The sequence below is a fragment of the Cryptosporangium japonicum genome, assembly GCF_039524755.1.
Lineage (GTDB): Bacteria > Actinomycetota > Actinomycetes > Mycobacteriales > Cryptosporangiaceae > Cryptosporangium > Cryptosporangium japonicum.
The window spans coordinates 195885-305419 of the sequence record NZ_BAAAGX010000014.1 but is presented as its reverse complement, the minus strand read 5'-3'; the positions used below and the strand labels follow the sequence as shown (position 1 = coordinate 305419).

Here is a 109535-nt window from a genome sequence, read left to right as displayed (position 1 = left end):
ACCGCCGGCACGGTCATGACGAGACCGGCTTCTGGAAGTACAGCGCGACGCTCTTGCCGATCAGCGGGTTGAGGACCTGCTCGGCCACCTGCGTCACCGCGGGCTTGCTCATCAGGTCCCAGACCAGCAGCTTGTGGTAGGCCTGCACGGCCGGGTGGTCGTCCTTCGACGACCCCACCGCGCACTTGAGCCACCAGTACGGCGAGTGCAGCGCGTGGGCGTGGTGGCGGTGCGTGGCCACCAGCCCGGCGCCGACCAGCTTCGCCTCGAGTTCGTCGGCGCGGTAGATGCGGATGTGGCCGCCCTCGTTCGCGTGGTACTCGTCGGACAGCGCCCAGCAGATCCGCTCCGGCAGCCAGCGCGGCACGGTCACCGCGAGCGTCCCGCCGGGGGCGAGGATGCGCACGAGCTCGGCGATCGCGGCGTCGTCCTCGGGCACGTGCTCGAGGATCTCGGAGGCGAGGACGACGTCGAAGTGACCGTCCTCGTACGGCATCTCCAGCACGTTGCCGGGCTGCACCGCGCCGGACCCGCCCGGCGGCACCTCCCCGGCCTCCTCCATCGCCGCGAACATGTCGGCGACGCTCTTGAGCTCGATCTCGTCCAGGTCGAACGCGATCACCTCGGCGCCGCGACGCAGCGCCTCGAACGAGTGGCGGCCACCGCCGGCGCCGACGTCGATGAAGCGGGTGCGGCGACCGACACGCAGCCGGTCGAAGTCCACGGTCAGCACTTCGCGTCTCCCCTTGCGTCCTCGTACGCCCGGACCGTGGCCCGTGCCACCGAGATCCAGCTGAACCGTTCCTCCGCGCGGGCGCGCCCGGCGACACTGAGCCGCTCGCGTTCCTCCGGCGAGCGCAGGAGCCCGTCGATCGCCGTCACGAGCGCACCGGCGTCCCCCGGCGGCACCAGCACCCCGGCGTCGCCGACAACCTCGGGCAACGCGCCGGCGCGGCTGGCCACGACCGGGGTGCCGCAGGCGAGGGCCTCGACGGTGGGCAGCGAGAAGCCCTCGTAGAGCGACGGCACGCACATGACCTCGGCGCTGGCCAGCAGCGCGGCGAGCTCGGCGTCGGAGAGGCCGGTGCGTACCGTGACGCAGTCGGTGAGCCCGAGTTCGGCGATCCGCTGCTCGGTCGCTCCGCCCGGCTCCAGCGCCGAGACCAGCTGCAACTCCACCGCGTGGTCGACGCGGAGCTTCGCGACCGCGTCGAGCAGGTGGGCGACGCCCTTGAGCGGCCGGTCGGCGCTGGCGATCGCGACGATGCGACCGGGGACACGCGGCCCGGCGGGGCGGAACACGTCGGTGTCGACGCCGAGCGGCACCACCCGGAAGCGCTCCGGGTCGATGCGGAAGTCGGTGATCGTGTCGGCGGTGGCGACGTCGGACACACCGACCAGCACCGGGAGCCGGCGCGCGACACGGGCCTGCATCTTCACGAAGCCGTACCAGCGCAGGATGCCGTACTTCTTGCGTAACCGGGCGGCGTCCAGCTCGACCCGCCGGTCCCGGCTGATCGGGTGGTGGATCGTCGCGACCAGCGGCACGCCGCGGCGTTTGAGCGCCAGCAGCCCGTAGCCGAGCGACTGGTTGTCGTGGACGACGTCGAAGTCGGCGGCCCGCGTCTTCATCAGGTGAGCGATCCGCGCCCCGAACGCGAGCGGTTCGGCGAATGTCCCGGTTTTGGTAGTTACGAATTCCAGAACGTCATACCGGTCGCGGAAGTCCCGGAACCGCACTTTGCGCGGGAAGTCGGGTCCGCCGAACATGTCCAGGCTGGGTACCTCGGTGAGCGTGACCCGCGGGTCGAGGTCCTCCGGATAGGGTTGGCCGGAGAAGACCTCCACCTCGTGCCCCAGCTCCACCAGTCCACGACTCAGATACCGGACGTACACTCCCTGGCCGCCGCAGTGCGCTTTACTACGGTACGAGAGCAAGGCGATTCGCACATCCACCTCCTCTCACATCTGTCTCAGTAACTTACTCGTCAGTATAAGTAGAATCCTGTTTCTTCGGGCGGATTCATCGAACTACGGGTCCGCATCGGACACTCGGTGACCTACGTCACACGCTCGAACAACGCCGCCAGCCCCTGGCCGCCGCCGATGCACATGGTTTCGAGGCCGTAGCGTGCTTCCCGCCGGTCGAGCTCGTGCAGCATCGTCGCCAGGATGCGCCCGCCGGTCGCGCCGACCGGGTGACCCAGCGAGATCCCCGACCCGTTCACGTTGAAGCGCTCGAAGTCGGCGTCGCCGAAGCCCCAGGCCCGGGTGCAGGCCAGCACCTGGCTGGCGAACGCCTCGTTCAATTCGATCAGGTCGACGTCGGTCAACGCGACGTCCGCGCGGCCGAGCGCCTTCGCGACGGCGGGCACCGGCCCGATGCCCATCGTCGACGGCGGGACCCCGGCGACCGCCCAGGACACCAGGCGGGCCAGCGGGCGCAGGCCGTACTCCTCGGCCTTCTCCCGGGTGAGCACCACGCACACCGCCGCGCCGTCGTTCTGCCCGCTGGCGTTGCCGGCGGTGACGGTCGCGCCGGGGTCGGTGCGGCCGAGGACCGGGCGCAGGCGGCCCAGCTTGTCCAGCGACGAGTCGGCACGCGGGTGTTCGTCGGTGTCGACCAGCGCGCCGCCGGGCAACGCGACCGGCACGATCTCGGCGGCGAAGCGCCCGTCCCGCTGCGCGGCCACGGCCCGCTCGTGCGAGCGCAGCGCGTACTCGTCCTGCTCGCGGCGGGAGATGCCGTACTCGCGACGCAGGTTCTCGGCGGTCTCCAGCATCCCGCCCGGCACCGGGTAGTGCTCGCCGCCCGCGGTGACCCGGGCGCGGGCCAGCCGGTCGGAGAACACCAGCTGGTCACCGGCGGCGCCCCAGCGTGCGGTCGTCGAGTAGAACTCGACCTGGCTCATGCTCTCCGCCCCACCGGCCAGGACGACGTCCGCGGCGCCGGTCTGCACCTGCATCGCGGCCCAGAGCACGGCCTGCAGGCCCGAGCCGCACCGCCGGTCCACCTGGGCGCCGCCCACCTCGACCGGCAGCCCGGCGTCGAGCGCGGCGACGCGGCCGATCGCCGGCGCCTCCCCGTTGGGGTAGCACTGGCCGAGCACGACGTCGTCCACCGACCCGGCGGGCAGGCCGGTGCGCTCGAGCAGCGCGCGGATCACGGTCGCGGCGAGCGTCGCGGCCGAGACGCTCTTGAGCACGCCGCCGTAGCGGCCGACCGGGGTGCGCAGCGGAGCGCAGATCACTGCCTCGCGGGGGTTCACCGGGAGAACCGTCCCCCGGTCCCGGCGACCACCACGGGTGTCGGCTCGCCTTCGCGCTCGACGGTGACCGACGACACGACCCGGAACGCGCCGGCGAACCGAGCGAGGCGTTCCGGCGTGATCTCGTGGTGGCGTTCGTCCGGAGCCGGAAAGACACGCATCGGCCGCTCCTCGGTGCGGTGAGATTATATACAATACGCAGCCCCGGCCTGGAGGTGCGCGCGTGACGACGTCGTCGTGGCAGGTCGAGCGCCGGGACCGGATCCTCCGCGCGGCCCGCGAGTCCCTGCAGGAGCAGGAGTACGAGACCATCCAGATGCGCGACGTCGCCCAGCGCGCCGGGGTGGCCCTCGGCACGCTGTACCGCTGTTTCTCGTCGAAGGAGCACCTGTACGCGGCCGTGGTGACCGACTGGGGCAGCCGGTCGGCGGTCGCCGCGCATGGCGAGTCGCCGGAGACGCGCGTGCGTGCCCGCGTGCACGGCGTGATCACCGCCTACGAGCGGCAGCCGCAGTTCTACCGGGCGCACGTCACGCTGCAGAGCAGCGCGGATCCCAACGCGCGGGAGCTGCTGACCGAGTTCGCCCGCGACGCCCGCGACGCGCTCGCCGCGGAGGTGGCGGTGCTGGGCCCGGCCCCCGCCGACGACGCCGCGACGATGCTGTGGGCGCTCATCACGTCCCGGCTGACGCACGCGATCTACCGCGGCGGCGACGTCGAGGAGATCCACCGCATCGCCGACAGGTTCGTCGACCTGCTCGTCCCGCGGTTGCGGAACGAGCAGGCCGAGGAGGGCTGAGAGCTTCAGTGCGCCGACGTCCGGCGGCGGAGCCGGGCCGGGCGGGCGACCAGCACCGCGGCGACGAAGAGCACCAGGCCGAGCAGCACCAGCACGATCGACGCCCGGCCACGCAGCCACGGCAGCAGGCTCTGCGCCTGCCGGGCCTGCTCGAGCCGGTCGTCGGCGTTGCGGACGCTGTCCATCTTCGCCTCGAACGCCGTGACGGTCTTGCCGTTCGCGATGTACTGCTGGGTGATCTCCTCGCGGATGCCGATCACGTCACCGCTGTTCGGCTCGATCCAGTACGTGCGGGTGTTGGCGTACATGGCGTCCGCGTCGACGTTCGGCGCGGTGGAGTCGAAGAGCCCGCCGGGCAGCTCCATCGTGCCGACCTTCTGCAGCGGCGCCGTGCGACGGAACATGTAGACGTCCAGGCCGTCCTTGCGCGACTCCCCGATGTACTCGGCGGTGTTCGCCCGTTCGAGCGAGGTGTCCCAGATCTGGTACGACGTCTTCTGGGTGTCGAACGGGAACGTGTAGTAGCCCTCGTGCCGCAGCTCCTTGCCGTCCGGCTCGGCCTCGTCGGTGACGAGCCGGTCGCCGCAGCAGTTGGTGGCCTCGGCCGTCCGGGGGTCGATGGAGAGCCGCTCGACCCGGGCCTGGAGCATGCCCCGGCCGTCGACCTCGATCCGGGTCGCGATGTCCCAGACGTTGTCGTCGCCGTCGTTGTCGACGCCGGTGGCCTCGGACACGAAGTTCCGGACGGTCACGTTCACGCCGGTCAGCACCGTCGCACCGGCCGGCGCGTCCGGGTCGGGCCACAGCACGGTGGCGTTGGTGCCCTTGAGCACCTGTTCGGTCTGCGGGTCGGCCGGGAGGACGGCCACGCGGGGATAGACGTAGAGCGGCAGCAGGATGCCGACCACGAGGAGGAAGATTCCGGCGCCGATCAGCGCCAGCCGGAGCAGGCGCCGGGAGCGTGGCGGCTCCCCGGACGCGTGCTCGGGCGCGTGGTCCGGGCGGACCGGCGGCGCCACCGGCGCGGTAGGCGCGTCCGAGTGCGCGTGGCGCTCGGACGTCACCGGGTCGGGAGCAGCGGTCATGGGGACACCATCCGATCGCCGTTGATCCAGATACGTAGCTGGCGGGAGGAGCGTCGTGCTGGAGCCGGGCGCTTCGGGCCCACAGTTCGATGTCCGGACGGAGTACACAGGACAACGTGGCGGAAATACTAGAACCGGTTCTACCCACGGTCAACTGGTACGCAGTCCTGGTTCGGATCACATCTTGAATACTGTATATATTCTGACCATGCCCCGCGCGGTCGGGTGGCCGCTGATGGAGGTCGGCGCACCTACCGGCACGCCGCAGACAGGCACGTGCTGCTGATACCACCCGAGAACAGGTTCTGCCGCGCGGTTCATCGTCTGAACCTGGAGCCCGCTGAGGGCGACGCTGCGGGCCGCCCTCAGGAGAGCAGGCCGCGTTGTTCGAGGAGTGAGACCACGCTGTCGGTCTCGGCACGCAGCAGGTCGACGAACGCGGCCTCGGCCCCGGTGCCGTCACCGGCCTTGAGCGCCTTCACGATCGCCCGCACGCCCCGCTTGTGGATGCGGATCACGCCCGGCACCTGCGCGAAGAAGTTCCCGGGCACGATGTTCGTGGTGATCACGCGTGACACCGCGCTGATCCGCCGCGAGGAGGCCAGCACCAGCACCTGGCGCAGGAACGCGGTGTTGAGCGCGGTGAACGCGTCGGCGTCGTTCGTGGCCTGCAGTTCCTTCGCGGTCTCGGCGAGGCTCGCGATGCCCTCCGCGGTGCCGCGCTCCACCGCGCGCCGCGCGGCCAGCCCGTACGCCAGCCCGAGCAGCTCGAAGTGGTCGCGAACCGAGTTCTCGTCGAGCCCGTTGACGAACGCGCCGAGGTGCGGGCGGGACGTGACCCAGCCCTCGCGGTCCAGCGCGATGACCGCCTCGCGCACCGGCACGCGGCTGACCCGCAGCTCCGCGGCGATCTCGTCCTGCGGCACCCGCTCGCCGGCCCGGAGCCGCTGGTCGAAGATCATCCGCCGGATGTGGGCGGCCACCTGCTGCGCGCTGGTGGGGCGGGAGAGCCCGCCGGCCTCGTCGGCGACGAACTCGACGCCGGACGCTCCCACGTCTGCTCGCGTGACGATCACGACCCCCTCGTACCGAATCTCCGATATACATTATCCCATACGTGTTGAGCAGGCTGGAGGCGCGCCCGTGCCCACCGTCCGGACGTCACTGATCCGCGGCGTCGGCCGCCTCACGCTCGCCGATCCCCGCCACCGCAACGCGCTCAGCCGTCAGCTCAGCGACGACCTGGCCGCCGGGGTGGGCACGCTGCTGGCCGACGGCGCCCGCGTGCTCGTCCTCGACGCCGAGCCGCCGGTGTTCTGCGCCGGCGGTTCCCTGGACGGGCTGATCGACCGCACCGCTCCCCTGGCCACGTTCTACGCCGGGTTCACCGCGCTCGCCGACGCCCCGGTGCCGACGATCGCCGCGGTCGCCGGCCCGGCCATCGGCGCGGGCGTCAATCTGCCGCTGGCCTGCGACGTCGTCCTCGCCGGCGAGAGCGCCCGGTTCGATCCGCGGTTCCTCGACGTGGGCATCCACCCCGGCGGCGGCCACCTGTGGCGGTTGAGCCGGCGCATCGGCGAGCAGGGCGCCGCGGCCCTGGTGCTCTGCGGCGACGTGCTCACCGGCCCCGAAGCCGTCACCCACGGTCTGGCCTGGCGCTGCGTCCCGGACGCCGCCCTGTCGACGCTGGCCGACACCTTCGCCGAACGCGTCGCGGGCCGCTCGCCCGAACTGGTCCGCCTGACCAAGGCCACGCTCCGGGCGTCCCGCGCGGTGGACGACCCGGCCGACGCCGCCGCGATCGAGCTCGCCGCCCAGGAGTGGTCGGTGACCCAGCCGCACTTCCACGAGACCGCCACCCGCCTGCGCGATCAGCTCCGAGCCCGCTCGTAGGTTTCGTCTATTGACGACACCGCTCCGGGCTCCCCGCGACGGTCGAGGCACCGGCGGCACCGGACGGGTGCGAGATTCTCGGCGCTGCGGCCACGCGGTGGGCGCGGGTGAGCGACGATCGCGAGCGTGTCCTCTGAGCGCGGCCCCCTCGCGGGCGTCACCGTCGTCGCACTGGAGCAGGCCGTGGCCGCTCCCCTGGCCACCCGCACGCTCGGTGATCTCGGCGCCCGCGTGGTGAAGATCGAGAACCCGCGCGGCGGCGACTTCACCCGCACCTACGACCAGGTGGTGCACGGTCAGGCCGCGCACTTCGTCTGGCTCAACCGTGGCAAACAGTCGGTGGCGCTGAACGTTCGGCATCCGGACGGCCGGGACGTGCTGCGCCGGCTGCTGTCGCGCGCGGACGTGCTGGTCTCCAACCTGGCTCCCGGCGCGACCTCGCGCCTCGGCGTCGGCCCCGACGACCTGGACCGTTCGCATCCCGACTTGATCAGCGTCGAGATCAGCGGTTACGGAACGGGTGGGCCGCTCTCCGGGAAGCGGGCCTACGACCTGCTGGTGCAGGCGGAGGCCGGGGTCTGTTCGCTGACCGGGACGCCGGACGCGCCGGCCAAGCCGGGGCCGCCGTTCGCCGACGGCGTGACCGGGCTGTACGCCGCGATCTCCGTGCTGGGCGCGCTCGCCGAACGACGGGGTGCGCGGATCTCGGTCAGCATGTTCGACGCGATGGCCGAGTTCATGGGCTACCCGCTGACCTGGACCGCGGCGACCGGCGTCGAGCAGGAGCCGGTCGGGATGGGCTCACCCGCGGTCGCGCCGTACGGGGCGTACCCGACCGCGGACGGCCGGACGGTCGTGCTCGGCACCACGAACGACGCCGAGTGGACCCGGCTCGCCGCCCTGCTCGGCGAACCCGAGCTGGTCGCGCGCTATCCGCACAACGCCCATCGGGTCGCGCACCGCGTCGAACTGGATGCGGTCGTCGGTCGTTGGTGCGCTTCCCGGCCGCTGGCCGAGATCCAGGCGGCGGCCGACGCGGCGGGCATCGGCAACTCGGTGTACCGGACCACGAACGAGGTGCTCGCCCATCCGCACCTGACCGCCCGGGACCGGTGGCGATCGGTGAACACGCCGGGCGGCCCGGTCGACGCGCTGCTGCCACCGGCGATCGTCGCGGGCCGGGCCGCACCGATGGGCCCGGTTCCCGAACTCGGCGAACATACCGATGCGGTTCTCGCCGAACTCGGATACACCTCGAAGGACGTCGCGGAGCTGCGTGCCGCGCAGGTGCTGGGCCCACTGGAGGACTGATGGACAACGCTGACCTGGCCGAGATCGTCGCCGCGGTGCGCACGTTCGTACGCGACGACGTGGTCCCGCGCGAGGAGGAGATCGACGCCACGGACGCGGTGCCCGAGTCGCTGGTCGCCGGGTGCAAGGACATGGGCCTGTACGGCTTCACGATCCCCGTGGAGTACGGCGGGCTCGGCCTGTCGGTGGCCCAGGAGATCGAGCTGGTCTTCGAGCTGGGGTGGACGACCCCGGCGCTGCGATCGCTGTTCGGGACGAACAACGGCATCGCCGGGCACGTGCTGCTCGAGGGCGCCACCGACGAACAGAAGAAGGAGTGGCTGCCGCGGCTGGCGTCCGGCGAGGTGACCGCGTCGTTCGCGCTGACCGAGGCCGACGCGGGCTCGGACCCGTCGTCGCTCACGACCGGCGCGCGCCGGGACGGCAACCGGTGGGTGCTGAACGGAGCCAAGCGTTACATCACGAACGCGCCGGTGGCCGACGTCTTCATGGTGTTCGCGCGCACCGACCCGGACGCGCCGGGCAACCGCGGGATCACCGCGTTCCTGGTGCCGTCGGACACGCCCGGGGTGAGCGTCGGGCCGGCCGACCGCAAGATGGGCCAGTTCGGCGCCCACACCGCCGACGTCCACTTCGACGACGTGGTGCTGCCGCGCGACGCGGTGGTGGGCGGCGAGGACGGCGTGAACAACGGCTTCCGGATCGCGGCCCAGTGCCTGGCGCACGGCCGGGTGCACATCGCGGCGCTGTGCGTCGGGATGGCGGGTCGTCTGGTGGCCGAGTCGGTGGAGTTCGCGCAGTCCCGCCGGGCCGGTGGCGCGCCGATCGCCCGGTTCCAGCTCGTCCAGGGCCTGGTGGCCGACTCGGTGACCGACCATTACGCGGGGCGCGCACTGGTCCGTGAGGTCGCCGCCGCGTACGACGCCGGCACCGACAAGATCACCGGCCCGTCCGCGGCCAAGTACTTCTGCTCGGAGATGGTGAACCGGGTGGCCGACCGCGCGGTGCAGATCCACGGCGGCGCCGGCTACATGCGTGGCGTCGCGGTGGAGAGGTTCTACCGTGACGCCCGGCTGTTCCGGATCTACGAGGGCACGAGCCAGATCCAGCAGGTGATCATCGCCCGCCAGACCCTGGGCCCGGCCGCCCGCGGCTGAACGAGGTGCGTGGTCAGATCTCGGTGAGGCGGGCGTCGCCGTCGGGAGGGCGGAGCACGCAGAACTCGTTGCCCTGCGGATCCGCCAGCACCGCGGTCAGGAAGCCCTCGTCGTCGTGCGCCGGGTCGACGACGGTCGCGCCGGCCGCGGTCAGCCGCTCCACCTCGGCCGCGACGTCGAGCACGTGCACGTCCAGGTGCATCCGGTTCTTGCCGCCCTTGGGCTCGGGCACCTGCTGCACCAGCAGGTCGGGCCACCGCCCGCCGGGGTCGGTCAGCCGGACGTAGGGCCGCTCGAACGGTCCGCGGCGGTAGCCGAGCGCGGTGGCCCAGAAGTCGGCCAGCGTGTCCGCATCGGCGCAGTCCAGCACCATCACGAGACGCATCGGGCTCCGATCGGTAGGTGAACCGCGCAGCCTAGCGTTTCGGGGCCCGCCGTCGGTGTGGGCCGGGTTCCGGCGGGTAGTCGGCGGCAGCCACCGACCGAGGACAGGACCTTCCATGCCCCGCACCGACGACGCGCACCAGGGCGACACCGACAGCGGCCGGGAGTCGACCTCCGACGGCGAGCCCGAACTGGAGGACGCGTTCGACCGGCTGGTGTCCGAGGGCGAGATCCGCCTGCACCGTCCCTGGCCGACGCTGATCGTCACCGGCCTGCTCGGCGGCATCGACGTCGGCACCGGTGTGCTCGCGTACCTGCTCGTCGAGCACGCCACCGGGTCGACGCTGCTGGCCGGCGTGGCGTTCAGCATCGGGTTCGTCGCGCTCCTGCTGGCCCGCTCCGAGCTGTTCACCGAGAACTTCCTCGTCCCGGTGACCGCGGTGGTCGGCCGGCACGGTTCCGCCGGGGCGCTGGCCCGGCTGTGGGCCGTCACGCTGGTGGGGAACCTGGTCGGTGGTTTTCTCGTCGCCTGGCTGATCGTCCGGGCCTTCCCGGGCCTGCGCCCCACCGCCGTGACGGCCGGCGAGCACTACGCCGCGCTGGGCGTCACGCTCACGTCGTTCGCACTCGCGGTGCTGGCCGGGATGGTGATCACGCTGATGACGCGGATGCAGCACGCGACCGAGAGCGTCGGCGTCCAGCTCGTCCCCGCGCTGCTGTTCGGCGCGCTGCTCGCGGGCGGACAGCTGTTCCACTGCATCCTCGACTCGATCCTGATGTTCGCCGCGCTGCACACGGGCCGGGCCCCGTTCGGGTACCTGGACTGGCTCGGTGCGCTCGGGTGGTCCGCGCTGGGCAACCTCGTCGGCGGCGTCGGGCTGGTCGCGTTCCTGCGGCTCGCGCGGGTGCCGGGGCGGGTCGCCGACGAGCGCGCGAAGGCATCGTGAACGGACGGTTCGGGCTTCGACCGTGAGCCCGGTCAGCTCAGGGGACACGGTCCACCAGCCGAGCGTCGCGCCGTCCTCGTCGTAGACGAACCGTACGCATGCCGCACGGCGCGATCTCCGGCGCCGCCGCCGTGGACCGGCGCCGGACCGCCCAGGACGTCGTAGGTGTCGCCGGAACGGTTTCGAGTACCGCACGCCCGTCGCTCCGGACCTCCGTCACCAGCGAGACGTGGTGCGGTGCTCCTGCGCGCCATTGTCCACACCGGGCCGGCGGTAGCCTCGCGGGATGAGCGACCGACGCTGTCCGTGCGTCCTCTGCGTGCCGCCGCCGCACCACCGGGACGCGTCGCTCGCGGCCACGGTCGACGAACACGGCTGGTCCGTCCTCCGGATCACCGGCGCGGTCGAGTTCGCCCACACCGTCGGGTCGTGGCACACGTTCGGGCGGCCCGAACTGGTGATGTTCGGACTCGACGGCGGGCAGATGCAGCACTGGCTCAACCGCTGCGTCGCCGAGCTGCGGACGAACGGATGGCCCGAGCCGGAGACGCCGTTCGCCGGTGTCCTCGAGGGGTTCGACACCCAGCTCCGCCCGGTGGACGAATCCTGGCGGGGCGCGCTCTTCGGCACCGCCCACCGCTTCTATCAGGGCCGGCCGGTCCCGGTCTGGCAGCTGGTCTGGCCGGACGCCCGCGGGCGCTGGCCCGGGGATCCGGACGCCACGGTCAGCAGCCGCACCCGGCAGGCGTGGGCCTGGCTGCCGGTCGACGACCATCCTCCCGGCGGTTGGCGCTTGCTGGGCCACTTCGCCGACGACTTCCCGCTGGCCGGCGAACCCGACAGCTGGGCGCTGACCACCCGTGGGGTCCTCGACGGCACCCGTGCGGTGTCGACGGTGCTGCTCGACGACAGCGCCTTCGACGTCCTCGACGACCGCGGCCACGACGCCGACGACCTGTGCGTCACCTACCTGGGCCATCTCGTCCTGCGACACCCCGGCCTGCGCCGGCTCTCGGACCTGCCCGACGGGTCGGTGGCCCGTCCCGACGCCGACGACGGTTGGCGTCGTGCGACGATCTCGGCCCCGGAGCAGGAGGCCAGCATCGCCGCGTGGAAACGAGCCGAGCAGTACCTGCCGACCTGATGGACGTCGTGCGCCGGGAGTTCGCATCGGCGCCGGGTTCGTTCATGCTGACGCTGGAGCGGTGGGTGCCGGCCCACACTGCACAGGTCGACTTCCCGCGTCCGGAACCGGCGAGCTACTACGAGGCGTGCATCGCACGCCTGCAGGACCTCGCCGCGTGGTTCTTCCACGGCTGGCACGTCTACCAGGAGCCCCACCACTGGGCCGAGCTGTGACGTCTCCCCGCGCGAGGTTCTCAGGTGCCGGCCAGGTGATCGGCCGGCGGGAAGGAGGAGCCGCAGCTCGGGCAGGTCAGCTGGCCGAAGAGAAACGTCAGTCGGGTGGCCACCGACTTCCGGCCGGCCCGGACCGCCTGGGCGTGGAGCCGGGCGCCGAGCGGGGAGCTCAAGCCCGGCGTGATCGAGCCGTCGTCGGAATCCAGGTCGACGAGGAGGTCGTCGTCGCATTCGGGGCAGACGACGTCGGCTTCGGCGTCGTTGAGGCGGTCGAGTTCCTTTCCCCAGAGTTCGTCACCGTCGTAGGCGAGCAGGGCTTGCTGCAGGTAGACGAACATCCGGTCGGTGGACGCGCTCGGCAGGCCCTCCACGGCCAGCGCGCGGAGGACCTCGATGTCCGACGCGTACGCGGCCCGGTCCTCGTCCGTGGCGTCGAGCGCGATCCGCCCAGCCTGTATCACCGCCGTTTCGCGCTGTTCGGGAGAGAAAGCGGCGCACGTTCGGGCGAGCCAGGGCAGCAGCGCCGCGCTGTCCGGGTCGGACGAGCCGGACCGGAACGAGTCGCGCCAGATCCGGGTCCACGCCGGGGAGGCGGGGTCGGCGGCCGCGGCGTCCAGAACGTCCGAGGGAATCGTCACCGGGGCATCCTCGCAGCCGGGAGGTTCGACTCCACCGGCGGCGTGAGCGAGTGTCCGGACGCGGACGTTCCGGCCGTCACGCGCGCTCGTCACGCCTCGAGGCGGGCGCGCAGACCGGCGATCACCGTCTCGAGTGCGAACGCCCAGGCGTCCTCCGGCTGCGCGGTGCCGGCGATCGAGCGGACGAGCGGGAAGGCCTCGGCCGGCAGGTCGGCCAGACGTGTCTCCAGCGACTCGCCCCGGGCGCTCTGGCTCTGCTCCTGCCCGACCGAGCCCGCGAGCAGCACCACGGTCTTCACGGCGGCGAACGCGTCGAGCGTCGAGAAGCCGGCCTGGATGAAGGCGGCGATCGCGATCTCGAACGACGCCGTGGCCCGCGCCCCCTGGACGGGGCGGTGTGACGTCGCGTGGAACGCGCCGGAGTGCGTGGTGGCGATGTCGCTCACCGCGGCGAAGAAGCGGCGTACCCACTCCTCCCACGGCACCGGGTGCGTCGGCAGCTTCGCCTCGGCGAGTAGCACCTCGAGCATGCCGTCGGTGATCGCGTCGCGCGTCGGCACGTGGTTGTAGAGGGAGGTCACGTGCACCCCGAGCACGCTGCTGATACGACGCAGCGTGACGGCGTCCGGGCCTTCGTCGTCGGCGATGCGGATCGCGGCCCACAGGATCTGGTCACGCGTCAGCGAGGGCATGCCACCCATTATCTACCTCCCTTGACCCCGTACCTACAGTGTAGGTAAAAGTAACCTACGTTGTAGGTAAGGAGAGCGTGCGGCATGGACGTGGACGAACTCGCGAAGAAACTGACCGAACTGATCGACCGGCACGGCGTACCCGGTGCGCAACTCGCGGTCCTCGACGGTGACACGGTCACCGAGGTGGCCGCCGGCGTGCTGAACTTGCGCACCGGCATCCGGACGACCACCGACGCGTTGTTCCTGCCGGGGTCGATCGGCAAGCTCTACACCGCGACGCTGGTGATGATGCTCGTCGACGACGGGCTGGTGGAGCTGGACGTCCCGGTGCGCCGGTACCTGGCCGACTTCCAGGTCGCCGACAAGCACGCCCGGGACACCGTCACCATCCGTGACCTGTTGTGCCACACCAGCGGCTTCGACGGGGACGTCTTCCTCGACACCGGCCGCGGCGACGACGCCCTGCGGCGCTACGTCGACCAGATCGCCGACCTCCCGCAGATCTGTCCGCCCGGCACGGTCTGGAGCTACAGCAACAGCGGGTACGCGGTGCTCGGGCGGGTGATCGAGGTGGTCACCGGCGTCCCGTTCGAGGAGGCGCTGCGAACCCGTCTGTTCGAGACGCTCGGCCTGCGTCACACCGTCGCTTTCGCCGAGGAGGCGATCCTGCACCCGGTCGCCGTCGGGCACGTTCCCGATCCGCACGATCCGTCGTCGCTGACGGTGAGCACGACCTGGGGGCTGTACCGGTCCTGCGGCCCGATGGGCGCGTCGGTCGTGGCGAGCGCGGGCGACGTGCTGGAGTTCGTGCGACTGCACCTGCGCGACGGCCGCGCGGCCGACGGCACCGCGCTGCTGTCCGCCGGAGCGGTCGCCGACATGCGGGTCCGGCAGATCGACCTGGTCGACGACACCGTCCTGGGCGACGGGTGGGGGCTCGGCTGGATCCTGGACCGGTGGGGCGAGATCGCGGTCATCGGCCACGACGGCAACTCGATCGGCCAGAACGCGTTCCTGCGGGTCGCGCCGGAGCAGCGGTTCGGGTTCTGCCTGCAGACGAACGTGGAGAGCGCGCAGAACCTCTACCGCGACCTGGCCGGGTGGCTGTTCGGCGAACGACTCGGCGTCGGACCCCGGCCCGACCCCGCACAGCTCGCCTCTCCCTCGGTCGCCGACCCGGCCCGGTACGTCGGGACGTACGAACGCGCGGGCGTCCGCCTGGAGGTGGCCGAGGCCGAGGAGTCGAGCCTGGTGGTCTCGTTCGTCGTGACCCGCACCGGGCCGGACGTGGAGGACCTGCCGCCGATGATCGACCTACCGCTGAAGCCGACGACCCGCGAGGACGGTTTCCTGCTCAAACTCCCGATCGCCGACACCGCGCTGCTGGCGGCCTTCTTCAACCCCGACGAACCGGCCGGCCGACCGACCTATGTGCACTTCGGTGGTCGCGCCCACCGGCGCGTCGACTGAGACGGGTCAGCTACTCCCCGAGCGCGTACCAGCGGCCCTCCACCACCGGACGCAGCGTGCCGTTCGCGCTCAGGCGAGCACAGGCGAGCAGGATCTCCGGGTCGGTGAAGCCCTCCTCGGCGGCTTCGTCGAGGAACCACCGGATCCGCCACGCGTCGAAAGCTTCCACCTCGTGACCTACGCCGGGGTCGGTCACCAGGTCGACGTCGACCTCCCGGCCGTCGGGAGCGGTCAGCCGGCATCCCGCGCCGTGGACGCTGTACTCGATTCCGCTGGTCGTGACGCCTTCCCGCGGGAGATCCCGACGCGAGCGGACCGCGGCCAGGAGGTCGGCGATGTCCGCGACGGTGGGCAGGTCGGCGAGCAACCGGGTGCGAATCTCCCGGAGCGCCGCGGCGAAACGCTCGACCGCTTCGACCGGGGAGCGATCCGAACTCATGCGTTCAGTATGTGGATCTCCGCTCGATGCGGCGGGCGCGTTGCACGTATGTCAGACAGCCGACGACGAATGGCGAGGTGCTCGACGGCGTGAGCATGCTCTCCACTGTCACCGGACGAGCCGGTGCTAACGGGGAGAACCGAGATGACCAGCAGGACATTACGTGACCGGTTGGCTGCGGCCGCCGCGTTCGCGGTCGTGGCCGCGGCGACCGGAGGTGCGGCGCTCAACGCTCCGGCGGCCGCCGCCGAGACGCCGAGCACCACCGCGAGCGCTCCCCCGCCGGGCCAGCGGTCGCTCACGATCGCGAGCTCGCCGGAGAAGTTCGACTGGCGGAGGGCAACGGTGGACGTGCCGTGGACCTCCCCGCGGTTGCCGGACGGCAGCCGGTGCCCCGGCGGGCGACTCTCGTTCGAGCGGCAGACGCCGCCCGAGAGCGACTTCGGGGTGGCCCAGCGCGGCCGCCACCGGATCTACGTCCGCAAGGTCGACACCGCCGATGTGACCCGGGACGGTCAGCCCGACCAGCTCATCCAGTTCAACTGTCTGACGTCCCGGTCCACCGTCGGCTACACGTGGTACTACGTGGTCAGCTTCACGAAGGTGTCCGGGTACCGCGGCAAGGTGAACTACCGGCCGTACGTCCGCGACTTCGTGACGTCCACCGAGTTCGTCGCGAACGCGAAGTGGGTCGTGCAGGGCATCGACGCACGCTACGGCGCCGTCGACGTCCGGCAGTCGGTCAAGGGCGCGCGCACGAACCCGGTCCGCCGGGTGTTCCGCTGGTCCGACCGGCGCGGCCTGATCCCGAACCGCCCCCTGCCGGTCCACCCGGAGGCCGACCGGGCCCCGCGCTGACGGCGCTGACCGTCGCGCTCACCCCGAGGCGCCTCCGGCCCATCCCCAGGAGGCGCCTCGTCGAGCGAAGTGCGCAGGAGCAGTAGCGGTTGCGCACTGAACGTTCGGCTGCCGAACAGTCACGCGGGGACGAGGCGCGGAACCACGCGTAGGTAGATCACCATGCCGACGACCTCGACCAGGGTCTGGGCGACGACGACCGCGGCCGGGTCGCCGGGGAGGGCCAGCGCCAGCGGCAGCACCACCAGGGAGTTGCGGGTGGCGCCGGTGAACACGACGGCCCGGCTGTCGGGGACGTCGAGGCGGAACAGCCGGGCGACACCGCGCCCCGCGAACGCCATCACCAGCAGGAACACGACGTAGAACGGCATCACCCGGACGTCGAGGCCGGGTAGCTGGGACGCCAGGACGGTCAGGAGCACACCGACCATCAGCGGCACCATCGCCGCGCCGGCCGCGGCCGTGAAGCGCCGCCCGGTGCGGCGCCGGGCGGCCCACGCCTGGGTGATCCAGGCCAGCGTCAGCGGCACCGCGATCAGCACGACGAACGCCTCGACGAACGGGCCGGGCTCCACCACGTCGGCGAGACCGGGGCCCAGGAACAGGTAGAGGTAGCCGGGCAGCAGCGCCAGCTGCGCGAGCAGGAGCAGCGGGGTCGCGGCGAGCAGCCGCTGGTTGCTCCCGCCGGCGAGGCCGCTGAACACGATCACGTAGTCGACGCACGGGGTCAGCAGGACGAGCAGCACGCCGAGCCGCACGGCCCGGTCGTCGGGCAGGAACACGAACAGGGCCGCGACGACGAGCGGCACCACCAGGAAGTTGACGACGAGCACAGCGCCCAGGAACCGGCCCGCGCGCAGCGAACGGACCAGCTCGGCCGCCGGGACCTGCAGGAACGTGACGTAGAGCAGCGCGGCCAGCAGCGGGTTGATCAGCCGGTCGAGCCCGGCGCCGGGCGCGGCCCACCCCACCAGTCCCCCGGCGGCCAGCGCACCGAGGTAGATCGGGACCTGGTGCCGTTCCGCCCCGTCGACCAGGTCCCGTACCCGCACACCGCTAGTTGATCATGCGTACCCGCGCCGAGGCCTCACCCCCGCGGGGCGCTGACGCCGGCCGCCCGCTCGAGCACGTGGACGCCGCACGCGGACCCGAGACCGATCACGTGGGCCAGCCCCACCCTGGCCCCCTCGATCTGGCGCGGACCGGCCTCACCACGCAGGTGGGTGGCGACCTCCCATACGTTCGCGATGCCGGTCGCCGCGATCGGATGCCCCTTCGACTGCAGCCCGCCGGACACGTTCACCGGTGTGCTCCCGTCGCGCCACGGTGCGCCGGACCGGAAGAAGTCGACCGCGCCGCCCTCCTCGCAGAGCATCAGGTTGTCGTAGTGCACGAGTTCGGCCGTGGCGAAACAGTCGTGCAGCTCGACCAGGTCCAGGTCCTCGGGCCCGACGCCGGCCGCCTCGTACGCCTGCCGGGCCGCGTTCCGGGTCAGCGTGTTCACATCGGGAAGGACCTGGCAGGCCTCCTGCCAGGGGTCGCTGGTGAGCACCGACGCGGCGATCTTCACCGCGCGGCGCCGCTGCTCGAGCGAGAGCGTCCGGAGTTTCGCGTCGCTCACCACGACCGCCGCCGCGGCCCCGTCGGTGTTCGCCGAACACATCGGTCGCGTGTTGGGGTAGGCGATCATGACGTCGTTCATGATCTGCTCGAGGCTCATCTTCTTCTGGTACGCGGCCAGCGGGTTGAGCGTCGAGTGCGCGTGGTTCTTCTCGCTGATCCGTGCGAACAGTTCGAAGTCCGCACCGCCGTACTTGTGGCCGTACTCCATGCCGACCTGGGCGAACACGCCGGCCATCGTCTCGGTGCCGATCCGCCCGTCGACGGTCCCGACCGCACCGAACCGCCCGGTGCGCTCCCACGCGCCGCTGGTCTCCGTCCGGGGTCGCGCGCCGAGCAGCCCGGCGCCGGACAGCTTCTCGACGCCGACCGCGAGGCCGTAGTCGGCCTCGCCGGCCTTGATCGCCATGCACACCGTGCGCAATGCGGTCGCCCCGGTCGCGCAGGCGTTCTGCACGTTGTAGACCGGGATGCCGGTCTGGCCGATCTGCTTCTGCAGCAGCTGGCCGATGCCGCCCACGCCGCCGAGCAGGTTGCCGGCCGCGAGCACGCCGACGTCCCTCATCGTCACGCCGCCGTCGGCGAGCGCACCGAGTGCCGCCTCGGCCGCGAGGTCGACGAGGTCCTCGTCGGGGTGTTTGCCGAACTTCGTCATGTGGATCCCGAGGATCCAGAGGTCGTCGGTCACTGCTCGGCCCTCCCGAGAGGCTTGAACGCGTAGTTGACCGCGTCGACACCCTCGGCGTCGGTGCCGGCCACGTAGGTGGTCAGTGCCACCGTCATGCCCAGGTGGACGACGTCGGGCGAGGGCTCGACGTCGACCAGGTTGGTGCGGACGCTGGTGCCGTCGCAGTCGACGACCGCGGCCACGAACGGCACCGGGACGCCCGGCGCGGCGAACGTCACGATCGTGAACGAACGGACCTCGCCGGTCGTCGCGACGGGCGCCGCCCGGAAGTCCCGGCCGCCGCAGTGCGCACAGCCGTTGCGACGGTCGAAGTAGCGGGCCGCGCACGAGGTGCACTCGTGGGCGACCAGGTGCGGCTCCGGGCGCAGTTCCAGGTAGTCCACGAACGGGATCTGTGGGTTCGTCATCCGGATCCTTCCGGTCGGGGGTCGAGGAGCGCCGCGGCGGCGCCCGCGCGATGGTTCGAGGACTGCCGCGGCGGCGGCCGCACGATGGGTGGGCGGAGGTCGAGGAACGCCGCGGCGGCGGCCGCGCGGTGGTGGGCGGGGATCGCCGAGGGCCGGCTCGGCAACCTTCACCCGGCGGCACCAGAGGTGCGGGGTCGGTCGGCGGGTGAGCTTCCTGTTGTACTCGCTCGACAGCGCGCGCTCGCGTCGATGGACGAGAAATTCTGCACCGACCGGCCACCGGAGCCTGGTTGGATCGCAGGATGCCGCAAGTGCTGATCCGACCGCCCAAGGCCCGCCCGGGTGACCGCATCGCGGTGCTCTCCCCCTCGTTCGCCGCGGCCGGCGCGTACCCGGCCGTGCACGAGCAGGCGATGCGACGGCTGGCCGAGCTCACCGGGCTGGTGCCGGTCGAGTTCCCGACGACCCGCCGGGTGGGCGCGTCGGCGGCGGCCCGGGCCGCTGATGTGAACGCGGCGTTCGCCGATCCGACCATCCGGGCGATCCTCACCGTGCTCGGCGGGGACGATCAGATCACGGTCGTCCCGCACCTCGATGCGAACCTCGCGCGGGCCGACCCGAAGCCGTTCCTCGGCACCAGCGACAACACGAACCTCCACCAGTGGCTGTGGAGCGCCGGGATCGCCAGCTTCTACGGCGGCTCGTCACAGGTGCACCTGGGTCCCGGTCCCGGCGTCGACGACGTGCACGCGCGGTCGTTGTGCGCGGCGCTGGTGACCGGCGAGCAACTGGAGGTCACCGATCCCGGTGAGTCGGAGGATTTCGGGGTCGACTGGGGTGATCCCCGGGCCCTGGAGAGCTTCGGCGAGCGCGAGCCGACCGAGCCGTGGAGCTGGTACGGGCCGGCGCGGTCGGTGACCGGGCCCACCTGGGGCGGGTGCCTCGAGGTGATCGAGTGGGTCCTGACCGCGGGGCGGGGCCCGGTATCGCCGGACGCGCTGGCCGGTGGGGTGCTGCTGCTGGAGACGTCGGAGGAGCTGCTGCCCGCGCGCAATGTCGGGTGGATCGTGCGTGCGCTGGGTGAACGCGGGATCCTGGGCGCCGTGGACGCGGTGCTGGTCGGGCGGCCGCCGGTGTCCGACCACGCGCGGCGGCCGCCGGCCGAGGAGCGGCGCCGGTTGCGTACCGGGCAGCGGGACGTCGTCGCCGGGCTGGTCGGGCAGTACAACCCGGATGCGGTGGTGTGCGTGGGGGTGCCGTTCGGGCACACCAAGCCGCAGTGGATCCTGCCGCACGGCGGGATCGTCACGGTCGACGGCGCCGGCCGCCGCGTCCACGCCGACTACACGTGACACGCTCCGGGATAATTGGAGCGTGTTCCTCATTTTCGGCTTCCGCACCAAGGTGTATCCGCTCGGCTGGATCGCGTCGGTCTGCCACGTCTGCGGGCAGGGCCGCCTGGCACTGCTGCGCGAGGTCACGAAGTTCAGCCTGTTCTTCGTCCCGCTGTTCCCGGTGCGCACGAAGTACGTGGCCGAGTGCGGCAACCCGATGTGCCGCACCCGGCACCCGGCGAGCAAGCGCGACGCCCAGCTGATCACCCGCTAGCCCACCAGGCGGCGGACCTCGTCGAGGTCGCCGATCACCTCTTCGGCGCGCTCCGGTGCGCCGGCCAGGGCCAGGAACCGTGCGGCGACCGCGTCCGGGTCCCCCACCGGGTGGCCGGGTGCGAGCAGCGTCGCGATCGTCACGGTCGCGACGTGGACGCCCTGGCCGGCGACCGCCGCGCGCAGGCCCAGGGCCCAGTTGCGCAGCCCCGCCATCGCGATGCCGACGTCACCCAGCACGGCGATCGGCACCACCGACGACGCCCCGGTCGCGATCAGCACCGTGCCGGCGCCCCGGGTGAGCATCGGCGGCAGGACGTGGCGCACCGCGGTCACCGCACCGCCCACGTGCAGCGCGACCTGCTCGATCACCCCCGGGGCCGTGACCTCGCCGGCCGGTGCGATCGGGGCCGAACCCGGCCCGACCGCCCAGATCAGCACGTCGATCGGTCCGGCGGCGTCCAGCGCGGCGCGCAGCCCGGCCTCGTCGCGCACGTCGGCCGGGTGCGCGGTGGCCGCCACCCCGGCCGCGCGCAGCGTCGCGGCGTCCGTCTCCAGGCGGGTGCGGTCGCGGGCCACCAGCCCGACGTCGTACCCCTCGGCACCGAACCGCCGCGCCAACGCCGACCCGAGGCCCGGCCCCGCTCCCACGATCACCACACTGTTCGTCACCCTCCGCACAATGGTGGTCCGGACAGGACGCCTCAAGTACGCACTTTTTTGTTCCTAAGGGGATCGATGCTCATCGAAACGGTCGACGAGGACGCGTGCGCGCAGGTCCTGGGGGTGATCGGCCGGATCGGGAACAAGTGGACGATGCTCGTGCTCGGCCGGCTGCGCACCGGACCGGTGCACTTCGGTGAGCTCCGCCGGTCGGTCACCGGCATCTCGCACCGCATGCTGACCCGGACGCTCCGCGATCTGGAGGCCGACGGGTTCGTCACGCGGACCGTCCACCCACCGCGTGTCGAGTACGCCCTCACCGAGCGCGGCATCCGGATGCTCGATTCGGTCCTCGAACTCGCCGCGATCGCCATTGACAAAAAATAGTTTTACGTAAAAACTCGTCCTCGCCATGAGAGACGTCCTCTACCTCGACCGCCTTCCACAGGCCGAGGCCCTGCTCAAGCCGCACCGCATCGAGGTGTTGCGGCGGCTCGCCGAGCCCCGCTCGTGCACCGAGGTCGCGGCCGAGCTCGACCAGACCCCGCAGCGGGTCTACTACCACGTCAAACGTCTGCTGGACGCCGACCTCGTGCGCCAGGTCGCCGAGCGCCGGGTGCGCGGGATCACCGAGGGCATCTATCAGGCGGCGGCCCGCTCGTACTGGCTGTCACCCGGCCTGGTGGGGCGCATCGGGCTCGGCCGCACCCGCGACCGGCTCAGCCTCGGTTACCTGATCGACCTGATGGAGGACGTCCAGAGGGACGTCGCCGCGCTCGACCGCACCCGGCCCGACCTGCCGTCGATCGGAGTCTCCGGAGACATCCGGGTGCGTCCGGAACACCGCGCGGCTTTCCTCGACGACCTGCAGCAGACCCTGCAGGACCTCTTCACCCGGTACGGCGGCGCCCAGGGGGACGCGTTCCGCCTCGCCGTCGCCTGCTACCCCACGGGAGACCCCGATGACCGAGTTTGACCTGCGTCTGACCGCGCTCGTGGCGGCGCCGCCGCACGCCGTCCACCAGGCGTTGACCGATCCGGCCGCGCTGCGCGTCTGGCTGGCCGAGCACGCCGAGGTCGACCTGCCCGGCCGCTACGCGTTCTGGGGCCGCTTCACGCCCGACGGCGCCGAGCCGCACCAGCGGCTGCTGTACGCCGACGAGCGCACGCTGCGGTTCGCCTGGACCGTCGACGGGGTCGAGACCACCACCCAGTTCGAGCTGGCCGAGGACCCCGAGGGCACGCTGGTGACGCTGAGCCAGAGCGACCTGCCGCCCTTCGAGGACGTGATCGCCGACCGGGCCGGCGCCCGCGGTGCACTGCAGACGTTCTGGACCCTCTCGATCGCCAACCTCGCCGACCACGTGGAGGGACGCGCGCTCACCCCCAGATGCGACTTCACCGCGACGGAGTTCCGCGCCGAGATGCTGATCGACGCGACGCCGGACGAGGTGTTCGCCTCGATGACCGAGCCGGAGCAGTTCCGCCGGTGGTCCGGCGCGAACGTCGACATCGAGCCCTCCGTGGGTGGCCGCTTCGCGATGGGAGGGTTCGACCTCGACCCGGGCGGGGCGACGTTCGTCGCGTTCGAGCCGGGCCGCAAGGTCACGCTGCGCTTCGCCGACGGCATGCTCGACACCTGGGAACTCGAGGGCTCGGGCGGCGCGACCCGGCTCACCGTGGTGCAGAGCGGCTTCGACGTCACCAACCCGCCCCACCCGGGCTGGGCCGGCTGGCTCGGCGGCCTCGCCGCTCTGCGTCGCTACCACGAGCTGCCGGAGTGGCGTCCGATCTGGCGCGGGATGGAGATCGCCGGGGTGCCCGAGGGCATGCTCGCTACGGAGCGGTAGGGGGCGGGCCGGCCACCCGGAGCTGGTACGCCTCGGCCGCGGCGACGATCGAGCCGATGTCGAACGGCGCCGGGACGTCGTCGCCGGCCAGCACCGGCGAGCTGTTGCCGGAGAACCACGTCTCCAGCCCGGCCGGCGCGAAGCTCACCGCCAGCCGGGCGACGGGCGAGCGGACCAGGTAGGAGTGCGGCACCCCCCGCGGTCCGAGCGCGACCTCGCCGGGCTGCAGGTCGAACCGCTCGTCGCCGACGAACACGGTGATCTCGCCGTCCAGCACCGTCCACACCTCGTCCTCGTGGTCGTGGACGTGGATCGGCGGTGCGTGCTTCTCCGGGTCGGTGAACTCCACGACGCTGATCGCGCCGCCGGTGGCCTCGCCGGGGATCAGGATCCGGGCTTTGCCGCCGAGGAACCAGAACTGATCGGACATTCGAATCTCCTACACACTCGTGGTCAAACCGCCGTCGATGACGAAGTCGGCGCCGGTGACGTTCTCGGCCCGGTCTCCGGCCAGCAGCAGCACCAGCGCGGCGACCTCGGCCGGGGTGCTGAACCGGCCGGTGACCGCGTCGGCCGCCGCGGCCGCCGCGATCTCCTCCGGCGAGCGGGAATTGGCCTGGCTCACCGTGGCGGCGACCCCGTTGTCGCCCAGCCAGAGGTCGGTGCTCACCGGGCCCGGGCTGATCGTGTTGACCCGGATGCCGCGCGGACCGACCTCCTTGGACAGCGCCTTGGAGAAGTTCACCAGCGCGCTCTTGGCCGCGCTGTAGTCGATCACCAGCGGGTCGGGCAGCGACGCGTTGACCGACGCGATCGTCACGATCGAACCCGCACCGCGCTCGAGCATCCGCGGCAGCGCGGCCCGCACTGTTCGTACCGCGACCAGCAGGTTCACGGTCAGCGTCGCGGTCCAGTCCTCGTCGCTCACCGACAGGAACCCGCCGGTGCGCGGGTGCACCGAGCCGACGTTGTTCACCAGCACGTCGACGCCGCCGTACGTCTCCACGGCCGCGTCGACGAGCGTCCGCGGGCCGTCCGGGTCGGTGAGGTCCACCGCGACCGGATGCACCGACGCGTGCGCGGCCAGCTCCTTGAGCTCCGGGCCGAGCTGCCGCGACCCGGTGACGACGTTGGCCCCCTCGCCGACCAGCGCCTGCGCGATCGCCAGCCCGATGCCCTTGCTCGCGCCGGTCACCACCGCCGTCTTGCCGTACAGGTGCAGGTTCACAGCCCCTGCTTCGTCAGCCACTCGAGCGACGCGTCGGCGACCTCGCGCCACCCGTGGTCGATGGTCAGCGAGTGACCGCGGTCGGGCCAGTCGAGCAGGTCGGTGACCGCGTCGGAGTGCCGGTACTGCTTGAGCGTGGCCCGGGTGACCGACTCGGGCACGGTGTGGTCCTTGCCGCCGGTCATCAGCAGCAGCGGGCCGCGCAGCTCGTTGTGCGTGTCCACGGCCGCCGGCGAGTGCGGGTTGAAGTTCGCGGTGGCCGCCTCGAACAGCGGCTTGCCCGGCGCGGGGATCGTCCACTTGTCGAACAGGTCCTGCGACTCCTCGGCCGGGATCGCGTTCCCGAACGCGAAGCGGAACTGTTCGGCGGTCAGCGAGACCGCCCGGTGGAGGTTCGCGGGGTTCTTGAAGACCGGGAGCGTGGCCCGCAGCGCCGAGAGCGGCACCGGCAGCACCCCCTTGATCTGGGCGGCGTCGATCGCGATCGCGGCCGCCGCGAGGTCCTGGCCCAGCAGCTTCTGCGCGATCATGCCGCCGAACGAGTGGCCGATCAGGATCGGCTTCTCCGGCCGGGCGCTGATCAGCGCGGCGTAGTGCGCCACGACGTCGTCGATGCCGTGGTCGGCGATGGAGTCGGGGTTCGCCCGCGCCTCCGCCACCGTCTCCGGGTCACCGGGCCAGCCCGGCGCCGAGGCGTCGTAACCGGCCGATCGGAACAGGTCGATCCAGGGAGCCCACGACTCGGCGTGCAGCCACAGTCCGTGGATGAACAGTACGGATGCCATGGCGATCAGCCCACCACCGGCGCACCCCGGCTCGCGCCCGGGAAACACCCCAGTCCTTAGGGGTCGAGCACCCCAGCCAGCTGCCGCCGGGAGGTGATGTTCAGCTTCCGGAACGTCTTGTTCAGGTGGTACTCCACCGTGGACGCGGTCACGAACAACCGGGTCGCGATCTCCGCGTTGGTGGCCCCGCGGCTCGCGAGGCGCGCCACCTGCAACTCCTGCGCGGTCAGCCGGACGTCCGTCGCGGGCGTGCGTTTGCGTACCGACGCTCCGGTCGCGCGGAGTTCGTGTTCGGCCCGGGTCGCGAACGCGGCCGCGCCCATCGCGGTGAACTGCTCGTGGGCGACGCGCAGCTGGTCGCGGGCGTCGGTGCGGCGGCCCTGCCGGCGCAGCCACTCCCCGTAGAGCAGGTGCGTGCGGGCGAGGTCGGTGCGGACCGACGTCCGCTCCAGTTGCTCGACGGACTCCTTGTAGAGCGACTCGGCGTCGCCCGGAGCGGCCAGCAGCGCCCGGCACCGGGCCAGCAGGCCGAGCGCCCACGGCGTTCCGCTCACCGGTGCGCGCGCGGCCAGCCGGGTGAACGCGAACTGCGCCGCCGCGTGTTCACCGGCCCGGACGGCCGCCTCCACGGCGTCGGCCAGTACGCGGTTGCCTTCGCCGGGCGGATCGTCGGTCAGCAGCCGCTCGGCCGCGTCCAGGGCCTCGCGGTAGCGCCCGAGGCCGAGTTCGAGGACGACGAGCGCGTAGAGCGCGTGGGCCTCCAGCGCGGAGTAGCGCAGCTGGGCGCCCCACACGCGCAGCGCCAGGTCGGCCGCGGCCCGCGTCTCGTCCTCCCGGCCCTGCCAGGCGAACAGTTCGACGCGGTGGGCGTCGTCGCGCGGTGGCGCGCCGATCGCGGCGCAGAGTTCGGCGGTCTCGTCCAGGTGGGCCGCGGCCTCGGCGAACCGGCCGATCGCGACCTTCCACAGCGTCAGCGTGGGCAACGTGCTGACCAGCGCCTGCAGCGCGCCCTGCGCCCGCTGCGACGCGTCCATCCGGGTGAGGACCGCGCCGAGCCCGTCGTCGTCCCAGAGGTCGAGCGCGGCCCAGGAGCCCACCGCCGCCTCGGCGCCGACCCCGTCCACGACGTCGTCGGTGCGCATCGCCGCGACCGCGGCGCGCAGCAGCGGTGCCGCCTCGGTGTAGTCCCCGGCGATCCGGGTCGCGAACGCGTCGAGGACCCGGTCGGCGACGGTGGTCCCGCCGGGCGGCAGGCGCAACGCCGCGCGGGCGATGTCCACCGGCGTGACCCGCTCGGTGTAGCGCCCGGCGAGGACACCGGCCGACATCGCCTCCCAGAGCATCGCCCTGGTCGTGCGCTCGTCCAGCGGCCCGTGGGTCTCCACTGCGTCGAGCAGGATCGCCGGTGCCCGCGCCGCGATGCCGTTGCCGTACCACTCGACGGTCGCACGCACCCGCTCGGCGGCGGCCAGCGCGCTCGGCCGGGTGAGCCACGGCGTCGCCTGCTCGAGCCGGCGCGCGGCCGCGGCGGTGTCGCCGACGACCACGAACGTGCGCGCGGCGGCGAGGAACCGTTCGGCGCGGTGCGGGGCGTCCGACGTGAGCTCGGCCGCGCGGACGAGGAGGGCCGCGCGGGCGGCGAACCCACGCGCCCCGTCGGCGGCCTGCTCGAGTTCGGCGGCGACGGTGTCGTCCAACCCGGCCACCGACTCGGCGCGGTGCCAGGCGCGGCGGTCCGCGCGCTCGGTGACGTCGCCGAGCGCCGCGTGCACCGCCCGCCGCTCGGCCGGCGACGCGGCCCCGTAGACCGCGGACCGGATGAGCGGATGCCGGACCGCCTGTCCGCGGACCACCCCGGCCGAGATCGCGGCGTCCAGCGCCGTGGGGTCCAGCCCCAGCCGGGCGGCGGCCAGCCAGAGCACGGCTTCGTCGTCGGCGGGCGCGGCGGCGAGCAGCAGCACCAGCCGGCGGGTGTCCGGCGGCAACGTCCGGAGCCGGCCGGCGAAGTGCGCCTCCAGCCGTTCGCCGATCGGCAGGTGCTCCGGCAGCACCGAGGCGCCCGCCAGCTGCTCGGTGGAGAGCGCCCCGGTCACCTCCAGCAACGCGAGCGGGTTGCCGCCGGTCTCGGCGACGATCCGGCCGGTGACGTGCGGATCGAGCCGGGCCCCGGCGGTGGACACGATCAGGCGCTCGGCGTCGTCGTCGGAGAGGCCGGTCAGTGGATGGACCGGGAGGCCACGCAGGACGGCGAGCGCGGCCGGGTCGTCGCGGACCCCGATCAGCAGGCCGATGCCGTCGGCGTCCAGCCGCCGCCCGACGAACGCCAGCACGGCCAGCGACTCCGGGTCCAGCCACTGCGCGTCGTCGACCAGGCCGACGACCGACGCGTCGGCCGCGACGTCGGCGAGGAGCGTCAGCGTGGCCAGCCCGACCAGGAACAGGTCGGGAGCGGGCCCGCCGACGCGGCCGAACGCGGTGGCCAGCGCGGTGCGCTGCGGAGCGGGGAGCCGGTCGAGCCGATCGAGGAACGGGCGGAGCAGCCGGTGGAGCCCGGCGTACCCCAGGTGGGTCTCGGCCTCGGCCCCGCCGGTGCGCGCGATCCGCACCCCGTCGGCGGCCTCGGCGACGCTGTCGAGCAGCCGGGTCTTGCCGATGCCGGCCTCACCGACGAGCACGAGCGTCGCGCTCGACCCCGTCCGGACCCGCCCGACGATCGATTTCAGGAGCTGACGCTCCTCCAGCCGCCCCTGCATGGTTCCGAGCGTAGGGACGCACCGGCGTGCGTCGCGTACGTCACCTGACGGTGCCGTGCAGCGCGGCGAACAGCCCCCCACGGGAGGTGACGCCCAGCTTGGGATAGATCCGGTGCAGATGCGTGCTGATCGTCCGGTGCGAGAGGTACAGCTTCTGTCCGATCTCGCGGTTGGTCAGCCCCTCCGCCGCCATCTGCGCGATCTGCAGCTCCTGCGGCGTGAGCAGCTCACTCGCTCGGGCCACGCGCCCGCGGCTGGTCTCCCCGGAGGCGCGCAGCTCCGCGCGGGCCCGGTCGCCCCAGGCGAGGGCGCCGAGCGCGTCGAACGCCTCCCGGGCCGCACGCAGGTGCGCACGCGCCTCGGCCGGGCGGCGCTGACGGCGGAGCCACTCGCCGTAGGCCAGCAGCAGCCGGGCCCGGGCGAACGGCCAGCGCGCCAGATCCGCACGCAGCGCGGTGAGGAACGGCTCCTCCTCGGCCGCCATCAGCGCACGGGCGTACCGCAGGTTGATGTGCAGCGCCGGCGACGGGGTGCGCGACCCGACCCGCTCCAGGTCGTCGAGGAGCGCCCGGGCCTCGTCGTAGTGCCCGCTGCGCACCGCGGCCTCGACGACGTCGCCGACCGAGAAGCAGCGGTTGAGGTGGTGGTACGCCGGGTCGGCCGGGTCGTGGACGCGGCGCAGGTGCTCGAACGCGTCCGAGTAACGCCCGACGCCGAGCGCCGACGCGCCCCGGGCCAGCTGCACCATCGTCAGCACCGGGCGGACACCGGCGGGCAGCGCGCGCCGTTCGACCTCGACGGCGATCTGCTCGCAGGCCTCGTGGTCACCACGCATCGCGGCGATCAGCGACTCGCGCGAGCGGGCCAGCAACGCGATGGCCGGCTGCGCGGTCTCGGTGGACAGGCGGACGGCCTCCTGCGCGCTGGTGATCGCCACCCCCAGGTCCATCAGCTGCAGCGCGCACCAGGCCTGGATGCTGGTCGCGCGGGCCAGCAGGGCCAGCCGCCCCTGCGCACGCAGCCCGGCGATCGCGGTCGCCTGCATCGCCGACCCGACGTCGAACGCGCCCAGCGCGATCGCGGCGTTGCCGACCAGGCGGGCCGCGTCCGGGTCGCCCTCGGCGCGTTCGGCCGCCCGGGCCAGGTTGTCGTGGATCACGCGGCCGCGCTCGATCGGGGCGACGTGGCCGAGGATCGCCAGCAGCCGCCCGTCGGCGGGGTCGGGGCTGAGTCGCTCGGCGGTCGCGGCGAGGCGCTCGCGGACGTCGTCGCCGGGCTCGGTGAAGAAACAGCGGATCGCGGCGCGGTAGAGGATCTTCATCGCCAGGTCGACGTCACCGTCGGCGGCGACCCGTTCGGCGAAGTCGGCCTGGCGGCGGACGTTGGCGACCAGGTCGTGGATGCCGTCGTCGTCGGCGTCGGCGATCCAGGCCGCCAGCGTGCGCTGGGCGTCGGACAGTTCGAGCGCCCCGGCCTGCCCGAGCAGCCGGGCGACGTCCTCGCGCCGGCCCAGCTCGGTGGCCAGGTCGGCGGCGCGCAACAGCCGGTCCGCGCGGCGGGACGCGGTGGCGCTGAGCCGGGCGGCGCGCTCGTAGGCCTGCACCGCGGTCTCGACGCCGCCGCGGCGCCGGGCCCGTTCGCCGGCGGCGTCCAGTTCGGCGGCGACGTCCTCGTCCGGGCCGACGACCGACGCGCCGCGGTGCCAGGCGCGCCGCTCGATGTCGCCGTCGAGTACCCGGGCCAGCGCCGCGTGGGCCTCGTGGCGCTGCCCGGCGGTGGCCCGCTGCACGACCGCGGACCGGACCAGCGGGTGCCGGAACCGCAGCCGGCCGTCGCCGAACTCGATGAGCCCGACCCGCACCGCGGGGACCAGGTCGTCGACGGTGTGCCCGGGGCCGCCGGCGGCCAGCACCTCGGCGAGCGAGTCGCTGGCGTTGAGCGCGGCGAGCAGCAGCAGCGTGAGGGTGGCCGGCGGGAGGCCGGTGGTGCGGGCCCCGAAGGCCCGCTCGAGCCGCTCGGGAAGCCTCAACCAGTTGGCGGCGGCCATCGGGGCCGGGGTCGTCGGCCCCGGTGAGGGTGCGGCGGCCGGGGGCAGGGTGAGGCGGGCCGGGCCGACGGGGAGCTGGGTGAGGGCCACCGGCAGCTCGACCAGCGCCAGCGGGTTACCGGCCGACTCGTCGAGCACACGCTGACGCGCCGAGGCCGGCAGCGCCGGGAACCGCGCGTCGAGCAGCGCGGCCGCGTCGGCACCGGAGAGCGGCGGCAGCTCCAGCGCACGCACGTCGTCGAGCGGCCCGGGATACCCGTCCCGGACCGCGGCGAGCAGCACGATCGGTTCGAGCTCCACCCGCCGGGCCAGGAACGCGAGCACGTCCGCGCTCTCCCGGTCCAGCCACTGTGCGTCCTCGACGACCATCACCGCCGGCGCGGCGTCGGCCACCAGGTTCAGCGTCGCCAGCGCGACCAGGAACAGCTCGGGCACCGGCGCGTCGGTCTGCCCGAGCGCGGAGTGCACCGCCGACCGCTCCGGCGGGGCCAGCACCCCGATCCGGTCACGCAGCGGGCGCAGCAACTGCTCCAGCCCGCCGAACGCCACCGGCGCCACGGCCTCCACGCCGGTCGTCCGCAGCACCCGCGCCCCTGCGTCACCGGCCAGCCGCACCGCCTCGGCCAGCAGCGTCGACTTCCCCAGCCCCGGCTCACCCCGGACGACGAGCGCCCCGCCGCCGCCCGGCAACCGCCCGACCAGCTCGGCGACGACCTGCCGCTCGTCCTGCCGCCCGACCAGCTCCGGATCGTGCGGTGCCCCCATGGCTGCGATCCTCCCACGCCCCGCACCGTCCGTCCGCCGCGGCGCGGGCGGCGTCCGGCTCCCGGCCCGCGTCCCACGGCAGGTCGCAGTCGTGGGGCCCGAACGGTGTCGTGATCAGGTAGAACTCGTTCTCGGGCGGGACGAGAGGCCCGCGGCACGTCACACCGCCCCCACGCCCCGGAGGCCGGCTCGAGCCGGCTGGTCGGGAAGACGTCGGGTCGGGCGGAGATTACGCCAGCCAGGGCTCCGGTCGTGCGGCACACCGTACGCCAGGTCGTGAACCCCTGTTCAGGGTTCTGAAAAACCGGATTTCGAGAACACGTTCTACCGCCTTGTTGACCTTGTCACCCGGTGAAAGATGTGTAAACTGCGGTTCACCAATCCGGGGTTTCCACCCCGTTCTACGAGACGACGTCAGCCCGCGCACTCTCTCTCGTACGAGGCGATCAATGTCGACATCGTTGTTGCATGCCCCGCCCCTGATGCCGGAGTTACTGGCCACCGCGCTGAACCGCTACGACGACCGGCCCGCCGTGCTGGTCGACGGGCAGACCGTCACCTACCGCGGCTACCGGGAGGCGGTCAGCCGCTGGTCGCAGGCCTACCGGTCGATCGGCATCGGGTCCGGTGACGGGATCTCGATCCTCGCGCGCAACCGCCCCGAGGTGCTGTTCGCCACCGGCGCGTCCACGATGGTCGGTGCGCGCGGCACGCCGCTGCACCCGCTGGGTTCGCTCGACGACCACGCCTACGTGCTGGAGAACGCCGACATCCACACGCTGGTGTTCGACCCGGCCCTGGAGGAGCACGTCGCGGCGCTGAAGGAGAAGGCGCCCGGGCTCGAGCGGCTGCTCTCGCTCGGCCCGTCGTCGATCGCCGAGAACATCGCCGACCTGGCGGCCGGGTTCACGCCGGAGGAGCGCCTGGTCGCGCCGGTCGTCGACGCCGAGGCCGTCTCGTCGATGTCGTTCACCGGCGGCACCACCGGGCGCCCCAAGGGCGTGCTGATCTCCTACCGCGGCGGCGCCGAGCTGACCCGCATCCAGATGGCCGAGTGGCAGTTCCCCGAGGACATCCGGTTCCTGATCGCCGCACCGCTCTCGCACGCCGCGGGCGCGTTCACGCTCCCGGTGCTGCTGGCCGGCGGTTCCTTCGTCGTGCTGCCCGGCTTCACCCCCGGCGGCTGGATCAAGGCCGTCGAGGAACACCGCATCACCTCGACGATGATCGTGCCGGCGATGCTGTACGCGATCCTGGACCACCCCGACCTGGCCGGCGCGGACGTGTCCAGCCTGGAGACCGTGTTCTACGGCGCCTCGGCCGCGTCACCGGCCCGGCTGGCGCAGGCCATCGAGCGCTTCGGCCCGGTGTTCTTCCAGTTCTACGGGCAGAACGAGGCCCCGATGACGATCACCGTGCTGCGCAAGGAGGAGCACACGCCGGACAAGCTGGCCACCTGCGGCCGTCCGGTGCCCTGGGTGCGCGCGGCGCTGCTCGACGAGAACTGCGAGCCGGTCGCGCCGGGTGAGCCCGGCGAGATCTGCGTCCAGGGCGCGCTGGTGATGAACGGCTACAACAAGCTGCCCGACGAGACCGCCGAGGCGTTCCGCGGCGGCTGGCTGCACACCGGCGACGTGGCCCGCGAGGACGCCGACGGCTACTGGACGATCGTCGACCGCACCAAGGACATGATCGTCTCCGGCGGTTTCAACGTGTTCCCGCGCGAGGTCGAGGACGTGCTCACCACGCATCCCGACGTGTCCGCGGCCGCGGTGATCGGCGTCCCCGACGAGAAGTGGGGCGAGGCGGTGAAGGCGGTGGTGGTGCCCCGCCCGGGCGCGACCATCGACGAGGCCGCCCTGATCGCGCTGGTCCGCGAGGCCAAGGGCCCGATCCACGCGCCGAAGTCCATCGACCTCGCCGAGTCGATCCCCCTCACGCCCGTCGGCAAGGCCGACAAGAAGGCACTCCGCGAGAAGTACTGGGCCGGTTCGGCCCGCCGCGTCGGCTGACGTCTCCCCCTGGAGAGAAGGAGCAACGATGCTCACGTACGACAAGTTCTACATCGGGGGCGAGTGGGTCGCTCCCGCCGGGAACTCGGTGTTCGACGTCGTCTCCCCCGCGTCCGAAGAGGTCGTCGGGCGCGTGCCGGAAGCGTCGAACGCCGACGTGGACGCGGCCGTCGCCGCGGCCAGGCGGGCGTTCGACGAGGGCCCGTGGCCGCGTACGTCCGGGGCCGAGCGCGCCGACGCGATGGCGCGGCTGTCGGGCATCATCAACGAGCGCCTCGAGGACTTCGCCCGCACGATCAGCACCGAGATGGGCTCGCCGCTGCAGTTCTCCCGGCTGGGCCAGGTGCTGGCGGCCACGATGGCGCTGGACTTCTTCACCGGGCTGGCCCGCGAGACGCAGTGGGAGGAGACCCGGGCCGGGCTGCTCGGCCCCACCGTCGTGCGGCGCGCCCCGGTCGGCGTCGTCGCGGCCATCGTGCCGTGGAACGTGCCGATCTACGTGAGCATGCTCAAGCTGGCTCCGGCGCTGGCCGCGGGCTGCACGGTCGTGCTCAAGCCGGCGCCGGCCAGCCCGATCTCCGCGCAACTGCTGGCCGAGGCGGTCGAGGCCGCGGGCATCCCGGCCGGTGTCGTGAACGTCGTGCCCGCCGACCGGGCCGTCGGTGAGTACCTGGTGACGCACCCCGGCATCGACAAGGTCAGCTTCACCGGCAGCACCGCGGCCGGGCGCCGCATCGCGAGCCTGTGCGGCGAGAACCTGCGCCGGGTGACGCTGGAGCTCGGCGGCAAGTCCGCGGCCGTGCTGCTGCCCGACGTCGATCTCGCGACCGCGCTGCCGCAGGTGGTCAACGTCGGGCTGATGAACAACGGCCAGGCGTGCGTGGCCCAGACCCGCATCCTGGCCCCGCGCGACCGGTACTCCGAGATCGTCGAGGCCGTCGTCGCGCAGGTCGCCGCGCAGGTCGTCGGCGATCCGCTGGCCGAGGAGACGCACATCGGCCCGCTGGTCAGCGCCGGCCAGCGGGAACGGGTCGAGGGCTACCTCGCGGCCGGGAAGAAGGAGGGCGCCACGGTGGCGCTCGGCGGCGGCCGACCCAAGGGCTTCGACCGCGGCTGGTACGTCGAGCCGACCGTCTTCTCCGACGTCGACAACAGCATGACGATCGCCCAGGAGGAGATCTTCGGGCCGGTGCTGTCGGTGATCCCCTACGGCGACGTCGACGACGCGGTGAAGATCGCGAACGACTCGCGCTACGGCCTGTCCGGTTCGGTGTGGACGGCCGACCCGGACGCCGGGCTGGACATCGCGCGCCGGGTGCGCACCGGCACGTTCAACGTCAACACGTTCATGTTGGAGAACTGCGCGCCGTTCGGCGGCTTCAAGGAGTCCGGTCTCGGCCGGGAGCTCGGCCCCGAGGGCCTCGCCGCCTACATCGAGTACCAGTCCGTGAACCTGCCCGCGTAGGAGCGTGCGTCAATGAAGACGAAGGCCGCTGTTCTCTGGGACCGCAACCAGCCGTGGAGCGTCGAGGAGGTCGACCTCGACCCGCCGAAGGCCGGCGAGGTGCTCGTCAAGATGATCCACACCGGCATGTGCCACTCCGACGACCACGTCGTCACCGGGGACATGCCGGCGATCACGCCGATCGTCGGCGGCCACGAGGGCGCCGGCATCGTCGAGGAGGTGGGCGAGGGCGTCACGTCGCTCAAGCCCGGCGACCACGTCGTCCCGATGTTCATCCCGGCGTGCGGGCAGTGCCGCTGGTGCGCGCAGGGCCGCTCGAACCTGTGCGACGTCGGCGGGACGCTGATGATGGGCATCGGGCTGGACGGCACCACCCGGCTGCACGCCCGCGGGCAGGACGTCTACACGATGTGCTTCCTGTCGACGTTCAGCCAGTACGCGGTGATGAACGCGCACTCGCTGGTGAAGATCCCGGACGACATCCCGCTGGACGCGGCGGCGCTGGTCGGGTGCGGCGTGACGACCGGCTACGGCTCCTCGGTGCACACCGCGAAGGTGCAGCCCGGCGAGACCGTCGTGGTCGTCGGCATCGGCGGGGTGGGCGCGGCGGCCGTGCAGGGTGCCCGCATCGCCGGCGCGGAGCAGATCGTCGCGGTCGACCCGGTCGAGTTCAAGCGTGAGCAGGCGAAGATCTTCGGCGCCACGCACACCGCGGCCAGCGTCGAGGAGGCCACCGAGCTGGTCCGCTCGATCACGCCCGACGGCATGATGGCCGACGCGGCGATCTACACCGTCGGCGTGGCGCGGGGCCCGGAGGTTGCCGGGCTCATGACGCTGGTGTCCAAGGGCGGCCGGGTCGTGGTCACCGCGGTGTCCCCGATGGAGGACACCCAGGTGACGATGTCGCTGTTCGAGCTGACGATCTGGCAGAAGGAGCTGCGCGGCACGCTGTTCGGCGCCGCGAACGGCCGCAAGGACATCCCCCAGCTGCTGCGGCTCTACCAGTCCGGTCAGCTGCTGCTCGACGAGATGATCACCAACCGGTACACCCTCGAGACGGTCAACGAGGGGTACAAGGACATGCACGCCGGGGTGAACATCCGCGGGGTGATCGACATTGAGCACGGTTGAGGCACCCCAGCTGACGGTCGGCGCCTTCTGGGGCGCCGACCCGCACGCCGGGTTGACGTGGCTGCGCGCGAACGACCCGGTCTACTGGGACGAACACGGCCAGGTGTGGGGCCTCACCCGCTACGCCGACGTGAAAGAGGCGTCGCTGCACCCGGAGCTGTTCTCCAACGCCGGTGGCATCCGGCCCGACCAGGACGCCACCCCGATGCTGATCGACCTCGACGACCCGGCGCACCTGCGCCGCCGCAAGCTGGTCAGCAAGGGGTTCACCCCGCGCCGGGTCGCCGACCAGCGGGCCCGCGTCGACCAGGTCACGCACGCGCTGATCGACAAGGTCTGCGAGCGCGGCGCGTGCGACTTCGTCTGGGACGTGGCCGCCTGGCTGCCGCTGATCGTCATCGGTGACCAGCTCGGTGTCCGGGGCGACCAGTACGAGAACCTGCTGCGCTGGTCGGACGACCTGATGCGGGGCCAGGGGGCGCAGGACGCGGGCCTGCAGGAGAAGATGATGGTCGCCGCCGCGGAGTACGGCGAGTACCTCTATCCGATCCTGGCCGACCGGCGGGAGAACGGCGGCGACGACCTGATCGGCGTGCTCGTGCGGGCCGAGGTCGACGGGCAGCGGCTCGACGACGACACGCTCTACTTCGACTCGCTGCTGCTGCTCATCGGCGGCGACGAGACCACGCGCCACGTCATCACCGGTGGGCTCTACCAGTTGCTGCGCGATCGCGAGCAGTGGGAGCGGCTGCGTGCCGACCGGTCGCTGCTGCCGGGCGCGATCGAGGAGATGCTGCGCTGGGTCAGCCCGATCCGGAACATGGCGCGCACGGTGACCCGCGACGTCACCTTCCGCGGTAAGGAACTGCGCGCCGGGCAGAAGGTGCTGCTGCTGTACCCGAGCGCGAACCGCGACGAGGCGGTGTTCGAGGACCCGTTCCGGTTCGACGTCACGCGTACCCCCAACAACCACCTGGCGTTCGGGGTCGGGTCGCACTTCTGCCTGGGCAGCTCGCTGGCCCGGCTGGAGCTGGAGTCGATCTTCACCGCGCTGCTCGACCGGCTGCCCGACCTCGCGCTCGCCGACGACACCGAGCCCGAACTCCGCCCGGCGACGTTCGTCAGCGGCTACGAGGGTCTGACCGTCACGTTCTCGCCGACCGCACCGCATGGTGTATCCCTCTGAGGGCGCACGGCGCGCACCCTGGTCGGGGCGCGCGCCGTCCACCGACGCGCACGACAAGATCGTCGACGCGACCGTCGACTGCATCCGGCAGTACGGCCTGGAGCGGACGTCGATCAGCTCGATCGCGGTGGCCGCGGGTGTCTCGCGGCCGACGGTCTACGCGTACTTCCCCTCGCGCGACGCGCTGGTCTCCGCCGCGATGGAGCGCTCGGCCGCGGCCGTGGCCGGCCGGGTCGTGGCGTCGGCACGCCGCCGGGCCCGCACCCCGGCGGAGTTCGCGGTGGAGGCGCTCGTCGTCGCGCGCCGGGAGTTCCGCAAGGAGCCGGCGTTCTACCCGATCAGCCACGCACGCACCGATCCGTGGGCGGTGGACCAGCAGCTCACCGAGGATTCGCTGGCGCTGACCCGCACGATCCTGCGGCCTCTCGTGGAGTACGACCCGCGGTTGGAGCCGCATCTGGACGAGATCACCGAGCTGCTCGTGCGGTGGCTGCTGTCGGTGCTGATGTACGACACGAAACGGACGTCGTCCGAGGCGAAGCTCCGGGCGTACCTGCACCGGGTGGTCGCACCCGTCATCGACGCCTATGTGGCGTGAAGGTCGTTCGCCAGCAGGTCGATGAAGCCGTCGGCGATGCGGTAGACCTCGCTCATCGCGACACCGTGGTAGATCGCCTGGGTGAGCATCGAGTGGATGATCGCCCACATCATCGTCGCGGAGTCCTCGGCGCGGCCCGGCCCCAGCACGGCGAAGTCATCCACGAGGCTCGCCTGGGCCACCTCGGCGAAGTCGGTGAGCAGCGCCTTCGCGTTCGGGTCGGTGCTGCTCTGCAGCAGGACGTGCACCTTGTAGAACTGCGGCTGCCGTTCGAACGCGGTGATCACGCCGCGGATGCGCGAACGCAGGTGCTGCTCGGGGTTCTTCCGGCGGGTGCGGCGCTCACCGGCCCGGCCGAGCGCCGACCACTCGAGCAGCACGGCCGCGTACAGGTGCTCCTTGGAGGAGAAGTAGCGGTAGAGCGTGCCGAGTGCGACGCCGGCCTCCTGGGCGACGTCGCGGATCTGGATGCGGTCGTACTCGTGCTTCTCGAGCAGCCGCAACCCGGCGACGACGATCCGCTCCCGGCGCGCGAGCTGCCAGGCGGGCAGGCCCTCCACCGAGAGGCCACCTGCCGTCCCCTGCGCGTGCTCGGCCATCGTCCGCCCTCTGGTCGTTTCTACCTCCGAAGCACGGTACTGGACAGGACGGGATCAACCACGTGGCAGGCGCAGGACACGTTCGGCGATGACGTTGAGCTGGATCTCGACCGTGCCGCCGCCGATGAGCTGAGCCGGGGTGTTGAGCGCGCGGCCGGCGACGTCGACCGCACCGCCGTGCACGGCCGCCTCCGGCCCGCCCAGGGCGAACGCGAGGTCGGCGGCGTCGCGGTGCAGTTGCGCGGACGCGACCTTCGCGATGCTGGCCCCGGCCCCGGGCTGCTGACCGGCGAGGCGGCGGAGCGCTTCCCGCACGGTGAGCGCCGAGACCGCGGCTCCGTAGGCGTTGACCCGGGCGAGCGCCCTGATCGCTTCGGGGCGGTCGACCGCGCCCTTCTCGATCAGCGTGCGGATCGGCTCCTCGTCGGTGCTGCCGAGCGTCGCGCTGATCGACGTGCGCTCGTTGCCGAGGGTCGTCATCGTCAGGCGCCAGCCCTCGCCGGGCGCCCCGACCAGACAGTCGTCGGGGACGAACACGTCGGTGAGGAAGACCTCGTTGAACTCGGCGTTGCCGGTGGCCTGCCGGAGCGGGCGGACGTCGACGCCGGGCGTGCGCAGGTCGACCAGGAAGTAGCTGATGCCCCGGTGTTTCGGGGCGTCCGGGTCGGTGCGGGCCAGGCAGATGCCCCAGTCGGCGAGGTGCGCGGCGGAGGTCCAGACCTTCTGGCCGTTCAGCCGCCAGCCGCCGTCGACCTTGACCGCCCTGGTCGCGAGCCCGGCCAGGTCGGAGCCGGCGCCGGGCTCGCTGAACAGCTGGCACCAGACCAGTTCCCCGCGCAGCGTCGGGCCGGCGAAGCGTTCGACCTGCGCGGCCGTGCCGTGGGCGAGGATCGTGGGCATCGCCCAGTCGCCGATCACGATCGACGGCGGGGCGAGGTCGCGGCGCGCGAACTCGTCGGCGATCACCAGTTGCTGGATCGGGGTGGCGGCGAGGCCGTGGGGCCGCGGCCAGTGCGGCGCGATGAGGCCGGCGTCGGCGAGGAGCGTGCGCCGGGGGCCGGTGCGGTGGCCGGGCTTCCCGACCGTGTCCTCGGGCAGCGCCAGCGCCTCGTCGATGATCTCGTTGACCCGCTGTCGCAGCTCCGGCTCCGCGTCGTGCAGTGCGACGCCGCTGCTGCGGCGGGAGGTGAGCGCGGCCTCCCCGAGCTCGGCCAGCCAGGTGCCGGTCGGGCCGGTGACCGACGCCAGGCTCATCGCGCGCCGCCAGTAGAGGTGGACGTCGTGCTCCCAGGTGAAGCCGATGCCGCCGAAGAGCGTCACGGCCTCCAGCACCGCGTCGGGTGCCCGGCCGAGCGCGACGACGGCCGCGCCACCGGCCGCGAGGCGCTGCTGGTCGAGGTCCTCGTCGAGGCTGCGGACGGCGTCCCAGGCGGCGGCCGCGGCGAGCTCCGCGGCGACGAGGAGCCGGGCCGCCTTGTGCTTGACCGCCTGGAACGACCCGATCGTGCGCCCGAACTGCTCGCGGACCCCGGCGTAGTCCACCGTGGCCCGCACGGCCCAGGCCAGCACACCGGCGACCTCGGCCGCGCTGAGCGCCGTCACCAGGTACCGCACCGCGTCGGCGTCGATGGCGCCGAGCTCCGGGCCCGCGGGCACGCCGGCCAGGTCCAGCCGCCCCACGCCGCGGGTGAGGTCGACCCCGTCCTCGGTGTGGACGTCGGCGGCGGTGACCTGGAGCCGGACCCAGACCGTGCGGGGCTCGGCCGGCGGGTCGACGCGTGCCGCGCCCTCGTCGGTGAGCACGACGCCGGTGCCGGCGGCGTCGGCGACGGTGGCGCCCACGATCACGACGTCGGCGCCCGGGAGGCCCAGCACCGGGGCGCTGCGTCCGGTGAGGACCCAGCCGTCGTCGGAGGCGGTGGCGGTGATCCCGGCGCCGGGGTGCACCAGCGCGGCGGTGGCGCCGGCCGCCAACTCGTCCAGCAGCCCGGCGCGGACGTCGCTCGCGGGGGCGCGGGAGACGACGGCGGACGCGAGCACGGTGGGGCCGAACGGGCCGGGCAGCAGCCCGCGACCGGCCTCCTCGAGGACCACCGCGAGCTCGGCCAGGCCACCGCCCTGCCCGCCGTGTTCCTCGGGCAGGTGCACGGCGTGCAGGCCCTGCGCGGTCAGGGCGGCCCAGTACGCGGGCTTCTCCCCGGCCGCCAGCGCCGCCGCCGAGGCCCGGGTGCGCGCGATCGGCGCGTGCCGCGCGACGAACCCGCTCACCGCGGCACCGAGCTCGAGCTGATCTTCCGTCACCGCGATGGACATACGTCCACGGTAAGTGAATTGGATTCTACTTGTACAGCGGAGACCATCTCAGATATACAAAATACGACGGCGCCGACGCTGCTCGCCGGGGGTTCGCATGCTGACCAACGACCTCGACCGCCTGCCACCGGAGACCCGCGCCGCGCTCGTCGGCCCCGGCTCCCCGTTCGAACTCGTCCGCGCCGACGTCCGCGGTGTGCCGATGACGGTCTTCGCGAACCGGCCGCCGCACCTGCCCGCGCTGCTGCGTTCCGCGGCCGACCAGCACCCCGACCGGCCCTACCTGGTGTTCCCCGAGCGCCGGCTCACGTACGCCGAGACCGTCGAGCAGGTCGCCGCGCTGGCCTCGGTGCTGCGTGGCGCACACGGCGTCGGCCGGGGCGACCGGGTCGCGCTGGTCGGCGCGAACAGCCTCGAGTACGCGCTCACGCTGTGGGCGCTGGCCTGGCTCGGCGCGGTGAGCGTCAGCCTCAACGGCTGGTGGACCGGCGCCGAGCTCGACCACGGGCTCGCGCTCGCCCAGCCGAAACTCCTGATCGGCGACGCCAAGCAACTGGGGCGCACGCGGGCGGAGGCGCTGGCGTTCGCCGATCTCCGCCCGGGGTCGTCCGGCGTTCCGGTCGACCCCGGTCTGCGCGAGGACGACCCGGTCTCGATCCTCTTCACCAGCGGCACCACCGGCCGTTCCAAGGGTGCGGTCATCACCCACCGGGGGCTGGTCAACTTCGCCCAGGACGCCCAGTTGCGCGGCTACACCGAGTCGCTCCTGTCCGGCGCCGCCGACCCGCCGCCGGGCGCGCCGGTCGCGCTCGTCGTCAGCCCGTTCTTCCACATCTCCGGGCTCGGGCCGCTGCTCGGCGGCGGGCCGTACAACGGGATGACGATGGTGTTCCCGCCCCCGGGCCGGTGGGATCCGCTGGTGCACCTGGAGCTGACCGAGCGCCACGGCGTCACCCAGTGGTCCGGGGTACCCACCCAGCTCGTGCGGTTGCTGCGCCACCCCGACCTGCACCGCTTCGACGTCGGCACGGTCCGGACGCTCGGCATGGGCGGCGCGCCGATCACCGCCGAGCTGGCCGCGCTGTTCGGCGCGGTGCTGCCGGGCGCGCGGCCGGCGCAGGGCTTCGGGATGAGCGAGACCTGCGGCCAGGGCACGACGATCGCCGGGGCGCGGATGGTCGGGCACCCGCAGTCGATCGGGCTGGCCACCCCCACGTCGGAGGTGACGATCCGGGACGCGTCCGGCGAGGACGTCGCCGACGGCGAGGTCGGCGAGATCGCGATCCGCTCCCCCAGCGGTTTCCTCGGCTACTGGAACGACCCGGACGCCACCGCGGCCGTGCTCGACGCGGACGGCTGGTACCGCACCGGCGACTACGGCCGCGTCGTCGACGGCATGCTCCAGCTGGAGAGCCGGCTGCGCGACATGGTCATCCGCGGCGGGGAGAACGTCTACCCGATCGAGATCGAGAACCGGCTGTCGGAGCACCCGCGGATCCTCGACGCGGCGGTGATCGGGGTGCCGCACGACGAACTCGGCCAGGAGGTGATGGCGGTCGTGGTCGGCCGCCTGACGGAGGTCGAGGTCCGGGAGTGGTGTGCGCGGACGCTCGCGCCGTACAAAGTGCCCGCGCACGTCCGGTTCGTCGACGCGCTCCCCTACAGCGCGACCGGCAAGCTGCTCAAGCGCGAACTCGAGAAGCGGGTTCTCGACTAAATGGACGATCTCCACGGGTGGGGCCCGGCGCTCTCGGCGATCCAGGACCGGCACGCCGCCGCACTGCGGATGGGTGGAGCGGACCGCCTGGCCCGGCAGGCCTCGCGTGGCCGGCTCTCCGCGCGCGAGCGGTTGGCCGCCCTGTTCGACCGCGGCTCGTTCACCGAGCTCGGTCAGCTCATGGGCGCGACCGCGGAACCACCGGTCAACGCGGACGGGTTCGTGGCCGGCTGGGGCCGCGTCGACGGGCGGCCGGTGCTGGCCGGCGCCGAGGACGTGACAGTGCTCGGCGGTTCGATCGGCGCGGGCGGGTCGGACAAGCGCTTCCGCCTCACCCAGCTGGCCGCCCAGGAACGCGTCCCGCTGGTCGCGCTGGTGGAGGGGGCCGGACACCGGGTCACCGACACCGGCCGGCCCGGACGCCGCCCCGGTGACCTGGGCGGGCTGGCCGACCTGTCCGGCGTCGTGCCGCTGGTGTGCCTGGTGCTGGGCGCGTCGGCCGGGCACGGGGCGCTGTTCGCACCGCTCTCGGACTACGTCGTGATGACGTCGGGCGCGTCGATCTTCGCCGCTGGGCCACCGCTGGTGCGGTCGGCGACCGGCGAGGTGGTCACCAAGGAGGAGCTCGGCGGCCCGGAGGTGGCGGTCGGGGCCGGCGTCGTCCACGACGTGGTGCCGGACGACACCACCGCGATCGCGCGGGCACGGCGCTACCTGGCGCACTTCCCGTCCTCGGCGGAGGAACCCGCGCCGGTGCGGCCCGGGCGCGACGTGGGGCGTCGTCGCGTCGACGTGCTGCGGTTGATCCCGCCGGATCCGCGGCGCCCGTACCCGATCACGCCGGTGCTGGCGGAGGTCGTCGACGACGGTTCGCTGCTCGTGCTGCAACCGGGCTTCGGAGCCTCGATCGTCACCGCGCTGGCGTTCTTCGGCGGGCGCAGCGTGGCGATCGTCGCCAACGACCCGAGCGTGCGCGCGGGCACGATCGACGCCGACGCGGCCGCCAAAGCCGCCCGGTTCCTGCAGGTCGCCGACGCGTTCGGGCTGCCGTGCGTGTTCCTCGCCGACAATCCGGGCGTGGCGGCGGGCAGCGCGGCCGAGCGCAGCGGGATCCTGCGTTCCGCGGCCCGGCTCTACGCGGTGCAGCGCCGGCTGCGCGTTCCCAAACTGCACGTGACGCTGCGCAAGGCGTTCGGGTTCGGGTCGTCGGTGATGGCGATGAACGCGTTCGACGGCCAGACCGTGACGCTCGCGTTCCCGTCGATCACGCTGGGGGCGCTGCCGGCGACCTCGGACGCCGGCGCGATCGCCGACCCGGACGAACGCGCGAAGGTCGCCCGCGAACAGGCGGCCGCGTCGCTCCACGGGGCCGCGAGCCTCGCCTACGACGCGGTCATCGACCCCCGTGACCTCCGCGACGCGCTCCTGTCGGGGCTGGAGCTGTCCGACGCGCGCCGCCGCGCCGCCGGCCCGGGGACGGGGATCCTGCCGTGAAGCTCGGTCTGCGACTCAACCTGTACCGGTCGGCGACGCTCGACGTGCCGCTGGAGCTGGTCCGCCGGGCGGAACAGCTCGGGTACCACTCGGTGTGGACGGCCGAGGCGTACGGGGCCGACGCGCTGACGCCGCTGGCGTTCCTGGCCGCGCACACCTCCCGGATCGCCCTCGGCACCGCGGTGGTGCAGCTGGCCGCGCGGCCACCCGCGACGCTCGCGATGCAGGCGATGACGATCGACGCGCTCGCCGGCGGCAACCGGCTCATCCTGGGGATCGGGGTGTCCGGGCCACAGATCGTCGAGGGCTGGTACGGCCAGCCGTGGGGGCGTCCGCACCAGCGGTTGCGTGACTACGTGACGATCGTGCGCCAGGTGCTGGACCGGTCCGCCCCGGTGGTGCACTCCGGGCCCGAGATCTCCCTGCCGTACGCCGGGCCGGGGGCGCTGGGCCAGGGCACGGCCCTGCGCTCGATCCTGCACCCGGTGGCGCCGATCCCGATCTGGCTCGCGACCGGCGGGCCGCGCAACACCGCACTGGCCGCGGAGCTCGCCGACGGCTGGCTCCCGATGGGGCTGGGCCCGTCGGGCGTGCCTCCGCGGCTGCGCGGTCTCGAGGTGTTCACCGGCGTCACCGTGCAGCTCACCGAGGACGTCGGCGGCACGCTCGACGCGATGCGTCCGCTGACCGCGATGTACGTCGGCGGCATGGGCAGCGCCACGCACAACTACCACCGCGACGCGATGGCCCGCCGGGGCTTCCCGGAGGCCGCCGAGGTGATCGGTGAGCTGTGGCGCGCCGGTCGCCGCGCGGAGGCGGAGGCCGCGGTGCCGGTCGAGTACCTGGAGCAGACCGCGCTGCTGGGCTCCCCGGATCGCATCCGGCGTCGCTGGGACGCCGGTTTCGTGCCGCCCGGTGTCACCGGCGTCATCGTCGACGCCCGGCAGACCGCGGCGGTGGAACTCATGGCGGAGCTGGTCGCATGCTGAACGTCGACGTACCCGCGGACGGTGTCCGCCGGGTGACCCTGAACCGGCCGGAGAAGCGCAACGCGCTCTCCCGCGACCTGCTACGCGCGCTCCTGGCGACGCTGCGCGAGCACGACGCCGACCCGGACGTGCGGGTCACGATCCTGCGCGGCGCCGGGCCGTGTTTCTCGTCGGGCTACGACCTGTCCGGGCCGCTGCTGGACGCGTCGTCTCCCACCGACGGACAGTGGTCGCGCCACGTGAACGACACCTGGTTCTCCGTCTGGGACCTCGCCAAGCCGGTCATCGCCCAGATCCACGGCTACGCGATCGCCGGCGCCACCGAGCTGGCGTCCGCCTGCGACCTGGTCTACGTCGCGTCGGACGCACGGATCAGCTATCCCGTGGTCCGGGTCGCGAGCCCTCCGGACTGGCAGTACCACACCGTGCTGCTGGGCCTGCGCCGCGCGATGGAGCTGATGCTCACCGGCGACCCGATCGACGGCGCCGAAGCCGCCCGGATCGGCTTCGCGAACCGGGATTTTCCCCCGGAGTCCCTCGAGGCCTCGGTGCTGGAGGTCGCGGTCCGGATCGCGGGTGTGCCCAGTGATCTGACGCAGCTCAACAAACGGTCGGTGCACCGGGCGTTCGATGTGTGGGGCGCTCGTGCGGCGATCCGGGCGGGGACGGAGTTGCAGGCGTTGGCCGGGCACACCGAGTCGGCCCGCGCGTTTCGCGCCGATGCGCTGGAAGCCGTGAAGCGCGCCGCCCGCGGCGAGTGACCCGCCCGACCGATTCCACGGTCGGTTGCCGGGCCGGGAAGTGTGGGCTTCCGGTATCCCGCCCGAAGACCGGCCAACCGCCCATCCACGTCGCTGATGGTGGTAGCCCGAACTCCCGAATCGATTGGCAGGCCACACGCCGGTCTCACCTGCGCGCTGCGGGTGATCGCACCGGCCTACCTCGATGACACCGCCGATCAGCCGGCGCAGCGTTCGGTAGAGACCGCCATCGCGGCGTACTCGAGCGAACGCGGCCGGTGCGACGACACTCACTGATCCGCCGCCCGGCCTGCATTCGAAGCCGGCTCGGAGGCGAGCGCCTGCTGACGGCGGACGACACCGCGATCGCGCGCTCCCGCGGTGCGCGAGCGCGGGGCCCAGTGCAATGCTGACGCCGTGATCACCTGCGTCGTGCACTACACCATCGATCCCACCCAGATCGAGGCATTCGAACGCTTCGCCCGGGAATGGATGCGGCTGGTGACCCAGCACGGCGGCGTCCATCACGGTTACTTCCTGCCGGCCGAGGGCGCCAGCGACCGGGCCGAGGCGCTGTTCAGCTTCGAGAGCCTGGCCGCCTACGAGCGGTACCGCACCCGGTTCGGCGAGGACCCGGAGTTCATCGCAGCGGACGCCATCCGCGAGGAGTCGGGCTGCGTCCTGCGCTACGAACGGACCTTCATGCGCCCGCTCCTGCCCAACAGCTGAACCCACCCTGCGGCCGTCGTCGGTACGCGAAGTGAATGTTCCGATCATCATCCGGGCTGCAACCGTCCACCATGCGGACGCCCGAGCGGCGTCGAGCCGGGCGTGGCCGATCGTGCGACCTGTCCCAGTGACCTGCCTGGTGCCTGATCGGCATCGAACGGGAACAGTTCGCATCGTCGATCTCTCGTGCGCGCATGCAACCTTTCCTCGTGGAGCCTCCGTCCTTCTGGCGTGACATCGTGCGGCGAGGAGGCCCGATTTGCGGAGAGCCGATGAGGAACAATTCCGTGTCTTCGTGAGCGAGCGCATGGAGCGCTGGCGACGCGGCGCGTTCCTGCTGTGCCGCGATTGGCACGCCGCCGACGACGTGGTCGCGGTGACGGTGGGCCGGATCTTCGAGAAGTGGCGGAAGGTCGCCGCCGCGGACAACCCCGACGCCTATGCGCGGCGCATGCTGGCCCGAGCCTGGGCCGACGAGTGTCGCCGCTCGTGGCGTCGGGAGTTACCCAGCGACGACCTGCCCGACGGCGCACTGCCCGCGGATCACCGGATCGAGGACCAACAATCGCTGGCCGAACTCCTCGAGTCACTGGGCCCGCGGCAGCGCGCGGTGGTCGTGCTGCGGTTCTACCTCAACCTGTCGGTCGAGGAGACCGCGGAGGCGTTGGGCATCTCATCCGGAACCGTGAAGAGCCAGTCGGCGCGCGCACTGACCACGCTGCGCTCGCTCGCCAACCAGGCCTGACAGGAGGCGACAGAATGACGCAGCAGATGTTCGACGACCTGGTCGGCCAGCCTCCGCCGTCGACGGTCGACGTGGACGCGATCATCCGGGACCGGACACGGCGGCGGCGAATCCGTCAGGCCCCGATCGTGGTGGCGGCGGTGGCGGTGATCGCGGTCGGAGCGACCGTCGCCGGCTTCGGCCACCTCGGCACCGGACCCACCTCCGGGGGTGACGTCGTCGTCGGCAAGGCACCGGCCGGCGGCACCAAGATCCGGCTGGTCGTGGACACCGCGGAGGGTAAGGCCAAGAGCGCGGAAGAGCTGACCAGGGCCTACGACGAAGCGGTGAAGAAGGCAGTGCCCGGCGCCGAGTGGAAGGACGGCACGGCCCCTCGGGTGACCGACGCGGAAGCCGGACCTCCGGCCGAGTTCATTTTCGGCGCGACCCTGATCGTCGACGGCAAGCCCGGAGCGCTGGTCATCCAGATCGAGAACTCCGGCGAAGAGCCCTATGACCTCGCCTCGTTCCCCCTGAACTGTGACAACCCGGATGGACACTGCAAGGTGACGGAGGGCCCCAACGGCGAGAAGCTCGTTGTCCGCCGGTGGGACTTCCGGGACGGCGCCTGGGAAAAGGGCGACGTCTACACCAACGTCACCGTCGGTCTGGGCGAAAACCGGACGCTGAGCCTGGAGTCGCACCAGGATCTGCTGACCGAGAAGCAGGTCAGCGCGATCGTCTCCGACCTCGCCAGCCGCATCGAGTAACGCCCTTCGGCGGATCACACGCTCGGCGGACGTCGTGGTGGCTCTCCCACCGGCGACGTTCAGCCAGCGGTCAAGGCGGCACTCAGAAGCGGCCCGGAACGCTGTGGGCGTTCCGGGCCGGGTGGCGGGGTGGGTCAGCTGCAGGGGTTGTAGTCCCAGCAGTCGTTGTAGCGCTTCTTGTGGTGGCGGCGACGGCGCGGCTTGCACTCGTTGTAGTCCCAGTCGTTGCACTGGTTGTAGTCGTAGTCGTAGCAGCCGCTCATGTCGTCGCCTCCAGAAAGTGTGTGTTCCTGCTGTGCCACTACCTTCGCGCGGATCGGCGGCCGGCTCGATCGGCGGCGCGACGGCCGGAACGTTCGCTTCCGAACACTCGCTCGTGCGGCATCAGCGACGCGGACGGCACCACCTCGGCGGCGTCGGGCACGAGAACTCGACCTCTTACCGGCGGGCCGACCGCCAGCCCTCGCCAATACAGTACGGTCGTACTGTATTGGCGAGGGAGGGACATGATGCTTCATCACGTGCAGGTCGCGTGCCCGGCGGGCAGCGAGGATCGACTCCGAGCCTTCTACCGCGGAATCCTCGGCTGGGCGGAGCTGCCGAAGCCGCCGGCCCTGGCCGCGCGCGGCGGATGCTGGTTCCGGGTGCCCGGCGTCGGTGGTCCCGACAGTGAACTCCATGTCGGCGTCGAGGCCGACTTCCGGCCCGCGCGGAAAGCCCATCCGGCGTTCGTCACCGACGTGGACGCACTCGCCGACGCTCTGACCGCCGCCGGGTACCCCGTGTCGTGGGCCGACCCGAGCGAGATCCCGGGTCGGCGCCGGTTCCACACCGTCGACGCGGTAGGCAACCGACTGGAGTTCCTGTCGGCCCGACCGTCGCCGACGTAACGGACGCAGCCACCGGGGGCCTTGTCGCTGGCGCCCTCGGTCAACCGCGGCGACGTCGAAGCGACGCGGACGTAATCGGCGTTACTGCACGTCGGGGTCGGTCTCGCCGAATTCGAGGTAATACGTGGCGCCGGTCGCTAGCGCCCTCGACGCGGCACGCACCCGCCGGGCCAGCTGCGGTGCCATCCGCGCGTCCACCTCCTCCGGCGTGCACCAGGCCCACGAGCGCAGCTCCTCCGGAGGCAGGCGGATCGTTCGGCCGGCCGGAAGTTCACCAGCGAACACGAACATCAGCCCCTCGGTGCGCGGCCCCCGCGGCGGCACCCAGTCCACGACCAGCAACCGCCCCGGTGCGACCCGCACCCCGAGCTCCTCCTCGATCTCCCGGGCCGCCGCCGCCCGCGGGGACTCGTTCCGTTCAACCGTGCCGCCGGGAATCTCCCAGTCCGGTTTGTAGGTGGGCTCGACCAGCAACACCCGCCCGCCGCCGTCGCGGAAAAGCACCGCCGCCGCGCTGCGCTTCGTCGGAAGTGTCGCGGTGTAGTCCGGGGTCATGCGCGGTAACGTACGCCGGGCGCGCGATCGGGGCGGCTTCTCCGGCGCGGATCAGCGGGATCGCGGCGCGGTGTCGTTAGGCTCTCGCGGCGTGAAGCTGATCGAGGAACGAATCGTCGTGCCCGGCGACATCAACGCGGCCGTGCTGCGTCCCGCCGGCGAGGGCCCGTGGCCGGGTGTGCTGCTCTACACGGACATCTTCCAGCTGACCGAGTCGACGCTGCGCACCGCGCGCCGGCTCGCGGCGGAGGGGTTCCTCGTGTGCGTCCCGGAGATCTATCCGCACGGCCCGCTGGCCGGGGTGGCCCTGGAGTTCGACGACGCGGGCAAGCAGGCCGGCCTGGCCGGTGCCGCCGCGATGACGACCGCGCAGTTCGACGCCGACCGCGCCGCCGTCCTGGACCACCTCGCGGCCCGCCCGGACGTGTCCACGCTCGCCGTGACCGGCTTCTGCCTCGGCGGCCACCTCGCGTTCCGGGCCGCGTTCGACGACCGGGTCCACGCCACGGTGTGCTTCTACCCGACCGGCCTGCACGACGGCGCGCTCGGCTCCGACACCGCGGACAGCCTCGCCCGCGCCGCCGACGTCCGGGGCCGCCTGATGGTCGTGTTCGGATCGCGTGACCCGCATGTGCCCGCGGACGCCCGCCTGACCACGATCACCCAGCTCTACGCGGCCGGCCTGACCGATCTGGAGCTGCACGTCTACCAGGGCGGGGAGCACGCGTTCATGCGTGACGTCGGCGCCCGCCACGACCCGGTGCTCACCGATCTCGCGCTGGCGGAGGCGGTGTCGTTCTTCCGGGGGCGCTGAGCCGTCAGCGATACGGAACCATCGGCACGTACGGCGGCGGCACGGGCGGCGGCGGTACGTAGGGCTGCGCCGGAACGCCGGGCTGGTACGGCTCGTCGTCGGGGTCGGGCTCCTCGATCGTCACGCGGGCGTCCCGACGTGCCCACCGGCCCGGCTCGACGATCGTCAGCGTGTACCGGCCGACACCGCCGGTGTCCTCGACCGATCCCCGCTGCCCCGGCTCGAGGACGAGCGCCCGGCGCCCCTCCGCGCACCGGCCGGTGTCGCCCACGCACACCCGCACACGGTGGCCCGCGCCGTTCCAGACGCGGAACGTCCAGGAGAACGTGTACTCCGCACGCCGGAATCCGGACGCGGTCACGTCGACCGTGTTGTACCGCTTCCACAGCGGCACGGTGCAGATGACGACGGCCAGCGCGGAGACCGCCACCACCGGCAGCACCGGCGGTTTCCGCGTGGCCCACCACCAGACGGCGAGCACGACGATCGCGGCGACACCAGCACCGGCCCACCCGGCGTCGTCCGCGGTCGGCGGCGACCCCTGATCGGACCGGCCACCGACGATGTCGGCCACCGCGCCCACGATCAACCCCGCACCCGCCACCAGCGCCGCCGGGGCCACGACGAGCACGAGCAGCGCCCACCGCCCGACCCGCTTCCCGGCCATACCGGAAGTCTAGATCGGCCGGACGAGCGGATAGTCGGGGCCGGTTACGGAGAGTGGGCGGCGTTGCCTAGGATCGCTGTCCAACGGCTCCCTCCGCAAAGGACACCCATGACCGATCCCGCCATCGACGTGAGCAGGCCGAGCAGCGCGCGCGTGTGGAACTACCTGCTGGACGGCAAGGACAACTTCGCCGTCGACCGGGAGCTGGGCGAGGCGCTGCGGGCGGCCAACCCGGCGATCGCGGCGGTCGCGCAGGCCCAGCGCCGGTTCCTCATCCAGGCGGTCACGCACCTCGCGGGTGACGTCGGCATCCGGCAGTTCCTGGACATCGGGACCGGCCTCCCGACCGCGAACAACACCCACGAGGTCGCGCAGCGCGTGGCGCCCGCGTCCCGGGTCGTGTACGTCGACAACGACCCGCTCGTGCTCGTCCACGCCCGGGCGCTGCTGACCAGCTCACCGGAGGGCAGGACCGCGTACATCGACTCCGACGTGCGCGATCCGGAACGGATTCTGCGCGAGGCCGCCGACACGCTCGACTTCCGTGAACCCGTGGCGCTGACGATGATCGGCATCCTGGGCAACGTCGCCGACTACGACGAGGCCCGCGCGATCGTCGGGCGGCTGCTCGCGGCCGTGCCGTCGGGAAGCTACCTGGTGGTGAGCGACGGCACGAGCACCAGCGCGGAGAGCATCGAGAGCCAGCGCGTCGCCAAGCAGAGCGGCCACCCGTACAACCTGCGGACACCCGACGAGATCGGCGGCTACTTCCAGGGCCTGGAACTGCTCGAGCCGGGGGTGGTGTCCACATCGCGGTGGCGGCCGCGGCCGGGCACCGAGGCGGAGGCTCTCGACGTCTACTGCGCGGTGGGCCGCAAACCGTGACGCGCCTGCTGGCGGACCGGCTCGCGGCCGCCGGCCTGGCGCCGACCGACGTCCGCCCGACCGGCGAGGGGTTCGCGGCCGAGTCGGGGCTCGTCACGCTCGCGGACACGCGCGAGGTGTTCGCGAAAACGTTCACCATCCGACCGGACGGTGACGTGTTCGCACTGGAGGTCGAAGGTCTCCGGGCGCTGCGCGACGCCGGACTGGCGACGCCCGACGTGGTGCACCGCGACGAAGAACTGCTCGTGCTGTCGCTGCTGCGGCCACGCCCGGACACCGAGGCGTTCTGGGAGCAACTCGCGCACGACCTGGCGCGGGTGCACCGCACCACCGTCACCGACCGTTTCGGCTGGCCCCACGACAACTGGCTCGGGTCGATGCCGCAGCACAACGCGTGGCACGACGACGGGTTCGCGTTCTTCGCCGAGCGCCGGGTGCTGCGCTGGCTGCCCGAGCCGCGCGTCGCCGCGAAGCTCGACGCCACCGACCGCGTCGCGCTCGAACGGCTCTGCGCGGCGCTCCCGGAACTCCTGCCGACGCGCCCGCCGTGCCTCACGCACGGCGACTTCTGGACCCAGAACATCCTGGCCACGACCGGCGGCGCCCCGGCCGTGATCGACCCGGCGGTCTCCCACATGTGGGCCGACGTCGACCTCGCGCACCTGTGGTCGACCCCGCGCCCACCGGAGGCCGAGCGGTTCTTCGCGGTGTACGGCGAGGTCACCGGGGCGGAACCGGGCTGGACCGGCCGGCTGGCCTACGTGCAGCTGCGTCAGCATCTGGCGCTGATGGCGATGTTCGACGACGACTGGGGCTCGACCGACGCCGTCCGCGCCCTGGTCGCCCCGTTCCGCCGCACCACTCAGCCGTGAACCGTCTCGGGTCGCGTTCGTTCGGCTCGGAGGAGCGGGTGCGGTCGCGGACGTCCGGTCAGGCCTCCTGGGCCTCGAACAACGCGTCCCCGTGGTCGGTGACCCAGGTGCCGAGGGCGCGCATCGGCCCGTCGGCGAACGTGTGGCCCAGCGGGGTCAACGCGTAGTCGACCCGCGGCGGCGCCTCGGCGTGGCGTCGCCGCTCGACCAGGCCGTTGGCCAGCAACCGGTTCAGCGCCTCGGTGAGCACCTTGTCGCTGATACCGCCGATCCGCCGGCGCAGCGCCCGTCGCCGCAGCGGGCCGTCGCCCAACGCGGCGAGCACCACCACGTCCCAGGTGTGCGCGAACAGATCGGTCGCCATCCGAAGGCGGCAATCGGCCACCAGTTCGTCACGTTCGTCCGCGCCCATGGCCACCATCGTGGCAGTCACGATGCGCACCGGATGGTGCGTTTCGGCCGACCTATCGTGCCGGGATGCGAATCGGAATTCTCGGGACCGGCGCCCTCGCCACTGCTCTCGCGACCGGCTGGGCCCGCGCCGGACACGCCATCACGGTCGGCGGCCGGTCAATGAACAAGGCCACCGCGCTTGCCGACGCGGTGAGCGGGACCGTCCGCCCGCTGCGCGACGTGGCGGCGGGCGCCGACGCGGTGCTGCTGGCGGTGTCCTGGGCCGGTCTCGCGGACACCCTGCGTGCGGCCGGACCACTCGACGGTGTTCCGCTGATCGACCCGATCAACGCGGTCGACCACGGCGTCGGCATCCTCCACGCCTCACCCGCCGAACACCTCGCCGCGACCGTGCCGGCCGCCCACGTGGTGAAGGCGTTCAATCTCTTCCCGGCTGACCTGTGGGTGCAGGCCGACAGGGGCCCGGTGACCGTGGTGACCTGCGGTGACGACCAGCGGGCCCTGTCCGTCGTGGGAACGCTGATCGCCGACGTCGGAGGCACACCGGCGGTGCTGGGCGGCCTCGATCGGGTGCGTCAGCTGGAAGAAGTCGCGGGATTCGTCATCGGACTGGCCTTCTCCGGCGTGGACCCCCGCTCCGCGGTCCCGTCGGCCCCGTGAACCGGCGGCGAGTGTCGCCAAGCGAACGTTCCGGTCGTTGTGCGGCCGATCGAGCGTGCCTGGCTTTCCGGCGAAGCTAGTGGCACAGCAGGAACACACACTTTCTTCTTGGAGGCTGGACGACATGAGCGGCTGCTACGACTACTCGTACGACTCGTGCAACGACTGGGACTACAACGAGTGCAAGCCGCGCCGTCGCCGCCACCACAAGAAGCGCTACAACGACTGCTGGGACTACAACCCCTGCAGCTGAGTCTTTCCCGCCGAGGCCCGGAGCGCGTGATGCGCCCCGGGCCTCGCCATGTCCGGCCACCCGCCATCGCCGGTGTGCGTTCGCTTCGTCCCTACCGCAGCGGGACACAATGCCAACCATGGTGTCTTGGCGGTCGAGTGCTGACCAACTTGATCAGGCCATCCACGCGGGATGCGGCGATGCCGGCCTTGGTACCGACATCGAGGCGGCTTGGTCGGTCTTCGGCGAGTTCACGCAGACCGAGTTCGCCGGAGTCGACACGGAGGCCGATTCGGACGGGGTGATCGTCCAATGGGGCCGCTACCGCTGGAACGGCTTCCGTCCCTCACTGACCTTCACCCGGCAGTTGGCGACCGTGGGCGAGCTGTGGCAGATCAACCTGGAGCTGCGCTTCGACGATCACGTCGGCCTCGCTGGCCTGGATGGCCTGCCGCGCCACGACACCGGCTGGACGTTCGCGCCGATCGGCCCGTTACGGTCCGCCGCGCTGGTCGACTTGCGGGCGGTCGCGGAGCGGCATTCGCCAGTGCGACAGGCGTGGCAGCTGCGTGCGGTGAGCCGCACGATCACCCTGGATCGCGCCGACTGAGTCCCCGCTGCGCCGCTCCCATCGGGGTGCGACGCTGGGCGGTCAGATGGGCGAGCACGGGAGGGCGGGTGCTGCTGTGCACGGGTGACTCGAGGGCTCTCTGCAGCGCGGGTCGACGACGGTGACCGCTGAACAGCTCAGTCAGGTGTTCCGCGATCTGAACTTGGACGAGTTCTGGGAGGACTCGGCGTGTGCCGACGAGGCCTACGGTGGCGGCTGTCCCACCGATGAGCTGGTCGCCTCGGTGGAGGAAGAGCTCGGATTTCGGTTGCCGGCCTCGTACGTGGCGTTGATGCGGACGCGCAACGGCGGAAGGCCCCGCAACACGTGCTGCCCGGCCCCGAGCAGAACGACCTGGGCCGACGACCACGTCGCAGTGACCGCGATACTTCGACTACGACTGAGCGCCGGGCCCGGGCGCCGGCTAGGGCGAGTGACCTGCTCCGCTCGACCGGTGTGCGGACTGTGGCATGAGGGTCCGCTCGTCACGCGAAGGAACGTTCAGCGAAGCTGATCCCGGAACGCTCCGCGGGGGTGAGTAGTTGCCGGTCGACGTGGCGGGGTGGCGTGCGTAGGTACGGGGTGTACCCGGCGGCCCGGAAACGGAGGTCGAAGTTCTGGCCTTCGATGTGCCACACCGGATCCGGCCGGTTGTCGGACGTGTCCGTCCGGTGGATATCGGCGATCTCCACGAGGTCGTGCAACGGACCCAGCTGACCGTTGATGTCCCACGCGTCCTCGAATACGAGCGTCGACGGCAGTTGCGTCGAGTGCGCCTCAAGACTCCGGGCGGAGCACGAGGTAGGGGTCTCGCGCGGTGGCCAGACCGAACGTGGGCATCAGGTGTTCGCTGGGCTCCACGACCAGACGCGCTTCCTCGCCCGGAGGCACGTTGACTTCGAGTGGGTGGCTGCCCTCGAAGTCGATGAGCGCCTGCACCCGGTGCGAACCCGGTGAGAGGTCGACCGTGAGGCTTTGCCCGCGCTTGAGCGTGCCGATCCGCCGCCCGTCCACCTCGACGCGGTACCGCCGCCAGATATCGCGCGCGCTACTGGCGGTTCGGGTGACGACTAGGCGCGCTGCCGGCTTCTCCATTTGCGACCAGATAGCCGAGCCGCCCGCATCGTAAACGCAGGAACCGCGAGATGACCGGTCACATGAACCGGAGCGCCCACATCAAGGACATCACCGGCGGTCTTTCACCGTGACGCCGTAGCGTCTATGACCCTCACCGGCACAACGCACACTTATGGCACCCGGACCTGCTCGCGAAGGCCGGCCGGTTGGCCGAACTGACCGAACTGGCGAAAACCGATAAGCATGCTCGGTGGCGGCTCGCCCGCGACGGGACCCACCCACCGTCGGAAGGCGGTGCGCACCTGCAGCAGAGGGCTCCGAACCTGTGCGCTACCGGTTCTCCATGGGCTCCGGCTCACGACCTGACCAGATCACGATTTCGGCCGCTCGCAGAGCCGCGACGTCGGGTTCGGGAACGCCGGACGCCCGACACAGATGGCCGAGGACCTCCGTGAAGCCTCCCGCGTCTTCGGGCACTTCGAGATACTCCCCGTAGGTGGTGTTCACCATCAGAGTGACCCAGCGAGCACCATCGGGTTCAAGATCGATGGCCGAGAGCGAGATGTCGTCGATCTCCGCCCACGGCACCGTGGACACCCTGGTTGAGGCGGGACGCATCTCCTTGCCGAACACCGATACCAGGGGTTCGGTCACCACCGTCACCGTGACACCCTCATCGGTCACCTCGATCCGCTGCACCTGCGCACCCTACGCTCGCACCGATCGCGGCCGTGCGGATCTCGGCGTCGGGCGTTCACGGGTCCTGATCTGCGTGTTCATCCGAACTGACCGACGCCCGAGCAGCGCCGTCAGGGACTGCCCGCAGCTGGTTCGGGCTTCCCGGTACGAAGCTCCATGAGTGCTCACTCCAGAAGCGCGTGCGTTTCGGCGGGCGCGGCGTGCAGGCGCCACAGCCGGTCGGCGACCGTGTCCGGTTCATGCGTGGCGCCGACCCCGACCGCGCCCTTGACCACGAGGTGGGCGACCTGGATCGGTGTCGTCGCCAACGCGTCACGCAGCAGGTCGAGGTAGGCCTTCTCCGCGAATCCGGCGACCGCACTGGCGGCGCGGTCGGCGCTCGGGTTCACCACGGCGCTGCCGGTGACGAACAGCAGCGAGCCGCGTCCGGTCGTTCGCATCGCGGGCAGTACCGCGCGGACGGAGGCCGCAGCGCCGACCACACTGAGTGCGAGCGCGGCGCCCAGGTCAGCGGGGGTGGTGTCCACGACCGGTTTGATCAGCGAGACGTCCGGAAGCGGGCTGAAACACAGCACCCCGGCGGGCCCCTGCCTGCGGGCCAGTTCCGTCAGCGCGGCCGCGAGCGCCGCCGGGTCGGTGGCATCCGCCGCACACACCTGCGTGTCGATTCCGTCTGCGGTCAGGTCGCGGGCCAGGGCGTCGAGCCTGCTCCGGTTACGGGCGATGAGCCCGATCGGATGTCCCGCGCGGCCGAAGCGGCGTGCGACCGCGGCGCCGACACCCGGCCCCGCACCCACGATGTGAACAGGAGTCATGCCGACGCCGTCTCCGGGCCGGGCGCCGCCTGCTCGGCCAGCCGGCGCCACTCGTTCCAGGTGGCGAGTCGTTCGGCGTAGAGCTTCTCGGCGATCGGATACGGATAGGGGCCCAGGAACAGGCGGAGGGGCGGATGGTCGGTGTCGACCAGCTGGAGGATGACGTTCGCGGTCACCGCGGGATCGGCCGGGGTGCGTGCCGAGGCCCCGGCCCGGCGCGCCGCGCGGACCGGCTCGTAGGCGTCGAGGGGTTCGGTGTGTTCGGCGGAGTCGCCGGCCCAGTCGGTGTCGAACGGGCCGGGCTCGAGGATCGTCACCTTCGGGCCGAGCGGAGCGAGCTCGGCGGCGAGCGCTTCACTGAGTCCTTCCAGGGCCCACTTCGAGGCGTTGTAGAGGCCGAGCGTGGGGAACGCGCCGATCCCACCGATGCTGGAGACCTGCAGGATGTGCCCGGCTCGCTGGGCGCGCAGCACCGGCAGCACGGCCTGGGTCACCCAGAGCGCGCCGAACACGTTGGTCTCCAACTGCCTCCGCGCCTGGTCCTCGGTCGTCTCCTCGATCATGCCGAACAGGCCGTAGCCGGCGTTGTTCACGACGACGTCCACGCGACCGAACGTCTCCACCGACCGCTGCACCGCGGCGAACACGGCGGAGCGGTCGGTGACGTCCAGGGAGAGCGGCAGGACCCGGTCCCCGTGTGCGTCGACCAGTCCGTCGAGGCGGCTGACGTCCCGGGCGGCCGCGGCGACGCGGTCGCCGCGCTCGAGCGCTGCCTCCGCCCACACGCGCCCGAAACCGCGGGACGCACCGGTGATGAACCATGTCTTCATGACTCGACCGTGCGCCGGGGCGCGCGGGGTAGCCAGCACCCCATCAGGGTTAGCCTCGAGAAATGGACGGCGACAACGGTCTCGGCGAGTTCCTCAAGGGCCGCCGCGGGCTGCTCCGGCCGGAGGACGTCGGGCTGACCCCGCACGGACGCCGACGCGTGCCCGGCCTACGCCGCGACGAGCTGGCGCGGCTGGCCAGCGTCAGCACGCCCTACCTGACGCGCCTGGAGCAGGGAGAGGACCGCAACCCCTCGCCGGAGGTCCTGCGTGCGCTGGCCGTCGCGCTGCGGTTGGGCCCGGACGAGGCCGCGCACCTGCATGCCCTGGCCGCTCCGCCGCCGTCGGACACCGAGCGCGACGGCGTGTCCGACACCGTGCACCATCTGCTCGATTCGTGGACGCAGGTTCCGGCGTACGTCCGCAACCGGCGCATGGACGTTCTGGCCGCCAACAAACACGCCCGCGCTCTCGCTGCTCTGTACACGCCGGGGCAGAACCTGGTCCGCGGCATGTTCGAGGATCCCGCGGCGCGCCAGTTGTTCCCCGACTGGGAGCAGATCGCGGCACAGACCGCGGCGGCACTGCGCGCCGAGGCCGATCTCCGCCATCCCCGCACCGTCGAGCTGGTCCGATCCCTGCTGGACAACGGTGATTTCCGTCGGGTGTGGGAGGCCTACGACGTCAAGCCGGTTCGCGACGCGACCAAGCGCTTCAACCATCCGGTCGTCGGTCGGCTCACGCTGCGTCGGGAGGCACTCTCGATCGCCGGTGCCGAGGGCCAGGTGATCATCGCCTACCACGCCGACCCGGGAACGTCGGCGGCGGACGCCCTGTCACGGCTGCTCTGACCACCGCGGTCGGTCGGTACTGCCGAGGTAAGCGACGGTTTGTTCGGCGGTCCGCTTCGACGATCGCATCGCGGACGTCAGTGGGTACGCCAGCGGCCGCCTGCCGGGACGCGCGTCGTCCGCGACCGCGGAGTGCGTCGCTACCGACCTGATCGGCCACCAGGCATGAACAGGTGGGCGGCCAGGCCTCGCCACCACTGGGAGTGGTCGACTGCGGCGATGTGTGAACGTTCGCGTGCCGACGAGACTGTTCACGCTTCGACACCGGTGCGCCGATGTCCCCCGTTGCGGTACGAAGCAGCCCATGGACCACCAGACGCTGAGCGCTTACGAGACGAACGCGGCCGCGTACGCCGCAGAATGGGAGGACGAGCAGGACGTCCCCCACGATCTTTACGAGCTCTTGAGGACCTTCTTCACCCCGGGCACCGCCGCTGACGTCGGGTGCGGAAGCGGCCGGGACACCGCCTGGCTGGTCAGGCACGGGTTCGACGCGGTGGGCTACGACGCGTCGGAGGGTCTCCTGGCCGAGGCCCGGCGTCGCCATCCGGAGATTACCTTCGCGGTCGCCACCCTGCCCGACCTTGCCGAACTGGGCGCACGCACCTTCGACAACGTGCTCAGCGAGACCGTGATCATGCATCTGCCGCCCGCGGACGTTCCCGCCGCCACCCGGCGCCTGGCGTCGTTGCTCAACCCCGGCGGCACCCTCTATCTGAGTTGGCGGACGACTCCCGATCACGACGCCCGTGACGCCAAGGGCCGGTTGTACGCCGCTTTCCCCGCCGCTCTCGTTCGCCGGGAGCTGACCGGTGCCGAGATTCTCCACGATGCGGAGATCCGCAGTGTCTCCTCGAACAAGATCGTGCACCGGATCATCGCCCGGCGTATCCCTTGAGCACTGCCCACTTGTTCAGACCGCGTGGCGGGATCTCGTCTCGACGATCGATCGGCGTTCGGGATGTGATCGCCGGTAGCGCGGCTGGGCGCGGTCAGGCCAGGATGGCTGCGAACGCGCGGACCGGGAACATACCGGACCAGGCGAATGGCGGTGGGGCAGCGGTGAAACGCGCACCATGCGGCGGCAGATGTTCGAGGCCGGTCAGGTTCAACGCGATCGGGACGCCGGTTGCGAGCAGAATCGTGCGCGCGGGCCGGTTCGGATCGCGTACGTCGTCGATGTCGATCGAGTCGACGCCGACAAGCGCGGCGTCGTGGTCGGCCAGCCACTGCGCTGCGTCCACGGTCAGGTAGGGGGCGTCGTCGGCGTCGGCGGCCGTTCCGACGGTGTGGTCGCCGCCGGTGTGGAGCAGGACCGCTTTGCCGGCGACGTCGAACGGGGCCAGCGCGCCGACGTCGACGGCCCGGGTGCGGCTACCGGCTGTACGAACGACGACGGCCGGCAGATCAGCGATTCGGGACAGCGGGATCGTGCTGAGGTCCGCTCCGTCCGCATGGCGGTACCAGGGTGTATCCAGGCAGGTACCGATGCTGTCCACCGGCACGGGCAGGTCGGTACCCGGCTCGTGGCTGAGCTGATGGCTGAGCTCGATCAGTCGCCGCGCACCCCCGGCGGTGTCAGCGGCGGCCGACGGACCACCGCGGGTTCCTTTGTGTGCTTCCGGGAACACACGCAGCGCGCTGACGTCCACGGTCTCGCTCATCAGCAGGCCGAGCGAAGCGACGAACAGCCTCGCGACCTCCGCCGCGGAGACGTCGGCCGCCGGCACGTCGACGCGGAACCCCGCGACCTCAAGATGTCCGCCGTTCGAGAACTCGACGCGCGCGTCGAACTCCGCGCGGAACTGCTGCGCACTCACGGCGCCATTATCGGCAGGGCGTCGGCGGCCGAGGTAGTTAGTTCTACTGACGGCTGGCTGCAGTGACACTGCAGTCAACCGCGGGATGATTGCGGAGAACCTCAGCCCGGTTCCGCTATTCCACTACGGTGGCGGCCGTGGGAGTTCCCCGGGACGCACTGAGCGCAGTCGTGGAAGCTCTGCACCGGCGACCCGACTGTCGGCTACTGCCGCCGGACGGCTTACCGACCGTACGTGCCGAACTGGTCGTACCCGATGATCTCCGCGAGTTCTACCGCCTCTGCGGCGGGCTCGTTCTTTTCGACCAGGCCTTTTTTCCTGGCGGATCCGCAGCGCGCATGAACTCGTCGCGGCCAGCCCGCTGCTACTCACACCGGCCATCGCCACGGAAGTCGCCGAAAGCCAGCCCGACGATCTGACGAATGGATGCCATCTTCTGGCCGACTGCGGCGGCGCGGCCACCGACCCGTACATCGTCGTGGATCTGCACCCGGCCCGAGCCGGGCGGTGTTACGCCGCCGGCTGGGACACCTATGGCCTCGCCGGCGACCTGGCCGTCGTCGCTCGTAGCGTCACCGAGCTGCTCCTCGTAGTGGCAGCCACCAACGGAACACGAGCGACACTGCCAGGCCGACATCATGGCGACGCCTACGACTACTAGCGATGAATCCCGACTTCACTCTGCGCGGCAGTAGAGCAGTAGATTGACCATTATCCCACCTTGCGCCAATCGATCCCGTCGAACCGATTCAAGTAGACCAGGCGGCGACGTTCAGGCGAGGCTACATTGACCTGATAATAGTCGGGCGGCCCGAAGTCCGGGACAATCTCGGCAACAATTCGGTCCCCCATGAAATACCGACAGCCCTCCGCAGACCACCGCCACCTCGGGAAGTCCACCTGCTCCAGGCCGGCCAGCACGCCAGGCAGCAGGTCCTTGTGCACATGAGGGTGTCTGTAAAGCCGACGGGCTCCGTAAATGGCTTCCTGAACGGAGTGGTGCGTCAGGAACTGCGCGAGGCTCTCCTCGCTCTGACGCCATTCCTCGCAGCATTCTCCGTCGTAAACTACACTGGGTTTCTCGACATCGAACGACCACCGCCAGTCGCCGGTCGCATCGATCAGGAAGATTGCCTTCCCATCCACTGCCTGAATCTCCTCCGGCAGCAGCACATGCTTTACTCCGCCCCGGTGTTCCACCAGGCGTGCACTGACCTCATACCAATGCTTGAGCGGATCGGGAAGCCACCGACCGACGGCGGGCATGAAGAAGTGTCTGGAATTACGTGCGCCGTACCAGCCGAAGAGGAACTCGTCCATACGGATCGTCGACGGGTCGATCATGCCGCGATCGTCGCATGCTACGGCCGCCGCCGACCCGGACGCGGAGACCACCGTTGTGCAGCGCGGTCCCGAACTCTCGTAACGGCGCGCGGGCCCCGAATGATGCGGAGGGCACAGATGCGGTGTCAGCGCGGAAACCAACCATCCCGGCGCTGACCACGACCCTTGTGGACGCCACCGTCCCGACCATCCACGGGGAGTTTCATGGAACGCCACACCGCTTCACACGGTCGCGGACGCGGGGTGCCCACAACACCGACGGCTCTGCCCGCACGACGCCCTCCGACGCCCGTCATCATTGCGTTCGGGCTGCTGGTCCTGGCTCCGATCCGGCTGGTGTGGTTCGCGGTGGACGCTGCTCTCGACGGCAACTGGATCGCGGCGGTCCTCTCCGCCGTTTTCTTACCGCTCTGGTTCCTCGTCCTGCGCGGGCTCTGGCGAGGCGGTCGGGGCGCGCACACCATCGCGGTCTTCGTCACGATCCTGCAGATCTGCGCGGTGTTCGGCGACGCCACCTCCGACCCCGGATCATCACAAGACGCGGCGGGCCAACTCGCCGACAACTGGCCCGCGCTGCTTCCGGCCGCGCTGCCGTTCGTCGCCCTGTTGCTGTTGGTGTTCTCGCGCCAGAGTCGCGCGTACTATGCGCCGCTCTGACGGCAGAAGAGTGCACCGCACGCACGGCGGCCGTGAGCGAGTGTTCGGAAGCGAACGTTCCGGCCGTCACGCCGCCGATCGAGCCGACCCCGAAAAAACGCGAAGCTATCGGCACCACAGAGACAACACACAGGAGGCTGGACGACATGAGCGGCTGCTACGACTACGACTACAACCAGTGCAACGACTGGGACTACAACGAGTGCAAGCCGCGCCGTCGCCGCCACCACAAGAAGCGCTACAACGACTGCTGGGACTACAACCCCTGCAGCTGAACCACCCCGCCACCCGGCCCGGAACGCCCACAGCGTTCCGGGCCGCGTCGTGTGATCAGATCAACGCGGCATCCACGAAGTCGTCCGGACCGACCATTGAGCGGTACCGATCGCCCTGCGCATTGATCGGGCGGTAGCGCTCGTCAGCGGCGGCCGCGTGCAGTGACGGCAGAAGATCGCCGGCGGGCAGATCGAGGGCAGCCCGGACCCGTTCGCGGTCCTGGTCCAGAGTCGGCCGATCCGCGCGGATGATCTGATCGGCCCGCGCGATCCAGTCGCGCAGATGTCGTCCGCCGTCCTCGTCCAAAGACGAAGTGGTCGCGTCGTGCAGGCTGGGCAGTCCGATCAACAGCGCGAGGGCGTCGCGCAGGCTGTGCGCGATCAGCCCACCCTCCCCCTCGGATCCGGCATAGACGACGGGCCGAACCGAACCGGCTCCCACCAGAAAATAGGCGCCGCCACCGGCGTCGCCGGCGATCATGTCGAGGACGCTTCCGTCGGACAGCGATACGGGCTCGAAGGGCCCGTCAGCGCGCTTCGAGACGTCGAAGTCGAAGAACGCGAGCAGCTCGGTGAGCCACGGTGTGGCCTGGATCGTGCCGAGCAACTCCCGGTCGGACCCGGCGGCGTGAACCATCGGCGTAGGTTACCGGCGTCGGACGTGCTCGCTGGATCCCGCGTCGTCGATAGCCTGCGCGGGTGATGGGTTTCCGGGAGCCGCCGACCGGGCTGAGTAAGCGGGCACGCCGCTTCGTCGGTGTTCACGGCGTCTGGCTCGACGTCCCCCCAGTGACCCACTGGCGCCACCAGTGGCAGGAAGCCGGCGTCCCCCTCGACCTCGTCGAGCGGGCTGTGACGCATCACGCTCGCTGGGGTGGTCTGCTCCTGCCCGCGGCGCCCGGTTTGCCGGAGGATGCGGCCGGTCCGCGCATGCTCGCGGCCGACTCACCGGAGCGACTGAACGGGCTTCCGGCTCGGGGCTGGGCCTTCGAGGCCGGTCCGCAACGAACCGCGGTGCCTTACTCGTTCGCGATCAGCTCGGACGGCACCCTCGGGATCGTCGGCGGTGACGAGGACCGGTGGGTGCCGCTGCACGGCAGTGTCGACGGCTGGGTCGAGTCCCTGGCCATGGTCTACGCCGCCGTGGAGGTCGCCGACACCGTCACCCGGGTCACCGGTCGGGCCGTCGACGACCTCGACCTCACCGCGATGGAACCGGTGGGGTCGGTCGAGGGAATCGCGAACGGTTGGTGGTACCGACCCGGATCGCTGGTCGCCCTCTACACCGGCGAGTCGGTGCTGTTCGGCCGGCCGGGCTACCGCACCGCCTTCGTCTACGCCGGCAACGTCGACCTGCAGTGGCTGTGAAGGCCCTACCGCCGCACGGCGCCCGGCTCGCCGCGGCCCGGCCGTGGCTCGGCCCGGTCCGCACCGTCACCGCCGTGCGCATCCGTCGCCCCCTGTAGCTGAGTGGCCCGCACCACCCGGTTGCGGCCTTCGCTCTTCGCCCGGTACATCGCCTCGTCCGCGGACGCGGTCAGCACGGTGGCGTCGATCGTCTCCTGCGCCGACGCCACGCCGAGCGAACCGGTGATCCAGAGCGGGTCGCCGGTGGGCAGCGCCACCGGGTGCGAGGCGAGCGTGCCCCGCAGACGCTCGGCCATCGCGGCCGCGCCCTCCTCGTCGGTGTCGGGCAGCAGCCAGACGAACTCCTCGCCGCCGTAGCGGGCGACCACGTCGGAGTCGCGCGTGATGACCTGGAGGAGCGTCCCGACCTGGACGAGCGCGGCGTCGCCGGCCTGGTGGCCGTGCCGGTCGTTGATCTGCTTGAAGTTGTCGAGGTCGAGCACCACCAGGCTCAGCGGACGCTTGTTGCGCCGGGCCCGCACCACCTCGGTGGCCAGCGACTGCTCGAAGTACCGGCGGTTGGACAGCCCGGTCAGCGCGTCGGTGATCGCCAGCCGCTGCTGCTCGGCGAGCGCCTCGGCGAGCTGGTCGGCCAGCCGCGTCCGGTCACGCACCACCAGCGCGAGCCGGGTGAGCAGACCGATCACGACCAGGCCGGCCACCAGCAGCGGCACCTGCACGCCGGTGGTTCTGGCGTCCACCAGCACCAGGCCGATCACCGCGGCGCCCGCGGCGACCAGCGACGGCAGCATCGTCACGTCGCGGCCGACCGGGAAGTGGACACCGTCGGACTCGGGCGAGCGGATCGCGGTCAGCGCGCCGAGCGCCAGGAACACGACCGGGGCCTGGTAGGCGCTGGCGAGCACCGGGTCGGCCGGGTCGACCCGGTCGCTGAGACCGGCGACGAGCGTCAGGCACCCGCACGCCGCGGCGACGACGTGCGCCCAGCCGACGAGCGTCAGCGACGCGGGCAACCGCCTGCCGCCGAAGACGCCCATCGGCACCAGGAACAGCACCGTGGCCAGCCCGCAGATCGGGTACACGATCGCGGTCGTGCGGTCGGAGGCGATCGTGGCGTCCAGCCCGGCGTGCAGGAACAGACGCCAGCCGAGCGCGCCGGCGCCGGCCGCGACGAGCACCAGGTCGAAGCCCAGCCAGAACCGCCCGGAGCGGTGGTCGGGATGGAGCGCGGCGAGGAAGCCGCTGACCGCGACGGCCGCGGCCGCGACGAAGAACGCGTCGGCGACCGGCGCGTACCCGCTCCAGGCCGCCCAGCCGCCGGCCGCGAGCGCCGTCGAGAGGGCGAACAGCAGCCAGATCCGGCCGGTTCCCTGCCGGGCCCTGCGGTCCCTGGCCGCGACGAGCATCAGGCCGAACGTCACGATGAGGACGACGGACGAGAGGGCGTCCGCGAGCGAGCGCAGTACGGGCGAACCGAACGCGGCGAGCAGCGCGTGGACGACGACGAAGAGCACGCCGACCGCCACCGCGGCGCTCAGGACGCGGTCACGGCGTATCACGCCGAGCGCGGTCAGCCGCCTGGCCGCTGCCCGCCCGCTATTCGCGGCCTCACCCGATCCCCGCATGGTCACATCCACCGCCGTCCGCCGATTCGGTCCCGAATGAGACATCGGAGCGGGACGGCTAACGGCAAGATCCGTTGTGTAGCTGATCAGGTGCGGCTCGGTTTATCACTTTACGTAGTAACGATAGCGCACAGAGTTACGACGCTCCGGCCACCCCACCGTGAGCGGGGTGGCCGGGAGGGGTCACACGCCGGCCGGGGCCTTGCGCACCGACTGCAGCGCGGTGCTCCACGCCACGGTCTGGTCGAGCAGCGTCCCCAGCGAGCCCGCCAGGTAGTCGTTCGGCTTGAACACGCTGAAGTTCTCGAACTCGGTGACGATCGAGATCGCCACCTGCGCGCGGACGTCGGCGATCTGCAGCTCGCCGAGGATCAGCCGCAGGTGCTCCGCGGCACGGGCCCCGCCGACGCCGCCGTAGGAGACGATGCCGGCCGCCTTGTTGTTCCACTCGGCGTACAGGTAGTCGATCGCGTTCTTCAGCACGCCGGACGTGCTGTGGTTGTACTCCGGCGTCACGAACACGTACCCGTCGAACGAAGCGATCTTCTCCGCCCACGCCTTGGTGTGGTCGTTCTGGTACTGCCCGGCCGACGCCGGAATCGGCTCGTCGAGGTGGGGCAGCGGGTAGTCGCGCAGGTCGACCAGCTCGTACTCGGCGTCGTCGCGCTGCGAGGCGACGTCGAGGACCCACTTGGCCACCTGCTCGCCGTTCCGGTTGGGGCGGGTACTGCCGAGGATGATCCCGATACGGGCCATGGGTCTGTTCTCCAACGGTCGGGGTTTACTTGCTGCGTCAAGCAAACTCCGTGATACTTGCTTTGTCAAACAAGTAGGATGCGAGCCATGACGCCGTTGACGCCGGACGAGATCGCGTTCTGGCGTGCCTTCAACCGGGCGATGCTCGCGCTGCCCCGGGCTCTCGACGCCGACCTGCTCCGCGAGCAGCGCCTCTCGATGAGCGAGTACACCGCGCTGATGTTCCTGTCCGAGGCGCCCGACCGACGGCTGCGGATGAGCGAACTCGCCGCCGCGTGCACGCTGTCGCTCAGTGGCGTCTCGCGGATCGTCACGCGGCTGGAACGCTCCGGCCTCGTCGTCCGCGAGCGGGCCTGCGCCGACGGGCGCGGCTGGGACGCGGTCCTCACCGACGACGGGTTCCGCCGGCTCGAGGAGGCGTGGCCCGATCATCTGGCGAGCGTCCGCCGGAACCTGTTCGCCCACCTCGAGGGGCTGGACCTGCCGCGCCTCACCGCGGCGATCGAGCGCGTCGCCGCCGACGCTCCCCCGCCGACGCCGTGCGACGAGGGGGGAGCGTGCTGAGCGGCGGTCAGGCTTTGGCTTGTGCGCTCGAACGCGCCGGGTTGGCCTGATCGGCGGCCTTCGGGTCGGTCTCGGACTGCTTGGCCCTGACCCCGGCCTCGACCCGGTCACCCAGACTCTTGTCGACGTTGTGCCAGTACTCGAACGCGCGCGCCAGAATCGGCTCGCTGACGCCGTTGAGCAGGTGCCCGACGATGTTGTCGACGAGCCGGTCGCGCTCGTCGTCGTTCAGCACCTCGCGCACTAGCGTGCCGGCCTGGCCCCAGTCGTCGTCCTCGGGCCGGAGCGTGTACGCGGTGCGTACCATCTCGCCGTCGGAGTACCAGGTGCCGCCGTCGTCGGTCAGCCGCGGATCGGCCTTCGGGCCGCCGTAGGAATTCGGTGCGTACACCGGGTCGCTCACGTTGCGGATCCGCATCGCGCCGTCCTTGGAGTAGCTGTGCACCTCCACCCGCGGCGAGTTGACCGGGATCTGCTTGTAGTTGACGCCGAGCCGCGCGCGGTGGGCGTCGGAGTAGCTGAACCCCCGGGCGAGCAGCATCTTGTCCGGCGACAGGCCGGTACCGGCCACGATGTTGTTCGGCTCGAATGCGGCCTGCTCCATCTCGGCGTGGTAATCGCTCACGTTGCGGTTGAGGGTGAGACGCCCGACCTCGTGCAGCGGGTAGTCGCCGTGCGGCCAGACCTTGGTGAGGTCGAACGGGTTGAAGCGGTAGGTCTTCGCGTCCTCGAACGGCATGATCTGCATCTTCAGCGTCCAGCTCGGGAACTCGCCGTCCCGGATGTGCTCGAACAGATCACGCTGGTGGTAGTCGGTGTCGATGGCCGCCATCTGGTCGGCCTCGTCCTGGGTGAACGTCTCGACGCCCTGGTCGGTCTTGAAGTGGTACTTCACCCAGAACTTCTCGCCCTGGGCGTTGATCCACGAGTAGGTGTGGCTCGAGTAGCCGTTCATGTGGCGCCAGGTACGCGGGATGCCGCGGTCGCCCATCAGCCAGGTGACCTGGTGCGCGGACTCCGGCACCAGCGTCCAGAAGTCCCACTGCATGTCGTGGTCGCGCAGGTTGTTGTCGGCGCGGCGCTTCTGCGAGCGGATGAAGTGCTGGAACTTCATCGGGTCGCGCAGGAAGAACACCGGCGTGTTGTTGCCGACGATGTCGAGGTTGCCCTCGGACGTGTAGAACTTCACCGCGAACCCGCGCGGGTCGCGCCAGGTGTCGGGGCTGCCCCGCTCCCCCGCGACCGTCGAGAACCGGATCACCACGTCGGTCTGCGCGCCGGGAGCGAACACCGCCGCGCGCGTGTACGCGGTGACGTCCTGCGTGACTTCGAACGTGCCGAACGCGCCGCCGCCCTTCGCGTGGGGCTGGCGCTCCGGGATGCGTTCCCGGTTGAAGTTCGCCATCTGCTCGATCAGGTAGTGGTCCTGGAGCAGCAGCGGACCGTCGGGCCCGACGGACAGCGAGTACTCGTCGCTGGCGACGGGATTACCCGCGTCGGTCGTGGTCGCTGGGCGCTGGGGAGCAGTCATGCCGTGCCTACCTCCTGACGTCGGTGAGGCTTACTCCCCTCGGGTGGCCATTTCTGGAATCGTTCAAACGAAAGCCGGGCGGACCTCGCGGTCCACCCGGCCCCAGCTGCCGGCAACCGGCTCAGTGCGCGGCGGGCTCCCCCACCAGTTCGTCCTCGCGGGCCGGCGCGGCGCCGGGCCCGCTGGTCACTGCGGCCTTGACCGGGGGGATGAAGACCGCGATCGCCGCGGCGGCCACCGCCGCACCCACCGCGATCCAGAGCACGACGCGGAACCCGTCCTGGGACGGCACCGTCACCGGGCCGAGCGCGACCGTCATGTTCGCGAGGATCGCGCCGCCGACCGCGCTCGCCACCGACGTGCCCAGCGACCGCATCAGCGTGTTCAGGCTGTTCGCGGCGGCCGTCTCGGTCACCGGCACCGACGCCATCACCAGCGCGGGCATCGAACCGTAGGCGAAGCCGATGCCGGCGCCGATGATGCAGGTCGACACGACCAGCTGCCAGATCTCGTCCATGAACACGGCGCCGAACGCGTAGCCGAGCCCGACGATCAGCGCGCCGATGATCAGCGTCAGCTTGAAGCCCCGGGCGCGGGCGATCATCGCCGCCAGCGGTGCGGCCACCAGCATGACCAGGCCCGACGGGGCCATGACCAGGCCGGCCGCCAGCATGCTCTGCCCCAGGCCGTACCCGGTGACGACCGGGAGCTGCAGCAGCGTCGGGATCACCAGCGACATCGAGAACATCGCGAAGCCGATCGCGATCGACGACGCGTTGGTCAGCAGCAGCCGCGGCTGCGCGGTGACCCGCAGGTCCACCAGGGGTTCCCGGGTCCGCAGCTCCCACCAGCCCCACGCGGCCAGCACGACGACCGCGGCGGCGAAGAGACCCAGGGTCAGGCCGCTGGTCCAGCCCCAGTCGCCGCCCTTCGAGATCGCCAGCAGCAGCGAGACCAGCGCGGCCGACAACCCGAGCGCGCCGGGGACGTCGAACCGGCCGCCGGTGCGCACGGTGGAGTGCGGCACGATCGCCACGACCAGCGCGGCCACGACCGCGCCGAGCCCCGCGGACACCCAGAACAGCACGTGCCAGTTGAAGTGGTCGGCGATCAGCGCCGCCGTCGGCAGGCCGAGCGCACCGCCGATGCCGAGCGACGCGCTCATCAGCGCGGTCGCCGAGCCGAGCTTCTCCGGCGGCACGGCGTCACGCATCAGGCTGATGCCGAGCGGGATCACGCCCGCGGCCGCGCCCTGCAGGAGGCGACCGACGATCATCGGCGTCAGGCTGTCGCTCAGCGCGCCGACGACCGAGCCGGCCACCATCATGCCCAGGCTGAACAGGAGCAGGTGCCGCTTGCCGAACATGTCGCCGAGGCGGCCGACGACCGGCGTGGCGACCGCGGCGGCGAGCAACGTCGCGGTGATCGCCCAGGCCGCGTCGCTCGGCGCCGCGTGCAGCAGCGTCGGGAGCTCCGGGATGAGCGGAATGATCAGTGTCTGCATGAGAGACACCGCGATACCGCCCAGTGCGAGGACGGCGACGATCAGGTTCGTCCGCGGGGCGGGCGCTGTCGTGGTCACGGGAGAACTTTCGACTCGGTAAAAAGTTAAATCAGTTGCTTGACTTCACTCCATGGAATCGGTTGTGTAATGCAAGAGTCAAGTCGGCGAACGGGTGCCATGAGTCACAACCAGCAGCAGACGAAGGGTCACCGCTCGGAGGCGACCCGCGACGCGATCCTGAGCACGGCCGAGCGGCTGTTCGCCGAGCGCGGCCTGAACAACGTGTCCAACCGTCAGGTCAGCGAGGCTGCGGGGCAGGGCAACAACGCGGCCGTGGCGTACCACTTCGGCACCAAGACCGACCTGGTGCGGGCGATCGTGCGGCGTTCCAGCGGACCGATCGCCGAGCGTCGGCGCGCGCTGGTGGAGCGGATCTCCGGGTCGACGCGCCCCCGGGACTGGATCTCCTGCTGGGTACTGCCCGTAGTCGAGCATTTCGAGTCGCTCGGCTCGCCCACCTGGCACGCGCGGTTCGGGGCGCAGGTGAACGCCGAGCCCGAGTTCCGCCAGATCGTCGTCGAGGAAGCGCTCACCGATCCGACGCTCGACGTCATCCTCGAGGGCCTCAACCGGTGCCTGCCGCCGCTGCCCGCCGACGTACGGATCGCCCGCAACTACATGACCCGCCAACTGATCGTCTCGACGCTCGCCGACTGCGAACGCGTGCTCGCGGAGGGACGCGAGACGCCGTACGTCAGCTGGAACAAGGCCGCCAACACCCTGGCCGACGCCCTGGTGGGCCTGTGGCTGGCCCCGGTGACCACCGAACCTCCGAGCGTGGACCGAGAGGCGAATCGTCGCCCCGCTCGGTAGAATCGAAGGCCGCGCCCCTCGGGGCCGGCGTCAAGCAACGGCGCTTCGTGTGATCGCCAAAACGAACAAGGACCCCGCCCCCACGGCGGGCCATCTGGAGGGTCCGGCCGGTCGCCGTGCGCTCCCCGACCGGAGCGCCAAGAACCGCCGTGCATCCTTCCCTCCCCCGCGCCACGGCCGTCGGCGCACCCCGCACCGAGGCCCACCGCGTGGCCGACGAAGCCCTGCGCATCAGCCGGGTGTTGCTCAGCGCCAGCGAGGCGCTGCAGGGAGCGATGACCGTCGACGACGTCGTCCGCGCGGTCGCCGACCTGGTCAGCGGCGACCTCGCGCCCGCACACGTCGGCATCATGCTGCTCGACCGCGTCGCCGGGCGCCTCGACCTGGTCACCACCGCGCCGCTGCCGCCCGGTCCGGCCGAACGGTGGGCCCGGGTCCCCGCCGACAGCGACCAGTCCGCCGCACGCGCCGTCCGGGAGCGCCGCCCGCTGTTCTTCGCGAGCCGCGACGAGTTCCGCGCCGCGTTCCCCGACCAGATCGGCGACCTGGACTCGATCGGCTGGCACGCGCTCGTCTGCGCGCCGCTGATGGGCGGCGACGGTCCGCTGGGCACGCTGCGCTTCGCCTGGACCCACCCCCAGCGTCTCGACGAGGACGAGCGCGCGGTCATCCTCACGCTGGCCGGGTACGTCACCCAGGCGCTGGAGCGGGCCAACCGGCTCCACGACCGCATCACGGTCGCCGAGACCCTCCAGCGCGCGATGCTCCCGGTGCTCCCCGAGGCCGCGCCGTTCCAGCTGGCCGCGCACTACCAGCCCGCGCACCGCGTCGACCAGGTCGGTGGTGACTGGTACGACGCGGTGTGCCTGCCCGACGGCCGGCTCGCGCTGGTGATCGGCGACGTCACCGGGCACGACATCGGCGCGGCCGCCAACATGGGGCAGCTGCGCAACATGCTGCGCGCCTACCTGCTGGACACCGACATCAGCCCCGCCGACGCCCTGCGCCGCCTCGACGCGGCCAACGACGCGCTCGGCGACCGCACGATGGCCACCGCGTTCGTCGCCACCGTGGAGACCGACGCCGAGCAGGGGCGGGTGCTGCGCTGGTCGCCCGCCGGTCATCCCCCGCCGATCCTGCGCGGCCCGGACGGCAGCACGCGGGTGCTCCACCCGACCGGACTGATGCTCGGCGTGCGGCCCAACGCCCGCCGCGTCACCCACACCGAACCGCTCCCCGCCGGGTCGACGCTGCTGCTCTACACCGACGGTCTCGTCGAGATCCCCGGCACCGGTCTGGACGAGGGGATCGAGCACCTGAGTGAGTTCGTGGCCGCGCAGGGTCACCTGCCGCTCGACCGGTTGCTCGAGGCGCTGCTGACCGACCACCGCGGCTACGCCCACCACGACGACGTCGCCATGCTGGCGTTCCGCGTTCCCTGAGCGTCTCCGCGCACGGCAATGCACCGCGGCGCGGGCCTAGAGTGGGGCCGTGACGACGCTTGCCATCATGGGTGCAGGTCCGGGTGTGGGGGCCGCGGTCGCGCGGCGGTTCGGCCGGGAGGGGTTCGCGGTCGCGCTCCTGTCCCGGAGCGGAGCCGGTGACCTGGCCGGGGAACTCACCGCCGAGGGGATCACCGCCCGCGGTTTCGCCGCCGACGTCCGGGACCGGACGCGGCTGGCGTCCGCGCTCGCCGACGCCGCCGCGGCGCTCGGGCCGATCGAGGTGCTGCAGTACAGCCCGATCCCGGCCCGGGAGTTCCTGCGCCCGCTGCTCGAGACCACCCACGACGACCTCGCGGCCGCGGTGGAGTTCTCCCTGCACGGCCCGGTGGCGGCCGTCCAGCAGGTGCTGCCCGGCATGCGTGACCTGGGCCGCGGCACGGTGGTGCTGGTGAACGGCGGGTCAGCGGCCCGCCCGAATCCGGCCGTGGCCGGTACCTCGGTGGCGTTCGCGGCGGAGAGCGCGTACGCGCGGATGCTGCACGAGGTGGTGGGGCCGGACGGTGTGTACGTGGGGCAGCTGATCGTGCCCAGGGCGATCCGGGAGGACGACCCGGTGACGAACGGACCGGCGATCGCCGAGCACGTGTGGAGTCTGCACCGCTCGCGGGAGGGTTTCCGCCACTTCCACACGCCGTTGCCCGACGCGTAGCCGCACGCTCTGGTTTCGCCGCGGCGGGCCTGCCGGCGCCGACGATGTGGACCTTCGCCTCGGCGTGCGGTGACGACTCGCCGCTGGATTAATCGTCGCAGCGGGCGCGTAACCGCTATGCCTTCCGGCGCAGCCCCGGCCAGTGGGGCGCTCGGCGCAGGCCCAGGCTGTTGGAAAGCTCGGCGCAGCCTTTCAGGCCGGTGGGGCGTTCGGCGCGGCCTCAGGCCGTTGGGGGCCCGGACTGCTCGGCCTGCAGGGGTGGGCGGGCCGAGCGGCCGGGTGGGGTGGTTCGGTGGTGCGGTCAGTCGCCGCGCAGGCGGGCGGTTTCCTGGACGTAGTGTTCGATCGCCTCGCAGTGCGGACTCTTCCTGGCCACGATCGACGGCCCGACGCTGATCACGACGATGACCAGCGCGAGGAGCACGGTGATGATCTTGGCCGGGTCGGCTTCGTCGAAGGCTTGGAACGTGCCCCGGATGACGACCAGGCCCGGGATGAACGCCACCAGGCGACCGAGCGCGACGCCGCGCTGGAAGGCTTCACCGGCGCCCAGCAGCATGCCGCGCGCGGTAGCGGCGGCGAGGGTCGCGATGAACACGAGGAAGAGCGTGAGCGGGAGACCACAGACCAGCGAGAAGATCGCGATCTTGTAGATCGACCAGCCGACGGTGCCGAGAGCCAGCAGCCCGAACAGCAGGGCCGCGAAGCCGACGGACCCGGCCAAGGCGGTGACGATCGCCGGTCGTGGAGCGGTGGGGCGCAAGGGGCCGGTGAGCCAGTACCGCAACACGTTCCCGGTTCCGACGGGCTGCGCCGACCCGGGTGGCGGACCCGCCCAATCCGGCCCACCGGGCTGACCCCCGCCCGCTTGCGCCCCGGGCTCCTGCCCCGCCCACGCCGCCGGTCCGGGCTGCCCCGGCACCCCCGACATTCCCGGCTGCCCCTGAGCCGCTGGTTGCCCCTGCGACCCCGGTAAGCCCTGCGGCCCCGGCTGGCCCGGTGGCTCTGGCCGTCCAGGCTCCGTGCCCGGCGGTGTGTCCTGGGAATCAGGCTGCGGAGGGGGCGGAGGCCACGGCGCACCGGGCTGCCCCTGTGGCGGCGGGTCGGACCAAGCGGACGGATCGGGCGGATAAGTCATGATCGAATCCCCGTAAAGCGACGGCCCAGCCCGACGCCGGGCCTCGTAAACGGCCGCACTCTACTGAACGGCCAGTTCGGACACCCCACGGATACCGGCACGGTCCCTGCTCCGAGCCGCGCCTCGGCGCAGCCGCACGATCCGCCTCCGCCGCGCCCGAAGGCAACGCCCCCGCCGCGAGCCCGCGGCACCGAGCCGTAGCGTTGGCTGCGGAAACTCCGACGTTGGAAGGCACAGGGTGTCCGACGAGCAGAACGACGCGCCGGTTGACTACGCGGTTCCCGCGGTGGTGGAGACCCCGGCGCCGGGGCACCAGCCCACCAGTGGGGCGTCGCGGTGGTTGCTCGAGCATCAGGTGCAACCGGTCGGCCCGGCCGCCGGTGAGGCGCACGCCGAGCAGCACGCGTGGTGGAAAGTGATGTGCCTGACCGGCGTCGACTACTTCTCCAGCCTCGCCTACGTGCCGGCGATCGCGGCGGCCGCCGCCGGGGCGGTGTCGCCGCTGGCCACATTGCTGATCGTGGCGTTGACGCTGCTCGGGATGCTGCCGATGTACCGGCGGGTGGCGAAGGAGAGTCCGCACGGAGCCGGCTCGGTGGCGATGCTCGAGGAGCTGCTGCCGTTCTGGCGCGGCAAGATCTTCGTGCTGGTGCTCCTGGGCTTCGTCTGCACGTCGTGGATCATCACGATCACGCTGTCGGCGGCCGACGCCAGCCTGCACGTGCTGGAGAACCCGCACGTCCCGGACGCGGTGCACGGCCACGCGGTCGCGCTCACGGTGATCCTGCTGCTGGTGCTCGGCGGCGTGTTCCTGATGGGGTTCTCGGAGGCGGTCAGCGTCGCGATTCCGCTGGTAGCGGTGTTCCTCGGGCTCAACGCGATCATCGTCGTCGTCGGTCTGGTGGACGTCGTCACCACCGACGGGGCCTGGTCGGCGTGGATCGACGCGCTCACCGACGGGGGCGGCGGGGTCTTCTCCGATCTCGCGGTGCCGGCGATCCTCGCGTTCCCGGCGCTGGTGCTCGGCCTGTCGGGCTTCGAGACCGGCGTCAGCATGATGCCGTTGATCAAAGCCCAGGGCGCCGACGCCGCGGAGCGGCTGGCCTCGCGGATCCGCAACGCGCGCAAGCTGCTCACCGCGGCCGCGCTGATCATGAGCGTCTACCTGCTGGCCAGCAGCTTCGTCACGACCGTGCTGATTCCCGCGGCCGAGTTCGAGGAGGGCGGCCAGGCCAACGGGCGCGCGCTGGCCTGGTTGGCGCACGAGAAGCTCGGCGAGACCTTCGGCACGGTCTACGACGTCAGCACCGTGTTGATCCTCTGGTTCGCCGGTGCGTCGGCGATGGCCGGTCTGGTGAACATCGTGCCGCGCTACCTGCCCGGCTACGGCATGGCTCCGGAGTGGGGCCGGGCGGTGCGCCCGGTCGTGCTGGTCTACACCGCGATCAGCGTCGTGATCACGATCGCGTTCGGCGCCGACGTCGACGCCCAGGCCGGGGCCTATGCCACCGGCATCCTCGCGATGATGGTGTCCGGTGCGTTCGCGGTGACCGTCTCGGCGGTCCGGCACCGCCATCGCGCGGCCGGCGCCGGCTTCGGCGTCCTCACCGCGGTGTTGCTGTACGCATTGGTCGACAACGTCGTCGAGAAGCCCGACGGGCTGGCGATCTCCGGGTTGTTCATCGCCGCGATCGTCGTCATCTCGCTGATCTCGCGGGTGTCGCGCACCACCGAGCTGCGCGCGGACCGCATCACGTTCGACGACGCGGCGCGGCAGTTCATCACCGACACGATCGCGCACGACGGGCGGGTCAACCTGATCGCGAACCGCAGGCAGACCGGTGACGCGGCCGAGTACGCGGACAAGGAACGCGAGCAGCGGGGCGACAACCCGGTGCCGGGCGGCGCCGACGTTATCTTCCTCGAGATCGACGTCATCGACCCGTCCAGCTTCAGCGACACCCTGGCCGTGCACGGGGTGGCGGTCGGCGAGCACCGGGTGCTGCGTGCGGAGGCCCCGGCGGCGCCCAACGCGATCGCGGCGATCCTGCTCGCGCTGCGTGACACCACCGGGGTCCGTCCGCACTGCTACTTCGCGTGGGCGGAGGGCAGCCCGCTGGTGCACATGGTGCGGTACTTCCTGCTCGGCCGGGGTGACACCGCCCCGGTGACCCGCGAGATCCTCCGCGAGGCCGAGCCCGATCCCGCGCGCCGCCCCGGCATCCACGTCGGCGCCTGACCGGCGGGTTACTTCGCGATCAGGCCGGCGTCGACCGGGAGTGCGGTGCCGGTCAGGTAACGGCCGGCGTCGGAGGCGAGGTAGAGCAGCGCCTCGGTCACGTCGTCGACGTCCACCCACGCGGTGGGCAGCAGGTTCATCGGTGTCATCGCCGCGGCGTACTGCTCCCGGGTGAGGTCGGGGCCGCCGAAGAGCGTCTTCAGGTTGTCGTTCTGGATCATCGGCGTGTCGACGTTCGTCGGGTGGATCGTGTTGACCCGGACGCGGTGCGGCGCCAGCTCGTGCGCGAGGCTGCGCGCGAGCCCCACCAGCGCGTGCTTGGCCGCCGAGTAGTGGCTGAGGAATCCGGTGCCCTTGAGCCCGGCGATCGAGCTGGTGAACACGATCGAGCCGCCGTCGCCCTGGCGGACCAGGTGCGGGATCGCGGCCTGGGCGGTGAAGAACTGGCCGGTCAGGTTGATGTCGATCATCGTCCGCCAGGCTTCCTCGGTGAGGTCGGCCGCGGCCCCGAAGCCGGCGATCCCGGCGTTGGCGCTGACGACGTCCACCCGGCCGAGCTGGGCGACGCCGTCGTCGAGCGCGGCGACGACACCGGCCCGGTCGCGGACGTCGACCACCGACGCGACGATCCGCCGGTCGTGCGCCTCCACCGCACGGACGGTGTCGTCGAGGTCGGCGCGGGTCGCCCCGGGATAGCCGACGGTCTCGATGTCCCGGCAGGCGTCGATCGCGATGACGTCGGCACCTTCCGCGGCGAAGCGGACCGCGTGGTTGCGGCCCTGTCCGCGGGCCGCGCCGGTGACGAACAGAACCTTGCCCTCGAACCGTCCAGCCACGTCGCTGCTCCCTCCGATCGACTGTGGACCCGACCGTACCGACCCCGGCCCGTCACCCAGCAGGTCTTTAAACCATCTGGTTGAATGGGCGTATGACTCTCGTATCGATCGGGCTGTCGGTGTCGTTGGACGGGTACGTCGCCGGGCCGCACGACGGGCCGGACAACCCACTGGGCGACGGCGGCAGCCGCTTGTTCACCTGGTGGACGGCGGGCGGCGAGCCGCTCGGCGACGACCCGCGGTTCGCACCGCCGGCACGCAGCCGGCCGGTCGTCGCCGAGCTGTTCGACTGCGGCGCGGTGCTCACCGGCCGGCGCACGTTCGACATCGCCAGGGGCTGGGGCGGGCAGCACCCGACCGGTGCACCGTTCTTCGTGCTCACGCACGAGCCGCCGCCGCGGTGGGTCGGGCCGGGCACCGGCGGCACCGCGGTGACCGGCGGAATCCACCGCGCGCTCGAGGCGGCCCGCCGGGTCGCCGGCGACCGTCCGATCTCCATCACCAGCGCGAGCGTCGCGCAGCAGTGCCTCGCCGCCGGGCTGGTCGACGAGCTCAACCTCAACCTGGTCCCGGTGCTCCTCGGCGGCGGCGTCGCACTCTTCGGCGAGCGGCCGGGACCCACCGCGCTCGAGTGCACCCGGGTGGTCGAGTCCGACGGCGTCACCCACCTGCGTTACCGCGTCGACCGGCCGGGGTGAGCCGGCGAAAACGTCGGACCCTCGGTGGAGAATGCTGGCGGTCGGCGTCGGGAGGCGAACACATGAGGTTCCGGGTCAAGCGTGAGCTGCTCACGGAGGCGGTCACCTGGGGCACCAGATGCGCTGTCGCGCGCCCCGTCACACCGGCGCTCGGCGGTGCGCTGCTGAGCCTCACCGGAGGTGAGTTCACCGTCGCGAGCCTCGACGGCGAGTCGTCGGCACGCATCACGGTCGCGGTCGAGGCCGGGGTGGACGGTGCGGCGCTGGTCTCGGCCCGGCTGCTGGTCGAGATCACCAAGGCACTGCCCGATCAGGCCATCGACGTCGAGCTCACCGCCGGTGTGCTGCGGTTACGGTGCGGGGCCGGCCGGTTCGGGCTGCCGACGATGCCGGCGGAGGAGTACCCGCGCCGGCCCGAGCTGCGCTCGTCCACCGGCACCGTCGATCCGGCCGTGTTCGGCGCCGCCGTCGCCCAGGTGGCGGTGGCCGCGTCCCGGGAGGAGTCGCTGCCGATCCTGACGTGCGTCCGGGTCGCGGTCGAGGGCAGCCGGATGACGTTGCTCGCCTCCGACCGGTACCGGGTCTCCCGGTGTGAGCTGCCCTGGCAGCCGGCCGACCCGAAACGCACGGGCGAGTACCTCGTGGCGGCCCGGCCCCTGCTCGAGGCGGCCCGCGCGTTCGCGCCTATCCCGGCGGAGCTGGCGATCGTCGTCGACGACGACGCTTTCGGGGGCGGCACGATCGGGTTCACCGCGGCCGGCCGGCAGCTGACGGCGCGGCTGTTCGAGGGCACGTTCCCGCCGATGGGCCGCCTCATCGACGCGCCGCGCCCCGCGGCGGTCACCGCGTCGGCGGCCGAGCTCACCGAGGTCGTCAAACGGGTGGCCCTGTTCGCCGATCGCCTGACGCCGGTGGTGCTGCGGCTCGAACCGGGCGCGCTCACCGTGGAGGCGCGCGGCGCCCAGGACGCCGAGGCCAGCGAGACGATCGAAGCCGACTACACCGGGCGGCCCACCACGCTGGCGTTCAACGAGACCTATCTGCTCGACGGCTTACGGGCGGTCGGCGGCCCGGCGGTGACGCTCTCGTTCGACGATCCCCACAAACCGGTCAGCCTGAGCCCTCGGGGCGCCTCCGGCTCGGCCTACGTCCTCCAGCCCGTTCGCGTGAAGGACCAGCTCACCGAGTAGGTCCAGCGCGTGTGCGCTCGGGCTGCCGGGCTCCGGCTGGTAGACGACGAGCATCTGCCCCGCCGCTCCACGCACGTCGAAGGACTGGGAGACCAGCGCGAGCGGGCCGACGTCGGGATGGCGCAGTTCGGTGGCGTCCTGCGTCTTGCCGTACACGGTGTGCGACGACCAGAGCGCGGCGAACGCGTCGCTTTCGCCCCGGAGCGAACGCACCACCTCACGCAGCCGGGGGTACTCCGGGTCGAGGCCGGCCGCGTGGCGCAGGCCGGCCACTATCGACTCGGCGAAACGGTCCCAGCGGGGGAAGAACGCCGGGGCGGCCGGGTCGAGGAAGGTCATCCGCGCGAGGTTGCCGACGTCCTCGAACGGGGAGAACAGCGCCTCGGCCAGCGCGTTGAGCGCGATCACGTCCTTCGCCGGGTTCAGCACGAACGCCGGCACGCCCGCGTGCGCGTCGAGCAGGTGCCGCACGGGGCCGCTGACCGTCTCCCGCGGCACCCGCCGGGTCTCCAGGGCCGTACCGGCGAGGCGGTACAGGTGCTCGCGCGCCGCGTCGTCCATCCGGAGAGCCCCGCTGAGCGCGTCGAGGATCTGCGGGGACGGACTCCGCTCGCGGCCCTGCTCCAGCCGGGCGTAGTAGTCGCTGTTCATGCCGGCGAGCACGGCGACCTCTTCGCGACGTAGCCCGGCGACCCGCCGGGCCCTGTACGACACCAGCCCCACGTCGTCCGGGCGGAGCCGCGAGCGGTGGGCGCGCAGGAACTCGCCCAGGTCGTTGCCGGTCATACCGCGATGCTAGGGCGGGGGTTCGCCATCTGCCTGGGTACGGCGTGTCCTGGTTGCGCACCCGGTGGCGCCGCAGGCTGGCGGCATGACCACGAAGAACTTTCTGATCACCGGCGTCAGCAGCGGCCTCGGCCGGGCGTTCGCGGTGGCCGCGCTGGAGGCCGGGCACACCGTCGCCGGCACGGTACGCACGAGCGCCGACGCCGCCGCCTTCGCCGCGCTCCACCCGCGGCGGGCGCGGGCCCACGTCCTCGACGTCACCGACGACGACGCCGTCTTCGCGCTGGGCGCGGCCGTCGGCCCGGTGGACGTGCTGATCGCCAACGCCGGGTACGGCCTGGAGGGCACGTTCGAGGAGACCCCGCTGGACGCCCTGCGGGCCCAGTTCGACGTCAACGTCTTCGGCGCGGTGGCCACGATCCAGGCCGTCCTGCCCGGCATGCGCACACGCCGACGCGGCCACGTGCTGGCCGTCACCTCGATGGGTGGCCTCGCCGGTTTTCCCGGCGTATCGGCCTACTGCGGCAGCAAGTACGCACTCGAAGGCATCCTCGAGTCGCTCGGCCAGGAGGTCGCCGGCTTCGGGGTCCACGTCACCGCGGTGGAGCCCGGCTCGTTCCGCACCGACTGGGCCGGGCGCTCGATGACCCGGGTGCCGCGCACGATCCCCGACTACGACGACCTGTTCGACCCCATCCGCGACGCCCGGCGCACCGCGAGTGGCCGGCAGCTCGGCGACCCGGCCCGCGCGGCCGCCGCCGTGCTGCGGATCCTCGACGAGCCCGAGCCGCCGCGTCACCTCGTGCTCGGCTCCGACGCGCTGCGCACGATCCGGGCCGGCCGCGACGCCGTCGATCGTGACCTGGCGGTATGGGAGGACCTTTCCCGCTCGACCGACCATTGACCGATCATAAATTTATTTGTACGGTCATTTGCGTGCCGCCGAGCCTGCACCAGAAGATCCGCGCCGAGCTCGAGGCCCGGATCCTGTCCGGTGACCTCGAACCCGGTGCGAGAGTGCCCACCGAGGCCGAGCTGCAGGCCGAGCACCAGGTCAGCCGGTCGGTCGCCCAGCGGGTCCTCAACGACCTGGCCCGCGACGGGCTGGTCGTGCGTCGCAAGCGCCTGGGCACCCACGTCGCGGAGGGCGCCCGGCAGATCAACCTGATGCGGTCGGTGGACCCGCGGCTCGACCGCGCCGGGCTGCCCGGGCGGATGTCGGTGGTCTCCGCGGGGATCGTCCCGGCCGGGCGGGCCCGGGTGGCGGTGCCGGGCGTGCCGCCGGAGGAGGCGGTGACCGAGCTGGTGCGGGTCCGGCGCGACGTGGACGGGACGCCGATCGTCGTCGAGGTGGCCGCCCTCCCGTTCCGGCTCGTCCCCCACCTGCTCGACGAGGAGCTCGAGACGGTGTCCGTGCGTGGTTACCTCGCCGACCACGACGTGCCGATCGCCCGGTCGCGGATGTACTTCGACCCGGTCCTGCTCGACGGCGAGTACGCCGGGCTGCTGGAGATCGAGCCCGGCCCGGCCGCCCTGCGCCGACGCCGGCTGATGTGGCAGCCCGACGGCCGGATCGCCGAGTCCGCCGCCTACTACCTGCGGCCCGGCGCCCTGGAGTTCTACCTCGAGTACACCGAACCGGGAGGCGCGTCATGACACCCACGGTCATCATCGTCGGAGCCGGCGTCCTGGGCTGCGCCCTCGCCGACGAGCTCACCCGCCGGGGCGCCGCCGTCACCGTCGTCGACGCGGCCGAAGCCGGGTCCGGCACCAGCGCGGCCACGTTCGCCTGGATCAACGCCAACAACAAGGCGCCCGAGTCGTACCGGCGGCTCAACGTGCTGGGCATCGAGGCGCACCAGCGGGCGGGCGAACGCTGGTTCCACCGGTCCGGCACGATCCAGCTCGCCCACACCGGCGAGCAGCTGGACGCCCTCACGCGGAAGGTGCACCGGTTCGCGGCCGTCGGCTACGCCGCCGAACTGCTCACGCCGTCCGACGTGGTCGCGCTCGAGCCGTCGCTGTCGGCCGACGGCCTGGTCGGAGCGGCCCGCTACGCCGCCGAAGGCTGGCTCGACGTGCCGACCATGTGCCTCACGCTGCTGCACCGGGCCGTCGCCGCCGGGGCGGCGTTCCTCCCCCACCACCGCGTCGGCGAGGTCCGCGCCGGGCGCGTCGTCACCGACCGGGGCGAGTTCGACGCCGACACCGTGGTCGTCGCCGCGGGCAACGGTTCACGCGCCCTGCTGCGCCGCGCCGGGATCGACTTCCCGGTCGCGGACGCGTCGCGGGCCAGCGTCGGCATCATCAGCACCACCGCGCCCGTCGACGCCGGGCTCACGCACCTGGTGCGGGCCGAGGGGATCGCGCTGCGCCCGGCACGCAACGGCGGGATCACCTACGCCGACCAGCCCACCGGCGGGCAGTGGGCCCTCGACGACCCCCGCATCTGGACGGTGCCGGCGCTCCTCCTCGAGCGGGCCCGGCGGCTGTTCCCGGCGCTGAACGACACCACGACGCAGAGCGTCGGGCTCGGCACCCGCGTCCTGCCCGAGGACGGGCTCACGATCGCCGACTGGGTCACCCCGGACCGCCGGACGTACGCCGTCGCGACGCACAGCGGCGTCACGCTCGCCGCCCATCTCGCCGACGTGGTCGCCGACGAGGTGCTCACCGGCCGGCGGCACGGGTCCCTGGCCGAGTTCGGCCTGTCCCGCTTCGCGTCGACGCCCCGCTGAGACGCGACGATTCCCGGCCGGGAATTGTCCGCTGGCCGCGGTCCGCGCAGAGTCGAACCGTCCGCGTCACCCGGCTCTCCCGGAGGCCCGTCATGTCGTCCGCCGCGCAGTTCCTCGCCGACCGGTACGCCGCGGTGTGGAACGAACCCGACGCCGACCGGCGCCGGGCCCGGATCGCCGAGCTGTGGGCCCCCGACGGTGTCCACGTCCTGCAACCACCGGAGGAGCTGCGGAAGGCCGCGGCCGAGCTGGGGTTCGACCGGTCCACACTGGAGGCCCGGGGAGCGGAATCGCTCGAGTTCCGGATCCGCCGGGCGTACGACTCGTTCGTCGCGCCCGGGGCCTACCGGTTCCGGGCCCGGCCGGACGCCGAGCGCCTCGCCGATGTCGTGAAATTCCACTGGGAGATGGTGGGACACGACGACGGCGAGGTGGCGGCCGTCGGGTGCGAGGTCCTGGTGCTGGACCGCGACGGCCGCATCGCTCGCGACTACCAGTTCATCGAGTAGGTCGCTCAGAGCGTCTGCAGTGAGCCGAACGCCTGCCGGATCGCGGCGAGGGCCTGCAGCTGCGGTTTGGCCGTGCCGTCGGGCTCGATCATCCGGAAGCCGTACTGGTGGCCGTAGGAGTCCGACGGCGTCTTGTACGCGCAGTACACGACCCCGAGCTTCACCTGCGGCCACTGCTGCCAGGCCAGGTAGAACGACCGGGACAGGTACGACGCGGCCGTGGCGTCGTCGGGCACGCCGAACAGCCACACCTGGCCGGCCGGCACCGTGTCGTTCGCGTGCACGCTGAAGCCGAACTCGGTCCACCAGATCGGCTTCGCGGCGTCCCCGTTGGCGGCCATCAGGTTGATGATCGCCGGCATGTTCGTCATGCGGGCCTTGCCGGTGATGTCGGTCGACTCCGGCGGCTTGGTCTGGTTGCCCTGGTAGGGGTGCACACCCATGATGTCGAAGGAGCCGCGGGCGCCGAGCGCGTAGCAGTCGCGGATGAACCCGTCGTCGGTCTGCGAGGGTCCGCCGAAGATCACCGGCAGCGACGCCCGGCCGGCCTTGATCGCGGCGTAGGACGCCTTGAGCAGCGGCACGTACTTCACCGCCCGCTGGTAGGCGTCGCTGATGCCGACGAACTCCGACAGGTTCGGCTCGTTCCACACCTCGATCGCGGCCAGCTTCGCGCCGTAGGTCTGCGCGACGAACGTCAGCCACGGCTTGATCGAATTCGGGTCGGCCGGGTACTGCTTCACCTCGCTGCCGGTGCCCGGCCGCGACCAGGCCGGCGACTGGTGCACGGTGAGGAAGATCTGCATGCCGCGCGCCCGCACCGCGTCGATCACCGTCGCCAGGCGCTTGTGGTACCACTGGTTCGGGTCCGGGGCGGCGTTCGTCGGCTGCGCCGACGACCAGCCCACGTCGGTGCGGATCATCTGGACGCCCTGCGCCGCGAGCGTGTCCAGGTGCCTGGTGAACATCGCGTTCGGCGTCAGGCCGTTCCAGTACATCTCCCACGTGCCGTGGAACTGCGCCCCCACCACCGGCGGCGCCGGGTTCACGGCCGGCACGACCAGCGCCTGGCCCACGGCCTCCTCACGCACGGGGGCCGGGCGGTCACTGTCCAGGGACTCACCGACGATCACCGCGCCCGCGACGACCGGCACGGTCACCGCGGCGGCACCCAACAGAGATCGGCGGTTCATCAACGTGTTCTCCTGACCTTGGTTCGTCGTCAGGAAACCGATCGTCCGTCGCCGCGGCCGTCCGAGTGCCGGCCGGGAGCGCCCCGGGTGCGGCGCCGCACGCTACCCGGCGGGCAACTCCGCGCCGCCGCTCTCAGGCCTTGGAGTGGATCGTGACGACGTAGCCGTCGGGGTCGCGGAACGCGAACGTGAGACCGAACGGGCCCTCGGCCGGGTCCTGCACGATCGGCACGCCCCGCTCCACCAGCCGGGCGTGGACGCCGGCCGCGTCCTCGTTGTGGAACCAGACGCCGACGCCGGCACCGAGCTGACCGATCGTGTCGAGGTCCACTCCGGGCAGCGGGTCGCGCACCGCGAACGCCCCGTTGCCGGCGGAGAACGCCGCCGCGTGGGGGTTCGGGTCGGGCAGCCGGTTGAGCCCGACGAGCTCCTGGTAGAAGCGCGCGGACGCCTCCCGGTCACGCACCTGGAAGGAGACGAAGTCGGGGCCGATGGTCGTCATGGCGGTGGTCCTCTCGTCGAGTCAGTGTCAATACACTGACACTGGATTCGCGCAGTGTCAAACTGTTGACATGACGGCGAGCGAGAACCTGGGCGTGTTGATCAAGGAGACGCAGGCGATCCTGCACCAGCGGATGGACGAGGTGCTCCGCCCGCTGGGACTGACCGTGCCGCAGTACGCCTGCCTCCAGGCCCTGCACGACACCCCCGGCATCACCGGGTCGGAGCTCGCCCGGCGGGTGTTCGTGTCCCGGCAGTCGACGAACATCGTCCTGCAAGGCCTGGAGAAGCGCGGGCTCATCACCCGCTCCGACGACCAGGGCCCGCGCCGGGAGCGCGCCACCGAACTCACCGGCGCCGCGGTCGCGCTCCTCGGAGAGGCCCGCACCGGCGTCGCCGCGGTGGCCGGACGGATGACCGGCGGGCTCTCCCCGGCCGACGCCCGGCGACTCCACACCCTGCTCACCACCTGCCGGGACGCGCTCGCCGGCCGGTGAGCTCCGCCGGTCAGTCCTCGATCAGCGCGAGCTGCTTGCTGATCTCCCCCGGGTTGGTGTCACCGGCCACCTTCTGCAGGAACGGCGTGTGGTCGAACACGAAGTCACGCAGCGGACGCAGCGGCGCCGGCGTGTGGTGGAACACCTTGCCCAGCAGCCAGGCCTGCTGCACCTGGCGGGCGGTGTGCGGCTTCCGCGGGTCCTCGTAGGACTGCAGCGCGACGCGCACGGCGTCGGCGTCGGCCAGGTCGACGCCACGCAGCGCGCGACCGACGAAGTAGCCGTCCTCGATCGACATCCCGGCCCCGTACGCGGCGTACGGCGAGGTCGCGTGGGCCGCGTCGCCGGCCAGCGTCACCCGGCCGACCGACCACTGCGTCAGCGGGACCCGGTCACGCAGCACCCAGCGCTGCACGTGCGCCGGATCGGTGGCCGCGATCAGCCCGGGTAACGGCGCCGGGAAACCCTCGGCCAGCGCGGCGGCCACCCGGTGCGGATCCGGCGGCGGCGGCGCGGCCGGGTCGGTCGCGGCGAGCACCCACCACTGGTGACCGCCGGGGATCGAGGTCCAGCTGCCCTGCACGGCCGGGCCGTGGGTGAGCACGCACGAGTTCGGCGTGGTGCCCGGGACCTCGGCGTAGGTGTACCCGCCGACGATGTGCAGCCGGTGTTCGCGCTTGGGCGAATCACCCCAGAGCGTGCGCCGGACGAGGGAGTCGATGCCGTCGGCGCCGATCAGCACGTCGTGCTCGGCGGTGGTGCCGTCGGCGAAGTGCAGCGTCACCGCGCGGTCGTCCGCCTCGAAACGGGTCACCCGCTGGTCGAAGCGGAGCACGTCCGCGGGCAGCGCCGCGAGCATGCGCTCGTAGAGCGCGGGCCGGAGCAGGCCGATGAAGCCGCCGCCGTAGGTGGCCCGGACGGCCTCGTCGAGCTTCACGGTGACCCGCACCCGGCCGCGCAGGTTGCGGAACTGGGTGTCGGTCGGGGTGCCGAGGTCCTCGGTGTCGACGCCGAGCGCACGCAGCGCCTTCAGCGGCGGCGGCCAGAGGTTGAGGATGTTCCCGGCCGGACGGGCCTCCCGGTAGCGCTCGTAGACCACGACGTCGTGGCCGGCCTTCAACACCCCGAGCGCCGCGGCCATGCCCGCGGGTCCGGCACCGAGCACCGCAACCGTCATCGCCGAACCCCCAGAACGATAGTGACCACTACTGTTAGCGTGGAACTGTAGCGCGCACTATCGTTCTGTCAATGGCCGATCTGCACGTCACGCCGCCCAAACAGCGCCGCAGCCGGGAGGCCTGGAACCGGGTGCTCGACGCGGGCGTCGCGATCCTGGCCGAGGAGGGTTACGAGGCGTTCACGATCGCCGCGGTGTGCGACCGCGCCGGCGTCGCGCCACCGGCCATCTACGCCCGGACGAGGAGCAAGGACGCGCTGTTCCTCGCGGTGTACGAGCACGGCATCGCGCGGCTGTCGGCCGACCAGGCCGGACTGGTGGCGCCGGATCCGGGCCTGCCCGCGGCCGAGCTCGTGCGCGCGGTCGTGGCCGCGATCGTCGGGGTGCCGCTGCGTCACCAGGAGTTCCTGCGCCCGATCGTGCTGCTCTCGGCGTCGCACGACGAGGTCCGGCGCCGGGGTTCGGGCTACAGCAGGTCGCTGGGCGCCGCGTTCGTCGACCTGCTCGCGCCGGCGCCGTCCACCGACGTCGAGGCGTGGGCCTGTTTCGACACCGTCTTCGCCGCCGTCATCCTGCGCATCGCCTACGGGCCCGGCTTCGCCACCCCGCACCCCGAGGACGACGACGCGTTCGTCGCGCGCCTCGGCGACCTCGCCGTGCGCTACCTGATCCGGTAAGCTCGCAGGCCACCGGTGGGGTGAGGGCGCCCGGCACGACGGCCGACGCGAATAATCCCTCTCGGTGCCACGTACGGCACCGGGCGAGCACAGGACCATTCGCGTCCCACCTGTGCTGCTCCTGTCGTCACGGGTGGGTGCCCCGTGACGGAGGACCTCGATGTCCGAAAAGTGCCCGTTCAGCGACCCGGCCGCGTTGTTCGACGACCTGGCCCGGGCCCGCACCACGTCCGGTCTGACCTGGAGCACCGCGCTGAACAGCTGGGTCGTCTCCCGCTACGACGACGTGGTGGAGGCGTTGCACCGCCCCGACCTCTACTCCTCGGCCCCCACCGTGCCCGAACTGCCGGAGTTCCTCGCCGGACGCATCCCCGGCCGGGGGACGCTCATCGGGCACGACAACCCGACGCACGACCGGCTGCGGTCGGCCGTCAACACGTTCTTCGTGCCCCGCCGGCTGGTCCGCTACGAGCCCTGGATCGACGCGGCGGCCCACGGCCTGGTCGACGGTTTCGCCGACCGCGGTGCGGCCGAGCTGAAAGCCGAGTTCGGACTCCCGCTGGCGCTGACCACGATCACGCACGTCGTCGGCCTGGACACCGCCCGCGCGGACTGGATCGGCCTGGCCCTCTCGTCCACGCTGGGCCCCCGCGACGTCCACTACGCGCACGTCGATCCGGCCGAGAAACTGCGGGCCTATCTGGAGCTGCACGACTACGTCCGGCAGGTGATGGACGAGCGCCGCCGCGAGCGACGCGACGACCTGATCAGCCACGTGTGGAACGTCCGGGACGCCGGCGAGGTCACGATGACCGACTTCGAGATGCTGTCGCTCTTCCCCGGCCTCCTGCTGGCCGGGCACGAGACGACGTCCAGCCTGATCTGCACCGCCGTGGCCCACCTGCTGTCCCACCCGGGCGCGTACCGGGCCGCCCAGCACGACGACGACACCCGCGCCCGCGCCCTCGAGGAACTGCTGCGCTTCGAGTCGGCGATCACCGGCATGCCCCGCCGGGTCACCCGGGACACCACGCTCGGCGGCACCGCACTGCGGGAGGGCGAGCAGGTGTTCCTGGCCTACGCGTCCGGGAGCCGGGACCCCGCCCGCTTCGACTCCCCCGCCGAGCTGCGCACCGACCGGAATTCCGCGCCGGCGCACCTCGGGTTCGGCCAGGGCATCCACGCGTGCCTGGGCGCCCCGCTGGCCCGGTTGCTGCTCCGCACCGAACTGCGTGTCCTGCACGAACGCCTGCCCGGCCTGCGCCTGGCCACACCGCTCGCCGACCTGACCTACGGACCGGTCTCGTCCGCGCGCGGCCTGACCCACCTGCCGCTGCGCTGGGACCCCGCACCGCGCCGGGCCACCCGCCGCCGGTCGGCTCCGCTGACCGCCACGATCACCGGACGAACCGCGCTGACCGACGACGTCGTCGAGCTCGAACTCGCCGGCGACCTCCCGCCCTGGCAGCCCGACGCGCACATCGACGTCCACCTCGGCGACGGCCTGGTCCGGTCGTACTCGCTGTGCGGCGACCCCGCCGAACGGCACTGGCGCATCGCCGTGCGCCGGGACGGTGTCGGGTCCCGCCACGTGCACGAACGGCTCGCGGTCGGCGACACCGTGCGCCTCGGTGGGCCGCGCAGCAACTTCGGGCTCGTCGACGCCCGGCGCCACCTGTTCATCGCCGGCGGCATCGGGATCACGCCGTTCCTGCCGATGCTGGGCACGGTCGAGCCGTGGCGGCTGGTGTACCTCGGGCGCGGCGAGGCGTCGATGCCCTACGCCGCGCGGCTGCGTGAACGCCATCCCGGCCGGGTCACGCTCTGGTCCGGACCGGGCCGCTTCGACCTCGCCGCGCTGCTGGCCGGCACCGACCCCGACACCGCGGTCTACTGCTGCGGCCCCGAACGGCTCGTCGCGGCGGTCGAGGCGCTCGCGCCGGGCGTCCGCACCGAACGGTTCGCGCCCCGTCCGCTCCCGCCGACGACCCACGGCGAGTTCGACGTCACGCTGGCCGCCTCGAACCGGACCGTTACCGTCGCGGCGGGCGAGTCGGTGCTCGACGCGATCAACCGGGCCGGCGCGAACGTGCCCTCGACCTGCCGGGAAGGAACGTGCGGCACCTGCGAGGTGCGGGTGCTGGCCGGTGAGCCCGAGCACCGCGACTCCGTGCTCACCGCGGCCGAACGCGCGGCCGGCACGTATCTCCTGCCGTGCGTGTCGCGCTCACGGACCCCGTCGATCACCCTCGACGTCTGAGCCGGTGTCCAGGAGCTTGAGCAGGGTCCGGCGGAACTCGGCGCGCTCGTGGGCGTCGAGGCGGGACATCATCGTGGTGAACTCGCCGGCCAGCGCGGCGAGGGCCCGCTCGAGCACCTCCCGGCCCCGCGGTGTCGTCGCGAGGCGGTGACGGCGCAGGTCGCCCTCGTCGATCTCGCGACGCACCAGGCCGGCCGCGACGAGGTTACGCAGGTACGTCGTGATGCTCGCCTTGGGCAGCATCAGCTTCGCCGCGAGCTCGGCCGGATAGCGGCAGGTGTCGACCTCGTCGAGGACGAAGAACTCCTTCGTCTCGATGCCCAGCGCCGCCAGCTGCGGTTCGGCGGCGTTCATCACGCGGGTGAGGAGGCGCTGGTTGAGCTTCCACAACTGGGCGGAGTCGTCGTCGGCCATCGGCACGTCCTCGAGGTGGTACGGTTCTGAACTAGTTCCAAACCGAACTAGTGCGCTCTGTGAACAACCTTATCGAGAAGGAGATCGACCCGTGATCCGGCACCTCTCCGTCCCGCGCGAGACCTTCGAACTGGCGGCCGATCTGTACCTGCCCGACGACGCCGACGGCCCGCTGCCCGCGGTCGTGCTCTCCACCCCCGGCAGCAGCGTCAAGGAGCAGATCGGCGCCAACTACGCGTCCCGGCTGGCCCGGCACGGGTTCGCCGCGCTCACGTTCGACCCGGCCCACCAGGGGCAGAGCGGCGGCGAACCGCGCGACCTGGAGGACCCGTACCGGCGCGGCGAGGACATCTCCTACGCCATCGACGCCCTGAGCACCGTGCCCGGCATCGACGCCGGGCGCATCGGGGCGCTGGGCATCTGCGCCGGTGGCGGCTACGCCGTGCACACCGCACGCACCGACCACCGGATCAAAGCGCTCGGCACCGTGGTGGCGGGCAACATGGGCACGTCCTGGCGCTCGGCCGCGTTCGCCCCGGACGGCCCGGTCGCGGCGCTCGACGCTCTCGCCGCGGCGCGGTCGACGGAGGTGGCCGCGGGCACGCTGGGCCGCGTCAACTGGCTGCCCGACACGCTCGAGGAGGCCAACGCCGCCGGGCTCACCGATGTGGACACCACCCAGGCCGTCACGTACTACCGGACGCCGCGCGGCGGCAACGCCCACTCCACCAACCGCCGCCTCTCCCGCGGCGACGCCCTGCTCCTCGGTTACGACGCGTTCCACCTGGTCGAGGAGTTGCTCACCCAGCCCCTCCAGGTGATCGTCGCCGGCCGCAAGGGCAACACCGGCCAGTACGAGGCCGGGATGAAGCTCTGGGAACTCGCCCCGAACCCGGTCGACCTGATGGTCGTCGACGGCGCCGGCCACTACGAGATGTACGACGAACCACGCTACGTCGACCCGGCCGTGGCCCGCCTGGCCACGTTCTACCGGGCCCACCTCTGAGCACACCACGCTAGCTTCGACCGATGACCCGCGAGCACTGGACAACAGCCACCCTCGGCCGTGGACGGCGTCTGGAGTCCGTCGAGCGACTCACCGGAGGCACCAAGAAGGGCGTCTACCGCTTAACGATGGACGACGCGACCACCGTGATCGCCTACCGCTGGGACGACACCGAGAACTTCTGGCCACCGGCCGAGGGCGACGACGACCTCACCGATCCCTTCTCCCCCGGCCTCGGACCCGACCAGTTCCTGGCCGCGCACGCCCGTCTGCGGGCGCTCGGGGTCCGGGTCCCGGAGATCCGCTTCGTCGGCGCGGACGGGCTCGTTCTGGTCGAGGATCTCCCCGGTGAAAACCTGGAACAGTTGCTCGCCCGGGACCCGGATGCGGCCGCTCCGGTCCTGGCCCGGCTGGCCGAGTCGCTGGACGCGATGGCGCGCTACCGCGCACCGACGTACGGCAAGGTCGCCGTGGTCGACGGCGGCGGGACGTCCCGGGGGACGTCGTGCCCGGCGGTCGTCCTCGACCGGGCGATCGGCGACCTCGCCGAGGCGGCCGCCCGCGACGACCGGGTGGCCGACGCCCACGACCGGTTGCTCGAGCGCCTGTCGAGCCTGGCCGAGGACGTGCGGCCACGCGCCGAGTACGCCGTCGTCCACGGCGAACTCGGCCCCGATCACGTCCGGATCGGCGCGGACGGCCACCCTGTCCTGATCGACCTCGAGGGCGTGATGTATTTCGACGTCGAGTGGGAGCACGCCTTCCTCGAGATCCGCCTGCACGACGCCTACCGGCCCCTCCGCGCGGAAGGGCTGGACGAGGCCCGGCTCGCGCTCTACCGGCTCGCCGAGCGGCTGTCGCTGACCGCGGGTCCGCTCCGGCTCCTGGACGGCGGCGTCCCCGGCCGGGCGTTCCTGGCCGCCGTCGCCGAGCACAACCTGACGCGGGCGTTGAGGGGCGCGTAGCTCGTCGTCGGGACCGCGCTGGACTCGCGTTCCAGCGGATTTCCAGTGGACTGCGATCTCATCCCTGCCGTGTGGAACAGCGCGAGGAGGAGGTCCCGGTGACAACTGATCCGGAACGAGCACGAGCCGTCCGGCAACTGCGCAGGAAACGCGGTCTGCAGGTGCACGCCCTGTGGTTCGTGCTGGTCACCCTGGTGCTGATCGTGGTCTGGTTGATCTGGCTCCGGTCGATCTTCTTCTGGCCGCTCACCGGGCTGCTGCCGTGGGCGGTGGGGCTCGCGTTCCACGCCTGGGCGGTCTCCCACCCGTCCGAGTTCGACGACGCCCGCATCGAGCGGGAGATGGACCGGCTGCACCACCGCCGGTCCGGCCTGGACTGAGCGTGGAGCGATACGACGCCGTCGTGATCGGATCGGGCCTCGGCGGGTTGGCCGCGGCCCGGGCGCTCGCGCAGTTCGGCCACGCCCGGGTGCTCGTGCTGGAGCAGCACTACACGCTGGGCGGGATGACCCACGAGTTCTCCCGGGACGGTCGCTTCGAGTTCCCGACCGGGATGCACTACCTGGGGGCGGGCTCCGAGCCGTTCCTGGCGTTCCTCACCGACGGCCGCGCCCAGTTCGCGCCGCTCCCCGAGGAGTTCGAGGTACTGCACCTCGCCGGGGGCGAGCAGGGGCTCGGCCGCGACTTCGAGTTCTCGATCCCCGCCTCCGGTGAACGGTTCCGGGCCCGGCTCAAGGAACGGTTCCCGCACGAGGCCGGGAACGTCGACCGCTTCTTCGCCTCGGTCGCCCGGGCACGCACCGGGCTGGCCGCCCGCAACGTCCTCTCCTCGTTCCCGGCCGCGATCCGCCGGATCGGGTTCCCGCTCGTCGAGCGCCTCTACCCGGCCACCTACCGCACGGTCCGGGACGAGTTGGCGCGCCACTTCCGCGACCCGGTCATCCGGGCCGTGCTCGCCGCCCGCTGGGAGCTCTACGGCACCCCGCCCGACCGGAGCGCGTTCGGCTACCACGCCAGCGTGCCGATGACCTACTACCTCGACGGCGGCACCCATCCCGTCGGCGGTCCGAAGCAGATCAGCGGGTTGATCGTCGAGAGCCTGGAACGCCGCGGTGTGCTGCTGCGCGCCCGCCAGCAGGTCACCCGGATCGTCACCGAGCGCGGCCGGGCGACCGGCGTGGAGGTCGAGGACCGCACCACCGGCGACCGGTACGAGGTGCGGGCACCGACGGTCGTCTCCGCGATCGGCGTGCGCAACACGTACGCGCTGCTCGGCCTGGAGGTTCCGGCGCTGCCGGCGGAGATGTCGACGCTCATGCTGTTCGCCGGGCTGACGAAGTCACCGGCCACGTTCGGCCTGCGCGGCGAGAACCACTGGTTCGTCGGCGAGGACTCGCTCTACGTCTCGTTCGCGTCGCTCAACGACCCCGCGGCCCGCTTCCACACGGTCGAGGTGCTGCAACTGGTCGACACCGCCCAGGTCGACGCGTGGCGGGGCTCCACCGCGGACACCCGCCCGGCGGCGTACCAGGCGTTCAAGGACGACACCGTGCGGCGCCTGATCGGACGGCTGGACGCCCGCTGGCCCGGCTTCGCCGACAACGTCGCGTTCACCGAGCTGGCGACGCCGCTCTCGTTCGAGACCTACCAGCGCAGTCCGCGCGGCGCGTTCTACGGGCTGTCGGCCACCCCGGAGCGGCTGCGCTCGGGCGTCGCCGGGTGCCGGACGCCGGTCAAAGGCGTCGTCGTGGCCGGTCAGGACGCCTGGAACGCCGGGGTGGTCGCGGCCGCGGCCGGCGGGTTCATGGCGGCGAACGCGGTGCTGAAACCACGCCAGGTGGGGGCGCTGTGGCGTGCGGTCCGGACGCCGGAGACGGTTCCGCCGTGGCGCGGCTACCTGCGGGTCAGCCGGGTCGAGGCGCTGACCCCCACGGTCCGGCGGCTGCGCCTGGCCCCGCTCGACGGCGGCACGCTGCCGTTCGAGTTCACCGCCGGGCAGTACGTCACGGTCGGCCTGCCGGTCGCGGTCGAGCCGATCGAGCGCTCGTACTCGATCTCGAGCCGCCCCGGGGAGCGGCGGTTCCTGGAGATCACGGTCAAACACGAACCGCGCGGGCTGGGCTCGACGTTCTTGCACGACGAGGTGGACGTCGGGCTCGCGCTGGCGGTGAGCGGCCCGCACGGCGAGTTCACGTACGCGCCGACACCCGGCGCCCTGCTGCTGATCGCGGGCGGCGTCGGCATCACGCCGTTGCTGAGCATGCTCGCCGCGGCCGCCGACGGCGGGCACCCCGGGCCGATCGTGCTGCTGGCGAGTTTCCGCAGCGAGGAGGAGGTGCTCTTCCGCGCGGAGATCGACGCGCTGCGCCTGCCGGGGCTGCGTGTCTTCCGCTACGGCGCCGGGCACGGCCGGATCGACCGGGACGCGGTGGCACCGCACGTCGCCGGGGTGTCGCGGGTCCACGTCTGCGGGCCGCCGTCGATGATGCAGGACGTCCTGGATCTGCTGACGACGCTCGGCGTGCCGCGCGAGGCGATCCGCACCGAGGCGTTCGTGTCCGGACGCAGCACGCTCACGCGCCGGGAGCGGGCCCACGCGATCGCGCTGGCGGCCCACGGGGAACAGTTCACGATCACCGCCGACGACGGCGCGTTCCCGTGCCGGCCGGGCCAGACGATCCTCGACGCCGCGAACGCCGCGCACATCCCGTTCCCGCAGTCCTGCGGCGAGGGCGCCTGCGGCACCTGCCGGGTGCGGGTGCTCTCCGGTTCCTACGAGACCGACACCCGCGGGCTGTTCACCACCGCCGAGCTGGACGCCGGCTGGCGCCTGGCCTGCCAGACCCTCCCCACCGAGAACCTCCGGATCGGAGCACCATGAGCATTCCGAACGTCGTCCTCGTCCACGGCGCCTGGGTCGACGGGTCGGGCTGGCGCGCCGTCCACGACCTGCTCATCGCCGACGGCTTCGCGGTGAGCGTCGTCCAGAACCCGACCGTGACGCTGGCCGACGACGCGGCCGCCGTCCGGCGGGTCCTCGACACGCAGAACGGCCCCACCGTGCTGGTCGGGCACTCCTACGGCGGCGCGGTGATCACCGAGGCCGGCACCCACGACCGCGTCGCCGCACTCGTCTACGTCGCGGCGTTCGCTCCGGACCAGGGCGAGAGCGTGAACAGCCTGATTCCCGAGCCGCCGCCGGGCACACCGGTGCCGCCGATCCTGCCGCCCGCCGGCGGGTTCCTGCTGCTCGACCGGGACAAGTTCGCCGAGGCGTTCGCCGCCGACCTGGCGCCGGAGGACGCCCGCTTCCTGGCCGCGTCGCAGACCCCCTGGGGCCTGGGCGCGATCGGGGGTGTGATCAGCGAAGCGGCGTGGCGCAGCCGGCCGAGCCGGTACCTGCTCACGACCGAGGACCGGATGATCCCGCCGGCCGGTCAGCGGGCGATGGCCGAGCGGATCGGGGCCGAGGTCACCGAGGTGGCGGCCAGCCACGCGGTCTACGTCTCCCAGCCGGAGAGCGTCGCCACCGTGATCCGGGCGGCCGCATTTACATCAAACTAGTTTGATGCAATGCTCGAGGCATGGCTGATCCGGCACCGGTCCTCCTTCGTGCGGCGGGGCACCCGCTGCGCTGGCGCCTGCTCGGCGAGCTCGCCGAGAGCGACCGGCAGGTGCAGGAGCTGACGGCACGGGTCGGCCAGCCCCAGAACCTGGTCTCCTACCATCTCGGCCGGCTGCGCCAAGCCGGCGTCGTGCGGTCGCGGCGCAGCAACGCCGACGGCCGGGACACCTACTACCACCTCGATCTGGCCCGCTGCGCGGGGTTGCTCGCCGCCACCGGCGCGGCGCTGCACCCCGCGCTGCGGCCGGTCGCGCCGCCGCCCCCGGCCACCGTCACGGGCCGGGTGCTGTTCCTCTGCACGAGCAACAGCGGCCGCTCGCAGCTGGCCGAGGCCCTGCTGCGTCACCGCTCCGGCGGCGCGGTCGACGTCGTCAGCGCGGGCAGCCACCCCAAGCCGGTGTCCGACCACGCCGTCGCGGTGCTGGCCGGTTACGGCATCGACGCCACCGCCGCGCGGGCCAAGCACCTGGACGACTTCCGCGGCCGGCGCTTCGACCACGTCATCAGCCTGTGCGACCGGGTGCGCGAGATCTGCCCGGAGTTCCCGGGCCACCCGCACGTCGTCCACTGGAGCCTGCCCGACCCGGGCCGCGACCCCGACGGCCGCGCCGCCTACGCCCGGGTCGCCGCCGAGCTCGACGAACGCATCGGCTTCCTGCTGCACACGCTCGCTACCGGAGGTGCCTCATGACCACCGACACGACCGTCCACGTCCGCTACCTCGTCGACGACGTCGAGGCCGCGGTCGCGTTCTACACCGCCCACCTCGGCTTCGACGAAGGCTTCCGCGCGGTCCCCGCGTTCGCCGACGTGCGCCGCGGCAACCTGCGCCTGCTGCTGTCCGGCCCGGCCAGCTCGGCCGGGCGGCCGATGCCCGACGGCACCCGCCCGCACGCCGGTGGCTGGAACCGCATCCACCTGCTCGTCGACGACATCGACGCCGAGGTGGCCCGGCTGCGCGCGGCCGGGGTCGGGTTCCGCAGCGACGTCGTCGCCGGGCCGGGCGGGAAGCAGATCGTCCTGGACGACCCGGCCGGCAACCCGGTCGAGCTGTTCCAGCCCGCGGGCACGTAGGTGGTCGGTCTCGGAACGGTCCTGACGGAGTGGGGCCGGATCGGGTGCATCGGGTTCGGCGGGCCGCCCGCGCACATCGCGTTGCTGCGCAGGCTCTGCGTCGACGACCGGAAATGGCTGACCGCGCAGGAGTTCGAGGACGGCGTCGCCGCCTGCAACCTGCTGCCCGGGCCGGCCTCCACCCAGCTGGCGATCTTCTGCGCCTGGCGCGTCGCGGGGCGGGCCGGGGCACTCGTCGGCGGCGCCGCGTTCATCCTGCCCGGGCTGGTCGTCATCCTGGGGCTGGCCGCGCTGTTCCTGGCCGGCGACCCACCCACCTGGGTGACGGCCGCCGGCGCCGGAGCGGGCGCCGCGGTGGCGGCCGTCGCGGTCCACGCGGGCGCCGGGCTGGCACCGGCCGGGTGGAACCGCGCCACGGCCGACGGCAGCCGGGTGCGTTGGTGCGCCTACGTGCTCGCCGGCCTGGCCGCGGCGGCGCTGCTCGGACCGTGGCTCGTCGTGGTGCTGCTGGCCTGCGGCGTCGCCGAGGTGCTGCGCCGGCGGCTCCCGGTGCCCGGCCCCGGCCGTCCACTCGCGATCCCGCTGCTGGCCGGTACCGCCGGGGGTGGCGTCCTGCTCCCGATCGCCTGGGTCGCGCTCAAGGTGGGCGCGCTCTCCTACGGCGGCGGGTTCGTCATCATCCCGCTGATGCGTGCCGACGCCGTCGACCACTACGGCTGGATGACCGACGCCGAATTCCTCAACGCGGTCGCGCTCGGCCAGATCACGCCGGGGCCGGTCGTGCAGACCGTCGCCGTCGTGGGGTACGCCGCCGCCGGGCTCGGCGGGGGCGTCCTCGCCTCGATCGTCGCGTTCAGCCCGTCGTTCACCGTCGTCCTGCTCGGCGCCGACCGCTTCGACCGCCTGCGCGCCGACGCCCGCGTCCGCGCGTTCCTCGACGGGTCCGGGCCGGCGGCGATCGGCGCGATCCTCGGCTCGGCGATCCCGCTCGCGCTCGCACTGAGCGAGTGGTGGCAGTTCGCGGTGCTGGCCGCGGCCGCGGTGACGCTCTTCGTGCTGCGCCGCGGTGTGGTCACGACGCTGCTCGGCGCCGCCGCGGTCGGCGTGGCCGTGGTCGCTCTCGGCGCGCCCCTCCCCTAGCCGATTTCGCTGCGCGAGGGTCCGGCCCACCCGGCCGAGTTGGCCGCCGGGCTGGGCACGTCCCGGCCGAACCTCTCCGACCACCTGGCCCGCCTGCGTGGCTGCGGCCTGGTCGCGGCCGCGCCGGAAGGCCGCGGCACCCGCTACGAACTGGCCGACGCCCGCCCCGCCCACGCGCTCGGTGACCTGCTCGGCCCGGTGCTCTCCGCGGCCCGGCGCCGGGCGCGAGCCCGGGTCGGTGTCCGCGGTCGCGGTGAAGGAAGTCGCCGGTTCCGCCGGGGGCGCGGCTCGGCCACGTCCGGCGGTGGCCGGGGCGAAGTGCTTAGGTTCAGGGGTGCCTGAACTGCCGGAAGTGGAAACCGCCCGTGCCGTCATCGAGCGCGCCGCCCTGAAGCGCCGGATCGTGGCGGTCGACGACACCGACAGTTACGTGTGCCGGCCGCACCCGCCCGGCCAGATCCGGGACGCCCTGCTCGGCACCGAACTCACCGAGGCGCACCGGCGCGGCAAGACGATGTGGTGCGACACCGCGACCGGCCCGGTGCTCGGCCTCCACCTGGGCATGTCCGGCAAGATCGTGGTCACCGAGGCGGACGGCACCGAGGTCGACGGCGGTGACTACTGGGCCTACGGCCGCACGAACGGCGAGCACCGCTTCTGCCGGTTCTCGCTGACGTTCGCCGACGGCGGTGTGCTCCGCCTGCTCGACCCCCGCCGCCTGGCCCGGGTGCGGCTCGACCCGAACGTCGACGACCTGGGCCCGGACGCCGCCACGATCACCGCCGCCCGGTTCGCCCGTGCCGTCGGCGCCGGACGGGCGCCGGTCAAGGCCCGGCTGCTCGACCAGCACGCGCTGGCCGGCGTCGGCAACCTGCTGGCCGACGACGTCCTGTGGCGCGCCGGGGTGAACCCGGCGCGGCCGGTCGACGCGCTCACCGACGCCGACCGACGCCGCCTGCACCGCGCGCTGCGTGCCGCGATCGACGAGGCCGTGCGTGACGGCGGCGTGCACACGCTGCCGCTCGTCCCGGAGCGCCGCCCCGGCGGCCAGTGCCCGCGCGACCACACGATCCTCGTCCACGCCACGGTCGGCGGCCGCACCACGTACTGGTGCCCGAAGCATCAGGCCGGGTGACTCAGGCCGGGTGACTCAGGAGGCGGTACTGCAGCCCCGCCGCGACGGCCTCCAGCAGCGCGATGTCCACGTAGTGGCAGAACATCGCACCCAGGTACGACGGACCACCCCACGCGTTGACCGGAAAGTTGGGGTCGAGGCCGGCGAAGACCTGGAACGCCGCGCGGAAGAGCAGCCAGGCCTGCACGACCGCGAGGAGAGCGACGACGAGCAGGCGCGGCCAGTGCGCCGGGCGGGACCGTCCACGCCGGAACGTCGCCGCGAGCCGCGCCGTCGCCCGGCGCCGGAGCGGGGCGGTCAGCAGGTCCCACCGCCGCCGACGAGCGATCACCCCCAGACCGGCCAGCAGGACACCGGTGAGGATCAGGTGCGGGAGCCAGGCGTCGGTGCCGGCGACCTGCGCCTGCCGGACCGGCGATCGGTGGAGGTAGTAGATCAGCCCTCCGACGAGTCCCGCGGCGACACTGACCAGGGCAATCGTCACGGCGAAGCGTGACTTCTCGGTTTCAACCGTCATGGCCCCGATACTTCGACACCGGGTGCCCGTTCCGCGTCGCGCTACGGAGTGGTCCGTTCGGTGATACCACGGTATGACGGGCCCAGCGCCCAGGCGGCGAGGAGGTTCAGCGCGTCGGCGCTGGGTGAGCCCGGCTCGGCGGAGTAGACGGTCAGCGCGCCGCCGGGCCGGGTGCGCAGGTCGAGGGTCTCCCAGCTCAGCGAGAGCTCACCGACGAGCCGGTGCCGGAACACCGTGACCCCGGTGGCGTGGGTGACGACGTCGTGCAACGCCCAGCGGCGGCGGAACTCGTCGCTGCGCGCGGAGAGCTCACTGATCAGGGCGCACAGGCCCTGGTCGTGGGCGTCCTGCCCCAGCGCGGTGCGCAGGTTGGCCGCCACCGTGTCGGCGACGCCGCTCCAGCCGGGGAAACAGTGCGGCGCCGCAGGATCGAGGAACACGAACCGGGCCAGGTTCGGCGGACCGGCGAACATCTCGCTGAGCAGGGCCCGGCCGAGCGGGTTCGCGGCCAGGACGTCGGCCTGGGCGTTGGACAGGAACGCCGGACCGGTGATCGCGTCGAGCGTCCACTGCAGGCTCGGCCGGATCGCCGTCTCCGGAGCCGGTGCGCGTGGACGCAGCACGGCCGCGCTGCCGTTGGCCTCGTGCGCCAGCCGCATCAGGTACGCTCGCTCGGCGTCGTCGAACTGGAGCGCCCGCGCGATCGCGTCGAGCACCCCGGCCGAGGCACCGGCCAGCGACCCCCGTTCGAGCTTCGCGTAGTACTCGGGGCTCATCCCGGCCAGCAGCGCGACCTCGCTGCGCCGCAGCCCCTTGACCCGCCGCCGGCCGACGACGGGCAGCCCGGCCCGCTCGGGCGTGATCCGGGCTCGGCGGGTGGTCAGGAAGTCGCGTACCTCGGCAGCGCAGTCATCCACGCCTCCACGCTAGGTCGAACCACGCGCCGGAGCGACGTACTGTCGGTACACGTTTCGACCGGGACTTCCGGGCGACCGGCGGCGCGGCTGAACTCGACGACATGACAACCGCATTCGATCCGTACGACCTGGCCGGCCGGCGGCTGGCCAACCGCATCGCGATGGCCCCTATGACACGTAACCGCGCGACCGGTCCGGGAGCCACCCCGACCGAGCTGATGGCCACGTACTACGCGCAGCGGGCCGGCGCCGGGCTGATCGTCACCGAAGGCATCCAGCCGTCCGGAGTGGGACAGGGGTACCTGAATACGCCGGGCCTGCATTCGGACGAGCAGGTGGCCGCCTGGCGGACCGTCACCGACGCCGTCCACGCCCGGGGCGGCGTGATCTTCGCGCAGCTCATGCACGCCGGCCGGATCGGTCACCCCGCCCTGCGCCCCGGCGGCCCGGCACCGGTCGGCCCCTCGGCGGTGCCCGCGGTGGTGGAGGTGTTCACCGCCGACGGTCCGCGTCCGAGCGCCGTCCCGCGCGCGTTGACCGAGGACGACATCCACGGCACGATCCGCGACTACGCCGACGCCGCACGCAACGCGATCGAGGCCGGCTTCGACGGCGTCGAGCTGCACGGCGCGAACGGGTACCTGATCCACCAGTTCCTCTCGGCCAACGCCAACCGGCGCACCGACCGGTGGGGCGGCTCGGTCGAAGGGCGGATCCGGTTCGCCACCGAGGTCGCCGACGCCGTCGTCGTGGCGGTCGGGCGCGACCGGGTCGGGTTCCGGATCTCGCCGTTCAACCCCTTCAACGACATCACCGAAGTCGACGTCGAGGCGACGTACACGGCGCTGATCGCCCGCCTCGACGTGGCCTACCTGCACGTGCTGGAGTCCGGTGACCACCGTGACCTCACCCTGCGTCTCCGCGCGCAGTGGCCGGGAACCTTCCTGCTCAACGCCCCGGAGGTGCCCGGCCCGGAACGCCTGACGCTGGTCGCGGACGGCACCGCCGACGTCCTCACGTTCGGCGCGATGTTCCTCGCCAACCCCGACCTGCCGGCCCGTCTGGCCGCCGGGGGCCCCTTTAACGTCCCCGACCTCTCCACGGCCTACGGCGGCGACCACCGCGGCTACACCGACTACCCACCCCTGGCCGGCTGAACATCCGCCGGCGGCGGCCGGCTCTCCGCTCCTGGCGGCCGGCTCTCCGCTCCTGGCCGCCGGCTGTCGGCCCCTGGCGGCCGGCTGTCGGCCCCTGGCGGCTGACGTGGCGCGGCGCCGTGCCGCCGCCCCCATCCGACACCTGCCCGCACCGCAAGCCGGCCTGGCCGAACTCTCCTGGATCACCCGCCCGGCGACCGGCTCTTCGTGCTCCATCCGGCCGGGCTACCGACTCGTCGTGCTCCACCTGCCGAAGCGGGCCTTGCTCATTTCGTGCCACGGCGGGCCCTGTTCGTTGGTGGGACGGCTCGCTCGAGTTCGGTCGGATCCCGGGCCGTCGCCGGCCTACCGGTGCGGCGAGCCGGTACGACGGCCTCGCCGCACCGGAGCGTCGCCGGGGGACCCGGGCAAGGCCGGTCAGCCGGCGTTGATCACGCCGCTCATGACGCGCTCGGCGGCGACCGGTGGGAGGCGGAGAAGGCCGCGGGGTTCGGCGCGGCTCAGGGTCTCGTCGGCGGCGGGGTCGGCCAGGACCACGTGGTAGTCGAACGCGCCGCCGACCGGGGTGCGCGGCTTGAAGGCCGGGCAGTCCCAGCGGCCTTTTCTCATATCGCACCGCTTGCGGGGATGGAAGCGGTCATCTGAGGTTCGTTCCACCGCCCACAGCGTGCCGTCGGGTGACCCCGTCACGATCCCGGTGGCCCCGTCGCCGCTCTTGAACGGGCGTCCGTCCCGGGGCGCGACGAAGTCGAGGACGACCGACGGTGAAACGCTCCCCGATGCGCTGGGCACCACGGACTCCGGCACCCCAGCCCCGGACGCCATGGCCCCGGACGCCGTGGACCCGACCTCCTCGGACCGGCTCGAGGCCGCATCGGACCCCGCCTCTCCCGAGCCGCTACCGGCCGCGTACCCCCACACCCCGACCACCACCGCCGCGACCGCCACCGAGCCCGCACCCACCCACACCACCCGCCGCGACCTGGCCGCCGCCGTCCCGGGCCCGGGCGGACCGGCCGCCGCCGTCCCGGGCACGTCCGGATCGGCCGCCGCCATCCCGGGCAGGGGCGGAACCGGCGGGAGCCGAGGGCCCAGCACCGGGGGCTCGCCGAGTTCGATCCCGATCACCGCGGGCTGGCCGGTCAACAGCCGCAACAACGGTTCCACGCCCGCGCCGGAGAGCTCCGCCACCTCGACGTACGACGTCGAATACGGCCGCAGGAAACGCGGAACGTCCTCGCGTGTGCGTCCCGGCAACAGCACCGGCACGATCTTCCGGATCCCCGACTCGTGGTCGCGGTACAGCTCCTCGACCAGCTCCATCGCCTCGAAGCGCACGCCGCGGCGCTCGTCCCGTTCGGCGAGCCCGTCGGCGGTGCGCCGGTACTCCGGTGACGCGATCACGAGCACGAAGTCGGCCCGGTCGATCTGGCGCCGCATCCACGCCGGCCAGTCCGTGCGCCGCTCGGCCGCGGGCAGGTCGAGCCGCGCGTCGATGCCGCGCTCGCGCAGCAACGTCCAGAGCGTGCACACGTCGGCACTGTGCTCCGGGGAGTCGTGAGCGTAGGAGAGAAAGACGCGGACCGATGCCATCGAGCAGCACTCTATGCGACCTATCGAGCACCCGGTGTCAGGGCCGCACCAGCGCGAACGTCGCCGCCACGGCGATCACGTACCCGACGACGAGGGCGGCGACCAGCCGTCCGGCCACCCGGGTCGGCCGCGCGAACGTGACCACACCGGCCACCACGAGCACGAACGCGCCGACGTACATCGTCGCCGCGCGCTCGTGGTTCTTGGCGACGACGTCGCCGGTGAACAACCCGATCAGGGCCAGCAGAACCGCGACTCCCCCGGCGACCCGGGGCCACCACCCGCTCATGGGGCGCAAGCTATCCGACGGCCGCAATCACCGGCGCTTCGGCGTCGGCGCGTTCACCTGGTACTTCCAGCCGACCAGCCGCACGACGATGCACACCACCGCGCCGGCCACCGCGAACACCGCGCTGCTGCTCCCGGCGCGGTGCGCGACGACCGGCACGGCCGCGCCGAGCAGCGCGGGCACCGCGTACAGGCCCTCGCGCAGCACGGCCGGGACCTCACGGAGCAGGACGTCACGCAGCATCCCGCCGCCGATGCCCGTCACCGCACCGAGGATGATCGCCTGCGCCGGGCCGAGCCCGAACTGCAACGCCTTGCTGGCGCCGGTGACGGCGAACAGCCCGAGCCCGAGCGCGTCGAACACGGTGACGCTCGACTCGACGCGTTCCAGCACGTGGCCGGCGAAGAAGCACACCAGTCCGGCGGCCGTCACGGCGGCCAGGTAGCGCCAGTCCCGGAACGTCGCGGGTGGGGTGCCGATCAGCACGTCGCGGGCGATACCGCCGGCCAGTGCGACGACCGCGGCGAGCACGAGCACCCCGAACAGGTCGAGGTTCGCGCGTACCGCGGCCAGGCCGCCGCTGAGGCCGAACACGAACGTGCCCAACAGGTTGAGCACCAGGATGAACAGCGGGTCGATCTCCATTGACCAGCAGCGTAAGCGCACTGTGAGCTCGGCCTCGCGTCGCCGTCCCGACAGTTCGTAGGAGTCCTACCTGGAGCCTACGTACTCTTCCGCCGTGCGTACCCGACGGCGATCCCACGCCCTGGCCGTGGTCGTGCTCGTGGCCACGGCGGCCCTCGTCGCCGGCGGAACGAGACCGCCGTCGGCCACCTCGACCGAGCCCCCGCACTCGCTGTACCGCGTCATCTGCGATCTGAAGGGCAAGGAGATCGCACTCGGCTGTACGCCCGCCACCGCGATCCGGGTGGAGGGTGGGCCACCGGTCGCGGTCGCCGACGCCAACCTGACGTACGACAACCTGGGCGCCGCGTACGACTTCTTCGCCAGGTACCTGGGCCGCGACTCCGTCGACGGGAAAGGCATGCCGCTGCGGGCGCTGGTCAACGCGTGCGACGGGCTGAACTGCCCGGTCCGGGGCAGCTTCTGGGCGAACGACCACTTCGTCGTCGGGGTCGACGCGGCCGCCGGGGACGACGTCGCCACCCACGAGCTGACGCACGGCATCACGTCGTACACGTCGAACCTCGCCTACACCTATCAGTCCGGCGCGATCAACGAGTCGATGTCCGACGTCTTCGGGGAGTTCGAGGACCAGCTGTTCGCGGTGCCGGGCAGCAACGACGAGCCGCAGAACGACTGGCTGTTCGGCGAGGACGAGGCCGAGTACGACCCGGTGCGCAGCCTGGCCGACCCGACCAGGGTGCTGGGCACGGAGGGCTACCGCTCCCCCGACCGCATGCACTCGCCGTACTACTTCGTGTCCGGCGACGACGTCGACCCGGCCGCACCGGAGGACAGCGGGGGCGTGCACTACAACAGCGGCGTGGGCAACAAGGCCGCCTGGCTGATCGCCGCGCCCGGCACGCACGCGTTCAACGGGCAGCGGGTGACCGGCATCGGCGTTCCCAAGGCCGCCCGGCTCTACTACCGCGTCCTGCGGTCGTTACCGTCGGCGGCGGACTACCCCGACCTCGCCGCGGCGCTGACCGGCGCCTGCGCCGCGCTGGCCGCCGAGCACACCGCCGGGTTCACCACCGGCGACTGCGTCCAGGTGGAGCGGGCCGTCGTCGCCACCGAGATGCGGTTGCCGCCGCTCGCGCCCGGGGCGGCGCTGGTGCCTCCGGCGCCGGTCTGTCCGGCCGGTACCCGCGCGACGGTGCTGGCCGCCGACGGTTTCGAGCGGGCCGAGGCCGGTCCGTGGGCGGTGACCGGGCAGTGGCGCTACCCGCCGGCCCGGGGCGACGACCCGGCCTACACCGACACCCAGTTCCACGTCTACGCGAAGGAGGGCCGGCGTTCGCTGGAGTCGTTCACGCCCAGCGACCTGCTCGACGCCCCGCCGCCCCGGCAGAGCACCGCGACCTGGAAGACGACGATCGCCGTGCCGTCCGGCACCCGCGCCTACCTGCGGTTCCAGCACGCGCGTCAGATGTCGGTCGCCGAGGGCAAGAACCTCGGCGCCGGGTACGTGCAGTACCGGGTGGACGGCGGCGGGTGGCGCGACGCCGGTGCGCTGCTCACCGACAACGGGTACACCGGCGCGCTCGACGCGTCCGCCGGGTACGGCACCGCCACCGGCTTCACCGGCAGTACGCACGGCTACACCGCCAGCCGGATGGACCTGACGTCGCTGGCCGGGCACCGCGTCCAGCTCCGGTTCGTGTCGGTGATCGACGAGTACTATTCGTCGGCCTGGTGGCTGGACGACGTCCGTGCGTACACCTGTGCGTGAGGCGGTGGCCGCACTGGCCGTCGCCGTGGGCCTGGCCGGGTGCGCGCCGGGCTTCGCGCCGGGGGCCGCGGGCATCGGCGACCCGTACTTCCCCACCGCGGGAAACGGCGGGTACGACGTCGCGGGCTACGACCTGGACCTGCGCTACGACCCGTCGACCGGGGTGCTCTCCGGCGCGGCCACGATCACCGCGACCGCGACCCGGGCGCTCTCCCGCTTCCACCTCGACCTGGCGGCGCTGACCGCGAGCACGGTCACCGTGGACGGGGCCGCCGCCGGGCACTCCGCGCAAGGTGGCGAACTGGTGGTGACCCCACCGGACGGCCTCGAGCGGGGCCGGCGCTTCACCACCGTGGTCACGTACTCGGTACGCCGGGTCCGCCGGACGGGAACGAGGACAGCGGCTGGTTCCGCACCGCGGAGGGCGCCTACGCGGTCGGCGAGCCGCGGTCGGCGAGCGCGTGGTACCCGGTGAACGACCACCCGGCCGACAAGGCCGCGTTCCGGCTGGCGATGACGGTGCCCGACGGCCTGGCCGCGATCAGCAACGGGCGGCCCGGCCCGCGCCGATCGTCCGGCGGCTGGACGACGTGGCGCTGGACCGAGGCCGCGCCGATGGCGCCCTACCTGACGTTGCTCACGATCGGCCGGTACCGGGTCACGACCACCGCGCACCGGGGCGCCCCGATGGTGATCGCGATCCCGGAGTCGTTACCGGCGGACGGACCGTCGGCCCGGTCGCTGGCACGCACCGGCGAGATCGCCGACTTCCTGGCGACGCGGTTCGGCCCGTACCCGTTCGACACGTACGGCGGGGTGGTCGTCGACGACGACCGCTTCGGGTACGCGTTGGAGACCCAGTCCCGTCCGGTCTACAGCAGCGAGTTCTTCCGGCGCGGGGCGGACACCGGCCTGGTCGCCCACGAGCTGGCCCACCAGTGGTTCGGCGACAGCGTCTCGCTGCGCCGCTGGGCCGACATCTGGCTCAACGAGGGCTTCGCCACCTACGCCGAGTGGCTGTGGGCCGAGCACGAGGGCCGCGGCCGTCCGCAGTCGACGTTCGACGCGCTGTACTCCACGTTCGACTGGTCCGCCCCACCCGGTGACCCCGGCGCCGACGGCCTCTTCGGCGACCCGGTCTACCAGCGCGGCGCGATGACCGTCCACGCGCTGCGCACCACGATCGGCGACGCGGCGTTCCGGGCCCTGCTCACGACGTGGACGGCCGACCATCGCGGCGGCACCGTGACCACCGCCGACTTCGTCGCGGCCGCCGAGAAGGCCGCCGGCGGCCGCGACCTGGACGCGTTCTTCCGGGCCTGGCTCCACGGCACGACCGCACCCCCGCACGGCTGAGGAGTCTTGTTCCGTGCCCCCGCCCGATACGGTCGCGCGATGATCACCGATCCGACGCTGCTGCGTATCGGCGAGGCCGCGCAGCTCAACCACCGGGGTGAGCGGGAGACCGCCCGGCGCCTGCTCACCGAGCTCTGGCACGAGATCGGCGGCGAGGAGGGCGACCCACTGCAGCGGTGCGTACTCGCGCACTCCCTGGCCGACGCGCAGGACGACGTGCGCGCCGAGCTGGAGTGGGATCAGCGTGCGCTGGCGGCCGTCGCTCTGCTGACCGAGGAACGCCTGGCCGACGCCGGGGTGCCGATGTCGGTCGCCGGCCTGTACCCGTCGCTGCACCTGAGCCTGTGCGAGTGCTACCGGAAGCTGGGCGACCTCGACCGGGCCCACGAGCACCTGCGCGCGGCCCGGGACACGGTCGGCGCGCTCGGCGACGACGAGTACGGTCGGCTGATCCGGGACGGCCTGGAGACGGTGGCCGCGGGGCTGCGGGCTCAGTAGCCGACCCGGAACGTGCGCCGGTACGACTGCGGTGTGACGCCCAGCGCGACGTGCAGGTGCTGGCGGAGCTGGGTGGCGCTGCCGAACCCGGTCTCGGTGGCGATGCGCTCCACGGTGAAGTCGGTGGTCTCCAGCAGCGCGCGGGCCCGGTCGACGCGCTGGGAGATGAGCCACTGCACCGGGGTGACGCCGGTCTCGGCGACGAAGTGGCGACTGAACGTCCGCTTGCTCATCGACGCGTGGGCGGCGAGGTCGGCGATCGTCAGCGGCTGCTCGAGCCGGTGCAGCGCCCAGTGCCGGGTGGGTCCGGTGCCCACCGCCGACGCGGCCGGGGTGGGGCGCCGGATGAACTGCGCCTGGCCGCCGTCGCGCCACGGCGCCACCACACATTTGCGCGCGGCCTCGTTCGCCACCTCGGCGCCGTGGTCGCGGCGCAGGATGTGCAGGAACAGGTCGATGCCGGCGGCGGCACCGGCGGACGTCAGCACGCGCCCGGCGTCGACGAAGAGCACGTCCGGGCGGAGGTCGACGCTCGGGAACAGGCGCGCGAAATCCTCGGCGAGGTTCCAGTGCGTGGTGGCCGCGAGCCCGTCGAGCAGCCCCATCGAGGCGAGGATGAACGCCGAGGTGCAGGTGCTCACGATCCGCGCGCCCGGCCGGACCAGGGCCAGCGCGGCCGCGGTCGGGGCGTCCGGCCGGCCGGTGCGCAGCAGCTCCTCGGACGGCTCCTGAGTCGCGACGACGACGGTGTCCGCGTCGGCGAGCGCGGTCTCGTCGTGGTCGACGTCGATCCGGAAGCCGGCGTTCGTCAGCACCGGACCACCGCCGATCGAGCAGACCGTCACCTGGTAGCGGCCGTCGGCCTCGTTCAGCACCCGCGCCGGGATGCCCAGGTCGAACGGCATCACGCCGGGAAGAGCGAGCACGGCCACCCGATGAACCATGGCACGAATCCTACGCTTGATGTCGTTCGTGCCACTGGGCGGCGGGCGAGGACCGGCGAAAGCTGGGGGCATGACGATGAAAGCAGTGGTGCAGCACTCCTTCGGCGGGCCGGAAGCTCTCACGGTCGAGTCGGTGAAGCGCCCGTCTCCGCTCCCGACCGAGGTGCTGGTCCGGGTGTACGCGGCCGGCGTGAACCCGGTCGACTGGAAGACCAGGGCCGGGGGCGGCGTGGCGGGCGTGGTCGAGCCGCCGTTCGTGCCCGGCTGGGACGTCGCCGGGGTGGTGGAGGAGATCGGCTCGGGGGTGACCCGGTTCGCGGTCGGCGACCGGGTGTACGGGATGCCGTGGTTCCCGCGTGCCGGTGGTGCGTACGCCGAGTACGTGACCGCTCCGTCGCGTCAGTTCGCCCGCGCGCCGCGGACAGCGACGTTCGAGCAGGCGGCCGGGGTGCCGCTGGCCGCGCTCACCGCCTGGCAGGCCCTGGTGGACACGGCGGACGTCCGGCCCGGCCAACGGGTGCTGGTCACCGCGGCGGCCGGCGGCGTCGGGCACTTCGCGGTGCAGATCGCGAAGCACCTGGGGGCCTACGTGATCGGTGTCGCCGGACCGAGCAACCGCGAGTGGCTCACGAGCATCGGCGCGGACGAGGTCGTCGACTACACCACCACCGCGTTCGACGACGTCGTGACCGATCTCGACGTGGTGTTCGACCTGATCGGTGGGGACAACCAGGCCCGCGCGATCCGGGCGCTGCGCCGCGGCGGCCGGCTGGTCTCGGTGTCCGGGCCGCTCGCGCCCGACCTGGCCGCCGCCGCCGACGACGCCGGGGTGGGCGTCGCCCCGTTCCTGGTCGAGCCGGACGGCGCCGCGCTCGCCACGATCGCGGACCTGATCGACCAGGGCGCGATCCACGTGGAGATCGCTCGGGTGGTGCCGCTCGACCGGGTCGCCGAGGCCCACGAGGCCGGGGAGTCCGGGCACACCCGGGGCAAGATCGTGCTGGGAGTCAGGACCGCTCGGCCAGGAACGGCATCCCGGTGAGGTTCTCCGAGATCTCCCAGATGCGCGCGGCGTCCTCCGGCGACCGCAGCCGCGAGTAGATCTCCTGCTCGGCCGGGGCGCCGGAGAGGTGCCCCAGGCCGCTGGGACCGTAAAACCGGCCCCCGCGGGCGTCCGGCGACGTCGCGGCCAGGAGCGCGGGCAGCGCGGCCGACTCCGGCGTGCCGGTGAGACCGACGCGCGAGAGCACCCGGATCAGCCGCACCCCGAGGGTGTCGTTCCGCCGGCCCACCTCGGGGCGCGCGGCCAGCAGGTTCGTCGGCGCGACGCCGGGGTGCGCGATGTTGCTGGTGATGCCCCAGCCGGCCGCCTGGCTGCGCCGGTCCAGCTCGAGCCCGAACAGCCCGAACGCGATCTTGGACTGGCTATAGGCGCTCTGCCCCTTGTAGTTCCGTTCCCAGTTCAGGTCGTCCCAGTTGATCGTGCCCTGGTTGGCGGCCACGCTCAGCTGCGACGTCACCCGGGCG

117 protein-coding genes and 3 pseudogenes (2 of these 120 cut by a window edge) are annotated in these 109535 nt (G+C 72.2%); 68 read left to right on the top strand and 52 right to left on the bottom strand.

Features of this window, described 5'->3' with window-relative positions:
- From ABD437_RS18265 to ABD437_RS18245, 5 genes are all read right to left on the bottom strand, one after another.
- A protein-coding gene (locus tag ABD437_RS18265; protein WP_344650044.1) for a glucosidase family protein crosses the window boundary here: on the bottom strand, positions 1–17 show its start. The gene continues 1042 nt to the left of window position 1, outside the view; the window shows 17 of its 1059 coding nt (coding positions 1–17); its start codon is at positions 15–17; its stop codon lies off the left edge, out of view.
- Positions 14–733 carry a class I SAM-dependent methyltransferase gene (locus tag ABD437_RS18260; protein ID WP_344650043.1) on the bottom strand — a complete coding sequence of 240 codons (720 nt, stop codon included), beginning with the start codon at positions 731–733 and terminating at the stop codon, positions 14–16. Before ABD437_RS18260 ends, ABD437_RS18265 begins: the two co-directional genes overlap by 4 nt.
- Positions 727–1950, bottom strand: coding sequence for a glycosyltransferase family 4 protein (locus tag ABD437_RS18255; protein WP_344650042.1), 1224 nt, complete (start codon positions 1948–1950; stop codon positions 727–729). Before ABD437_RS18255 ends, ABD437_RS18260 begins: the two co-directional genes overlap by 7 nt.
- Positions 1951–2060: 110 nt before the next feature.
- Positions 2061–3269: an acetyl-CoA C-acetyltransferase gene (locus ABD437_RS18250; protein ID WP_344650041.1), complete on the bottom strand. Its 1209-nt coding sequence runs from the start codon at positions 3267–3269 to the stop codon at positions 2061–2063.
- Positions 3266–3430: a hypothetical protein gene (locus ABD437_RS18245; RefSeq protein ID WP_344650040.1), complete on the bottom strand. Its 165-nt coding sequence runs from the start codon at positions 3428–3430 to the stop codon at positions 3266–3268. The genes ABD437_RS18250 and ABD437_RS18245 overlap by 4 nt, the downstream gene beginning before the upstream one ends.
- Positions 3431–3492: 62 nt before the next feature.
- Here ABD437_RS18245 and ABD437_RS18240 point away from each other — a divergent pair, with 62 nt between their 5' ends.
- Complete coding sequence (locus ABD437_RS18240; protein ID WP_344650039.1) at positions 3493–4068, top strand: TetR/AcrR family transcriptional regulator; 576 nt, start codon at positions 3493–3495, stop codon at positions 4066–4068.
- A 5-nt stretch (positions 4069–4073) separates the two neighbouring features.
- Here ABD437_RS18240 and pgfA read toward each other — a convergent pair whose 3' ends face one another.
- Complete coding sequence (gene pgfA / locus ABD437_RS18235; RefSeq protein WP_344650038.1) at positions 4074–5153, bottom strand: cell envelope lipid trafficking protein PgfA; 1080 nt, start codon at positions 5151–5153, stop codon at positions 4074–4076.
- A gap of 365 nt (positions 5154–5518) precedes the next feature.
- The gene (locus tag ABD437_RS18230) at positions 5519–6229 is read right to left on the bottom strand and encodes a GntR family transcriptional regulator (protein WP_344650037.1); all 711 of its coding nucleotides are present in this window, start codon (positions 6227–6229) and stop codon (positions 5519–5521) included.
- A gap of 67 nt (positions 6230–6296) precedes the next feature.
- On the opposite strand from ABD437_RS18230, the gene ABD437_RS18225 reads away from it, so the two are divergent.
- From ABD437_RS18225 to ABD437_RS18215, 3 genes are all read left to right on the top strand, one after another.
- Positions 6297–7046, top strand: a complete 750-nt coding sequence (locus ABD437_RS18225; protein WP_344650036.1) for an enoyl-CoA hydratase-related protein — start codon at positions 6297–6299, stop codon at positions 7044–7046.
- 126 nt (positions 7047–7172) lie between these two features.
- On the top strand, positions 7173–8357 hold the full coding sequence (locus ABD437_RS18220) for a CaiB/BaiF CoA transferase family protein (protein ID WP_344650035.1): 1185 nt from the start codon (positions 7173–7175) through the stop codon (positions 8355–8357).
- On the top strand, positions 8357–9514 hold the full coding sequence (locus tag ABD437_RS18215; RefSeq protein WP_344650034.1) for an acyl-CoA dehydrogenase family protein: 1158 nt from the start codon (positions 8357–8359) through the stop codon (positions 9512–9514). The genes ABD437_RS18220 and ABD437_RS18215 overlap by 1 nt, the downstream gene beginning before the upstream one ends.
- A gap of 13 nt (positions 9515–9527) precedes the next feature.
- On the opposite strand, the gene ABD437_RS18210 is transcribed toward ABD437_RS18215, so the two are convergent.
- Positions 9528–9899 (bottom strand): VOC family protein, encoded by a 372-nt coding sequence (locus tag ABD437_RS18210; RefSeq protein ID WP_344650033.1) that lies wholly within the window; start codon positions 9897–9899, stop codon positions 9528–9530.
- Between the two features lie 115 nt (positions 9900–10014).
- Between ABD437_RS18210 and ABD437_RS18205 the strand changes: the two genes are divergently transcribed.
- The 3 genes from ABD437_RS18205 (at position 10015) to ABD437_RS18195 (ending at position 12204) form a co-directional block, all read left to right on the top strand.
- Positions 10015–10845 (top strand): formate/nitrite transporter family protein, encoded by an 831-nt coding sequence (locus tag ABD437_RS18205; RefSeq protein ID WP_344650032.1) that lies wholly within the window; start codon positions 10015–10017, stop codon positions 10843–10845.
- A gap of 286 nt (positions 10846–11131) precedes the next feature.
- A complete protein-coding gene (locus tag ABD437_RS18200) occupies positions 11132–11989 on the top strand; it encodes a DUF4262 domain-containing protein (protein WP_344650031.1) in 858 nt (285 codons plus the stop codon).
- Positions 11989–12204, top strand: a complete 216-nt coding sequence (locus tag ABD437_RS18195; RefSeq protein ID WP_344650030.1) for a hypothetical protein — start codon at positions 11989–11991, stop codon at positions 12202–12204. The genes ABD437_RS18200 and ABD437_RS18195 overlap by 1 nt, the downstream gene beginning before the upstream one ends.
- Positions 12205–12224: 20 nt before the next feature.
- Here the strand turns inward: ABD437_RS18195 and ABD437_RS18190 are convergent, their stop codons facing one another.
- Both ABD437_RS18190 and ABD437_RS18185 read right to left on the bottom strand, forming a co-directional pair.
- Positions 12225–12842, bottom strand: a complete 618-nt coding sequence (locus ABD437_RS18190) for a hypothetical protein (RefSeq protein WP_344650029.1) — start codon at positions 12840–12842, stop codon at positions 12225–12227.
- Between the two features lie 89 nt (positions 12843–12931).
- Positions 12932–13534: a TetR/AcrR family transcriptional regulator C-terminal domain-containing protein gene (locus ABD437_RS18185; protein WP_344650028.1), complete on the bottom strand. Its 603-nt coding sequence runs from the start codon at positions 13532–13534 to the stop codon at positions 12932–12934.
- Positions 13535–13618: 84 nt separating this feature from the next.
- On the opposite strand from ABD437_RS18185, the gene ABD437_RS18180 reads away from it, so the two are divergent.
- Complete coding sequence (locus tag ABD437_RS18180) at positions 13619–15007, top strand: serine hydrolase domain-containing protein (protein WP_344650027.1); 1389 nt, start codon at positions 13619–13621, stop codon at positions 15005–15007.
- Between the two features lie 10 nt (positions 15008–15017).
- Here ABD437_RS18180 and ABD437_RS18175 read toward each other — a convergent pair whose 3' ends face one another.
- Complete coding sequence (locus tag ABD437_RS18175; RefSeq protein WP_344650026.1) at positions 15018–15446, bottom strand: DUF6896 domain-containing protein; 429 nt, start codon at positions 15444–15446, stop codon at positions 15018–15020.
- Between the two features lie 144 nt (positions 15447–15590).
- Between ABD437_RS18175 and ABD437_RS18170 the strand changes: the two genes are divergently transcribed.
- Positions 15591–16304 (top strand): hypothetical protein, encoded by a 714-nt coding sequence (locus tag ABD437_RS18170; protein WP_344650025.1) that lies wholly within the window; start codon positions 15591–15593, stop codon positions 16302–16304.
- A 119-nt stretch (positions 16305–16423) separates the two neighbouring features.
- Here ABD437_RS18170 and ABD437_RS18165 read toward each other — a convergent pair whose 3' ends face one another.
- From ABD437_RS18165 to ABD437_RS18155, 3 genes are read right to left on the bottom strand one after another with little or no spacing between them, the layout of a single operon-like run.
- On the bottom strand, positions 16424–17356 hold the full coding sequence (locus ABD437_RS18165; protein WP_344650024.1) for an arsenic resistance protein: 933 nt from the start codon (positions 17354–17356) through the stop codon (positions 16424–16426).
- A gap of 35 nt (positions 17357–17391) precedes the next feature.
- Complete coding sequence (locus ABD437_RS18160; RefSeq protein WP_344650023.1) at positions 17392–18612, bottom strand: thiolase family protein; 1221 nt, start codon at positions 18610–18612, stop codon at positions 17392–17394.
- Complete coding sequence (locus tag ABD437_RS18155) at positions 18609–19019, bottom strand: Zn-ribbon domain-containing OB-fold protein (RefSeq protein WP_344650022.1); 411 nt, start codon at positions 19017–19019, stop codon at positions 18609–18611. Before ABD437_RS18155 ends, ABD437_RS18160 begins: the two co-directional genes overlap by 4 nt.
- A gap of 302 nt (positions 19020–19321) precedes the next feature.
- Between ABD437_RS18155 and ABD437_RS18150 the strand changes: the two genes are divergently transcribed.
- The gene (locus ABD437_RS18150; protein ID WP_344650021.1) at positions 19322–20371 is read left to right on the top strand and encodes an LD-carboxypeptidase; all 1050 of its coding nucleotides are present in this window, start codon (positions 19322–19324) and stop codon (positions 20369–20371) included.
- A gap of 22 nt (positions 20372–20393) precedes the next feature.
- Positions 20394–20627: a zinc-ribbon domain-containing protein gene (locus ABD437_RS18145; RefSeq protein ID WP_344650020.1), complete on the top strand. Its 234-nt coding sequence runs from the start codon at positions 20394–20396 to the stop codon at positions 20625–20627.
- Here the strand turns inward: ABD437_RS18145 and ABD437_RS18140 are convergent.
- Positions 20624–21298, bottom strand: coding sequence for an SDR family NAD(P)-dependent oxidoreductase (locus ABD437_RS18140; protein WP_344650019.1), 675 nt, complete (start codon positions 21296–21298; stop codon positions 20624–20626). The two genes, ABD437_RS18145 and ABD437_RS18140, sit on opposite strands and share 4 nt — an antisense overlap.
- A 66-nt stretch (positions 21299–21364) precedes the next feature.
- Between ABD437_RS18140 and ABD437_RS18135 the strand changes: the two genes are divergently transcribed.
- The 3 genes from ABD437_RS18135 to ABD437_RS18125 are packed head-to-tail and all read left to right on the top strand — an operon-like array spanning position 21365 to position 23139.
- Positions 21365–21676: a winged helix-turn-helix transcriptional regulator gene (locus ABD437_RS18135; protein ID WP_344650018.1), complete on the top strand. Its 312-nt coding sequence runs from the start codon at positions 21365–21367 to the stop codon at positions 21674–21676.
- Positions 21677–21701: 25 nt separating this feature from the next.
- Complete coding sequence (locus ABD437_RS18130) at positions 21702–22265, top strand: ArsR/SmtB family transcription factor (protein ID WP_344650017.1); 564 nt, start codon at positions 21702–21704, stop codon at positions 22263–22265.
- Positions 22252–23139, top strand: coding sequence for an SRPBCC domain-containing protein (locus ABD437_RS18125; RefSeq protein WP_344650016.1), 888 nt, complete (start codon positions 22252–22254; stop codon positions 23137–23139). Before ABD437_RS18130 ends, ABD437_RS18125 begins: the two co-directional genes overlap by 14 nt.
- Here the strand turns inward: ABD437_RS18125 and ABD437_RS18120 are convergent.
- Genes ABD437_RS18120 through ABD437_RS18100 form a run of 5 tightly spaced genes read right to left on the bottom strand, consistent with a single transcriptional unit; the run spans position 23126 to position 30717 of the window.
- Positions 23126–23569, bottom strand: a complete 444-nt coding sequence (locus ABD437_RS18120; RefSeq protein ID WP_344650015.1) for a cupin domain-containing protein — start codon at positions 23567–23569, stop codon at positions 23126–23128. The genes ABD437_RS18125 and ABD437_RS18120 overlap by 14 nt on opposite strands.
- Before the next feature lie 9 nt (positions 23570–23578).
- Positions 23579–24367 carry an SDR family NAD(P)-dependent oxidoreductase gene (locus ABD437_RS18115; RefSeq protein WP_344650014.1) on the bottom strand — a complete coding sequence of 263 codons (789 nt, stop codon included), beginning with the start codon at positions 24365–24367 and terminating at the stop codon, positions 23579–23581.
- Entirely contained in the window at positions 24364–25152 is a 789-nt protein-coding gene (locus ABD437_RS18110; protein ID WP_344650013.1) for an alpha/beta hydrolase, read from the bottom strand. The genes ABD437_RS18115 and ABD437_RS18110 overlap by 4 nt, the downstream gene beginning before the upstream one ends.
- 56 nt (positions 25153–25208) lie before the next feature.
- A complete protein-coding gene (locus ABD437_RS18105; protein WP_344650012.1) occupies positions 25209–27905 on the bottom strand; it encodes a helix-turn-helix transcriptional regulator in 2697 nt (898 codons plus the stop codon).
- Positions 27906–27945: 40 nt separating this feature from the next.
- Entirely contained in the window at positions 27946–30717 is a 2772-nt protein-coding gene (locus ABD437_RS18100; RefSeq protein ID WP_344650011.1) for a helix-turn-helix transcriptional regulator, read from the bottom strand.
- Between the two features lie 482 nt (positions 30718–31199).
- Here ABD437_RS18100 and ABD437_RS18095 point away from each other — a divergent pair, with 482 nt between their 5' ends.
- Genes ABD437_RS18095 through ABD437_RS18075 form a run of 5 tightly spaced genes read left to right on the top strand, consistent with a single transcriptional unit; the run spans position 31200 to position 37109 of the window.
- Positions 31200–32729, top strand: a complete 1530-nt coding sequence (locus ABD437_RS18095; RefSeq protein ID WP_344650010.1) for an AMP-binding protein — start codon at positions 31200–31202, stop codon at positions 32727–32729.
- Positions 32730–32757: 28 nt separating this feature from the next.
- Positions 32758–34194, top strand: coding sequence for an aldehyde dehydrogenase (locus tag ABD437_RS18090; RefSeq protein WP_344650009.1), 1437 nt, complete (start codon positions 32758–32760; stop codon positions 34192–34194).
- Between the two features lie 12 nt (positions 34195–34206).
- Entirely contained in the window at positions 34207–35325 is a 1119-nt protein-coding gene (locus ABD437_RS18085; protein ID WP_344650008.1) for an NDMA-dependent alcohol dehydrogenase, read from the top strand.
- Positions 35312–36511 carry a cytochrome P450 gene (locus tag ABD437_RS18080; protein ID WP_344650007.1) on the top strand — a complete coding sequence of 400 codons (1200 nt, stop codon included), beginning with the start codon at positions 35312–35314 and terminating at the stop codon, positions 36509–36511. The genes ABD437_RS18085 and ABD437_RS18080 overlap by 14 nt, the downstream gene beginning before the upstream one ends.
- Positions 36495–37109, top strand: a complete 615-nt coding sequence (locus ABD437_RS18075; protein ID WP_344650006.1) for a TetR/AcrR family transcriptional regulator — start codon at positions 36495–36497, stop codon at positions 37107–37109. Before ABD437_RS18080 ends, ABD437_RS18075 begins: the two co-directional genes overlap by 17 nt.
- Here the strand turns inward: ABD437_RS18075 and ABD437_RS18070 are convergent.
- Together ABD437_RS18070 and ABD437_RS18065 are read right to left on the bottom strand one after the other, a co-directional pair.
- Positions 37097–37708, bottom strand: coding sequence for a TetR/AcrR family transcriptional regulator (locus tag ABD437_RS18070; protein ID WP_344650005.1), 612 nt, complete (start codon positions 37706–37708; stop codon positions 37097–37099). The genes ABD437_RS18075 and ABD437_RS18070 overlap by 13 nt on opposite strands.
- 54 nt (positions 37709–37762) lie before the next feature.
- Positions 37763–40021: an acyl-CoA dehydrogenase family protein gene (locus tag ABD437_RS18065; RefSeq protein ID WP_344650004.1), complete on the bottom strand. Its 2259-nt coding sequence runs from the start codon at positions 40019–40021 to the stop codon at positions 37763–37765.
- Positions 40022–40118: 97 nt separating this feature from the next.
- Between ABD437_RS18065 and ABD437_RS18060 the strand changes: the two genes are divergently transcribed.
- The 7 genes from ABD437_RS18060 (at position 40119) to ABD437_RS18030 (ending at position 47184) form a co-directional block, all read left to right on the top strand.
- Entirely contained in the window at positions 40119–41738 is a 1620-nt protein-coding gene (locus ABD437_RS18060; RefSeq protein WP_344650003.1) for a class I adenylate-forming enzyme family protein, read from the top strand.
- On the top strand, positions 41739–43232 hold the full coding sequence (locus tag ABD437_RS18055) for an acyl-CoA carboxylase subunit beta (RefSeq protein ID WP_344650002.1): 1494 nt from the start codon (positions 41739–41741) through the stop codon (positions 43230–43232).
- Positions 43229–44221, top strand: coding sequence for an LLM class flavin-dependent oxidoreductase (locus ABD437_RS18050; RefSeq protein WP_344650001.1), 993 nt, complete (start codon positions 43229–43231; stop codon positions 44219–44221). The genes ABD437_RS18055 and ABD437_RS18050 overlap by 4 nt, the downstream gene beginning before the upstream one ends.
- Complete coding sequence (locus tag ABD437_RS18045; protein WP_344650000.1) at positions 44215–44982, top strand: enoyl-CoA hydratase-related protein; 768 nt, start codon at positions 44215–44217, stop codon at positions 44980–44982. The genes ABD437_RS18050 and ABD437_RS18045 overlap by 7 nt, the downstream gene beginning before the upstream one ends.
- 396 nt (positions 44983–45378) lie before the next feature.
- Entirely contained in the window at positions 45379–45690 is a 312-nt protein-coding gene (locus tag ABD437_RS18040; protein ID WP_344649999.1) for an NIPSNAP family protein, read from the top strand.
- Between the two features lie 259 nt (positions 45691–45949).
- Positions 45950–46435 (top strand): SigE family RNA polymerase sigma factor, encoded by a 486-nt coding sequence (locus ABD437_RS18035; protein WP_344649998.1) that lies wholly within the window; start codon positions 45950–45952, stop codon positions 46433–46435.
- Between the two features lie 14 nt (positions 46436–46449).
- Positions 46450–47184 carry a hypothetical protein gene (locus ABD437_RS18030; protein WP_344649997.1) on the top strand — a complete coding sequence of 245 codons (735 nt, stop codon included), beginning with the start codon at positions 46450–46452 and terminating at the stop codon, positions 47182–47184.
- A gap of 134 nt (positions 47185–47318) precedes the next feature.
- Here the strand turns inward: ABD437_RS18030 and ABD437_RS18025 are convergent, their stop codons facing one another.
- Positions 47319–47447: a hypothetical protein gene (locus tag ABD437_RS18025; protein ID WP_281174598.1), complete on the bottom strand. Its 129-nt coding sequence runs from the start codon at positions 47445–47447 to the stop codon at positions 47319–47321.
- Between the two features lie 246 nt (positions 47448–47693).
- On the opposite strand from ABD437_RS18025, the gene ABD437_RS18020 reads away from it, so the two are divergent.
- Positions 47694–48074, top strand: a complete 381-nt coding sequence (locus ABD437_RS18020; RefSeq protein WP_344650174.1) for a VOC family protein — start codon at positions 47694–47696, stop codon at positions 48072–48074.
- A gap of 81 nt (positions 48075–48155) precedes the next feature.
- Here ABD437_RS18020 and ABD437_RS18015 read toward each other — a convergent pair whose 3' ends face one another.
- Positions 48156–48629, bottom strand: coding sequence for an NUDIX domain-containing protein (locus ABD437_RS18015; RefSeq protein WP_344649996.1), 474 nt, complete (start codon positions 48627–48629; stop codon positions 48156–48158).
- A 91-nt stretch (positions 48630–48720) separates the two neighbouring features.
- Between ABD437_RS18015 and ABD437_RS18010 the strand changes: the two genes are divergently transcribed.
- Positions 48721–49443: a dienelactone hydrolase family protein gene (locus ABD437_RS18010; RefSeq protein WP_344649995.1), complete on the top strand. Its 723-nt coding sequence runs from the start codon at positions 48721–48723 to the stop codon at positions 49441–49443.
- A gap of 4 nt (positions 49444–49447) precedes the next feature.
- On the opposite strand, the gene ABD437_RS18005 is transcribed toward ABD437_RS18010, so the two are convergent.
- A complete protein-coding gene (locus ABD437_RS18005) occupies positions 49448–50110 on the bottom strand; it encodes a hypothetical protein (protein ID WP_344649994.1) in 663 nt (220 codons plus the stop codon).
- Positions 50111–50218: 108 nt separating this feature from the next.
- Between ABD437_RS18005 and ABD437_RS18000 the strand changes: the two genes are divergently transcribed.
- Together ABD437_RS18000 and ABD437_RS17995 are read left to right on the top strand one after the other, a co-directional pair.
- Positions 50219–50995, top strand: a complete 777-nt coding sequence (locus tag ABD437_RS18000; protein ID WP_344649993.1) for an SAM-dependent methyltransferase — start codon at positions 50219–50221, stop codon at positions 50993–50995.
- Positions 50992–51867: a fructosamine kinase family protein gene (locus ABD437_RS17995; protein WP_344649992.1), complete on the top strand. Its 876-nt coding sequence runs from the start codon at positions 50992–50994 to the stop codon at positions 51865–51867. Before ABD437_RS18000 ends, ABD437_RS17995 begins: the two co-directional genes overlap by 4 nt.
- Positions 51868–51925: 58 nt before the next feature.
- Here ABD437_RS17995 and ABD437_RS17990 read toward each other — a convergent pair whose 3' ends face one another.
- Entirely contained in the window at positions 51926–52279 is a 354-nt protein-coding gene (locus ABD437_RS17990; RefSeq protein ID WP_425558182.1) for a winged helix-turn-helix transcriptional regulator, read from the bottom strand.
- A 65-nt stretch (positions 52280–52344) separates the two neighbouring features.
- Here ABD437_RS17990 and ABD437_RS17985 point away from each other — a divergent pair, with 65 nt between their 5' ends.
- The 4 genes from ABD437_RS17985 to ABD437_RS43030 all read left to right on the top strand — a co-directional run bounded on the left by ABD437_RS17985 (position 52345) and on the right by ABD437_RS43030 (position 54297).
- Positions 52345–52941: an NADPH-dependent F420 reductase gene (locus tag ABD437_RS17985; protein ID WP_344649991.1), complete on the top strand. Its 597-nt coding sequence runs from the start codon at positions 52345–52347 to the stop codon at positions 52939–52941.
- 124 nt (positions 52942–53065) lie between these two features.
- Positions 53066–53194: a hypothetical protein gene (locus tag ABD437_RS17980; protein WP_344649990.1), complete on the top strand. Its 129-nt coding sequence runs from the start codon at positions 53066–53068 to the stop codon at positions 53192–53194.
- A gap of 118 nt (positions 53195–53312) precedes the next feature.
- The gene (locus tag ABD437_RS17975) at positions 53313–53783 is read left to right on the top strand and encodes a hypothetical protein (protein ID WP_344649989.1); all 471 of its coding nucleotides are present in this window, start codon (positions 53313–53315) and stop codon (positions 53781–53783) included.
- Between the two features lie 121 nt (positions 53784–53904).
- The gene (locus ABD437_RS43030) at positions 53905–54297 is read left to right on the top strand and encodes an SMI1/KNR4 family protein (protein ID WP_425558175.1); all 393 of its coding nucleotides are present in this window, start codon (positions 53905–53907) and stop codon (positions 54295–54297) included.
- Here the strand turns inward: ABD437_RS43030 and ABD437_RS17970 are convergent.
- The 5 genes from ABD437_RS17970 to ABD437_RS17950 form a co-directional block, all read right to left on the bottom strand.
- Positions 54269–54487 carry a hypothetical protein gene (locus tag ABD437_RS17970; RefSeq protein ID WP_344649988.1) on the bottom strand — a complete coding sequence of 73 codons (219 nt, stop codon included), beginning with the start codon at positions 54485–54487 and terminating at the stop codon, positions 54269–54271. The genes ABD437_RS43030 and ABD437_RS17970 overlap by 29 nt on opposite strands.
- Positions 54488–54560: 73 nt before the next feature.
- Positions 54561–54878, bottom strand: a complete 318-nt coding sequence (locus ABD437_RS17965) for a hypothetical protein (protein WP_344649987.1) — start codon at positions 54876–54878, stop codon at positions 54561–54563.
- Positions 54879–55190: 312 nt separating this feature from the next.
- Complete coding sequence (locus ABD437_RS17960; RefSeq protein WP_344649986.1) at positions 55191–55559, bottom strand: hypothetical protein; 369 nt, start codon at positions 55557–55559, stop codon at positions 55191–55193.
- Between the two features lie 164 nt (positions 55560–55723).
- Positions 55724–56374, bottom strand: a complete 651-nt coding sequence (locus ABD437_RS17955; protein ID WP_344649985.1) for an SDR family NAD(P)-dependent oxidoreductase — start codon at positions 56372–56374, stop codon at positions 55724–55726.
- The gene (locus ABD437_RS17950) at positions 56371–57204 is read right to left on the bottom strand and encodes an SDR family NAD(P)-dependent oxidoreductase (protein WP_344649984.1); all 834 of its coding nucleotides are present in this window, start codon (positions 57202–57204) and stop codon (positions 56371–56373) included. The genes ABD437_RS17955 and ABD437_RS17950 overlap by 4 nt, the downstream gene beginning before the upstream one ends.
- 62 nt (positions 57205–57266) lie before the next feature.
- Between ABD437_RS17950 and ABD437_RS17945 the strand changes: the two genes are divergently transcribed.
- A complete protein-coding gene (locus ABD437_RS17945) occupies positions 57267–58052 on the top strand; it encodes a helix-turn-helix domain-containing protein (protein WP_344649983.1) in 786 nt (261 codons plus the stop codon).
- Between the two features lie 304 nt (positions 58053–58356).
- The gene (locus ABD437_RS17940; RefSeq protein WP_344649982.1) at positions 58357–58950 is read left to right on the top strand and encodes a class I SAM-dependent methyltransferase; all 594 of its coding nucleotides are present in this window, start codon (positions 58357–58359) and stop codon (positions 58948–58950) included.
- 94 nt (positions 58951–59044) lie between these two features.
- Here ABD437_RS17940 and ABD437_RS17935 read toward each other — a convergent pair whose 3' ends face one another.
- Positions 59045–59941, bottom strand: coding sequence for a cyclase family protein (locus ABD437_RS17935; RefSeq protein WP_344649981.1), 897 nt, complete (start codon positions 59939–59941; stop codon positions 59045–59047).
- A gap of 642 nt (positions 59942–60583) precedes the next feature.
- Positions 60584–61216, bottom strand: a complete 633-nt coding sequence (locus ABD437_RS17930) for a hypothetical protein (RefSeq protein WP_344649980.1) — start codon at positions 61214–61216, stop codon at positions 60584–60586.
- A 204-nt stretch (positions 61217–61420) separates the two neighbouring features.
- Here ABD437_RS17930 and ABD437_RS17925 point away from each other — a divergent pair, with 204 nt between their 5' ends.
- Both ABD437_RS17925 and ABD437_RS17920 read left to right on the top strand, forming a co-directional pair.
- A complete protein-coding gene (locus ABD437_RS17925) occupies positions 61421–61873 on the top strand; it encodes a hypothetical protein (protein WP_344649979.1) in 453 nt (150 codons plus the stop codon).
- A 146-nt stretch (positions 61874–62019) separates the two neighbouring features.
- The gene (locus ABD437_RS17920; RefSeq protein ID WP_281174598.1) at positions 62020–62148 is read left to right on the top strand and encodes a hypothetical protein; all 129 of its coding nucleotides are present in this window, start codon (positions 62020–62022) and stop codon (positions 62146–62148) included.
- Between the two features lie 55 nt (positions 62149–62203).
- On the opposite strand, the gene ABD437_RS17915 is transcribed toward ABD437_RS17920, so the two are convergent.
- On the bottom strand, positions 62204–62785 hold the full coding sequence (locus ABD437_RS17915; protein ID WP_344649978.1) for a hypothetical protein: 582 nt from the start codon (positions 62783–62785) through the stop codon (positions 62204–62206).
- Between the two features lie 215 nt (positions 62786–63000).
- Here ABD437_RS17915 and ABD437_RS17910 point away from each other — a divergent pair, with 215 nt between their 5' ends.
- The gene (locus ABD437_RS17910) at positions 63001–63516 is read left to right on the top strand and encodes a hypothetical protein (RefSeq protein WP_344649977.1); all 516 of its coding nucleotides are present in this window, start codon (positions 63001–63003) and stop codon (positions 63514–63516) included.
- A gap of 5 nt (positions 63517–63521) precedes the next feature.
- On the opposite strand, the gene ABD437_RS17905 is transcribed toward ABD437_RS17910, so the two are convergent.
- Positions 63522–65075: a GGDEF domain-containing protein gene (locus tag ABD437_RS17905; RefSeq protein WP_344649976.1), complete on the bottom strand. Its 1554-nt coding sequence runs from the start codon at positions 65073–65075 to the stop codon at positions 63522–63524.
- 249 nt (positions 65076–65324) lie between these two features.
- A complete protein-coding gene (locus tag ABD437_RS17900; RefSeq protein WP_344649975.1) occupies positions 65325–65897 on the bottom strand; it encodes an NADPH-dependent FMN reductase in 573 nt (190 codons plus the stop codon).
- 87 nt (positions 65898–65984) lie between these two features.
- On the opposite strand from ABD437_RS17900, the gene ABD437_RS17895 reads away from it, so the two are divergent.
- Positions 65985–66461 carry a MarR family winged helix-turn-helix transcriptional regulator gene (locus tag ABD437_RS17895; protein ID WP_344649974.1) on the top strand — a complete coding sequence of 159 codons (477 nt, stop codon included), beginning with the start codon at positions 65985–65987 and terminating at the stop codon, positions 66459–66461.
- 7 nt (positions 66462–66468) lie between these two features.
- Here the strand turns inward: ABD437_RS17895 and ABD437_RS17890 are convergent, their stop codons facing one another.
- On the bottom strand, positions 66469–67992 hold the full coding sequence (locus tag ABD437_RS17890) for a catalase (protein ID WP_344649973.1): 1524 nt from the start codon (positions 67990–67992) through the stop codon (positions 66469–66471).
- 121 nt (positions 67993–68113) lie between these two features.
- Positions 68114–69574 (bottom strand): MFS transporter, encoded by a 1461-nt coding sequence (locus ABD437_RS17885; protein WP_344649972.1) that lies wholly within the window; start codon positions 69572–69574, stop codon positions 68114–68116.
- Between the two features lie 99 nt (positions 69575–69673).
- Here ABD437_RS17885 and ABD437_RS17880 point away from each other — a divergent pair, with 99 nt between their 5' ends.
- From ABD437_RS17880 to ABD437_RS17870, 3 genes are all read left to right on the top strand, one after another.
- Entirely contained in the window at positions 69674–70369 is a 696-nt protein-coding gene (locus ABD437_RS17880; RefSeq protein WP_344649971.1) for a TetR/AcrR family transcriptional regulator, read from the top strand.
- A gap of 149 nt (positions 70370–70518) precedes the next feature.
- The gene (locus ABD437_RS17875) at positions 70519–71811 is read left to right on the top strand and encodes a PP2C family protein-serine/threonine phosphatase (RefSeq protein ID WP_344649970.1); all 1293 of its coding nucleotides are present in this window, start codon (positions 70519–70521) and stop codon (positions 71809–71811) included.
- 49 nt (positions 71812–71860) lie between these two features.
- The gene (locus ABD437_RS17870; protein WP_344649969.1) at positions 71861–72523 is read left to right on the top strand and encodes an SDR family NAD(P)-dependent oxidoreductase; all 663 of its coding nucleotides are present in this window, start codon (positions 71861–71863) and stop codon (positions 72521–72523) included.
- Between the two features lie 301 nt (positions 72524–72824).
- Here the strand turns inward: ABD437_RS17870 and ABD437_RS17865 are convergent, their stop codons facing one another.
- Positions 72825–73247 (bottom strand): hypothetical protein, encoded by a 423-nt coding sequence (locus ABD437_RS17865; protein WP_344649968.1) that lies wholly within the window; start codon positions 73245–73247, stop codon positions 72825–72827.
- Between the two features lie 652 nt (positions 73248–73899).
- On the opposite strand from ABD437_RS17865, the gene ABD437_RS17860 reads away from it, so the two are divergent.
- Entirely contained in the window at positions 73900–75900 is a 2001-nt protein-coding gene (locus ABD437_RS17860; protein WP_425558174.1) for an APC family permease, read from the top strand.
- A gap of 8 nt (positions 75901–75908) precedes the next feature.
- Here ABD437_RS17860 and ABD437_RS17855 read toward each other — a convergent pair whose 3' ends face one another.
- Positions 75909–76736, bottom strand: coding sequence for a mycofactocin-coupled SDR family oxidoreductase (locus ABD437_RS17855; RefSeq protein ID WP_344649967.1), 828 nt, complete (start codon positions 76734–76736; stop codon positions 75909–75911).
- A 92-nt stretch (positions 76737–76828) separates the two neighbouring features.
- Here ABD437_RS17855 and ABD437_RS17850 point away from each other — a divergent pair, with 92 nt between their 5' ends.
- On the top strand, positions 76829–77434 hold the full coding sequence (locus ABD437_RS17850) for a dihydrofolate reductase family protein (protein WP_344649966.1): 606 nt from the start codon (positions 76829–76831) through the stop codon (positions 77432–77434).
- A 62-nt stretch (positions 77435–77496) separates the two neighbouring features.
- Positions 77497–78540 (top strand): annotated as a pseudogene (gene dnaN, locus ABD437_RS17845) (DNA polymerase III subunit beta); the annotation flags it as partial.
- Here the strand turns inward: dnaN and ABD437_RS17840 are convergent.
- Positions 78487–79410: a helix-turn-helix transcriptional regulator gene (locus ABD437_RS17840; RefSeq protein ID WP_344649965.1), complete on the bottom strand. Its 924-nt coding sequence runs from the start codon at positions 79408–79410 to the stop codon at positions 78487–78489. The pseudogene dnaN and the gene ABD437_RS17840 overlap by 54 nt on opposite strands.
- An 85-nt stretch (positions 79411–79495) precedes the next feature.
- Between ABD437_RS17840 and ABD437_RS17835 the strand changes: the two genes are divergently transcribed.
- From ABD437_RS17835 to ABD437_RS17820, 4 genes are all read left to right on the top strand, one after another.
- A complete protein-coding gene (locus ABD437_RS17835) occupies positions 79496–80314 on the top strand; it encodes an oxidoreductase (protein ID WP_344649964.1) in 819 nt (272 codons plus the stop codon).
- A 32-nt stretch (positions 80315–80346) separates the two neighbouring features.
- Positions 80347–81066 (top strand): GntR family transcriptional regulator, encoded by a 720-nt coding sequence (locus tag ABD437_RS17830; protein ID WP_344649963.1) that lies wholly within the window; start codon positions 80347–80349, stop codon positions 81064–81066.
- Positions 81063–82148 carry an NAD(P)/FAD-dependent oxidoreductase gene (locus ABD437_RS17825; protein ID WP_344649962.1) on the top strand — a complete coding sequence of 362 codons (1086 nt, stop codon included), beginning with the start codon at positions 81063–81065 and terminating at the stop codon, positions 82146–82148. Before ABD437_RS17830 ends, ABD437_RS17825 begins: the two co-directional genes overlap by 4 nt.
- 92 nt (positions 82149–82240) lie before the next feature.
- Positions 82241–82657: a hypothetical protein gene (locus ABD437_RS17820; protein WP_344649961.1), complete on the top strand. Its 417-nt coding sequence runs from the start codon at positions 82241–82243 to the stop codon at positions 82655–82657.
- 5 nt (positions 82658–82662) lie between these two features.
- On the opposite strand, the gene ABD437_RS17815 is transcribed toward ABD437_RS17820, so the two are convergent.
- Complete coding sequence (locus ABD437_RS17815; protein WP_344649960.1) at positions 82663–83850, bottom strand: cellulase family glycosylhydrolase; 1188 nt, start codon at positions 83848–83850, stop codon at positions 82663–82665.
- Between the two features lie 133 nt (positions 83851–83983).
- The gene (locus tag ABD437_RS17810) at positions 83984–84352 is read right to left on the bottom strand and encodes a VOC family protein (RefSeq protein ID WP_344649959.1); all 369 of its coding nucleotides are present in this window, start codon (positions 84350–84352) and stop codon (positions 83984–83986) included.
- A gap of 70 nt (positions 84353–84422) precedes the next feature.
- Between ABD437_RS17810 and ABD437_RS17805 the strand changes: the two genes are divergently transcribed.
- On the top strand, positions 84423–84848 hold the full coding sequence (locus tag ABD437_RS17805) for a MarR family winged helix-turn-helix transcriptional regulator (protein WP_344649958.1): 426 nt from the start codon (positions 84423–84425) through the stop codon (positions 84846–84848).
- A 10-nt stretch (positions 84849–84858) separates the two neighbouring features.
- On the opposite strand, the gene ABD437_RS17800 is transcribed toward ABD437_RS17805, so the two are convergent.
- Positions 84859–86025: an FAD-dependent oxidoreductase gene (locus ABD437_RS17800; RefSeq protein ID WP_344649957.1), complete on the bottom strand. Its 1167-nt coding sequence runs from the start codon at positions 86023–86025 to the stop codon at positions 84859–84861.
- A gap of 71 nt (positions 86026–86096) precedes the next feature.
- Here ABD437_RS17800 and ABD437_RS17795 point away from each other — a divergent pair, with 71 nt between their 5' ends.
- A complete protein-coding gene (locus ABD437_RS17795) occupies positions 86097–86702 on the top strand; it encodes a TetR/AcrR family transcriptional regulator (RefSeq protein WP_344649956.1) in 606 nt (201 codons plus the stop codon).
- A 160-nt stretch (positions 86703–86862) separates the two neighbouring features.
- Entirely contained in the window at positions 86863–88962 is a 2100-nt protein-coding gene (locus ABD437_RS17790; RefSeq protein ID WP_344649955.1) for a cytochrome P450/oxidoreductase, read from the top strand.
- Here the strand turns inward: ABD437_RS17790 and ABD437_RS17785 are convergent.
- Entirely contained in the window at positions 88930–89376 is a 447-nt protein-coding gene (locus tag ABD437_RS17785) for a MarR family winged helix-turn-helix transcriptional regulator (protein ID WP_344649954.1), read from the bottom strand. The genes ABD437_RS17790 and ABD437_RS17785 overlap by 33 nt on opposite strands.
- A gap of 91 nt (positions 89377–89467) precedes the next feature.
- Between ABD437_RS17785 and ABD437_RS17780 the strand changes: the two genes are divergently transcribed.
- The 10 genes and pseudogenes from ABD437_RS17780 to ABD437_RS17735 all read left to right on the top strand — a co-directional run bounded on the left by ABD437_RS17780 (position 89468) and on the right by ABD437_RS17735 (position 98321).
- On the top strand, positions 89468–90382 hold the full coding sequence (locus ABD437_RS17780; RefSeq protein ID WP_486304008.1) for an alpha/beta hydrolase: 915 nt from the start codon (positions 89468–89470) through the stop codon (positions 90380–90382).
- A 23-nt stretch (positions 90383–90405) separates the two neighbouring features.
- Positions 90406–91347: an aminoglycoside phosphotransferase family protein gene (locus tag ABD437_RS17775; RefSeq protein WP_344649952.1), complete on the top strand. Its 942-nt coding sequence runs from the start codon at positions 90406–90408 to the stop codon at positions 91345–91347.
- A 98-nt stretch (positions 91348–91445) separates the two neighbouring features.
- Positions 91446–91727, top strand: coding sequence for a 2TM domain-containing protein (locus ABD437_RS17770; RefSeq protein ID WP_344649951.1), 282 nt, complete (start codon positions 91446–91448; stop codon positions 91725–91727).
- A 2-nt stretch (positions 91728–91729) separates the two neighbouring features.
- Positions 91730–94228, top strand: coding sequence for a 2Fe-2S iron-sulfur cluster-binding protein (locus ABD437_RS17765; protein WP_344649950.1), 2499 nt, complete (start codon positions 91730–91732; stop codon positions 94226–94228).
- Positions 94225–94911 (top strand): alpha/beta fold hydrolase, encoded by a 687-nt coding sequence (locus ABD437_RS17760; protein ID WP_344649949.1) that lies wholly within the window; start codon positions 94225–94227, stop codon positions 94909–94911. Before ABD437_RS17765 ends, ABD437_RS17760 begins: the two co-directional genes overlap by 4 nt.
- Positions 94912–94931: 20 nt before the next feature.
- Positions 94932–95663 carry an arsenate reductase/protein-tyrosine-phosphatase family protein gene (locus ABD437_RS17755; RefSeq protein WP_344649948.1) on the top strand — a complete coding sequence of 244 codons (732 nt, stop codon included), beginning with the start codon at positions 94932–94934 and terminating at the stop codon, positions 95661–95663.
- Positions 95660–96046: a VOC family protein gene (locus ABD437_RS17750; protein WP_344649947.1), complete on the top strand. Its 387-nt coding sequence runs from the start codon at positions 95660–95662 to the stop codon at positions 96044–96046. Before ABD437_RS17755 ends, ABD437_RS17750 begins: the two co-directional genes overlap by 4 nt.
- Entirely contained in the window at positions 96047–97186 is a 1140-nt protein-coding gene (gene chrA, locus ABD437_RS17745; protein WP_344649946.1) for a chromate efflux transporter, read from the top strand. It begins immediately after the preceding gene.
- A 3-nt stretch (positions 97187–97189) separates the two neighbouring features.
- A pseudogene (locus ABD437_RS17740) lies at positions 97190–97393 on the top strand (helix-turn-helix domain-containing protein); the annotation flags it as partial.
- Positions 97394–97520: 127 nt separating this feature from the next.
- Entirely contained in the window at positions 97521–98321 is an 801-nt protein-coding gene (locus ABD437_RS17735; RefSeq protein ID WP_344649945.1) for a DNA-formamidopyrimidine glycosylase family protein, read from the top strand.
- 1 nt (position 98322) lies between these two features.
- On the opposite strand, the gene ABD437_RS17730 is transcribed toward ABD437_RS17735, so the two are convergent.
- Together ABD437_RS17730 and ABD437_RS17725 are read right to left on the bottom strand one after the other, a co-directional pair.
- Positions 98323–98838, bottom strand: coding sequence for a hypothetical protein (locus ABD437_RS17730; protein WP_344649944.1), 516 nt, complete (start codon positions 98836–98838; stop codon positions 98323–98325).
- 41 nt (positions 98839–98879) lie between these two features.
- Positions 98880–99755, bottom strand: coding sequence for a helix-turn-helix domain-containing protein (locus ABD437_RS17725; protein ID WP_344649943.1), 876 nt, complete (start codon positions 99753–99755; stop codon positions 98880–98882).
- A gap of 101 nt (positions 99756–99856) precedes the next feature.
- Here ABD437_RS17725 and ABD437_RS17720 point away from each other — a divergent pair, with 101 nt between their 5' ends.
- Positions 99857–100912 (top strand): alkene reductase, encoded by a 1056-nt coding sequence (locus ABD437_RS17720; RefSeq protein WP_344649942.1) that lies wholly within the window; start codon positions 99857–99859, stop codon positions 100910–100912.
- A gap of 417 nt (positions 100913–101329) precedes the next feature.
- On the opposite strand, the gene ABD437_RS17715 is transcribed toward ABD437_RS17720, so the two are convergent.
- From ABD437_RS17715 to ABD437_RS17705, 3 genes are read right to left on the bottom strand one after another with little or no spacing between them, the layout of a single operon-like run.
- A complete protein-coding gene (locus tag ABD437_RS17715) occupies positions 101330–102505 on the bottom strand; it encodes a toll/interleukin-1 receptor domain-containing protein (RefSeq protein ID WP_344649941.1) in 1176 nt (391 codons plus the stop codon).
- A 37-nt stretch (positions 102506–102542) separates the two neighbouring features.
- A complete protein-coding gene (locus tag ABD437_RS17710) occupies positions 102543–102794 on the bottom strand; it encodes a hypothetical protein (RefSeq protein ID WP_344649940.1) in 252 nt (83 codons plus the stop codon).
- A 27-nt stretch (positions 102795–102821) separates the two neighbouring features.
- Positions 102822–103439, bottom strand: coding sequence for a trimeric intracellular cation channel family protein (locus ABD437_RS17705; RefSeq protein ID WP_344649939.1), 618 nt, complete (start codon positions 103437–103439; stop codon positions 102822–102824).
- 94 nt (positions 103440–103533) lie between these two features.
- Between ABD437_RS17705 and ABD437_RS17700 the strand changes: the two genes are divergently transcribed.
- The 3 genes and pseudogenes from ABD437_RS17700 to ABD437_RS17690 all read left to right on the top strand — a co-directional run bounded on the left by ABD437_RS17700 (position 103534) and on the right by ABD437_RS17690 (position 107064).
- Positions 103534–105210 (top strand): M4 family metallopeptidase, encoded by a 1677-nt coding sequence (locus tag ABD437_RS17700; RefSeq protein ID WP_344649938.1) that lies wholly within the window; start codon positions 103534–103536, stop codon positions 105208–105210.
- Positions 105161–106566, top strand: a pseudogene (locus ABD437_RS17695) (M1 family metallopeptidase). Before ABD437_RS17700 ends, ABD437_RS17695 begins: the two are co-directional and overlap by 50 nt.
- 39 nt (positions 106567–106605) lie before the next feature.
- Positions 106606–107064 carry a hypothetical protein gene (locus ABD437_RS17690; RefSeq protein WP_344649937.1) on the top strand — a complete coding sequence of 153 codons (459 nt, stop codon included), beginning with the start codon at positions 106606–106608 and terminating at the stop codon, positions 107062–107064.
- Here ABD437_RS17690 and ABD437_RS17685 read toward each other — a convergent pair.
- Positions 107058–108008, bottom strand: coding sequence for a GlxA family transcriptional regulator (locus ABD437_RS17685; RefSeq protein WP_344649936.1), 951 nt, complete (start codon positions 108006–108008; stop codon positions 107058–107060). The two genes, ABD437_RS17690 and ABD437_RS17685, sit on opposite strands and share 7 nt — an antisense overlap.
- 76 nt (positions 108009–108084) lie before the next feature.
- On the opposite strand from ABD437_RS17685, the gene ABD437_RS17680 reads away from it, so the two are divergent.
- A complete protein-coding gene (locus tag ABD437_RS17680) occupies positions 108085–109050 on the top strand; it encodes an NADP-dependent oxidoreductase (protein ID WP_344650171.1) in 966 nt (321 codons plus the stop codon).
- Here ABD437_RS17680 and ABD437_RS17675 read toward each other — a convergent pair.
- Positions 109016–109535 carry the 3' portion of an SDR family oxidoreductase gene (locus ABD437_RS17675; protein WP_344649935.1) on the bottom strand. 416 nt of this gene lie beyond the right edge of the window, so only the last 520 of its 936 coding nucleotides appear in the window; its start codon lies off the right edge, out of view; its stop codon occupies positions 109016–109018. The two genes, ABD437_RS17680 and ABD437_RS17675, sit on opposite strands and share 35 nt — an antisense overlap.

Excerpts from the sequence above, each read along its gene's own strand:
- ABD437_RS18205 (WP_344650032.1), top strand. The coding sequence starts at position 10,015 with ATGCCCCGCACCGACGACGCGCACCAGGGCGACACCGACAGCGGCCGG.
- ABD437_RS17815 (WP_344649960.1), bottom strand. The coding sequence starts at position 83,850 with ATGAACCGCCGATCTCTGTTGGGTGCCGCCGCGGTGACCGTGCCGGTC.
- ABD437_RS17775 (WP_344649952.1), top strand. The coding sequence starts at position 90,406 with ATGACCCGCGAGCACTGGACAACAGCCACCCTCGGCCGTGGACGGCGT.
- ABD437_RS17945 (WP_344649983.1), top strand. The coding sequence starts at position 57,267 with ATGGACGGCGACAACGGTCTCGGCGAGTTCCTCAAGGGCCGCCGCGGG.
- ABD437_RS18125 (WP_344650016.1), top strand. The coding sequence starts at position 22,252 with ATGACCGAGTTTGACCTGCGTCTGACCGCGCTCGTGGCGGCGCCGCCG.
- ABD437_RS17835 (WP_344649964.1), top strand. The coding sequence starts at position 79,496 with ATGACCACGAAGAACTTTCTGATCACCGGCGTCAGCAGCGGCCTCGGC.
- ABD437_RS18195 (WP_344650030.1), top strand. The coding sequence starts at position 11,989 with ATGGACGTCGTGCGCCGGGAGTTCGCATCGGCGCCGGGTTCGTTCATG.
- ABD437_RS18045 (WP_344650000.1), top strand. The coding sequence starts at position 44,215 with ATGCTGAACGTCGACGTACCCGCGGACGGTGTCCGCCGGGTGACCCTG.
- ABD437_RS18015 (WP_344649996.1), bottom strand. The coding sequence starts at position 48,629 with ATGACCCCGGACTACACCGCGACACTTCCGACGAAGCGCAGCGCGGCG.
- ABD437_RS18200 (WP_344650031.1), top strand. The coding sequence starts at position 11,132 with ATGAGCGACCGACGCTGTCCGTGCGTCCTCTGCGTGCCGCCGCCGCAC.
- ABD437_RS17890 (WP_344649973.1), bottom strand. The coding sequence starts at position 67,992 with ATGACTGCTCCCCAGCGCCCAGCGACCACGACCGACGCGGGTAATCCC.
- ABD437_RS18070 (WP_344650005.1), bottom strand. The coding sequence starts at position 37,708 with ATGGCCGAGCACGCGCAGGGGACGGCAGGTGGCCTCTCGGTGGAGGGC.
- ABD437_RS18175 (WP_344650026.1), bottom strand. The coding sequence starts at position 15,446 with ATGAGTTCGGATCGCTCCCCGGTCGAAGCGGTCGAGCGTTTCGCCGCG.
- ABD437_RS18210 (WP_344650033.1), bottom strand. The coding sequence starts at position 9,899 with ATGCGTCTCGTGATGGTGCTGGACTGCGCCGATGCGGACACGCTGGCC.
- ABD437_RS17680 (WP_344650171.1), top strand. The coding sequence starts at position 108,085 with ATGAAAGCAGTGGTGCAGCACTCCTTCGGCGGGCCGGAAGCTCTCACG.
- ABD437_RS18025 (WP_281174598.1), bottom strand. The coding sequence starts at position 47,447 with ATGAGCGGCTGCTACGACTACGACTACAACCAGTGCAACGACTGGGAC.
- ABD437_RS18170 (WP_344650025.1), top strand. The coding sequence starts at position 15,591 with ATGACCAGCAGGACATTACGTGACCGGTTGGCTGCGGCCGCCGCGTTC.
- ABD437_RS18000 (WP_344649993.1), top strand. The coding sequence starts at position 50,219 with ATGACCGATCCCGCCATCGACGTGAGCAGGCCGAGCAGCGCGCGCGTG.
- ABD437_RS17825 (WP_344649962.1), top strand. The coding sequence starts at position 81,063 with ATGACACCCACGGTCATCATCGTCGGAGCCGGCGTCCTGGGCTGCGCC.
- ABD437_RS18055 (WP_344650002.1), top strand. The coding sequence starts at position 41,739 with ATGGACGATCTCCACGGGTGGGGCCCGGCGCTCTCGGCGATCCAGGAC.
- ABD437_RS17990 (WP_425558182.1), bottom strand. The coding sequence starts at position 52,279 with ATGGGCGCGGACGAACGTGACGAACTGGTGGCCGATTGCCGCCTTCGG.
- ABD437_RS17950 (WP_344649984.1), bottom strand. The coding sequence starts at position 57,204 with ATGAAGACATGGTTCATCACCGGTGCGTCCCGCGGTTTCGGGCGCGTG.
- ABD437_RS17760 (WP_344649949.1), top strand. The coding sequence starts at position 94,225 with ATGAGCATTCCGAACGTCGTCCTCGTCCACGGCGCCTGGGTCGACGGG.
- ABD437_RS18180 (WP_344650027.1), top strand. The coding sequence starts at position 13,619 with ATGGACGTGGACGAACTCGCGAAGAAACTGACCGAACTGATCGACCGG.
- ABD437_RS17975 (WP_344649989.1), top strand. The coding sequence starts at position 53,313 with ATGGTGTCTTGGCGGTCGAGTGCTGACCAACTTGATCAGGCCATCCAC.
- ABD437_RS18030 (WP_344649997.1), top strand. The coding sequence starts at position 46,450 with ATGACGCAGCAGATGTTCGACGACCTGGTCGGCCAGCCTCCGCCGTCG.
- ABD437_RS18215 (WP_344650034.1), top strand. The coding sequence starts at position 8,357 with ATGGACAACGCTGACCTGGCCGAGATCGTCGCCGCGGTGCGCACGTTC.
- ABD437_RS17750 (WP_344649947.1), top strand. The coding sequence starts at position 95,660 with ATGACCACCGACACGACCGTCCACGTCCGCTACCTCGTCGACGACGTC.
- ABD437_RS17685 (WP_344649936.1), bottom strand. The coding sequence starts at position 108,008 with ATGGTTCATCGGGTGGCCGTGCTCGCTCTTCCCGGCGTGATGCCGTTC.
- ABD437_RS17720 (WP_344649942.1), top strand. The coding sequence starts at position 99,857 with ATGACAACCGCATTCGATCCGTACGACCTGGCCGGCCGGCGGCTGGCC.
- ABD437_RS18245 (WP_344650040.1), bottom strand. The coding sequence starts at position 3,430 with ATGCGTGTCTTTCCGGCTCCGGACGAACGCCACCACGAGATCACGCCG.
- ABD437_RS17805 (WP_344649958.1), top strand. The coding sequence starts at position 84,423 with ATGACGGCGAGCGAGAACCTGGGCGTGTTGATCAAGGAGACGCAGGCG.
- ABD437_RS17965 (WP_344649987.1), bottom strand. The coding sequence starts at position 54,878 with ATGGAGAAGCCGGCAGCGCGCCTAGTCGTCACCCGAACCGCCAGTAGC.
- ABD437_RS17925 (WP_344649979.1), top strand. The coding sequence starts at position 61,421 with ATGGAACGCCACACCGCTTCACACGGTCGCGGACGCGGGGTGCCCACA.
- ABD437_RS17705 (WP_344649939.1), bottom strand. The coding sequence starts at position 103,439 with ATGGAGATCGACCCGCTGTTCATCCTGGTGCTCAACCTGTTGGGCACG.
- ABD437_RS17850 (WP_344649966.1), top strand. The coding sequence starts at position 76,829 with ATGACTCTCGTATCGATCGGGCTGTCGGTGTCGTTGGACGGGTACGTC.
- ABD437_RS17755 (WP_344649948.1), top strand. The coding sequence starts at position 94,932 with ATGGCTGATCCGGCACCGGTCCTCCTTCGTGCGGCGGGGCACCCGCTG.
- ABD437_RS18155 (WP_344650022.1), bottom strand. The coding sequence starts at position 19,019 with ATGACGAACCCACAGATCCCGTTCGTGGACTACCTGGAACTGCGCCCG.
- ABD437_RS17810 (WP_344649959.1), bottom strand. The coding sequence starts at position 84,352 with ATGACGACCATCGGCCCCGACTTCGTCTCCTTCCAGGTGCGTGACCGG.
- ABD437_RS18090 (WP_344650009.1), top strand. The coding sequence starts at position 32,758 with ATGCTCACGTACGACAAGTTCTACATCGGGGGCGAGTGGGTCGCTCCC.
- ABD437_RS17985 (WP_344649991.1), top strand. The coding sequence starts at position 52,345 with ATGCGAATCGGAATTCTCGGGACCGGCGCCCTCGCCACTGCTCTCGCG.
- ABD437_RS17715 (WP_344649941.1), bottom strand. The coding sequence starts at position 102,505 with ATGGCATCGGTCCGCGTCTTTCTCTCCTACGCTCACGACTCCCCGGAG.
- ABD437_RS18185 (WP_344650028.1), bottom strand. The coding sequence starts at position 13,534 with ATGCCCTCGCTGACGCGTGACCAGATCCTGTGGGCCGCGATCCGCATC.
- ABD437_RS18065 (WP_344650004.1), bottom strand. The coding sequence starts at position 40,021 with ATGTCCATCGCGGTGACGGAAGATCAGCTCGAGCTCGGTGCCGCGGTG.
- ABD437_RS17800 (WP_344649957.1), bottom strand. The coding sequence starts at position 86,025 with ATGACGGTTGCGGTGCTCGGTGCCGGACCCGCGGGCATGGCCGCGGCG.
- ABD437_RS17955 (WP_344649985.1), bottom strand. The coding sequence starts at position 56,374 with ATGACTCCTGTTCACATCGTGGGTGCGGGGCCGGGTGTCGGCGCCGCG.
- ABD437_RS18100 (WP_344650011.1), bottom strand. The coding sequence starts at position 30,717 with ATGGGGGCACCGCACGATCCGGAGCTGGTCGGGCGGCAGGACGAGCGG.
- ABD437_RS17900 (WP_344649975.1), bottom strand. The coding sequence starts at position 65,897 with ATGGCCCGTATCGGGATCATCCTCGGCAGTACCCGCCCCAACCGGAAC.
- ABD437_RS18085 (WP_344650008.1), top strand. The coding sequence starts at position 34,207 with ATGAAGACGAAGGCCGCTGTTCTCTGGGACCGCAACCAGCCGTGGAGC.
- ABD437_RS18020 (WP_344650174.1), top strand. The coding sequence starts at position 47,694 with ATGCTTCATCACGTGCAGGTCGCGTGCCCGGCGGGCAGCGAGGATCGA.
- ABD437_RS17895 (WP_344649974.1), top strand. The coding sequence starts at position 65,985 with ATGACGCCGTTGACGCCGGACGAGATCGCGTTCTGGCGTGCCTTCAAC.
- ABD437_RS17980 (WP_344649990.1), top strand. The coding sequence starts at position 53,066 with ATGAGCGGCTGCTACGACTACTCGTACGACTCGTGCAACGACTGGGAC.
- ABD437_RS17690 (WP_344649937.1), top strand. The coding sequence starts at position 106,606 with ATGATCACCGATCCGACGCTGCTGCGTATCGGCGAGGCCGCGCAGCTC.
- ABD437_RS17940 (WP_344649982.1), top strand. The coding sequence starts at position 58,357 with ATGGACCACCAGACGCTGAGCGCTTACGAGACGAACGCGGCCGCGTAC.
- ABD437_RS17790 (WP_344649955.1), top strand. The coding sequence starts at position 86,863 with ATGTCCGAAAAGTGCCCGTTCAGCGACCCGGCCGCGTTGTTCGACGAC.
- ABD437_RS18110 (WP_344650013.1), bottom strand. The coding sequence starts at position 25,152 with ATGGCATCCGTACTGTTCATCCACGGACTGTGGCTGCACGCCGAGTCG.
- ABD437_RS18005 (WP_344649994.1), bottom strand. The coding sequence starts at position 50,110 with ATGGCCGGGAAGCGGGTCGGGCGGTGGGCGCTGCTCGTGCTCGTCGTG.
- ABD437_RS17915 (WP_344649978.1), bottom strand. The coding sequence starts at position 62,785 with ATGGTTCACGCCGCCGGGTCCGACCGGGAGTTGCTCGGCACGATCCAG.
- ABD437_RS18130 (WP_344650017.1), top strand. The coding sequence starts at position 21,702 with ATGAGAGACGTCCTCTACCTCGACCGCCTTCCACAGGCCGAGGCCCTG.
- ABD437_RS17930 (WP_344649980.1), bottom strand. The coding sequence starts at position 61,216 with ATGATCGACCCGTCGACGATCCGTATGGACGAGTTCCTCTTCGGCTGG.
- ABD437_RS17820 (WP_344649961.1), top strand. The coding sequence starts at position 82,241 with ATGTCGTCCGCCGCGCAGTTCCTCGCCGACCGGTACGCCGCGGTGTGG.
- ABD437_RS18135 (WP_344650018.1), top strand. The coding sequence starts at position 21,365 with ATGCTCATCGAAACGGTCGACGAGGACGCGTGCGCGCAGGTCCTGGGG.
- pgfA (WP_344650038.1), bottom strand. The coding sequence starts at position 5,153 with ATGACCGCTGCTCCCGACCCGGTGACGTCCGAGCGCCACGCGCACTCG.
- ABD437_RS18105 (WP_344650012.1), bottom strand. The coding sequence starts at position 27,905 with ATGCAGGGGCGGCTGGAGGAGCGTCAGCTCCTGAAATCGATCGTCGGG.
- ABD437_RS17795 (WP_344649956.1), top strand. The coding sequence starts at position 86,097 with ATGGCCGATCTGCACGTCACGCCGCCCAAACAGCGCCGCAGCCGGGAG.
- ABD437_RS17785 (WP_344649954.1), bottom strand. The coding sequence starts at position 89,376 with ATGGCCGACGACGACTCCGCCCAGTTGTGGAAGCTCAACCAGCGCCTC.
- ABD437_RS18120 (WP_344650015.1), bottom strand. The coding sequence starts at position 23,569 with ATGTCCGATCAGTTCTGGTTCCTCGGCGGCAAAGCCCGGATCCTGATC.
- ABD437_RS17840 (WP_344649965.1), bottom strand. The coding sequence starts at position 79,410 with ATGACCGGCAACGACCTGGGCGAGTTCCTGCGCGCCCACCGCTCGCGG.
- ABD437_RS17880 (WP_344649971.1), top strand. The coding sequence starts at position 69,674 with ATGAGTCACAACCAGCAGCAGACGAAGGGTCACCGCTCGGAGGCGACC.
- ABD437_RS17920 (WP_281174598.1), top strand. The coding sequence starts at position 62,020 with ATGAGCGGCTGCTACGACTACGACTACAACCAGTGCAACGACTGGGAC.
- ABD437_RS18075 (WP_344650006.1), top strand. The coding sequence starts at position 36,495 with ATGGTGTATCCCTCTGAGGGCGCACGGCGCGCACCCTGGTCGGGGCGC.
- ABD437_RS18095 (WP_344650010.1), top strand. The coding sequence starts at position 31,200 with ATGCCGGAGTTACTGGCCACCGCGCTGAACCGCTACGACGACCGGCCC.
- ABD437_RS18150 (WP_344650021.1), top strand. The coding sequence starts at position 19,322 with ATGCCGCAAGTGCTGATCCGACCGCCCAAGGCCCGCCCGGGTGACCGC.
- ABD437_RS17730 (WP_344649944.1), bottom strand. The coding sequence starts at position 98,838 with ATGACGGTTGAAACCGAGAAGTCACGCTTCGCCGTGACGATTGCCCTG.
- ABD437_RS18060 (WP_344650003.1), top strand. The coding sequence starts at position 40,119 with ATGCTGACCAACGACCTCGACCGCCTGCCACCGGAGACCCGCGCCGCG.
- ABD437_RS17710 (WP_344649940.1), bottom strand. The coding sequence starts at position 102,794 with ATGAGCGGGTGGTGGCCCCGGGTCGCCGGGGGAGTCGCGGTTCTGCTG.